The organism is Streptomyces sp. NPDC044984, from assembly GCF_040646935.1.
Taxonomy (GTDB): Bacteria; Actinomycetota; Actinomycetes; order Streptomycetales; family Streptomycetaceae; genus Streptomyces.
In genome coordinates, this window is the sequence record NZ_JBEZBE010000020.1 from 57,468 (window position 1) to 162,204 (window position 104,737).

Annotated in this window: 95 protein-coding genes, 4 tRNA genes, 1 pseudogene and 1 riboswitch; of the genes and pseudogenes, 57 read left to right on the forward strand and 43 right to left on the reverse strand. The window is 72.3% G+C overall.

Annotated elements, in window-relative coordinates; genetic code table 11:
- Position 1: 1 nt before the first annotated feature.
- Positions 2 to 220 (forward strand): annotated as a pseudogene (locus tag AB0A94_RS22165) (hypothetical protein); the annotation flags it as partial.
- Positions 221 to 290: 70 nt separating this feature from the next.
- Positions 291 to 956 carry a maleylpyruvate isomerase family mycothiol-dependent enzyme gene (locus AB0A94_RS22170; RefSeq protein ID WP_361746749.1) on the forward strand — a complete coding sequence of 222 codons (666 nt, stop codon included), beginning with the start codon at positions 291 to 293 and terminating at the stop codon, positions 954 to 956.
- 26 nt (positions 957 to 982) lie between these two features.
- On the opposite strand, the gene AB0A94_RS22175 is transcribed toward AB0A94_RS22170, so the two are convergent.
- The 6 genes from AB0A94_RS22175 to AB0A94_RS22200 form a co-directional block, all read right to left on the reverse strand.
- Complete coding sequence (locus tag AB0A94_RS22175; protein ID WP_361746751.1) at positions 983 to 1,552, reverse strand: DM13 domain-containing protein; 570 nt, start codon at positions 1,550 to 1,552, stop codon at positions 983 to 985.
- A gap of 126 nt (positions 1,553 to 1,678) precedes the next feature.
- Complete coding sequence (locus AB0A94_RS22180; RefSeq protein ID WP_361746916.1) at positions 1,679 to 3,538, reverse strand: copper resistance protein CopC; 1,860 nt, start codon at positions 3,536 to 3,538, stop codon at positions 1,679 to 1,681.
- A gap of 187 nt (positions 3,539 to 3,725) precedes the next feature.
- Positions 3,726 to 4,499, reverse strand: a complete 774-nt coding sequence (locus AB0A94_RS22185; protein WP_361746754.1) for a glucose 1-dehydrogenase — start codon at positions 4,497 to 4,499, stop codon at positions 3,726 to 3,728.
- Positions 4,496 to 4,975 carry a cupin domain-containing protein gene (locus tag AB0A94_RS22190; RefSeq protein ID WP_361746756.1) on the reverse strand — a complete coding sequence of 160 codons (480 nt, stop codon included), beginning with the start codon at positions 4,973 to 4,975 and terminating at the stop codon, positions 4,496 to 4,498. The genes AB0A94_RS22185 and AB0A94_RS22190 overlap by 4 nt, the downstream gene beginning before the upstream one ends.
- On the reverse strand, positions 4,972 to 5,580 hold the full coding sequence (locus tag AB0A94_RS22195; protein ID WP_361746758.1) for a GNAT family N-acetyltransferase: 609 nt from the start codon (positions 5,578 to 5,580) through the stop codon (positions 4,972 to 4,974). Before AB0A94_RS22195 ends, AB0A94_RS22190 begins: the two co-directional genes overlap by 4 nt.
- Complete coding sequence (locus tag AB0A94_RS22200) at positions 5,573 to 7,981, reverse strand: penicillin acylase family protein (protein ID WP_361746760.1); 2,409 nt, start codon at positions 7,979 to 7,981, stop codon at positions 5,573 to 5,575. Before AB0A94_RS22200 ends, AB0A94_RS22195 begins: the two co-directional genes overlap by 8 nt.
- A gap of 76 nt (positions 7,982 to 8,057) precedes the next feature.
- Here AB0A94_RS22200 and AB0A94_RS22205 point away from each other — a divergent pair, with 76 nt between their 5' ends.
- The 3 genes from AB0A94_RS22205 (at position 8,058) to AB0A94_RS22215 (ending at position 10,045) form a co-directional block, all read left to right on the forward strand.
- The gene (locus AB0A94_RS22205; protein WP_361746762.1) at positions 8,058 to 8,780 is read left to right on the forward strand and encodes a siderophore-interacting protein; all 723 of its coding nucleotides are present in this window, start codon (positions 8,058 to 8,060) and stop codon (positions 8,778 to 8,780) included.
- Positions 8,781 to 9,001: 221 nt separating this feature from the next.
- Positions 9,002 to 9,298 carry a type II toxin-antitoxin system VapB family antitoxin gene (locus AB0A94_RS22210; protein ID WP_004929488.1) on the forward strand — a complete coding sequence of 99 codons (297 nt, stop codon included), beginning with the start codon at positions 9,002 to 9,004 and terminating at the stop codon, positions 9,296 to 9,298.
- Between the two features lie 135 nt (positions 9,299 to 9,433).
- Positions 9,434 to 10,045, forward strand: coding sequence for a LytR C-terminal domain-containing protein (locus tag AB0A94_RS22215; RefSeq protein ID WP_361746918.1), 612 nt, complete (start codon positions 9,434 to 9,436; stop codon positions 10,043 to 10,045).
- A gap of 53 nt (positions 10,046 to 10,098) precedes the next feature.
- Here AB0A94_RS22215 and upp read toward each other — a convergent pair whose 3' ends face one another.
- Positions 10,099 to 10,734 carry a uracil phosphoribosyltransferase gene (gene upp / locus AB0A94_RS22220; RefSeq protein ID WP_361746764.1) on the reverse strand — a complete coding sequence of 212 codons (636 nt, stop codon included), beginning with the start codon at positions 10,732 to 10,734 and terminating at the stop codon, positions 10,099 to 10,101.
- 140 nt (positions 10,735 to 10,874) lie between these two features.
- Here upp and AB0A94_RS22225 point away from each other — a divergent pair, with 140 nt between their 5' ends.
- From AB0A94_RS22225 to AB0A94_RS22260, 8 genes are all read left to right on the forward strand, one after another.
- A complete protein-coding gene (locus AB0A94_RS22225; RefSeq protein WP_361746766.1) occupies positions 10,875 to 11,078 on the forward strand; it encodes a hypothetical protein in 204 nt (67 codons plus the stop codon).
- Between the two features lie 363 nt (positions 11,079 to 11,441).
- A complete protein-coding gene (locus tag AB0A94_RS22230) occupies positions 11,442 to 11,987 on the forward strand; it encodes a hypothetical protein (protein WP_361746920.1) in 546 nt (181 codons plus the stop codon).
- A gap of 74 nt (positions 11,988 to 12,061) precedes the next feature.
- Entirely contained in the window at positions 12,062 to 12,493 is a 432-nt protein-coding gene (gene tadA / locus AB0A94_RS22235) for a tRNA adenosine(34) deaminase TadA (protein ID WP_361746923.1), read from the forward strand.
- Between the two features lie 45 nt (positions 12,494 to 12,538).
- A tRNA-Ser gene (locus tag AB0A94_RS22240) sits at positions 12,539 to 12,623 on the forward strand.
- A gap of 90 nt (positions 12,624 to 12,713) precedes the next feature.
- Positions 12,714 to 12,890: a hypothetical protein gene (locus AB0A94_RS22245; RefSeq protein ID WP_217128813.1), complete on the forward strand. Its 177-nt coding sequence runs from the start codon at positions 12,714 to 12,716 to the stop codon at positions 12,888 to 12,890.
- Positions 12,890 to 13,183 (forward strand): Dabb family protein, encoded by a 294-nt coding sequence (locus AB0A94_RS22250; protein WP_361746768.1) that lies wholly within the window; start codon positions 12,890 to 12,892, stop codon positions 13,181 to 13,183. The genes AB0A94_RS22245 and AB0A94_RS22250 overlap by 1 nt, the downstream gene beginning before the upstream one ends.
- A 177-nt stretch (positions 13,184 to 13,360) precedes the next feature.
- The gene (locus AB0A94_RS22255) at positions 13,361 to 14,332 is read left to right on the forward strand and encodes a SigB/SigF/SigG family RNA polymerase sigma factor (protein WP_361746925.1); all 972 of its coding nucleotides are present in this window, start codon (positions 13,361 to 13,363) and stop codon (positions 14,330 to 14,332) included.
- A gap of 247 nt (positions 14,333 to 14,579) precedes the next feature.
- Entirely contained in the window at positions 14,580 to 15,482 is a 903-nt protein-coding gene (locus tag AB0A94_RS22260; protein WP_361746771.1) for an RNA polymerase sigma factor SigF, read from the forward strand.
- Positions 15,483 to 15,603: 121 nt separating this feature from the next.
- Here AB0A94_RS22260 and AB0A94_RS22265 read toward each other — a convergent pair whose 3' ends face one another.
- Entirely contained in the window at positions 15,604 to 15,798 is a 195-nt protein-coding gene (locus AB0A94_RS22265) for a hypothetical protein (RefSeq protein WP_361746773.1), read from the reverse strand.
- Between the two features lie 198 nt (positions 15,799 to 15,996).
- On the opposite strand from AB0A94_RS22265, the gene AB0A94_RS22270 reads away from it, so the two are divergent.
- From AB0A94_RS22270 to AB0A94_RS22280, 3 genes are all read left to right on the forward strand, one after another.
- The gene (locus tag AB0A94_RS22270; RefSeq protein WP_361746775.1) at positions 15,997 to 16,488 is read left to right on the forward strand and encodes a MarR family transcriptional regulator; all 492 of its coding nucleotides are present in this window, start codon (positions 15,997 to 15,999) and stop codon (positions 16,486 to 16,488) included.
- A gap of 13 nt (positions 16,489 to 16,501) precedes the next feature.
- Positions 16,502 to 19,042: an MFS transporter gene (locus AB0A94_RS22275; RefSeq protein WP_361746777.1), complete on the forward strand. Its 2,541-nt coding sequence runs from the start codon at positions 16,502 to 16,504 to the stop codon at positions 19,040 to 19,042.
- A gap of 109 nt (positions 19,043 to 19,151) precedes the next feature.
- Complete coding sequence (locus tag AB0A94_RS22280; RefSeq protein WP_361746779.1) at positions 19,152 to 19,973, forward strand: YceI family protein; 822 nt, start codon at positions 19,152 to 19,154, stop codon at positions 19,971 to 19,973.
- Positions 19,974 to 20,001: 28 nt separating this feature from the next.
- Here the strand turns inward: AB0A94_RS22280 and AB0A94_RS22285 are convergent, their stop codons facing one another.
- Positions 20,002 to 20,727, reverse strand: a complete 726-nt coding sequence (locus AB0A94_RS22285) for an ANTAR domain-containing protein (protein ID WP_361746781.1) — start codon at positions 20,725 to 20,727, stop codon at positions 20,002 to 20,004.
- Positions 20,728 to 20,963: 236 nt separating this feature from the next.
- On the opposite strand from AB0A94_RS22285, the gene AB0A94_RS22290 reads away from it, so the two are divergent.
- A complete protein-coding gene (locus AB0A94_RS22290) occupies positions 20,964 to 21,329 on the forward strand; it encodes an STAS domain-containing protein (protein WP_361746783.1) in 366 nt (121 codons plus the stop codon).
- Positions 21,330 to 21,338: 9 nt separating this feature from the next.
- A complete protein-coding gene (locus AB0A94_RS22295) occupies positions 21,339 to 21,809 on the forward strand; it encodes a PPOX class F420-dependent oxidoreductase (RefSeq protein ID WP_361746785.1) in 471 nt (156 codons plus the stop codon).
- A 56-nt stretch (positions 21,810 to 21,865) separates the two neighbouring features.
- Here AB0A94_RS22295 and AB0A94_RS22300 read toward each other — a convergent pair whose 3' ends face one another.
- The 7 genes from AB0A94_RS22300 to AB0A94_RS22330 form a co-directional block, all read right to left on the reverse strand.
- Complete coding sequence (locus AB0A94_RS22300) at positions 21,866 to 24,040, reverse strand: glycosyltransferase family 39 protein (protein ID WP_361746787.1); 2,175 nt, start codon at positions 24,038 to 24,040, stop codon at positions 21,866 to 21,868.
- Positions 24,037 to 25,476 carry a bifunctional glycosyltransferase family 2/GtrA family protein gene (locus tag AB0A94_RS22305; RefSeq protein WP_361746789.1) on the reverse strand — a complete coding sequence of 480 codons (1,440 nt, stop codon included), beginning with the start codon at positions 25,474 to 25,476 and terminating at the stop codon, positions 24,037 to 24,039. The genes AB0A94_RS22300 and AB0A94_RS22305 overlap by 4 nt, the downstream gene beginning before the upstream one ends.
- A gap of 14 nt (positions 25,477 to 25,490) precedes the next feature.
- The gene (locus AB0A94_RS22310) at positions 25,491 to 27,071 is read right to left on the reverse strand and encodes a HAMP domain-containing sensor histidine kinase (protein WP_361746791.1); all 1,581 of its coding nucleotides are present in this window, start codon (positions 27,069 to 27,071) and stop codon (positions 25,491 to 25,493) included.
- On the reverse strand, positions 27,068 to 27,808 hold the full coding sequence (locus AB0A94_RS22315) for a response regulator transcription factor (RefSeq protein WP_199822037.1): 741 nt from the start codon (positions 27,806 to 27,808) through the stop codon (positions 27,068 to 27,070). The genes AB0A94_RS22310 and AB0A94_RS22315 overlap by 4 nt, the downstream gene beginning before the upstream one ends.
- A 101-nt stretch (positions 27,809 to 27,909) precedes the next feature.
- Positions 27,910 to 28,812, reverse strand: coding sequence for an amidohydrolase family protein (locus AB0A94_RS22320; protein ID WP_361746794.1), 903 nt, complete (start codon positions 28,810 to 28,812; stop codon positions 27,910 to 27,912).
- Positions 28,813 to 28,936: 124 nt separating this feature from the next.
- A complete protein-coding gene (locus tag AB0A94_RS22325) occupies positions 28,937 to 29,809 on the reverse strand; it encodes a DUF2797 domain-containing protein (RefSeq protein WP_361746796.1) in 873 nt (290 codons plus the stop codon).
- Positions 29,810 to 29,850: 41 nt separating this feature from the next.
- Entirely contained in the window at positions 29,851 to 30,249 is a 399-nt protein-coding gene (locus tag AB0A94_RS22330; protein ID WP_361746798.1) for an HGxxPAAW family protein, read from the reverse strand.
- 97 nt (positions 30,250 to 30,346) lie between these two features.
- On the opposite strand from AB0A94_RS22330, the gene AB0A94_RS22335 reads away from it, so the two are divergent.
- The 3 genes from AB0A94_RS22335 (at position 30,347) to AB0A94_RS22345 (ending at position 31,907) form a co-directional block, all read left to right on the forward strand.
- Positions 30,347 to 30,823: a MarR family transcriptional regulator gene (locus tag AB0A94_RS22335; RefSeq protein ID WP_361746800.1), complete on the forward strand. Its 477-nt coding sequence runs from the start codon at positions 30,347 to 30,349 to the stop codon at positions 30,821 to 30,823.
- Positions 30,824 to 30,915: 92 nt separating this feature from the next.
- Positions 30,916 to 31,347 (forward strand): hypothetical protein, encoded by a 432-nt coding sequence (locus AB0A94_RS22340; protein ID WP_361746802.1) that lies wholly within the window; start codon positions 30,916 to 30,918, stop codon positions 31,345 to 31,347.
- A gap of 65 nt (positions 31,348 to 31,412) precedes the next feature.
- Positions 31,413 to 31,907: a potassium channel family protein gene (locus tag AB0A94_RS22345; RefSeq protein ID WP_361746927.1), complete on the forward strand. Its 495-nt coding sequence runs from the start codon at positions 31,413 to 31,415 to the stop codon at positions 31,905 to 31,907.
- 49 nt (positions 31,908 to 31,956) lie between these two features.
- Here AB0A94_RS22345 and AB0A94_RS22350 read toward each other — a convergent pair.
- Together AB0A94_RS22350 and AB0A94_RS22355 are read right to left on the reverse strand one after the other, a co-directional pair.
- Positions 31,957 to 32,029, reverse strand: a tRNA-Arg gene (locus AB0A94_RS22350).
- Positions 32,030 to 32,229: 200 nt separating this feature from the next.
- Positions 32,230 to 32,320, reverse strand: a tRNA-Ser gene (locus tag AB0A94_RS22355).
- A gap of 182 nt (positions 32,321 to 32,502) precedes the next feature.
- Here AB0A94_RS22355 and AB0A94_RS22360 point away from each other — a divergent pair.
- The gene (locus tag AB0A94_RS22360; RefSeq protein ID WP_361746804.1) at positions 32,503 to 32,985 is read left to right on the forward strand and encodes an SSI family serine proteinase inhibitor; all 483 of its coding nucleotides are present in this window, start codon (positions 32,503 to 32,505) and stop codon (positions 32,983 to 32,985) included.
- A 274-nt stretch (positions 32,986 to 33,259) separates the two neighbouring features.
- Entirely contained in the window at positions 33,260 to 37,942 is a 4,683-nt protein-coding gene (locus AB0A94_RS22365; RefSeq protein ID WP_361746805.1) for a PAS domain-containing protein, read from the forward strand.
- Between the two features lie 26 nt (positions 37,943 to 37,968).
- Here the strand turns inward: AB0A94_RS22365 and AB0A94_RS22370 are convergent, their stop codons facing one another.
- Positions 37,969 to 38,547, reverse strand: coding sequence for a TetR family transcriptional regulator (locus AB0A94_RS22370; protein WP_361746807.1), 579 nt, complete (start codon positions 38,545 to 38,547; stop codon positions 37,969 to 37,971).
- 129 nt (positions 38,548 to 38,676) lie between these two features.
- Here AB0A94_RS22370 and AB0A94_RS22375 point away from each other — a divergent pair, with 129 nt between their 5' ends.
- Positions 38,677 to 39,912 carry an MFS transporter gene (locus AB0A94_RS22375; protein WP_361746809.1) on the forward strand — a complete coding sequence of 412 codons (1,236 nt, stop codon included), beginning with the start codon at positions 38,677 to 38,679 and terminating at the stop codon, positions 39,910 to 39,912.
- Between the two features lie 118 nt (positions 39,913 to 40,030).
- Here the strand turns inward: AB0A94_RS22375 and AB0A94_RS22380 are convergent, their stop codons facing one another.
- The 3 genes from AB0A94_RS22380 to AB0A94_RS22390 all read right to left on the reverse strand — a co-directional run bounded on the left by AB0A94_RS22380 (position 40,031) and on the right by AB0A94_RS22390 (position 43,082).
- A complete protein-coding gene (locus tag AB0A94_RS22380; protein WP_361746929.1) occupies positions 40,031 to 41,674 on the reverse strand; it encodes a long-chain fatty acid--CoA ligase in 1,644 nt (547 codons plus the stop codon).
- Between the two features lie 137 nt (positions 41,675 to 41,811).
- Positions 41,812 to 42,378, reverse strand: a complete 567-nt coding sequence (locus AB0A94_RS22385; protein WP_361746811.1) for a SigE family RNA polymerase sigma factor — start codon at positions 42,376 to 42,378, stop codon at positions 41,812 to 41,814.
- A 380-nt stretch (positions 42,379 to 42,758) separates the two neighbouring features.
- Positions 42,759 to 43,082: a hypothetical protein gene (locus AB0A94_RS22390; protein ID WP_361746813.1), complete on the reverse strand. Its 324-nt coding sequence runs from the start codon at positions 43,080 to 43,082 to the stop codon at positions 42,759 to 42,761.
- A 356-nt stretch (positions 43,083 to 43,438) separates the two neighbouring features.
- Between AB0A94_RS22390 and AB0A94_RS22395 the strand changes: the two genes are divergently transcribed.
- The 3 genes from AB0A94_RS22395 (at position 43,439) to AB0A94_RS22405 (ending at position 46,454) form a co-directional block, all read left to right on the forward strand.
- Complete coding sequence (locus AB0A94_RS22395) at positions 43,439 to 44,311, forward strand: bifunctional DNA primase/polymerase (protein WP_361746816.1); 873 nt, start codon at positions 43,439 to 43,441, stop codon at positions 44,309 to 44,311.
- An 86-nt stretch (positions 44,312 to 44,397) separates the two neighbouring features.
- The gene (locus AB0A94_RS22400) at positions 44,398 to 44,829 is read left to right on the forward strand and encodes a hypothetical protein (protein WP_361746818.1); all 432 of its coding nucleotides are present in this window, start codon (positions 44,398 to 44,400) and stop codon (positions 44,827 to 44,829) included.
- 359 nt (positions 44,830 to 45,188) lie between these two features.
- Positions 45,189 to 46,454 (forward strand): hypothetical protein, encoded by a 1,266-nt coding sequence (locus AB0A94_RS22405; RefSeq protein ID WP_361746820.1) that lies wholly within the window; start codon positions 45,189 to 45,191, stop codon positions 46,452 to 46,454.
- Between the two features lie 108 nt (positions 46,455 to 46,562).
- On the opposite strand, the gene AB0A94_RS22410 is transcribed toward AB0A94_RS22405, so the two are convergent.
- Positions 46,563 to 46,649, reverse strand: a tRNA-Ser gene (locus AB0A94_RS22410).
- Between the two features lie 64 nt (positions 46,650 to 46,713).
- Entirely contained in the window at positions 46,714 to 48,213 is a 1,500-nt protein-coding gene (locus AB0A94_RS22415) for a trypsin-like peptidase domain-containing protein (protein ID WP_361746822.1), read from the reverse strand.
- A 289-nt stretch (positions 48,214 to 48,502) separates the two neighbouring features.
- Here AB0A94_RS22415 and AB0A94_RS22420 point away from each other — a divergent pair, with 289 nt between their 5' ends.
- From AB0A94_RS22420 to AB0A94_RS22430, 3 genes are all read left to right on the forward strand, one after another.
- The gene (locus tag AB0A94_RS22420; RefSeq protein WP_361746824.1) at positions 48,503 to 49,333 is read left to right on the forward strand and encodes a glycerophosphodiester phosphodiesterase; all 831 of its coding nucleotides are present in this window, start codon (positions 48,503 to 48,505) and stop codon (positions 49,331 to 49,333) included.
- A 167-nt stretch (positions 49,334 to 49,500) separates the two neighbouring features.
- Positions 49,501 to 50,145 (forward strand): ATP-binding protein, encoded by a 645-nt coding sequence (locus tag AB0A94_RS22425; RefSeq protein ID WP_361746826.1) that lies wholly within the window; start codon positions 49,501 to 49,503, stop codon positions 50,143 to 50,145.
- Positions 50,146 to 50,324: 179 nt separating this feature from the next.
- Complete coding sequence (locus tag AB0A94_RS22430) at positions 50,325 to 51,290, forward strand: DUF5926 family protein (protein WP_361746827.1); 966 nt, start codon at positions 50,325 to 50,327, stop codon at positions 51,288 to 51,290.
- A gap of 508 nt (positions 51,291 to 51,798) precedes the next feature.
- Here AB0A94_RS22430 and AB0A94_RS22435 read toward each other — a convergent pair.
- Positions 51,799 to 52,467, reverse strand: a complete 669-nt coding sequence (locus tag AB0A94_RS22435; protein ID WP_361746829.1) for a bifunctional DNA primase/polymerase — start codon at positions 52,465 to 52,467, stop codon at positions 51,799 to 51,801.
- 504 nt (positions 52,468 to 52,971) lie between these two features.
- On the opposite strand from AB0A94_RS22435, the gene AB0A94_RS22440 reads away from it, so the two are divergent.
- Positions 52,972 to 54,486, forward strand: coding sequence for a PP2C family protein-serine/threonine phosphatase (locus tag AB0A94_RS22440; RefSeq protein ID WP_361746831.1), 1,515 nt, complete (start codon positions 52,972 to 52,974; stop codon positions 54,484 to 54,486).
- Between the two features lie 100 nt (positions 54,487 to 54,586).
- Complete coding sequence (locus tag AB0A94_RS22445) at positions 54,587 to 56,044, forward strand: aminopeptidase P family protein (protein ID WP_361746833.1); 1,458 nt, start codon at positions 54,587 to 54,589, stop codon at positions 56,042 to 56,044.
- Between the two features lie 172 nt (positions 56,045 to 56,216).
- Here AB0A94_RS22445 and AB0A94_RS22450 read toward each other — a convergent pair whose 3' ends face one another.
- The gene (locus tag AB0A94_RS22450; protein WP_361746835.1) at positions 56,217 to 56,759 is read right to left on the reverse strand and encodes a hypothetical protein; all 543 of its coding nucleotides are present in this window, start codon (positions 56,757 to 56,759) and stop codon (positions 56,217 to 56,219) included.
- 254 nt (positions 56,760 to 57,013) lie between these two features.
- Between AB0A94_RS22450 and AB0A94_RS22455 the strand changes: the two genes are divergently transcribed.
- Positions 57,014 to 59,293, forward strand: a complete 2,280-nt coding sequence (locus AB0A94_RS22455) for an LPXTG cell wall anchor domain-containing protein (protein ID WP_361746837.1) — start codon at positions 57,014 to 57,016, stop codon at positions 59,291 to 59,293.
- 70 nt (positions 59,294 to 59,363) lie between these two features.
- On the opposite strand, the gene AB0A94_RS22460 is transcribed toward AB0A94_RS22455, so the two are convergent.
- Positions 59,364 to 59,828, reverse strand: a complete 465-nt coding sequence (locus AB0A94_RS22460; RefSeq protein WP_361746839.1) for an ATP-binding protein — start codon at positions 59,826 to 59,828, stop codon at positions 59,364 to 59,366.
- 220 nt (positions 59,829 to 60,048) lie between these two features.
- On the opposite strand from AB0A94_RS22460, the gene AB0A94_RS22465 reads away from it, so the two are divergent.
- From AB0A94_RS22465 to AB0A94_RS22505, 9 genes are all read left to right on the forward strand, one after another.
- Entirely contained in the window at positions 60,049 to 60,846 is a 798-nt protein-coding gene (locus AB0A94_RS22465; protein ID WP_361746841.1) for a hypothetical protein, read from the forward strand.
- Between the two features lie 178 nt (positions 60,847 to 61,024).
- Positions 61,025 to 61,780 (forward strand): YcnI family protein, encoded by a 756-nt coding sequence (locus AB0A94_RS22470; protein ID WP_361746843.1) that lies wholly within the window; start codon positions 61,025 to 61,027, stop codon positions 61,778 to 61,780.
- Between the two features lie 92 nt (positions 61,781 to 61,872).
- The gene (locus AB0A94_RS22475) at positions 61,873 to 62,529 is read left to right on the forward strand and encodes an SCO family protein (RefSeq protein WP_361746844.1); all 657 of its coding nucleotides are present in this window, start codon (positions 61,873 to 61,875) and stop codon (positions 62,527 to 62,529) included.
- Positions 62,526 to 62,975 (forward strand): copper chaperone PCu(A)C, encoded by a 450-nt coding sequence (locus AB0A94_RS22480; protein WP_361746847.1) that lies wholly within the window; start codon positions 62,526 to 62,528, stop codon positions 62,973 to 62,975. The genes AB0A94_RS22475 and AB0A94_RS22480 overlap by 4 nt, the downstream gene beginning before the upstream one ends.
- Before the next feature lie 13 nt (positions 62,976 to 62,988).
- Positions 62,989 to 64,899 carry a copper resistance protein CopC gene (locus tag AB0A94_RS22485; protein WP_361746849.1) on the forward strand — a complete coding sequence of 637 codons (1,911 nt, stop codon included), beginning with the start codon at positions 62,989 to 62,991 and terminating at the stop codon, positions 64,897 to 64,899.
- A 6-nt stretch (positions 64,900 to 64,905) separates the two neighbouring features.
- Positions 64,906 to 66,192 carry an iron uptake transporter deferrochelatase/peroxidase subunit gene (gene efeB / locus AB0A94_RS22490; protein ID WP_361746851.1) on the forward strand — a complete coding sequence of 429 codons (1,287 nt, stop codon included), beginning with the start codon at positions 64,906 to 64,908 and terminating at the stop codon, positions 66,190 to 66,192.
- 68 nt (positions 66,193 to 66,260) lie between these two features.
- Complete coding sequence (gene pheA / locus AB0A94_RS22495) at positions 66,261 to 67,193, forward strand: prephenate dehydratase (protein ID WP_361746854.1); 933 nt, start codon at positions 66,261 to 66,263, stop codon at positions 67,191 to 67,193.
- Between the two features lie 548 nt (positions 67,194 to 67,741).
- Positions 67,742 to 69,019, forward strand: coding sequence for a serine--tRNA ligase (serS, locus tag AB0A94_RS22500; RefSeq protein ID WP_361746856.1), 1,278 nt, complete (start codon positions 67,742 to 67,744; stop codon positions 69,017 to 69,019).
- Positions 69,016 to 69,828 carry an HAD family hydrolase gene (locus AB0A94_RS22505; RefSeq protein WP_361746858.1) on the forward strand — a complete coding sequence of 271 codons (813 nt, stop codon included), beginning with the start codon at positions 69,016 to 69,018 and terminating at the stop codon, positions 69,826 to 69,828. Before serS ends, AB0A94_RS22505 begins: the two co-directional genes overlap by 4 nt.
- Before the next feature lie 425 nt (positions 69,829 to 70,253).
- Here AB0A94_RS22505 and AB0A94_RS22510 read toward each other — a convergent pair whose 3' ends face one another.
- The 4 genes from AB0A94_RS22510 to AB0A94_RS22525 are packed head-to-tail and all read right to left on the reverse strand — an operon-like array spanning position 70,254 to position 73,812.
- The gene (locus AB0A94_RS22510; protein WP_361746860.1) at positions 70,254 to 70,973 is read right to left on the reverse strand and encodes an ABC transporter permease; all 720 of its coding nucleotides are present in this window, start codon (positions 70,971 to 70,973) and stop codon (positions 70,254 to 70,256) included.
- 10 nt (positions 70,974 to 70,983) lie between these two features.
- The gene (locus AB0A94_RS22515) at positions 70,984 to 71,895 is read right to left on the reverse strand and encodes an ABC transporter ATP-binding protein (RefSeq protein ID WP_361746863.1); all 912 of its coding nucleotides are present in this window, start codon (positions 71,893 to 71,895) and stop codon (positions 70,984 to 70,986) included.
- Positions 71,892 to 72,806 carry an ABC transporter permease subunit gene (locus AB0A94_RS22520; protein WP_361746864.1) on the reverse strand — a complete coding sequence of 305 codons (915 nt, stop codon included), beginning with the start codon at positions 72,804 to 72,806 and terminating at the stop codon, positions 71,892 to 71,894. Before AB0A94_RS22520 ends, AB0A94_RS22515 begins: the two co-directional genes overlap by 4 nt.
- Positions 72,796 to 73,812, reverse strand: coding sequence for an ABC transporter ATP-binding protein (locus AB0A94_RS22525; protein WP_361746931.1), 1,017 nt, complete (start codon positions 73,810 to 73,812; stop codon positions 72,796 to 72,798). Before AB0A94_RS22525 ends, AB0A94_RS22520 begins: the two co-directional genes overlap by 11 nt.
- Positions 73,813 to 73,967: 155 nt before the next feature.
- Here AB0A94_RS22525 and AB0A94_RS22530 point away from each other — a divergent pair, with 155 nt between their 5' ends.
- The 5 genes from AB0A94_RS22530 (at position 73,968) to AB0A94_RS22550 (ending at position 78,845) form a co-directional block, all read left to right on the forward strand.
- Entirely contained in the window at positions 73,968 to 75,749 is a 1,782-nt protein-coding gene (locus AB0A94_RS22530; RefSeq protein ID WP_361746866.1) for an SDR family oxidoreductase, read from the forward strand.
- A gap of 147 nt (positions 75,750 to 75,896) precedes the next feature.
- Positions 75,897 to 76,445 (forward strand): RNA 2'-phosphotransferase, encoded by a 549-nt coding sequence (locus tag AB0A94_RS22535; protein WP_361746868.1) that lies wholly within the window; start codon positions 75,897 to 75,899, stop codon positions 76,443 to 76,445.
- A 4-nt stretch (positions 76,446 to 76,449) separates the two neighbouring features.
- The gene (locus AB0A94_RS22540) at positions 76,450 to 76,908 is read left to right on the forward strand and encodes a hypothetical protein (RefSeq protein WP_361746870.1); all 459 of its coding nucleotides are present in this window, start codon (positions 76,450 to 76,452) and stop codon (positions 76,906 to 76,908) included.
- A 58-nt stretch (positions 76,909 to 76,966) separates the two neighbouring features.
- Positions 76,967 to 77,869 (forward strand): LLM class flavin-dependent oxidoreductase, encoded by a 903-nt coding sequence (locus AB0A94_RS22545; RefSeq protein WP_361746872.1) that lies wholly within the window; start codon positions 76,967 to 76,969, stop codon positions 77,867 to 77,869.
- 88 nt (positions 77,870 to 77,957) lie between these two features.
- A complete protein-coding gene (locus AB0A94_RS22550; RefSeq protein WP_361746874.1) occupies positions 77,958 to 78,845 on the forward strand; it encodes an HAD hydrolase family protein in 888 nt (295 codons plus the stop codon).
- A gap of 4 nt (positions 78,846 to 78,849) precedes the next feature.
- Here AB0A94_RS22550 and AB0A94_RS22555 read toward each other — a convergent pair whose 3' ends face one another.
- The 5 genes from AB0A94_RS22555 to hisC form a co-directional block, all read right to left on the reverse strand.
- On the reverse strand, positions 78,850 to 79,908 hold the full coding sequence (locus AB0A94_RS22555; protein WP_361746876.1) for a M23 family metallopeptidase: 1,059 nt from the start codon (positions 79,906 to 79,908) through the stop codon (positions 78,850 to 78,852).
- A gap of 152 nt (positions 79,909 to 80,060) precedes the next feature.
- Positions 80,061 to 83,552 (reverse strand): thiol reductant ABC exporter subunit CydD, encoded by a 3,492-nt coding sequence (cydD, locus tag AB0A94_RS22560; RefSeq protein WP_361746878.1) that lies wholly within the window; start codon positions 83,550 to 83,552, stop codon positions 80,061 to 80,063.
- Between the two features lie 12 nt (positions 83,553 to 83,564).
- Positions 83,565 to 84,569, reverse strand: coding sequence for a cytochrome d ubiquinol oxidase subunit II (cydB, locus tag AB0A94_RS22565; RefSeq protein ID WP_361746880.1), 1,005 nt, complete (start codon positions 84,567 to 84,569; stop codon positions 83,565 to 83,567).
- Positions 84,570 to 84,589: 20 nt separating this feature from the next.
- Positions 84,590 to 86,095 (reverse strand): cytochrome ubiquinol oxidase subunit I, encoded by a 1,506-nt coding sequence (locus AB0A94_RS22570; RefSeq protein ID WP_361746882.1) that lies wholly within the window; start codon positions 86,093 to 86,095, stop codon positions 84,590 to 84,592.
- A 239-nt stretch (positions 86,096 to 86,334) separates the two neighbouring features.
- Positions 86,335 to 87,414, reverse strand: coding sequence for a histidinol-phosphate transaminase (hisC, locus tag AB0A94_RS22575; protein WP_361746884.1), 1,080 nt, complete (start codon positions 87,412 to 87,414; stop codon positions 86,335 to 86,337).
- 439 nt (positions 87,415 to 87,853) lie between these two features.
- On the opposite strand from hisC, the gene AB0A94_RS22580 reads away from it, so the two are divergent.
- The 3 genes from AB0A94_RS22580 to AB0A94_RS22590 all read left to right on the forward strand — a co-directional run bounded on the left by AB0A94_RS22580 (position 87,854) and on the right by AB0A94_RS22590 (position 91,648).
- The gene (locus tag AB0A94_RS22580) at positions 87,854 to 88,966 is read left to right on the forward strand and encodes a LacI family DNA-binding transcriptional regulator (RefSeq protein WP_217128756.1); all 1,113 of its coding nucleotides are present in this window, start codon (positions 87,854 to 87,856) and stop codon (positions 88,964 to 88,966) included.
- A gap of 546 nt (positions 88,967 to 89,512) precedes the next feature.
- Positions 89,513 to 90,604: a metallophosphoesterase gene (locus AB0A94_RS22585; protein WP_361746886.1), complete on the forward strand. Its 1,092-nt coding sequence runs from the start codon at positions 89,513 to 89,515 to the stop codon at positions 90,602 to 90,604.
- 183 nt (positions 90,605 to 90,787) lie between these two features.
- Positions 90,788 to 91,648, forward strand: coding sequence for a hypothetical protein (locus AB0A94_RS22590; protein ID WP_361746888.1), 861 nt, complete (start codon positions 90,788 to 90,790; stop codon positions 91,646 to 91,648).
- Positions 91,649 to 91,740: 92 nt separating this feature from the next.
- Here the strand turns inward: AB0A94_RS22590 and AB0A94_RS22595 are convergent, their stop codons facing one another.
- Entirely contained in the window at positions 91,741 to 93,210 is a 1,470-nt protein-coding gene (locus tag AB0A94_RS22595; protein WP_361746890.1) for a VWA domain-containing protein, read from the reverse strand.
- 111 nt (positions 93,211 to 93,321) lie between these two features.
- Positions 93,322 to 95,118, reverse strand: coding sequence for a phosphomethylpyrimidine synthase ThiC (gene thiC / locus AB0A94_RS22600; protein WP_361746892.1), 1,797 nt, complete (start codon positions 95,116 to 95,118; stop codon positions 93,322 to 93,324).
- Positions 95,111 to 95,301, reverse strand: a riboswitch (TPP riboswitch). (Overlaps the previous gene by 8 nt.)
- 71 nt (positions 95,302 to 95,372) lie before the next feature.
- On the opposite strand from thiC, the gene AB0A94_RS22605 reads away from it, so the two are divergent.
- Complete coding sequence (locus AB0A94_RS22605; protein ID WP_361746894.1) at positions 95,373 to 96,797, forward strand: YibE/F family protein; 1,425 nt, start codon at positions 95,373 to 95,375, stop codon at positions 96,795 to 96,797.
- A 67-nt stretch (positions 96,798 to 96,864) separates the two neighbouring features.
- On the opposite strand, the gene AB0A94_RS22610 is transcribed toward AB0A94_RS22605, so the two are convergent.
- The 4 genes from AB0A94_RS22610 to AB0A94_RS22625 form a co-directional block, all read right to left on the reverse strand.
- Positions 96,865 to 97,299: an SsgA family sporulation/cell division regulator gene (locus tag AB0A94_RS22610; protein ID WP_217127462.1), complete on the reverse strand. Its 435-nt coding sequence runs from the start codon at positions 97,297 to 97,299 to the stop codon at positions 96,865 to 96,867.
- Between the two features lie 98 nt (positions 97,300 to 97,397).
- On the reverse strand, positions 97,398 to 98,198 hold the full coding sequence (locus AB0A94_RS22615) for an IclR family transcriptional regulator C-terminal domain-containing protein (RefSeq protein ID WP_361746933.1): 801 nt from the start codon (positions 98,196 to 98,198) through the stop codon (positions 97,398 to 97,400).
- Positions 98,199 to 98,420: 222 nt separating this feature from the next.
- Positions 98,421 to 98,633, reverse strand: coding sequence for a DUF5326 family protein (locus AB0A94_RS22620; protein WP_361746897.1), 213 nt, complete (start codon positions 98,631 to 98,633; stop codon positions 98,421 to 98,423).
- A gap of 149 nt (positions 98,634 to 98,782) precedes the next feature.
- Positions 98,783 to 99,100, reverse strand: a complete 318-nt coding sequence (locus tag AB0A94_RS22625; RefSeq protein ID WP_217127460.1) for a cupin domain-containing protein — start codon at positions 99,098 to 99,100, stop codon at positions 98,783 to 98,785.
- A 59-nt stretch (positions 99,101 to 99,159) separates the two neighbouring features.
- Here AB0A94_RS22625 and AB0A94_RS22630 point away from each other — a divergent pair, with 59 nt between their 5' ends.
- The 5 genes from AB0A94_RS22630 to AB0A94_RS22650 all read left to right on the forward strand — a co-directional run bounded on the left by AB0A94_RS22630 (position 99,160) and on the right by AB0A94_RS22650 (position 102,891).
- Positions 99,160 to 99,537, forward strand: a complete 378-nt coding sequence (locus tag AB0A94_RS22630) for a phage holin family protein (RefSeq protein ID WP_361746899.1) — start codon at positions 99,160 to 99,162, stop codon at positions 99,535 to 99,537.
- A gap of 5 nt (positions 99,538 to 99,542) precedes the next feature.
- Positions 99,543 to 100,034: a low molecular weight protein-tyrosine-phosphatase gene (locus AB0A94_RS22635; RefSeq protein ID WP_361746901.1), complete on the forward strand. Its 492-nt coding sequence runs from the start codon at positions 99,543 to 99,545 to the stop codon at positions 100,032 to 100,034.
- Complete coding sequence (locus AB0A94_RS22640; protein ID WP_361746903.1) at positions 100,031 to 101,200, forward strand: cystathionine gamma-lyase; 1,170 nt, start codon at positions 100,031 to 100,033, stop codon at positions 101,198 to 101,200. The genes AB0A94_RS22635 and AB0A94_RS22640 overlap by 4 nt, the downstream gene beginning before the upstream one ends.
- Positions 101,201 to 101,415: 215 nt before the next feature.
- Complete coding sequence (locus AB0A94_RS22645) at positions 101,416 to 102,321, forward strand: LysR family transcriptional regulator (protein WP_361746905.1); 906 nt, start codon at positions 101,416 to 101,418, stop codon at positions 102,319 to 102,321.
- An 87-nt stretch (positions 102,322 to 102,408) separates the two neighbouring features.
- The gene (locus AB0A94_RS22650; RefSeq protein WP_361746907.1) at positions 102,409 to 102,891 is read left to right on the forward strand and encodes an NUDIX hydrolase; all 483 of its coding nucleotides are present in this window, start codon (positions 102,409 to 102,411) and stop codon (positions 102,889 to 102,891) included.
- 10 nt (positions 102,892 to 102,901) lie between these two features.
- Here the strand turns inward: AB0A94_RS22650 and AB0A94_RS22655 are convergent, their stop codons facing one another.
- A complete protein-coding gene (locus tag AB0A94_RS22655; protein WP_361746910.1) occupies positions 102,902 to 103,531 on the reverse strand; it encodes a haloacid dehalogenase-like hydrolase in 630 nt (209 codons plus the stop codon).
- A 203-nt stretch (positions 103,532 to 103,734) separates the two neighbouring features.
- Between AB0A94_RS22655 and AB0A94_RS22660 the strand changes: the two genes are divergently transcribed.
- Positions 103,735 to 104,601, forward strand: a complete 867-nt coding sequence (locus AB0A94_RS22660; RefSeq protein ID WP_361746912.1) for a GNAT family N-acetyltransferase — start codon at positions 103,735 to 103,737, stop codon at positions 104,599 to 104,601.
- Positions 104,602 to 104,737 lie beyond the last annotated feature (136 nt).

Below are 104,737 nucleotides of genomic sequence, written 5' to 3' on the forward strand. Positions count from 1 at the left end.
CTTCCTCGGTTCTGTCGAATGGCCGGAGAACCCCGCGTTCGACAGGCACGGCCCGGCAGCGCCGCGGAAGCACCGGGCAGCGATCACCGATGAGCCGGTACCGTTCGTGACGGTCTCCCGCAGTGGGGCCACTTGTTCCGGCCGTCAAGCGGTGTACGGGCCCGAGGAGTTGCTCGGCGCTTGGCACGGGGCCTGGACAAAGGCCGCTCACCGGCGATGAATTCGTTCCGGAGCGGGAGTCTCCGCATGGAACGCTCCCGACCACCGTCCTTGACAGGAGTCCAGCCCGAATGACTGATCCGGCACTGACCGCGGACCGCAATCGCGACACCGGGACATGGTCCTTGATCCACGCCGAGCGGGCGGCGCTGGCGGACGATCTCGCGGATCTGACGGACGAGCAGTGGGAGACTCCCTCGCTCTGCGCCGGTCTGACGGTGCGGGAGGTGCTGGCGCACCTGACCGCGGGCGCGAGCCTCAACACCGTGCGCTGGCTGGCGGGTGTGATCCGCTGCCGGTTCGACTTCGACAGGCAGGTGGCCGTGCGGCTGGCCGAGCAGCTCGGTGCGACCCCGGGCGAGACCCTCGAACGCTTCCGGCGCGTCGTCCCGAGCACGACCAAGCCGCTCCTGCCCACCATCGCCCTGCTGGGCGAGACGATCGTGCACGGGGAGGACATCCGGCGCCCGCTGGGCATCCGCCGTGACCATCCGATCGACGTCGTCACCCGGACGGCCGAGTACTACCGGGGCTCGGACCTCGTGGTCGTCGCCAAGGGACGCATCGACGGTCTGGAGCTCGTGGCCGACGACGGACCGTTCACGGCCGGTTCCGGGCCCCTCGTGTCCGGCAGCACCACGGCCCTGATCATGGCCATGACCGGGCGTGCGGCGTACTGCGACGATCTCGAAGGCGACGGTGTGGAGATCCTCCGCAGTCGCTGCGGGACGGCGTGACGGCATGACGTGCCGCCGTGACGTCCTCAGGCGCGGGCGAGTTCCGCCGCGCCGAAGGAGACGTCGAAGCGGTCGCACCAGATGCTGACGCTGGTGTAGCGGGACGGGTCGACGTCCTCGGGGACGGTGTAGTTCTGGCTGCCCTTGTTGCCCTTGAGCTTGCCGAGGCTGACGTACCGGCCGTCGTCGAAGACGTGCCAGCCGGCGCGTCCCTCCTTCACCGGCGCGTCGGTCAGCCACACGTGCAGGTCGGGGCCGTTGCTGGTGTCGAGTCCTTCCAGGCGCACCACATGGCTGCCGTCGGCCAGCCGCACGAACTTCACCGTGCCGGACGTCGCGTGCTCGTGGCTGATCAGCTCGCCGCTCGCCAGGGTCGTCGGCCCGGCCGGAGGCGGGGTGGCCGTCGCCCCGGACGGTGCCTCGGCGGGCGGTGCCGAGGCGACCGCCGTGGCCTCGGGCAGCGCCTCCCGCACCGTCTCGTCCTGCCACAGCTTCCACGGCTGGAACCAGTACAACCCGAAGCCGGCCCCGGCGACCGCCACCACCAGCACTCCGGCCATCCACGGTCTGAGCAGCGCGCTCCGCACCCGCCCCATGTCGCCCACCTTCCTGGGAATCACCTGTCTCGGCTCCCATCCAACGGGGCGGACCGGCCGTCCGGAACAGCGTGACGGATGACGAAATCCTTACGTGTCACGCCTCGTCGACGGCCTGCCGCGTGTTCAGCGGGTGATCTCCACCGGGCGGGTCTCGCTCACCTGGTCCACCTCGGAGACCCGGATCGTCAGTTTCATCGTCCAGGTGCCTTCAAGGGGGAGGTCGAGGTCGTTGGTGGCCCAGTAGCCGCCCCGGTCGGTCAGCTTCGCGTCGATGGGGCCGACGTCCTTCGCCGCGAGGGTGAAGGAGAGGCGGAGTTCGGGGACGAAGGTCAGGGCGCCCCGGGGGCCGAAGACCACCGCCTGGAGGCCGTTCTCGCCGACCCGGCCCGGGTCCATCGTGAGCTGCACCGTGCCCCGGCCGCCGGGGGTGCCCACGTCGTAGGGGATCGTGAACGCCTCCGCCCCGGGGAGGCCGGCCACCTGCGGCTCGGGCGCCCTGGCCGCCTCCGCCTCCGCGCGGGCGGGGAGGGTGCCGGTCAGCACCGTGGTGACCAGCAGGACGACCACGGCCACGACGACCTCGGCCAGTACGGAGCGGCGCAGGGCGCGGCGGAGGCGGTCCTCCGGCCCGCCCAATCCATCCGATTCGTCCGGTGCATCCAATCCGCCCGGTCCATCCGGTCCATCCGGTCCATCCGGTCCATCCGGTCCGTCCGGTCCTTTCGTCGGTGGAGTCATCGGCCCCGGCCCCGGCTCCGGCTCCGGAGGGGTTCCGGACGCCCCCACCAGTTCCGGTACGCGTTCCCCGACCGCCGCCGGAGTCCTCGTCGGTCGCGCCAACAGGGCCGTCCAGCGGCGGGACAGTGCCGCCGCCGACAGCAGGAAGACCGTCGCGGCGAGCTTGACCGTCAGGGTCCGGCCGTACGACGTCTCCGTGAGGGCGGACCAGGAGCCGAGGCCGCGCCAGGACTGGTAGACGCCGGTGACGACGAGGACGGTCACCGAGGCGGAGGCCAGGCGGGAGAAGCGCGTGACCACGGTGACCGGCGGCGGGGTCTTCGCGCGGTGGAGGGTGAGGAGCAGGGCCGTCAGGCCGCCGAGCCAGCACGCCGTCGCCAGCAGGTGGAGCACGGACGACGTCATGGCCGACGGGACCTGGACACCGGCGGAGGCGTGTTCGGCCGCCGCCCAGGTCAGCGCCAGGGCGAGGGAGAGGGCCGCACCGGCCGCCAGGCGGGTGCGGGGGGAGCGGCGCCGGACGAGCGGCAGGAGGAGCACCGCCGCCGACAGCAGGGCGAGGCGGGTCAGCAGGGCGAGGCCCGGGCGTCCGGTGAGGGTGTCGGTGAACGCCGAGGGGTCGAGGGCGGTCACCGGCGAGGTGCCGTTCTCGTACGGGGCGCGCAGGACGAGCAGGGCGGCCGTGGCCGTCAGCAGGGTCCACCAGCCGGTGAGCAGCGGCAGCCGCAGCGGGGCCGGGTCCGGTGGCCGGCACAGCGCCGCGAACGCCGCCGTGCCGATGAGCAGCGCGGCGGCGATGTACGCGAGATAGCGGCCGGTGTCGTAGAGGCTCTTGGTGACCGGGTGCCCGGCGGACGCCGCGGGTGCCGCCGGTGCGGTGGGCGAGGGCTCGCCGACGGAGAAGGTGAAGGCCCCGGAGACCGGGTGACTGTCGGCGGAGACGACCCGCCAGGCCACCGTGTACGTGCCGTCGGCCAGGCCGCCGGGCAGGTCCGCGCGGGCGGTGTCGGAGGCGCCGTCCGCGTGCTGCGGCTCGCCGAGGGGGACCCGACGGTTGTCGGGGCCGTAGACGCGGAAGGAGTCCTCGAGCAGGCCGACGGACTCCGTGAAGGTCAGGGTGAGGTGGCGGGGCGCGGACTCGACGACGCTTCCGTCCCCGGGGTCGCTGCCGCGGAGGGCGGCGTGGGCGCTCGCCGGGGCCGCTCCGCCGAGGAGGAGCAGGACCAGCACGGTGCCCAGCAGCACCAGCCCTCGAAGTCGCCGGGTTCCGCGGCTGCCCGGGGTTCCGTCCCGTCCGTCATCGCCCGCCGCCCCGTTCCGCCGTCGCTCCACGTCGTACCCGCCTCCCGGCCGTTCCGGCTCCGGGTTACGTACGGACGGCGGGCCCGGTGTGCTCACCAGGCCGGCCGGGCGGCCCTCTCCCCTCGCCGGCTCACCAGGTCGGCCGGGCCGAGACCCCTCCGTCCACCACCAGGTCGTGGCCCGTCACCCAGGACGCGAGCCGGGAGGCGAGGAACACGCAGGCGTCACCGACGTCCTCCGGCCGGCCGAGCCGGCCCACGGCGGACGCCTGCCGCCAGCGGCGTACGCCCTCCGGCCAGGCGTCGGCCAGACCCTCCCGGTCGATCAGGCCGGGCGAGACGGTGTTGACGCGCACGCCCCACGGCCCGTACTCCTGGGCCGCCGAACGGGCGTGCGCCACCACCGCCGCCTTGGCGGCGCCGTAGTGGGCGTGGCCGGGCGCCGGGTTGCGGGCCTCGACCGAGGCGACGTGGGTGACGGTGCCGCCGCCGTCCTGGTCCCGCATGAGCTCCGCCGCCGCCCGGGTGCAGGCGAAGACGGTGGTGAGGTTGGTGTCCACGACCGTCCGCCACTCGGCCACCGTCATTCCGGCGAGTTCCCGGACCGGCTGGACGCCGGCGTTGTTGACGAGCGCGGTCAGCCGGCCGCCGAACCGGTCGGCCGCCTCGGCCACCACGCGGCGGCAGGCGTCCTCGTCGGTGAGGTCCGCGCGGAGGACGACGGCCGCGCCGCCCGACGCGCGGATGCGGTCGGCGGTCTCCCGCGCGGACTCCGTCGAGGTGCGGCAGTGCAGCGCGACGGCCGCGCCCTCCTCGGCGAACCGCCGCGCGATGCCCCGGCCGATGCCGCCGCCCGCGCCCGTGACCAGGGCGACCTGGCCGTGCAGCAGACCCCGCTCGCTCATGGCCGGCAGAGTTCCGTGATGAGCGCCGCCCACTCGGGGTGACGCCCCGTCAGTTCCGCCGCGTCGCCGTGCTCGTAGCCCTCGTAGGTGAAGCCGGGTGCCATCGTGCAGCCGAACAGCGTCCAGGCGCCGCCGGCCGCCACCCGCGCGCCCATCCAGGTGCCGGCCGGGACGGTGAGCTGGACGTGCTGGCCGCCGAGGACGTCCGGGCCGAGCACGGGGGTGCGGGCGGTGCCGTCGGGGGCGAGGAGGAGCAGGTCGAGCGGGTCGCCGAGGTGGAAGTGCCAGATCTCGTCGGTGGGGAGGCGGTGCATCGCGGAGAAGTCGCCGGGGGCGTCGGTGAGCAGGACGACGACGGCGGTGCCCTCGGGGCGACCGTCGGGGCGTGCGGGACCGGCCCAGGTCTGCCGGAACCGGCCGCCCTCGCGGGGGATCGGCTCCAGTCCGTAGTGGGCGACGAGGTCGTCGGGGGTCACCCGCCGAAGGCTACCTCGCGGGTGAGGAAGGCGAGTTGCGCCTTCTTCTCGGGCAGGTACACGTCCGGGAGGTCGATCTCCGGCAGGACGACCGCGGGACCGGCGGTGAAACCCTGCTTGAGGAAGCGGGCGACGGCCTTCTCGTTGGCCACGTCCGGGTCGACCACCAGGCGCTTCCGGTCGAGGCCGAGCAGGACGTACGCGGTGAGGACGCCCACCAGGGCGGCGGTCCAGCCGGGGCGCGGGCTCCCGGCGCCGGCGGGGGCGAGCAGCAGGTGGACGCCGATGTCACCGGGTTCGACGGGGTAGCACTCGCCGACGCGGTCGGCCTCCGGGTCGTACGTCTGGAACAGCGCGGCGGGTTCGCCGTCCTTGAGGACGAGGTAGGCGTGGTGGGTGTCGAGGGTGTCCATGTGGGCGTAGATCTCGGCGACCCGCTGGACGGTGAGGCCGTTCATGCCCCAGAAGACGGCGCGTTCCTCGCTCACCCAGCGGTGCAGGAGGGGCGCGTCGGCGGCCGGGTCCAGCGGCAGGACGCGTACGGTGCCGAAGCCGTCGACCTCCTGCTCGTGGACGGCGGTGCGGGAGGCGTACGGGTCAGACATCGGTCTCCTTCATCAGCTGTGCCCAGTCGGTGAGGACCGGGGCCAGGTCTCCGGCGAGCCACAGGGGCTGCTGGTCGCGGTGGTGGGGTGAGCCGGGAACGCCGGACGCGCCCAGCGGCACCACCCAGCGGCTGTTCTCCCGGTCGGCCAGGTCCCAGACGTAGCGGGCGGCCGGGCCGCGCGCCGCGAGGTCGGTGAGGCCGGGCACCGGGGAGGTGCACAGCACGCAGTCGTGGTCGCCGGAGAGGCCGGGCTCTTCGTACGGCGTCGTCGGCGGCAGCGCCCGCCAGGGGGCCAGGCGGTGGGTGTCGCCCCAGGTGCCGGCGGGCGGCCGGGCGGCCACCTCCTCCAGGGCCGCGCGGACCACCGCCGGGCGGTCGATGCCGAACAGTTCCCCGGCGGAGAGGAGGTGTTCGAGGGCGTGGCCGACGCGCGGGACGAGGGCGAGCCAGGGGCGGAAGACCTCGGGGTACGGGGGTGGCGTGGCGGCCGTGGCGAAGGCGGGCTGCGCGGCGAGCCGGCGTACGACCGCGCTCCGCACCGCCGCGAAGACGGCCGCGTCGGCACTGTCCGCGTCCATCCGGCGGTCCCATCGCAGGAGGCGGTCGCGCAGGGCGGCGGCGGGGGCGCTCAGGGCGGCGGGACCGCTCTCCTCGGGGCCGCTCTTCTCGGGACCGCTCTCCGCGAGACCGCTCTCCGCGGGGCCGTCGAGGGTGGCGAGGAGTTCCAGCAGGGGGGCGGCGGAGGCGAGGTGGGTGTCCATGTGGATGGCGGACATGTCGGCGGCGGACCAGCGGGTCTGCCGGCCCAGCAGCGCGGTGATGCGGTCGGCGCGGTGCGGCGGGGCGAACTCGACGCCCAGCGGGGTCGCCGGGCCGCGCTGGTTCGCCATCACGGCGACGCCGTCGGTCAGTCCGGCGCGCGGTGACTCGTGCCAGCCCCGCCACTCGTGGCCGGGCTCCCACGCCGGCACCAGGCGGGTCCGGTTGGCCTCGGAACGGACCGGGACCCGGCCGGCCACCCGGTGCAGGGTGCCGCCCTCGGTGTCGGCGGCCATGACCACGTTGACCGGTTCGGCCCACCGGTCGACGGCCCGGTCCACGTCGGCGGCCCGGCGGGCCCGCAGCAGCGGCAGCAGGGCGCCGAAGCCGAGGTCGCCGGTGACGCGGGGCGGGTAGCGCAGGGCGACGGCGAGCGGGGGTTCGCCCGGCTCGGGCACGCCGTCGTCGAGGCCCTCGGGGCCGCCGATGACGACGGGGCCGCGGTCGGTCTCGACGATCTCGACCTCGACCGGCTCCTCGCCCGCCACCTCGACGGTCTCGGTGTGCCGGACGGCACGCTGCCACGTCCCGTCCGGGCCGAGCGCCTCCACTCCGGCGCCGGTGCGCCGCAGCCGCTCGCGGTAGAGGTCCTGGTAGTCGGCCATGGCGTTGGTGATGGCCCAGGCGACCGTGCCGGTGTGACCGAAGTGGGCGATGCCGGGGACGCCGGGCACGGCGAGGCCGACGACGTCGAACTCCGGGCAGGACAGGCGGATCTGCTGGTAGACGCCGGGGTCCTCGATGAAGCGGTGCGGGTCCCCGGCGATGACCGCGTGCCCGGTGACCGTGCGGTCCCCGGTGACCAGCCAGCCGTTGCTGCCGGCGGTGCCGGGACCGTCGGAGGCGAACAGGCCGACGGCGTCCGCGCCGAGGTGGGCGGTGATGTGCGCGCGCCAGAGCTTGGCGGGGAAGCCGGCGAACAGGATGTGGGTGGAGAGCCAGACCGCGAGCGGGGTCCAGGGCTCCCAGCGACCGGGGCGCAGGCCCGCGCGGGCGAACTCGGGAGCGGCTCCGGACACCTGGTCCCCGCCGCCGGCCTGCCCGGCCGGGGACCCGTCGGTGTGGTCCGCCGGCGGGGCCCCGGCCGCGCTCACGGCGGGGCGGCCGCCCGGCGCGTCGGCCCGAGGTCCGGAGCCGGCGGCCGGCGGACCGGAACCCGCGTCCCCGGCGGGCGCGGCAGGCGCGACGGACTCGGCAGGCGCGGAGCCGGTCCCGGACACCGGGCTCCCGCCATCTGCGGACAGGCCGGAGCCCGGGCCCCCGGCGGATGCCAGGCCGTCGTTCACGCCGGACACGTACGCCCGTACCCACTCCGCCGTCTCCGGGTCCGTCCGCCGCAGTGCGGTCCAGCAGCGGCGGGCCGTGTCGGCCAGGCGGGCGCGGCGGGCGAACCGGTCCCAGGGGAGTGCCTCGGGGCCGAGGAACGAGGCCGAGGTGCCCTGCGCGCGGTGCCGTTCGACCTCGAGCTGCCAGGCCCGGTCGAGGGCGGTGACCCGGCCCTGGGCGTACGCGAGCCCGTTCGCGCTCTCCGCGCGCAGATGGGGGATGCCCCAGGGGTCCCGGAAGATCTCGCCGCCCACTGTGCCCTCATTTCCCATTAGGTTAGGCTCCCCTAAGTAAACCGTGGCGGAATCGTACGCGAAGGGTGAAGACGCGATGGGACAGGGGCGGGGTTGGGAGGGCGCGGTCCTCAAGCTGTTCCGCGCGAAGGACTTCACGTTCACCGTGACCCGCGCGGAGGACGTCACCGCCGACTACCGGCGGCTGCGCTTCACCGACGGCGGGATGCTGGCGGCGACGGGCGTCCACCCGACGATGTGGGTGCGGCTGTGGTTCACCAACGCGGGCAAGCCGCACCAGCGGGCGTACACCCTGGTCGACCCGGACCCGGCGGCCGGCACCTTCGGCCTGGAGTTCGCGCTGCACGAGGGGTGCGCCAGCGACTGGGCCAGGGCGGCGGAGCCCGGCGACACCATCGAGGCGACCGTGCAGGGCACGGGCTTCGAGCGGCCGGACCCCGAGCCGTCGCACGTCGTCGCCGTCGGCGACCCGGCCTCCCTGCCGGCGATCAACTCCCTCCTCGACTCCCTCGGCACCACTCCGGCGACGATCTGGCTGGAGGGCGACACGGACGGGCTGCCCCTGCGCGCCGAACCGGGCCTGCACGACGTACGGCGGGTGCCGCGCGGCGACGCGGGCGCGCGTCTCGTCACCGAGGTGCGGTCCCAACTGCCGGACCTGCTGAAGGACGAGACCGACCCGTACGTGTGGATCGCCTGCGACACCGCGACCACCCGTGCGCTGTCGGCGTTCGCGCGCAAGGAACTGGGCGTGCCGAAGCAGCGGGTGCACGCGCTGGGGTACTGGCGCGCGAGCTGAGCCGGGACGCGGACGGAGGCCTCCCGGTGAGGACGGCGGAGGCCTCCCCGGTGAGGACGGGAGAACGGGTGGGCGCCTCGGAAGCGGCGGCCGACGGCCCGATCTCCCGGTCGCCACCTCAGAACACCCTTCCGTTTCGCCCCGCATTCGGGTGTCTTTTCCGGCGTCGCACTGCGTCGCCATGGCTGCGCCCGGAACGCGTTGACCGGTAGGCTTTCCGTGTGATCTTCAAGCGCATCGGAAACGGCCGGCCGTACCCCGACCACGGCCGGGAAAGCACCCGGCAGTGGGCGGACGTCGCGCCGCGCCCGGTCCGCCTCGATCAGCTCGTGACGACCAAGCAGCAGCTCGACCTCGAGACCCTCCTCGCCGAGGACTCGACCTTCTACGGCGACCTCTTCGCGCACGTCGTGAAGTGGCGGGGCGATCTGTACCTGGAGGACGGGCTGCACCGCGCGGTGCGGGCCGCGCTCCAGCAGCGCCAGGTGCTGCACGCCCGCGTCCTCGAACTGGACTGACGCCCGGCAGGCGTCCCCTCCGGGACCCGGTTTGACCCTTTAGGGTTGCGCTGCACACGGTCGGATGATCATCCGGTATGCATTGTCGTCCGAGCGCACTACGCTGCGCTCATGAGCATGCTCACTCCACCCGGCATGGGCGGCCAGTACCGGATCACGGGTGACAAGTACCCGCGGATGCGCCGGCCCCGGCGGCGCGGCAGGCTCGTCGTCCTGTCCGTCGCCTCCGCAGCCGTGCTCGGAGTGGGCGGCTGGGGCACGCTCCAGCTCATCGACGTGTTCACCGGCGACGGCGACCCCGCTTCCGCGAGCGGCACCAAGGCGGCCTGCGCCGACACGGTGAGCCGCACGGCCGCGCCGAAGGCGCTGCCCGCGCCCGGGACCATCACGGTCAACGTCCTCAACGCCACGACCCGCGGCGGACTCGCCCAGAAGACCGCCGACGAGCTGAAGAAGCGCGGCTTCAGGATCGGCGAGGTCGGCAACGCGACCAAGGAGTACGACAAGAAGGTCAAGGGCATCGGCGTGTTCCTCGGTCCCGCCGCCGCAGGCGACACCTCGCTGCCGGTGCTCGGCACCCAGCTCGCCGGCGCCGAACGCCGCACCGACCCCGCCCGCAAGGGCACCGAGGTCGACCTGATCATCGGCGACGGCTTCGAGGCCCTGACGAAGAAGGCGGACGCCGACCGGGCCCTGACCGCCCTGGCCGAGCCCGAGGCGGCGCCCGCCCCGAAGAAGAACTGCTGAGCCGAAGAAGAACCGCTGAGCCCCTGAGCCCTTGAGCCGCGGGGCCGCGGGTCCTACTCCGCCGTCCCGTACATCCGGTCCCCCGCGTCGCCGAGGCCCGGCACGATGTAGCCGTGCTCGTTGAGCCGCTCGTCGACCGACGCCGTCACCACCGTCACCGGGGTGCCGGCCAGCTCGCGCTCCATGACCTCGACGCCCTCGGGCGCGGCCAGCAGCACCACGGCGGTCACGTCGTCCGCGCCGCGCCTGATCAGCTCCTGGATCGCCGCGACCAGCGTGCCGCCGGTGGCGAGCATCGGGTCCAGGACGTAGACCTGGCGCCCGGAGAGGTCCTCCGGCATCCGGGTGGCGTACGTCGAGGCCTGCAGCGTCTCCTCGTTGCGGATCATGCCGAGGAAGCCCACCTCGGCGGTCGGCAGCAGCCGGACCATGCCGTCCAGCATGCCGAGACCGGCCCGCAGGATCGGCACCACCAGCGGACGCGGGTGGGAGAGCTTGACCCCCGTGGTCCGCTCGACCGGCGTCTGGATGTCGACCTGTTCGGTGCGCACGTCGCGCGTGGCCTCGTAGGCGAGCAGGGTGACCAGCTCGTCGGCGAGACGGCGGAAGGTCGCGGAGTCGGTGCGCTGGTCGCGCAGCGCGGTGAGCTTGTGGGCGACCAGAGGGTGGTCGACGACGTGGAGACGCATGGCGTCAACATTAACCGGGCCCGGTCGGCCCGGCGTCCCCGCACACGGCAAGCCCCCAGCCGTGCGCCCGTCACTCGTTCGCTGGCGTCAAACCGGTCGTCCGGGGGAAGGTGGGAGGGACGGACTGGGGTGGTGAACCGATGCCTGAGCAGGACGACCGAGATGATCCGTCACCGCGCGGGGCACCCGATCCGGCGGAGACGGAGGCCGAGCGGCGGCGGCGCCGCGCCCGGTTCCTGCGCGAACTCGCCGAGGCCCGGGAACTGCGCGACCGGGTCCAGCCGCGCCGCGCCAAGGCCGCCCGGCTGCGCCACGCGATGCGCATGCGCACCTTCCGCTGGTAGGCGGCACCGGGGAAGACCCCGTCCGGCCACGGGAAGACCCCGTCCGGCCACGGGAAAATCCCACCCGGCCGCGGGAAGATCGCGCCACGCGCACGCGTTTGCCGAAGTGCCCGTGCGGGGAAGGCCCGTGAGTCCGCGTACGATCCGCACGTGGCGACAAGGAGTTCGCTGGTGAGTCCTTCGTGGACGCATCGGCGGACTGCGATCAAAACGCCGGACACAGGGAGCCGAAGACGTCCCCTGACGGCCTTGTTTCTGCCACGATTCCGAGTGGGTGGGGCTCGGAGCACCGTCCCCCCGCCCGCAACACCTCCGCCGGGGGGACCCCCAACCGGCACGCCTATGACCAGTGGGAGAGTCACGGTGTACTTCGCCGCACTGCTCGCGCGCACCGAAGACGGGTGGGAAGCGAGCGACACGGAGCTCGACGATGTGGAAACCCTGTCGGATCTGGCCGACCTGGCCCGGGAGGCCTCTCCGGACGAGGACACGGTGCTCGTGCTGATCGAGCAGGAGGACGGCTGGTTCGGTGTCGTCCGCGTGGACGGCGAGGAGGATCCTCGGGTCTACGTCTCCGACGCCGCCGCCGCCTCCCGCAGCAGCTACGGCGAGATCCTGCTCACCGACGAGTTGCTCGGCCGGGAGCCCGGGGACGACGTCCCCGACCTGGACGCCCTCGACCTCGACGGCACGGAGGACGGTGAACCGGACGACGAGGACGCCGACGCCGACGACGGCGCCGCGTCCACCGGCCCCGCCGAAGCCGTGCCGCACGGACCGGTCGGTGACGCGCAGGTCCTGGAGGACCTGGGCGTGAGCGAGAAGGAGCTGCGTTCGATGACCGAGGACGCCCTCACCGAGATCGCCGAGGCCCTGGGCGCCTCGGAGGTCCTGGAGACCGTCCGCTGACCGTGCCGAACACACCGGAACCGCCGGAACCGCCAGAACCGCCGGACCCGGTACGCGATCCCTGGCGGCCCGCGATGCGGCTCGCCCTGGACGAGGCCGGACGGGCCGTCCGGGGCGGGGACGTCCCCGTCGGCGCCGTCGTACTGGCCCCGGACGGCACCACCGTGCTGGCCGCCGCCCACAACGAGCGCGAGGCCGTCGGCGACCCCACGGCCCACGCGGAGGTCCTCGCCGTCCGGCGGGCCGCCGCACGGCTCGGGGAGTGGCGGCTGCCCGGCTGCACCCTGGTGGTGACGCTGGAACCGTGCACGATGTGCGCGGGGGCGGTCCAGCAGTCACGGGTGGACCGGGTGGTCTACGGCGCCCGGGACGAGAAGGCGGGCGCGGCCGGCTCCCTGTGGGACCTCGTCCGCGACCGGCGGCTCAACCACCGCCCCGAAGTGATCGGGGGCGTGCTCGCCGACGAGTGCGCCCGGCTGCTCACCGAGTTCTTCCGGAACCGGTGAATACCGATTTCAAACCACGCCCCACCTTGCTGTAGGGTCTCCCTCGGTAGCGTGTCCGAGCGGCCGAAGGAGCTCGCCTCGAAAGCGAGTGTGGCGCAAGTCACCGAGGGTTCAAATCCCTCCGCTACCGCTGGTGAAGGGCCCCGTCGTCAGACGGGGCCCTTCGTGCGATCATGGGCCCGCTCGATGCTGATGTGACACCAGTGACAGGGGGGCCGCGATGGCGGTGAACGCGAAGAAGATCGCCGTCTACGTCCTTGTGGTCTTCGTGCTGTATCTGATCATCACGGACCCGGCCAAGGCGGCCGACTACGTCCAGATAGGGTTCGAGGGCATATCGGACGCCGCGAAGGCCGTCGGCGACTTCATGACCTGGCTGGCCAACGGAGGAAAGTGATGATCCGCCACCTGGTGCTCTTCCGGCTGAACGAGGGCGTCGAGCGCGACGACCCGAGGGTCGTGGAGGGCGTGGAGGCCTTCCGCTCGCTCGGCGGCAGGATCCCGGAGATCCGCTTCTGGGAGTGCGCCTGGAACATCAGCGACCGCCCCATCGCCTACGACTTCGCCATCAACTCGGCGTTCGAGGACGCGGAGGCGCTGCGCCGGTACGTGGAGCACCCGGAGCACCAGGCGGGTGTCGGACTGTGGCGCGAGTTCGCCACGTGGGTGATCGCCGACTACGAGTTCTGACACTCCGGCCCCTGGAACCCCCCGCCATGACGGCGGGGGGTTTTGCTGTTCCGTACGCCCGTATCCATCACTCAACACGGAATATGCGGTGCTTGCGCACGGTGAGTCAGTCTTGTGATGCTATGACCGCTTTTGACGGATGAGTTGACGGACGATGTGAGCGATGAAGAGGTGGCGTTGACCGTGCCGGCCAGTACTGCGCCGCCCCAGGACGAGGTGTCCCCCGACGCGGTCCAGGCCCCGGCCTCCGCCCGGTCCGCCCCGGACCCGTCCGCGGCCGAACCCTCCACCACCGACCCACCCGCGGCCCACCCGTCCGCCACCGACCCCTCCACAGCCGTCGACCCGTCCGCAGCCGCCGACCCGCCGATGGGCCCCGCCAAGCGTCGCGGCGCCGACACCCGGGCCCTGACACAACTGCTCTTCGGCCAGCTCAAGGAGCTGCAGCCGGGCACGCCGGAACACGCCCGCGTGCGCGCCGCGCTCATCGAGGCCAACCTGCCCCTGGTGCGCTACGCCGCCGCCCGCTTCCGCTCCCGCAACGAGCCGATGGAGGACGTCGTCCAGGTCGGCACCATCGGGCTGATCAACGCCATCGACCGCTTCGACCCGGACCGGGGCGTGCAGTTCCCGACGTTCGCGATGCCGACGGTGGTCGGCGAGATCAAGCGGTACTTCCGGGACAACGTCCGCACCGTCCACGTACCGCGCCGGCTGCACGAACTGTGGGTGCAGGTCAACAGCGCGACCGAGGACCTGACGACCGCCCACGGGCGCTCCCCGTCGACCGCCGAGATCGCCCAGCGGCTGCGCATCACCGAGGAGGAGGTGCTGTCCTGCATCGAGGCCGGACGGTCGTACCACGCCACCTCGCTGGAGGCCGCGCAGGAGGGCGACGGGATGCCCGGACTGCTGGACCGGCTGGGGTACGAGGATCCCGCCCTGGACGGCGTCGAGCACCGCGACCTCGTCCGGCACCTGCTCGTCCAGCTGCCCGAACGGGAGCAGCGCATCCTGCTGCTGCGTTACTACAGCAATCTCACCCAGTCGCAGATCAGTGCGGAACTCGGCGTCTCGCAGATGCACGTGTCCCGCCTACTGGCGCGTAGCTTCCAGCGGCTGCGATCCGCAAACAGGATCGAGGCGTAACCGGGAAGAGCGAATCACCCAACAGGGTTGTTCTGCGCTTTTCTGACCCGAAAGGCCGTCAGACCCCTTGTTTCCAGGGCTGATTCACATCTCGGATGTCGACATGTCACTACAGCGTGTTGCCGACATGTGACATTCTGCGGGAAGCGCGTTTGCCGGAGCCTCGGCGCCGGTATTCCAGGTGATGGCTGCGTTCCTCGATCGGGGAGCGCCCGCCGCGACCGTCCCGCGACCCAAAGGGGGTGGCATGTCCGCAGAACAGGGCAGCTCGAAGGTGCTCACGCTCGCGGAGAGCGAGACAGCTCCCCATGCTCTCGACGCACTCGGTCCCATCGACGAAGGACCGGCCCTCGCGGCCGTACCCGCTCCGGAACTTCCGGACACGGCGGCCCTCGACACCCGCACCCTGTCCCGCTCCCTGTTCCTGCGGCTCGCCGTACTGGACGAGGACAGCCCGGAGCGCGCCTACGTCCGGGACACCCTGATCGAGCTCAACCTGCCGCTGGTGCGGTACGCGGCGGCGCGGTTCCGCTCGCGCAACGAGCCGATGGAGGACATCGTCCAGGTCGGCACCATCGGGCTGATCAAGGCGATCGACCGCTTCGACTGCGAACGGGGCGTGGAGTTCCCGACGTTCGCGATGCCGACGGTGGTCGGCGAGATCAAGCGGTTCTTCCGCGACACGTCGTGGTCGGTGCGGGTGCCGCGCCGGCTGCAGGAGCTGCGGCTGGCGCTGACGAAGGCCGGCGACGAGCTCTCCCAGAAGCTGGACCGCTCCCCGACGGTCACCGAACTCGCCGCCGTGCTGGGCGTGTCGGAGGAGGACGTCGTCGACGGCCTCGCGGTCGGCAACGCGTACACGGCGTCCTCGCTGGACTCCCCCGCCCCCGAGGACGACGGCGGCGAGGGCTCGCTCGCGGACCGCCTCGGCTACGAGGACACGGCGCTGGAGGGCGTGGAGTACCGGGAGTCGCTCAAGCCGCTGCTGGCCAAGCTGCCGCCCCGGGAGCGGCGGATCATCATGCTGCGCTTCTTCGCCAACATGACCCAGTCGCAGATCGGCGAGGAGGTCGGCATCTCCCAGATGCACGTCTCGCGGCTGCTCACCCGGACGCTCGCCCAGCTGCGGGAGGGCCTCATCTCGGACTGAGGAACGGCACAGCGCGGGGCGCCGGCGGGGCGCTCCGTACGCGGAAACGGACTCGTGGCCGCCGGGGCGCCCAGCACGGGCGCAACGGCGGCCGCCGCGTTTCCGGCCGCTTCGGCGCGGGCTACTTCAGCGCGAGCCAGGCCACCGCGGCGACGACCGCCACGGCGACGACGACGCCGACGATCAGGCCGATCCGCGGACCGCCGCCGGTCGCGGCGGCCTGCCGGCCCTGGGGTTCCTCGTCGACGAACGCGCGGAACATCTGGGTGCTGCCGGCGGGGTCGTGGTTGCCCTGCGGGCCCTGGGTGTTAGCCATGCCCCGAGACCCTAGCGAATGCCCGGTGAGGCGCCCAAGCGGGGGCGCGGGCAAGGGGTGGCGGAAGCCCGGACCTGCGGGTTTACTTTCGCGATTACTTGCCTTTGCCAAGTTTTTTGGCCGGGAGCCCCCTTCTTGCTTGCCTGCAGCAACCACTTATTCCTATCGTTGCCCTAAGCAATCAAAACGGGAGGTGGCATGGCCGAGCAGGCGCAGTACGAGGAGCTGGTGCGACAGTTCAGCGCCTTCGGCGCCGTCAAGCGGGAAATGAACCGGATCATGCCGGCCGACTGCCCCAGCGGCTCCGCCGCCGTGCTGACGCTGCTCGGCCGCCACGGCGACATGCGCATGAGCAGGCTCGCCGAGCTGCTGTCCGTGGACATGTCGGTCACCAGCCGGCACGTCGCGCACCTGGCCGAGCGCGGCTGGCTCGAACGCTCCGCCGACCCCGCCGACAAACGGTCCCGCATCCTGCGCCTCACCCCCGCCGGCCGGAGCCGGCTCGACGAGCTGTTCCGGCGGACCACCCAGCTCCTCGCGGAGCGCCTGGACGACTGGTCCGACGACGAGGTCGGCCGGCTCGCCCAGCTGATGGCCCGGCTCAGGGACAGCTTCGGCGACTGCCGGGCGGCACCCCGCCCGGCACCTCCCGCTCCCGAACGGACCACCCGTACACCCGCAAGCGCATAAGAGAAGGAAGTCCATGGCAACGACCACACCAGCCGGTGTGCGGGCTCATGCCAAGCACGGGGGAGGCTCCTCCGCAGACGCTCCGATGACGCACCGGCAGATCATGGAAGCGCTGTCCGGGCTGCTGCTCGGCATGTTCTGCGCCATCCTGTCGTCGACCATCGTCACCAACGCCCTGCCCGAGATCGTCTCCGACCTCGGCGGCGGCCAGAGCGCCTACACCTGGGTCGTCACCGCCTCGCTGCTGACGATGACCGCCTCCACCCCCCTGTGGGGCAAGCTCGCCGACCTGACCAGCAAGAAGGTCCTGGTCCAGTCAGCACTGGTCGTCTTCGTCATCGGCTCCGTCATCGCCGGTCTGGCGCAGAACCCGGCGATGCTGATCACCGCCCGTGCCATCCAGGGCCTCGGCGGCGGCGGTCTGTCCGCCCTGGCGCAGATCATCATGGCCGCGATGATCTCCCCGCGTGAGCGCGGGCGTTACTCCGGCTACCTGGGCGCGACCTTCGCCGTCGCGACCGTCGGCGGTCCGCTGCTCGGCGGCGTGATCACCGACACCAGCTGGCTCGGCTGGCGCTGGTGCCTCTACGTCGGCGTGCCCTTCGCGGTCATCGCGCTGATCGTGCTGCAGAAGACGCTGAACCTGCCCGTGGTCAAGCGGAAGGTCAAGGTCGACTGGGCCGGCGCCTTCTTCGTCACCGCGGCCGTCTGCCTGCTGCTCGTCTGGGTCACCTTCGCCGACGACAAGTACTCCTGGCTGTCCTGGCAGACCGGCGCCATGGTCGGCGGCGCGCTCGTCCTGACGCTGGTCTTCCTCTTCGTCGAGTCTAGGGCGAGCGAGCCGATCATCCCGCTGCGGCTGTTCCGGAACCGCACCATCACGCTGGCCTCGCTGGCCTCGCTGTTCGTCGGCATCGCGATGTTCGCGGGCACCGTCTACTTCAGCCAGTACTTCCAGCTGGCCCGGGACAAGTCACCGACGATGTCCGGCGTCATGACCATCCCGATGATCGGCGGCCTGTTCATATCGTCCACGGTCTCCGGCATCGTCATCACCAAGACCGGGAAGTGGAAGAGCTGGCTGCTGGTCGGCGGCGTCCTGCTGACGGCGGGCCTGGGCCTGCTCGGCACCATGCGCTACGACACCCCGTACTGGCACATCGGCGTCTTCATGGCGCTCATGGGTCTCGGCGTCGGCATGATGATGCAGAACCTGGTCCTGTGCACGCAGAACCAGGTGGCCCCGGGCGACCTGGGCGCGGCCTCCTCCGTCGTGACCTTCTTCCGGTCCCTCGGCGGCGCGGTGGGCGTCTCCGTGCTCGGCTCGGTCATGTCCAGCCGGATCAGCGGCTACGCCCAGGACACCATCGGGCAGCTCAGCCCGCAGGAGCAGGCGGCGGCCGCCCAGGCCTCCGGCAGCGGCACGATCCCCGACATGGACCTGCTGCCCCCGTCCATCCGCACCTGGCTGGAGAGCGCCTACGGGCACGGCATCGCCGACATCTTCCTGTACGTCGCGCCGGTCGCCCTGCTCGCCTTCCTGGTGACGCTGTTCATCAAGGAGGTCCCGCTGCGCACCTCCGGCGCGCTGGCCCAGGCCGCGGAGGCCACGGCCGGGACCGCCCCGCCGGCGGCACCGGCCCCCGCCGAGGCCGCCCGCGTCACCGGCGAGCCGGTTCCGGCCGACGCGGTGACGGCCCCGGCACCGGCGCCCCCGGGCACCTCGGCCACGCGGCGGCTCGCCGCCGTCGCCACGGCGGCCGGCTCCGGTGAGCCGGAGGCACCCGCCTCCGGCGGCATCCCGGTACGCGGTGTCGTGCGTGGCGCCGACAGCGCGCCCGTGCCGCAGGCCGCCGTCACGCTGATCTCGCTGGGCGGGCGCCAGCTGGGCCGGTCGGTGGCGCAGGCCGACGGCGCGTACGCGGTGGACGCGCCCGGGTCCGGGTCGTACGTCCTGATCGCCGCCGCCGACGGCCACCAGCCGCAGGCGTCCACGGTCGTGGTGAACGGAGAACCGCTCGCCTACGACATCCTGCTCAGCGGCACCAGCGGGCTGACCGGACTGGTCCGCACCGCCGGCACCGGGCTGCCGGTGCGCGACGCGATGGTGATCGTCACCGATGTGCGCGGGGACCTGCTGGCCACCGGGAGCACCGGTGAGCAGGGCGAGTTCTCGTTCGCCGAGCTGGTGCCGGGCGCGGTGACCGTGGCGGTGAACGCCGCCGGGTACCGGCCGCGCGCCCTGCCCGTCGAGGTGGGCGGCACCGGGGTCACCCGGGTCGAGGTCGACCTGGAGACCGGCGCGCAGGTGCGGGGCGTGGTCCGCGCCCCGCACGGTCCGCTGGCCGACGCCCGGGTCACCCTGGTCGACGCGGCGGGCAACGTGGCCGGCACGGCGACGACCGGCGCGGACGGGGCGTACGCCTTCGCCGACCTGGACGGCGGCGAGTACACCGTCATCGCCACGGGCTACCCGCCGGTGGCGACGGCGCTGACGGTCACCGGCCCCGGTGTCGACGGCCACGACATCGAGCTCGCCCACCCGGGCGAGTAGCGAAACCCCGGCCCGTGGCGGGCGGGCGCGTCCTGTAGCGGAGACGCGCCCCCGCCGCGGGCCGGTCCGTTCATGACCATTTCGTAAGGCTTTGCAGGGAGAAAACGGGATGTCACTGACCGCGAGGATCCGTACCCGGGACGGATGGGCCGTGTCGCACGCGGTCGTCACGGTGACCGACGGGACCGGTGCGCAGGTGCTGCGCGCCGGGGCGGACGCCGAGGGCGCCGTCCGGGACACCACCGCGCTGGCGCCGGGGGCGTACACCGTCGTCGTCACCGCGGTCGGATACGCACCCGCCGCCGCCAGTGCGATCGTCACCGCGAGCGGGCGGGCCGAGGTCGGGACGGTGACGCTGGCCCGGCAGGGCGGCACCGAGCTGCCGCCGCCGGGGCCGTGGACCGTGGACCCGGCGCACTCGAGCGTGGCGGCCGTCGCCCGGCACCTGGGCATCTCCAGCGTGCGGGGCCGGTTCACCGAGTTCGCGGCCCGGGTGCAGGTCGCGCCGGACGACGTCGCCGGGTCCCGCGTGGAGGCAGTGATCCGGGCGGCGTCCATCGACACCGGCAACGGGACGCGCGACGCCCATCTGCGGTCCGCGGACTTCCTGGACGTCGAGCGGTACCCCGAGATCACCTACCGGTCCACCGGTCTGACCGCGGCGGGCTCCGACCGCTGGACGGTCCACGGCGAGCTGGCCATGCGCGGCGTCGTGCGCCCCGTCGACCTGGACCTGGCCTACCTCGGCACCGGGGCGGACCCCTGGGGCGGCACCCGGGCGGCCTTCCGCGCCACGGCCGAACTGCGGCGCGAGGACTTCGCGATGAACTACAACCAGGTCGTCCAAGCCGGCATCGCGGCCATCGGCACGACCCTCCGGGTGGAGCTGGACGTCCAGGCCGTCCAGGGGGAGTCGCTCCCGGCCGCGTGAGCCCTCGTAGGGCCCTCGTGAGGCCCCGTCAGGGGGCGCCGGGCGGGTCGACGATGCGGCGGGCGAGGTCGCGCAGTTTGACGTTCTCCCGCTGCGAGGCCCGCACCAGGCTGTCGAAGGCGCCGGCCGCGTCGATGTCCAGGCGCTCCATGAGGATGCCGGTGGCCTGGCCGATCAGGTCCCGGGTGCGCATGGCCTCGGTGAGCTGCTCGCGCACGGTGGCGGAGTCGAGGGCGATGCCGACGTGCGCGGTGAACAGCCGGCCGATCCGCAGCGCGGTCTCGTCGAAGGCGCGCGGCTTGCGGGCGTAGGCGGTGAGCACGGTCAGCCGACGGCGGTCGGCCCGCAGCCGCAGCGACAGCACGGAACGCAGGCCGAGTCCGGAGAGCGCGTCGTCGCCCTCACCGTTCTCGCTGTCCTCCACCTCGGCCACGGGGGCGTTCCACAGGCGGTGCCAGTACGGCTGGTGCCCGGCCCCGGGGTCACCCTCCTCCTCGGCGGTGCGCACGACGTCGTCGGTCCAGGCGAGCGTGGAGCGCCGGTTGTCCCGCTCGATGGCGGAGATGCCCGCGTGGTCGGCACCGGGCACGAGGTCGACCGCGAGACGGACGGCCGTGTCCAGGGTGCTCTCCGGGGTGGTCGTCTCGTGCAGTCGCCGTGCCGCCGCCGTGAGCGCTTCCGCCAGCTCCAATCCAGCTGGGAAACGGGGCAAATCAGAAAACCGGGACGCAGCCACCACGAACCTCTTCGGCATGCACGGCCTCATGACCGTGCGCAGGAGAGCTCCGCAGCACATTCCCGACTGCGAGCACAGGACGCACAGAACTCTATCTGTTCGGTTGCGATGAGGTGACGCCCGGACCTGCGGTCTCGGCGCCCGGGCCGCTCGCCTCCCCGGCCCGCTTCCACCGACGCCCTCCGGCGTGGTGCAATGGGCGGACGGGTCAGGAAGTGGCCTCACCGGAATCCCGGACGACTCATGTCTGCCAGGTGAATGCCGTGACCTTCCCGCCGAACCCCTCCGAGCCGCGTGACGCGTCCGAGCACGCGCTGTTCCGGTTCCCCCCGGAGATCGACTTCTCCAACGCCGGGGACCTCCTCGACGCCGTCCTCTCCAGGGCGTGCACCGGCGACGGCCGGCGGCCCCGGATCCTGGTCCTCGACCTCACCGGGACCCTCTTCATGGACTCCCAGGGCGTCCGCCTCGTCAACGACATGCGCCGGCTGCTGCGCCCCGGCACCCGCGTGTACGTGGTGGCCCGCCCGGACGGCGTGGCGAGCCGCGTGCTGGAACTGACCGGCCTGCGCCGCGACGTCCCCGTGTACGACAACCTCCCGGAGGCCATGGCGGCCTAGGCTGACGCCATGGCACCCGACATCGCGACGAACACCCGCGTCTCCCTCGACGAGCTGCTGGACTTCGTACGGCCCCGGCACCGGGCGATCCTGCTGACCCGGCGGGCCGACGGCGGTCCCCAGGGTTCGCCGTTGACCTGCGGGGTCGACGACTCGGGCCGGATCGTGGTCTCCACGTACCCCGAGCGCGCGAAAACCCGCAACGCCAAGCGGGACACCCGGGTGAGCCTGATCGTCCTGAGCGACGAGTGGAACGGGCCGTGGGTCCAGATCGACGGCACCGCCGAGGTGGTGGACTCGCCCGAGTCCGTGGAGCCGCTGGTGGAGTACTACCGGAACATCGCCGGTGAGCACCCGGACTGGGACGAGTACCGCGCCGCCATGGTCAAGCAGGGCAAGTCGATCATCCGGATCACTCCGGAGCGCTGGGGCCCGGTGGCGACCGGCGGTTTCCCGGCGCGGCTGGTCGAGGGGGAGTGAGCAGGCGAGGGCGGTGACATGGGATGTCACCGCCCTCGCCCCGCGCCGGGGGATCGTCAGCCGTCGGTCGTCTTCCGCGTGAGGTCGTAGAAGGTGGCCGAGCCGGCCGTCACCTCCTCGAAGTTCTCCTGCACCCAGGCGGAGATCTGCGCGGAGCTGCCGGAGCCGCCGCCCATGCCGCCGCCGGCGACGAAGTAGTGGATCCTCCCTTCGGCCACGTACTCCTTGAACCGCGCGAGCGTCGGGGACGGGTCGGTGCCGTTGAAGCCGCCGATCGCCATCACGGGCTCACCGGTGGCGAGCTGGTAGCTCGCGGCGTTCTGGGCGCCGACGGCCGCGGCGGCCCAGGTGTAGTCACCGGCGTCGGCCTCCAGCAGTTCCTTCGCCTCGGAGTCGACCTCCGCGCCGCCGAGCAGGCCGCCCATGCCGCCGCCGGGCACACCGCCCTCGGCGCTGTCGCCGGTGTCGTTCCGCGGGGCACCCTGCCCGTTCTGGCCGTCCTGGCCCATGGGTCCGCCGCCGGGGAAGCCCCCGGTCCCGTCGCCGCCCGCGCCGGGCGGGGTCTGGCCCTGGCCGCCCTGCTGCCCCTGGCCGCCCTGCTGGTTCTGCCCGCCGGGACCGCCCCCGCCGGGGAAGCCGCCGCCCCGGCCGCCCCCGCCGGGACCGCCGCCCATGCTCGCCCCGGCCGGACCGGCGGTGACGATCGAGCCGGTGTGTCCCTCCTGCACGGTGCTCAGCGTGTACGCCGTCGGACCGGCCAGCGCGGCCACCAGGCCCAGCCCCGCCGCCGCGAGCGCCACCCGGCGCCCCACCCTGCCCGCGAAGACCAGCCCGAGGGCCGCGACCAGCCCGCCGACCAGGACCAGCCACTTCAGCCACGGCAGGTAGTCGGGCGTGCGGTCGAGCAGCACGTACCCCCAGGCGGCCGTGGCCGTGGCGGCGGCCGCGAGGGCGAGCGACGCCCACGACGCCCGCCGCTTCTCCCACAGGGCCGCCGCGCCCATGCCGACCACGGCCGCGAGGTACGGGGCGAGGGCCACCGTGTAGTACTGGTGGAAGATGCCGGCCATGAAGCTGAAGACGACCATGGTCATCAGCAGCGAGCCGCCCCACACCAGGAACGAGGCGCGGGCGAGGTCGGTCCGCGCGGCCTTCCGGGTGAGGACCAGCCCGGCGACGAGCAGGATCAGCGCGGCGGGCAGCAGCCAGGAGATCTGGCTGCCGATCTCGGAGTTGAACATCCGGTCCCAGCCGGTCTCGCCCCACTGTCCGCCGCCCGCACCGCCGCCACCGCCGCCGACGCTGCCGGTCTCCTCGCCGTTGAGCCGGCCGAGACCGTTGTAGCCGAAGGTCAGTTCCAGGAAGCTGTTGTTCTGCGAGCCGCCGACGTACGGGCGCGACGACGCCGGCCACAGCTCGACGACGGCCACCCACCAGCCGCCGGAGACGACCAGCGCCAGGGTCGCCAGGGCCAGTTGCCCCAGCCGCTTCCTCAGCCGCACGGGCGCGCAGACGCCGTAGACCAGTGCGAGGGCCGGGAGGATCAGGAAGGCCTGGAGGGTCTTGGCGAGGAACGCGAAGCCGATCGCGGCCCCGGCCCACACCAGCCACTTCGTCCGGCCGTCCTCCAGGGCGCGGACGACGAGGTAGCAGGCGACGGACATCAGCAGCGCCAGCATCGCGTCCGGGTTGTTGAACCGGAACATCAGCGCCGCGACCGGGGTGAGCGCGAGGACCGCGCCCGCGATCAGACCGGCCGCCGGGCCGGAGCGGCGGCGCACGGCCGCGTACACGACGGCGACCGTGCCGACGCCCATGAGCACCTCGGGCACCAGGATCGCCCAGGAGTTCAGGCCGAAGATCCGTACCGACAGCTCCATCGGCCACAGCGAGGCCGGGGGCTTGTCCACGGTGATGGCGTTCGCCGCGTCCAGCGAACCGAAGAAGAACGCCTTCCAGGACTCGCTGCCCGCCTGGACGGCCGCCGAGTAGAAGGAGTTGGCGTACCCGGAGGCGCTCAGGTCGTAGAGGTACAGCAGTCCGGTCGCCAGCAGCAGGCCGAGGAAGGCGGGGCGTACCCAGCGGGGGTCCTCGGGCCGGCCGCGCCATGCCCTGCGGGCGAGGGGCCCGCGGGGTTCGCCCGTGCCGGGGGCCGCGTGCCGGGCTCCCTCCGGGGGTCCCCAGGCGGCGGGGTCCGCCGGGGGACTCGTCTGGTCGTACTGCGTGGTCATCGGAAGTCCCTCGGTTCGGAGCCGGAAGGCCGGGACGGACGGGTGGGGAGCGGCGAACGGACCGGCTGGAGCGGCAGGGTCGCGTCCTGCCAGGCGGGGGCGGCGGCGGAGACGTTCTGCCGGTCGGGCGCGGCGGAGACGTTCCGCCAGTCGGGGGTGACGTCCTGCCGGGAAGGGGCGGCGGTCCCGGGGAACCGGTCGCGGTCCGGGAAGACCCACGCGCGGAAGAGCAGGAACCGCAGCACGGTCGCCGCGAGGTTCGCCGCGATGAGCACCGCCAGCTCGGTGGAGTGGGCGGGGTCGCCGGCCGCGGCGTTGAGCGCGGCGAGCGAGCCGCTGGTCAGGGCGAGACCGATGCCGAAGACGACCAGGCCCTGCGCCTGGTGCCGTACGGCCCCGCCGCGCCCCCGCACGCCGAAGGTGAGCCGCCGGTTGGCGGCGGTGTTGGCGACCGCCGAGATCAGCAGGGCGAACCCGTTGGCGACCTGGGAGCCGGTGAAGGTCCGGAAGCCGCTGTAGAGCAGCAGGTAGAAGAGGGTGGACAGGACGCCGACGACGCAGAAGCCGACCAGCTGGCGGGCCAGTCCCTGCGGTACGTCCTCGATGTTCCGGTCGCGCGGGTCGTCGCCGAAGGGCCGGGCGAGCCGGTCCAGCGGCAGCGAGCCGGTGGCCAGCGCCCTGCCGACCCGCCAGACGCCCTTGAGGTCGTCGGTCGCCGTCCTCACGATGTGCACGGTGGAGTCGGGGTCGTCGACCCAGTCGACCGGCACCTCGTGGATGCGCAGGCCCGCGCGCTCGGAGAGGACCAGCAGCTCGGTGTCGAAGAACCAGCCGCTGTCCTCCACCAGGGGCAGCAGCACCTGGGCCACGTCACGGCGGATCGCCTTGAACCCGCACTGCGCGTCGGAGAAGCGGGCCTGCAGCGAGCCGCGCAGGATCAGGTTGTACGAGCGGCTGATGAACTCCCGCTTGGCGCCCCGCACCACGCGTGAGCTGCGGCTCAGCCGGGAGCCGATGGCGAGGTCGGAGTGGCCGGAGATCAGCGGGGCGACCAGCGGCAGCAGCGCGTTGAGGTCGGTGGACAGGTCCACGTCCATGTAGGCGAGGACGGGGGCGTCCGAGGCGGACCAGACGGTCCGCAGCGCCCGGCCGCGTCCCTTCTGCTCCAGGCGCACCGACCGTACCTCCGGGAACCGCTCCGCCAGCCGGCCGGCCACGTGCGGGGTGCCGTCCGTGGAGGCGTTGTCGGCGATCGTGATGCGGAAGGCGTAGGGGAAGGTGCGGGTCAGGTGCTCGTGCAGTCCGCGGACGCACGGCTTGAGGTCCTTCTCCTCGTTGTAGACGGGGATCACTACGTCCAGGACCGGCGTGCCCGCTCCGGCGGCCGGGAGGTGCTCCCGCGCCGGCAGGGTGCCGGGAGAAGAATCGGTTCGCATGGGACCGACTCTGCTCAGGCGTCCTGTCGTGCCCGTGTGGTGAGGCTGTGCCGTGGCTGTGAGTACGGCTCGGTCTGCAACCGCGGTTCCACGGCGGGGAGATGGAGCGTGAACGCGGTGCGTCCGGGCACGCTGTCGACGGTCACGGCACCGCCGTGCGCGGTCGTCACGGCCTGCACGATGGCCAGGCCCAGCCCGGTCGAGCCGGTGGCGCGGGTGCGCGCGGAGTCGCCGCGCGCGAACCGTTCGAAGACGTGCGGGAGCAGATGGGGCGCGATGCCCGGCCCGTCGTCCACCACGTCCACGCAGAGCCAGTGCCCGTTGCGGCGCACCCGCGCGGTGACGGTGGTGCCCGGCGGGGTGTGGTTGCGGACGTTGCCCAGCAGGTTGACGAGGACCTGCTGGATCCGGGCGGCGTCGGCGCACACCGGGGCGGGCTCGTCGGGCAGCTCCAGGCGCCAGACGTGGTCCTGGCCGGCGACGCGGGCGTCGCTGACGGTGTCCACGACGAGCGGGACGAGGTCGGTCTCCTCGAACTGGAGCGGCCGGCCGGCGTCCAGCCGGGCGAGCAGCAGCAGGTCCTCGACGAGCAGGGTCATCCGGCTCGCCTCGGACTCGATCCGCCCGAGCGCGTGCCGGGTGTCGGGGCCGACCTGCTCCCGGCCGCGCCGGGTGAGTTCGGCGTAGCCCCGGATGGAGGCCAGGGGGGTGCGCAGCTCATGGCTGGCGTCCGCGACGAACTGCCGTACCCGGGTCTCGCTCTCCTGGCGGGCGTGCAGCGCCCCGTGGATGTGGTCGAGCATCCGGTTGAGCGCGGCGCCGACCCGGCCGACCTCGCTGTGCGGGTCGCACTCGGACTCGGGGACGCGCTCCTCGAGGTTCACCTCGCCGGTGTGCAGGGGCAGTTCGGAGACGCGGGTGGCGGTGGCGGCGACCTTGCGGAGGGGACGGGTGGCGACGCCGACCAGGACGTACCCGGCGATCCCGGCGGCGACCAGTCCGGCGCCGGTGACGCTGACCTCGACCAGGATGAGGGTGTTGATCGTGTCGTTGGTGTCGTCGGTCGGCAGCGCGACGTAGAACTCGCCTTTCCGGCCGCTCTCGTACTGCACCCGGTACTCGCCCAGGCCCGGGATGTACGCGGTGTGCTGATGGCCGTCGCGCGGCACGGTGGCGACGGCCGCGAGTTGGGCCGCGGTGAGCCGCGCCGCCTCGGACGTCGGGACACCGTTCTCCGTCTTGTCCCTGCTGACGACCCCGTCGGCGACCCGGCCGCCCTTGATGGTGACGCCGATGGTGCCGATGCCCTGCGGGCCCATGGTGACGAAGTCGAGAGGATCCTCACCCCCCAGGAGCTGGAGTGGCGGCCCGTCCTTCTCGGGACCGCCCGCCGCGCGCTTGGCCACCTCGCCCACCTGGCCGTCGAGCTGCTCGTACAGATGGGACCGCAGCGCCAGCGTGGTCACCGTGCCGATCACCGCGCACACCACCGCGATCAGCACCACGGACGCGACGACGAGCCGCGTCCGCAGGGTGCGGGGGGTGCGCGGGGTGCGCGCCCGCCGCTGCGGACGCGGTCGTCGTCGTGCGCTCACGAGACCGCGGGCTTGATCATGTAGCCGGCGCCGCGCCGGGTGTGGATCATCGGCTCCCGGCCCGCGTCGATCTTCCGGCGCAGGTACGAGATGTACAGCTCGACGACGTTCGCCTGCCCGCCGAAGTCGTACGACCAGACCCGGTCGAGGATCTGGGCCTTGCTGAGCACGCGCCGCGGATTGCGCATGAGGAAGCGCAGCAGCTCGAACTCGGTGGCGGTGAGGTGGATGCCGTCGCCGCCGCGGGTGACCTCATGGCTGTCCTCGTCGAGGGTGAGGTCGCCGACGACCAGCATCGACTCGGAGCGGCGGTCGGCCGCGCCGGAGCGGCGGATCAGTCCGCGCAGCCGGGCGACGACCTCCTCCAGGCTGAACGGCTTGGTGACGTAGTCGTCGCCGCCGGCGGTCAGTCCGGCGATACGGTCCTCGACGGCGTCCTTGGCGGTGAGGAACAGCACGGGCACGTCCGGCAGCTCGCGGCGCAGCCGGCCGAGGATGGCCAGCCCGTCCATGTCCGGCAGCATCATGTCCAGGACGACGGCGTCGGGCCGGAACTCGCGTGCGGTGCGGAGGGCCCCCTGGCCGTCCCCCGCGCTGCGGATCTGCCAGCCTTCGTACCGCAGGGCCATGGACAGCAGTTCGGTGATCGACTGCTCGTCGTCCACCACAAGCACGCGGACGGGGCTCCCGTCCGGCCTCAGCAGTTCGGTGCGCCCCTGGGGCGAGATCGTGGTCATACCGCACACGATGTCCGGGGCCTCTGAGAGCACCCTTTCGGGAACCTGTGTTTTACCTGAGAAACTCACAGGCCGTTCTCAGCCGGGGAGGTCGGCCCCGCTCAGCCGGGCAGGCCGAAGAGCCGGGCCGCGTTGTCGTGGCACACCGCCCGCAGCCAGGCGTCCCCGAGCCCCAGCCCCTCCAGCGCGCGGAGCTGGTGGAGGTAGGGGTAGGGGATGTTGGGGAAGTCCGAGCCGAGCAGGATGCGGTCGCCGAGGGCGGCCAGCCGGGGCAGGGCCCGCCGGGGGAACGGCGCCAGGCGTTCGCTGAAGTCGGTGAACGCCATCGTGGTGTCCAGCCGCACCTCCCCGTACCGCTCGGCGAGGTCCAGGAAGTCCTCGTACTCGGGCATGCCGAGGTGCGCCACGATCAGCCGCAGCCGGGGGTGCCGGGCCAGGACCCGGGCGATCGGTCCGGGTCCGGTGTGCTTGCCGGGTGCGGGCCCGGACCCGCAGTGGATCACCACCGGGACGCCCGCCTCGGCGAGCAGTCCCCAGGCGCCGTCGAGCGACTCGTCGGCCGGGTCGTACGCGCCGACCTGCACATGTGCCTTGAAGACCCGCGCGCCGGCGTCGACGGCGTCCCGGACGTGGTCCACGACCCCGGGCTCGGGGAAGAGCGTCGAGGTGTGCAGGCAGTCGGGGGTGCGGGCGGCGAAGCCGGCCGCCCAGCCGTTCAGCCAGGACGCCATGCCCGGCTTGTGCGGGTAGAGCATGGCGGTGAAGGCCCGCACGCCGAACTCCCGCAGCAGCGCGGCCCGTGCGGCCTCCTCCTCCCGGTAGGTGATCGGCCACTCGACGCCGCCGGTGAGCGGCCCGAGCGCGTCGAAGTAGGCCCACACCTTCCGCAGCACCCGCTCCGGCATGAAGTGCGTGTGCACGTCGACGAGCCCGGGCAGTCCGAGCCCCTCCCAGAAGCGCCGTACGTCGTCGGCTTCGGTACGGATGTCGGGGTGAGCGGTCATGCCGCCCACGATCACCCGCGACCGCGCCCGGGGTCCAGAGGGGGCCGGGACCGGGGCCAGAGGATGCCGGGCCCCGGGGCCAGGGGTTCCGCGTCCCCGGGGCCAGGGGTTCCGCGCACCCGGGTCAGAACAGCCCGTCCTGCGCCGCCGCCCGTTCCCTGACCGCTCTGACCGGCACCGCGAACTCCCGCCCTCCGGCCGGAAACAGTCCCCACCCGGTCAGCAGCCGGGTGTCCAGCACCATGACCCCCTTCCCCGTCGCCAGATGCAGGTCGGGACCGGCGGCGGCCACCAGCTCCCCGCTCACCGCGCCCCCGGCGACCAGCTCGCTCACCTCCCCCACGGCGGCCGGCACCCCCGACAGGCCGAACACCCCGACGTGGTCGACCGGCCGGAACGGCTCACGGGCGAGCGACTCCGGCCACCCGTCCAGGGCGAGCGCCCGCGCGTGCAACCCGGCGATCTCGGCCGCCCGGTCCCCTTCCTCCGCCGGGAGGACCGCCCGCACCGCCCGCTTGCCCGCGTAGGGGATCCGGTCGGGCACGCGGAGCGCGGCGCGCAGCAGCTCCTCGGTGCGCCGCGCCGCCATCAGCGGCCCGGTCCCCAGCCAGCTGAAGCAGACCGCCCCCTGCTCCAGCAGCCGCGCCGACCCCCGTTGCACGGCGGTGATCCCGACCTTGGTCATCCCGGGCCCGAACCACGCCAGGTACACGCGGTAGGGCCGCGGATCGTCCGCGAGGGTGTCGGCGGCCACCGAGTGCGCCCGGTCCAGCCGGGCGCACTCCTCGCAGCGCGCCCCCGTGCTCCGCCCCGGGACGGCCGCCCCGAGCGGACACGCGTGCCCCCGTGCCCCCACACATGTCCGCACTCCCCCTTCCCCCACCCCGAAGGCCACCCGTTTCCCCCGGGTCAGCGCGGAGCGCCGGCCGCCCTCCCACGCCAGCACCGGGCCGTCCGCCGACCACCGCAGCCCCGAGCATCTCCACGCCTGTGCCATCTCTGACGAGACTAGGGGGCACCACTGACAACGCCCGCGGCTCAGCCGTCGGTCCGCCCCGCCCCCACGGGACGCGCGTCGTGCGCGCCACCGCGCACCGCGGGTACGACGACCCGCCCGGACCCCTCCCGCGCCGCGGGCCGCCCCCGGCCGGCCAGCCGGCAGCCGAGGCATCCCGCATGCCCCTGCCGGGCGCTCACGTCCCGCACCCGCCACCCCCACTGCTCCCTCGGCCGGGGCCCCGGCGGCTTGCCCCACCCGGCGAGGTGCAGCACCCAGGTGACGACGAGGCCGGCCAGGGCGACCGACGCCCCGGCGGCCAGCAGCGGCCCGGACACCGTGCAGACGCCGAACCCCACGACCGCCGTACCGGCCCCGGCGATCCCGAAACCCGTCCATCCCGCGACCGTGTGCCCGTGGTCATATGGATGTGCGCTCACGTGCCCGCCCCCTCCGCGTCACCCAAGAATCTCTCACGTCGTAAGAGATTTAGCACAGAAACCCCTCACCCACTAAGGAAAAAGAGGAACCCGGAATATGCAAGCCAAGCCGCGCCAGCCCGCCACGCCGGAGCAGGCGCTGTGGGCGATGGACCAGCTCATCGCGACCCACCTGGTGGGCCAGCACGAGATCGCCCAGCAGGTGGGCCTGAACGTCACCGACCTGACCTGCTTCGCCTTCGTCATCGAGGCCGGCGAGAACCTGCTCACCGCCGGTGAGCTGGCGGACCGCGTCCACGTCACGACGGGCGCGATGACCGGGATCCTCAACCGCCTGGAGCGCGCGGGCTACATCACCCGCCGCCCCGACCCCGCGGACCGCCGCCGCGTCCGCGTGGCCGCCCTGCCGGACGCCCTGGCCCGCACCCGCGAGATCTACGACCCCTACTACGTCCGCATCACCGAACTCTTCGCCGACTACGCCCCGGAGGAGATCGCCGTGCTCCACGACTGGTTCCGGCGCGCGAACGCGGTGGCGGCCGGCTACCTGGAGGAGTACTGCCGCACCGACTGAGACGGCGCGCGTGCCGAGGTGCCGAGTACGGACCGGAGTGCAAGCCTGGTCGAGGGGCCGCAACGCTCGGGGACAGCCGAAAGGTCGGACACATGGCGAGCAATGTCAGCGGCACGCGCCACCACCGGGCCGGGTGGGAGGCCAGGAGCCCTTGGGCGACGAGCTGGACGGCGGCAGCGGCGATCCTGATGACCTTCGGCGGCATCATGGCGATCTTCCAGGGCATCGCCGCCATCGCCGAGGACGACGTCTTCGTCGCCACCCGGAACTTCACCTACGAGTTCAGCCTGACCGGCTGGGGCTGGGTCCACCTGATCCTCGGCGCCGCGGTGACCGCCGCCGGCCTCGCCCTCTTCACCGGGGCCGCCTGGGCCCGCGCGGTGGGCATCGCGCTGGCCGGACTCAGCATGGTCGCCAACTTCGTGTGGCTGCCGTACGCGCCGGTCTGGGCGATCACCCTCGTCGTCATCGACGGCTTCATCATCTGGGCCCTGTGCGCGCCACGCCGCGAGTCCCGGGCGTAGAGCGCGCGTTCACGGCCTGGAGCTCCCTGTGGCCCTGGCTGGCCCAGGCGGCGGGCGTGGCGGCGATGGTCACCGCGTACTTCCTCCTGCCCCTGGACCGGCTGGGCCCGGACCGCCCGGCCTTGAGCTGGATCCTCTTCGGCCTCGCCCTGGCGCTGATCGCGCTCCTGCTGCTCAGGCAGGTCGTCCACGTCCTGCTCGACCGCCCGGGCGTCCGCCCGGGGCTGGTCATCCCCCTGCTGATGAGCCTGTCCGTCCTGGTCTTCGCGACCGCCTACCAGGCCCTGGCCCAGCACCCCGGCGAGCTCGAGGGCATCGCCACCCGCCTGGACGCCCTCTACTTCACGCTGGTCACCCTCGCCACCGTCGGCTACGGCGACATCACCCCGCACGGCCAGGCGGCCCGCCTGGTCACCGTCCTGCAGATCCTCTACACGTTCGTCTTCCTCACAGCGGCCGCCACCGCCCTGACCCACCACCTGCGCGCCGCGCTCCTGCGCCAGCGGGGCCCGCACCGGCACGACACCCCCGCGGCCGGCACGGACTCCGGCACCGAATGACACCGGGAACGCCAGAGGCCCCGGATCTCTCCGGGGCCTCTGTTCCGTGTGCACTCGGCAGGATTCGAACCTGCAACCTTCTGATCCGTAGTCAGATGCTCTATCCGTTAAGCTACGAGTGCTTGTCTTTTTCAGTTATCTCGCCGCTCCCCGGTCCTTTCGGCCCGCTCGCGGCGACAGGAAGAACATTACATGACTGCCGCCGCCATGTGAAATCCGTTTGGCTCACCCCTTGTGACCTGCACAAATGCGGGATCGGCGGGGGGACGGGGGTAGCAACGACGAAGCCCCGGCCGCAGGGGCCGGGGCTTCGTGAACGGTGCGGAGGCGGAGGGATTTGAACCCTCGATGGGCTTTAAGGCCCAAACCGCATTAGCAGTGCGGCGCCATAGACCGGACTAGGCGACGCCTCCATGCACAGAACCTTCCGCGCGTGAGCGCGAGCGGATTCGGTGCGTGCCGATGATGACACATCCGTGTGGGGTGTCACCAATCGCCACCCACGGTACTAGGCGGGGAGCCCGCAGGGCAAAGCACTTCCGGCCGTCGCGTCGGTGGGGCGCAACGTCCCGCGCGGTGGCGCGTTGGTCAGGTCATGTCGCACCTCATCCCACAGGCTCCCGCCGCCGCCCGTCCCGGACTGCGGCGGCTCGTCGTCGGTGCCGCCGCCTCCGTCGCGGCCCTCACCTCGTTGTCCACCGCGCCCCCGGCGGCGTACGCGCAGGACGCGCCTCCGCGCGGTGACCGGCTCACCGTCACCGTGCGCGACGCGGGCGGCGGGGCGGACGGGACGTACGAGGTGCGGTGCCGGCCCAGTGGCGGCAGCCACCCCGACCCCGCCGGGGCCTGCGCGGCCGTCGAGCGGAACACGCGGTGGGGGCGGGACGCCTTCGCCCCGGCGCCGCGGGACACCGTCTGCACCCTGCAGTACGGCGGGCCCGCCACCGCCCGCGTCACCGGCACCTGGGCCGGCCGTCCCGTCGACGCGACCTACGACCGTACGAACGGATGCGAGATCGCCCGCTGGGACCGGCTGGTGCCGCTGCTGCCCGAGGCGCGCGCCGCGGGGCGCGCGTGAGGGTGACCGGGAGCGGCGGGGGGCGCGTGGTGGCGAGTCGGGGCACAGGGGGCGTAAAGGTCCCGCGAAGGTTCGTGGCGCGTCGGCGCAGGCAGTCACGGGTTCCGGGCGCACCGGGCGTCACAACGCCGTCACCTCCCCGTGCGACGTCCGTCCCATCCGGCGTCGCGGGAGCAATCCCAGCCCTTAGACTCCCTCGCGTGACACGCTGCGGGCAGGTTGGCAAGATGGCCCGAGCGGTCGGTACGTCGCGGTAACAGGGAGGAAGCGTCTCGTGAGCAGCAGGCCATCCCGGGGCACTGCTCGCCTCGCAGCCATACTGGACGCCCTTCCCGACGCCCTGGTGCTGGTCAACGCCAACGGGACGGTCGTCAACGCCAACGCCATCGCCCTGGAGGCGTTCGAGACCCCGGGCACGGCGCTGGTGGGGCGGGGGCTGCTGGATCTGCTGCCGCAGTTCGACTCCAAGCTCATCCCCGGGTCCATGCGGCGGCCCGACCACATCGATCCCCGGGCACGCACCAAGCCGACGCGGATGGTCGCCCGGCGGACCGACGGGACCGAGTTCCCGGTCGAGGTCACCAGTGCGAATCTGGAGACCGGCCAGCAGGCGTACGACACGTACGGCTACACCGGCGACGAACTGCTGATGCTCGTCGTCCGCGACCTCTCCGGCACCGTCGACACCGAGGCCGAGCTGGCGCGTTCGCAGCGGCAGACCGAGATGATCCTGCGCGCCGCCTCCGAGGGCGTCGTCGGGACCGACACCGACGGGCGGATCGTCCTCGTCAACCCGGCCGCCGCCCAGATACTGGGCTACCGGGCCGGCGAACTCGGCGGGCGCGAACTGCACACGCTCGTCCTGCACTCGCGCGCCGACGGCGCCCCCTTCCCGTACGACGAGTCCCCGCTCGCCGACACCCTGCGCTCCGGGCGCAAGCACCGGGTGCGCGGTCAGGTGCTGTACGCCAAGAACGGCGACAAGCTGCCGGTCGACCTGACGACCGCGCCGGTGCGCGACGGCGACCAGCTCGTCGGCGCCGTCATGACGTTCCTCGACCGCCGCCCCCACGACGCGCTCGTCGAGGAGAAGGAGAAGGCCGAGCGGGAGCACGCCGAGGAGCTGGAGCGGCTCGCCGAGGAACACGCCTCCGAACTCACCGCCCTGCGCCAGGGCCACGTCACCGAGCTGGAGGAGCTGCGCGAGCAGCACGCGGAGGAACTCGCCGCGAACGAGGAGCGGTACGCCGCGCTCGGCGAGCGGGAGAAGGACCGCTACGAGGCTCTCGCCGCGCGCCACGACCAGCTGCTCACCCTGCTCGGGCGGTCCCTGCGGGGCCCGCTGGACGAGCTGCGCCGGGAGCTGTCCGCGCTGGCCGCCGACGACGCCGGGCAGCTGTGGCCCGAGGCCAACCAGGTGCTCCACCACCTGTCGGCCGGCTACGCCCGGATCACCACCCTCATCGACAACGTCCTCGGCTACCAGCGGCTCGACGCCGGCGGCGAGCAGGTCGCCCGCACGAAGGTGATGCTCGACGCCGTCGTCGCCGCCGGGGTCGACGGGGCCGTGGAGCTCATCGGTCCCGGACGGGTGCAGTTCGCCGTGCACGCGCCGCCCATCGAGGCCGAGGTCGACCCGCGGCTGCTCGCTACCGCCCTCGCGCACCTCGTCGCGGACGTCGCGGGCGTCGACGCGACCGGCAACACGCCCGTGTCGGCGGGCGGCTACCTGGACAACACGGTCGTGGTCGCGGCGGCGCAGCGCGGCGAGGTCGTCCGCATCGAGGTGCGCGGACCGTACGGCGGCGGCGACCCGGTGCACGAGCCGATCGTGCGCGGCATCGTCCGGGCGCACGGCGGTGTGCTGCAGACGCACGAGGTGCCCGGGATGAGCGGCAGCGCGTTCGTCCTCGAGGTGCCGATCGGGGGCGGGGCGGGGTCCGTGCCGACCGCCGAGGTGGCGGTGCCGGCCGAGGAGGCCGTTCCCGCCGAGCCGGCTCCCGGTGGCGGCGGGCGGCGCCGGGCGCGGCGCGCGTCCGTGGACGCCTTCCTGGGGAGCGAGGTGCCGGGCGCGCACGACGGCTCCGATACGGAGTCCGCGCCCACCGGCCGCCGCAGGCGCCGGGCGGCCGCCGCCGACGACGAGCCCGCGCAGGCGGAGCTTCCTGCGCAGGCGGAGCTTCCGGCGCAGGCGGCGTCCGGCGGTACCGGGCGCCGGCGTGGCCGGCCGGCCGAGAACGCGCCGGCCGCGGTGGGTGCCGAGGTCGAGCTCGCCGGGGCGGCCGGGGTGTCCGAGGGAGCCGTCGTCACCGCCGCCGAGCACGCGGCGGGGGCCGCCGCGTCGAACACGGGGCTGGGCGGGACCGTACCGCCGCAGGGAGTACCGGGGCCGTCCGGGCAGCGTGCCCGGCACGGCTCCGGCGAACAGCACGCGCTGCCGCCGGCGCTGCCCGCGCCGTCCGGTGTGGACGGAGCGGCCGACGCGCCCCAGGCCGGGGTCGCGGTGCACGTTCCGGCTCAGGCTTCGGGGCAGTCGGAGCCGACGGGACGGCGTCGGCGGGCGCTGGCCGCCGCCACCGAGCGGGCGGCGGCGCAGGAGGCCGCGCCCCGTACGGTGTTCGCGCTGCCGCCGGCCGAGGCGGACCAGGAGCAGCAGGCCGGGCAGGCGGCACAGGCCGAGGCGAACGGGCAGACAGCGGCGATCGGGCAGGCCGGGCAGGCCGGGGTCGACAACGGCCGCCATGACGCCGTTCCGCACGACCAGGCCGACGACCACACTCCGCCGCAACCCCATCCCACCAGCGCCCCGACGGGCCGTCGGCGGCGGGCCGCCGCCCAGCAGGCGGAGCCCGACGGCACCCCCGCCGAGGCTCCCGCTCCGTCGGCGCCGACGGCGACCGCCCAGGCTCCGGGGGCCCCGGTGGCCTCGGCGCATTGGGGGGCGGCGCCTGCGCAGGGGGCGCCCGTCGCACCGCAGGGGGCTCCGGTTCCACCGCAGGGGGCTCCCGTGCCCGCGCAGGGTGCCGCCGTCCCACCGCAAGGTGCTCCCGTCGCACCCCAAGCTGCTCCGGTTCCACCGCAGGGGGCTCCCGTGCCCGCACCGGGTGCCGCCGTCCCACCGCAAGGTGCTCCCGTACCCGCACACGGTGCGGCGGTACCGAGCGCTCCCGTACCGCCGCAAGGCGCCACGGTCCCGCCGCACGGGGCCCCCGTGCCCGCACAGGGCGCGGCCGTTCCCCCGCAAGGGGCCCCCGTACCCGCGCAGGGTGCCACCGTCCCACCGCAAGGTGCTCCCGTCGCACCCCAAGCTGCTCCGGTCCCGCCGCAGGGCACCACGCCCCCGGCACCCGGGGCTCCGGTGTCCGCACAGGGCGCGGCCGTTCCCCCGCAGGGGGCCCCGGTCCCGGCACACGGGGTTCCCGTACCCGCACCGGGTGCCGCCGTTCCCCCGCAAGGCGCTCCCGCGCCGGCACACGGTGCCGCGGTGCCGCCGCAAGGTGCCACGCCCCCGGCACCCGGCGCACCCGCATCCGCTCCCGCTCCCACACCCGCACAGGGACAGACGCGGGCAGAGGCGGCGCAGCCGCTTCCCCCCGCGCAACCGCTTCCCGCCGAGGCCGCGCCCGGTGCCGTGGCCGGAGGCGCCCCCGCCCCGCAGCAGTGGCCCGCCGCCGGTGACACCTCCGGTGCCGGTACGGCCGTACCGGCGGCCGCGGGTCCGGCGCAGCCGACCCCCGCCGCCGGCACCCCGTTGCCGCCCGAGGGCGCGCCGGTGCAGCGGGCCGCTCAGCCGTTGCCCGCCGAGGCCGCGGCGCCGGTCGATCCGAACTCCACACAGGGACGGGCGATCAGCGTGCGGACGCTGGGGCAGGGCGTGCCGTTCAACCGGCAGGCCTCCCAGGTGCAGCAGCCGCTGCCGTCGGCCACGCCTCCCCCGCACCAGCCGGGCGGCTCCGGCCGCCGCCGCAAGCTCGGCACGCGCCCCGACCCGGCCGCCGCGGACAACGAGCAGAACGCGCGCCCGCACCCGCCGGCCGAGCCCGTACCCGCCCCCGCGCACGCGCCGGCGCACTCCCGGCTCGCGCCGACGACCGAGGGCACCGGACGGTCGTACGCCATAGGGGCGCCCGACGCGGACGCCGCCGAGGGGCCCGAGCCGCTGGACGGTCCGGGCGGGGCCGTCGAGGTGGCGGACCCGCCGCGTCCGCAGCCGATGGACGACGAGCTGCCCCCGGAGCCGCTGGACAACCCGCGCCGGCTGCTGGTGTGGCCCGCGCCGGACGTCACCACGCAGCAGGCGCTGAGCGACCGCGGCTACCGGCCGGTGATCGTGCACTCGCGCGAGGAGGTCGACGCGCAGATCGCGGCGTTCCCCGCCGCGTTGTTCGTGGACCCGCTGACCGGGCCGATCACCCGTACGGCCCTGCAGTCGCTGCGGCAGGCGGCGGTGGCCGCCGAGGTGCCGGTGCTCGTCACGGCCGGGCTCGGACAGGCCTCGCGCGATGCCGCGTACGGCGCCGATCCCGCCGTACTGCTGAAGGCGCTCGCGCCGCGCGACAGCGAACAGCACCCCCCGCGCGTGCTGCTGATCGAGGAGCACGCGGAGATCGCGCTGGCGCTGACCGGGACGCTGGAGCGGCGCGGGATGCAGGTCGCGCGGGCCGCGAGTGACGCCGACGCGGTGGCGCTGGCGGGGCAGTTCCGGCCGAACCTGGTGGTGATGGACCTGATGCGGGTGCACCGGCCCCAGGCCGGGTCCCCCGGGATCGTCGACTGGCTGCGGGCGAACGGGCAGCTCAACCGCACCCCGCTCGTCGTCTACACGGCCGCCGTCGACCAGGCGGACCTGCCGCGGCTGGCCTCCGGCGAGACGGTGCTGTTCCTGGCGGAGCGGTCCACCAGTGAAGAGGTGCAGGACAGGATCGTCGACCTGCTGTCGCGGATCGGGACCAACTGACCGGCACCGGCTGACCCGCGCCGCCGTCAGCGGGCGACCAGGCGGCGGGCCGCCTCCTTCACGGACGCGCGCAGCCGGGCCCGGTCGTCGGCCTCCTCGCCGACCAGGATGCGGCGCATCTGCGGGACGACGGCCGTCCAGTTGGCCAGCGCGGTCAGCAGGAACAGCAGGTCGCCGGCCGGGATGGCGTCGGTGACGGCTCCGCGCTCCTGGCCGTCCCGGAGCAGGGCGACCTTGCGGACGTAGTGCTCCTGCCGTTCGCCCTCGTGGGGCAGCTCGTCGGTGCCGTACTCCAGGCCCTCCCAGAAGAGCAGGCGCAGCAGTTCGGGGTGGGCGGCGTGGTAGTCCATCAGCCGGTCGACCCAGCCCTCGATGTCGTCCGGGTCGACGGGGACGGACTCGGCGAGGTCCAGCATCTTCCGCTCGAGGACGATCGCGAACAGCTCCGCCTTGTTGCCGAAGTAGGCGTAGATGAGCTGCTTGTTGGCCTTCGCCTCGGCCGCGATGCGGTCGATGCGGGCGCCGGCGATGCCGTGGCGGGCGAACTCGGTGACCGCCGCCTCGAAGATCCGGGCCTTGGTGGCCTCGGGGTCCCTGACTGCCATGGGGACAGGGTAGCGCCACTTGTAACCAACTGTTTGGTTGACAGGGAATCCGGAGGGGGCGCAGACTGTTCCCCCCATAGCCAACCAACCAGTTAGTTGTTAGAGCAGGCTCGAAGGGGTATCCCGCTCATGTCCTCAGTGCCCAGCGCCATCACCACCGGCCGGCAGCCCCGCAGGCCGCCGCTCACCGCGCCCGGGACGGGTCCAGGTCCGGGCCCGTCCCGCGGCTCCGCCGCGTTCCTCACGCTCATCGCCGTCTGCACCGCGGTCACGGCCGCCAACATCTACCTCGCCGCGCCCCTGCTCTCCCTGATCGCCCGCGACTTCGGTTCCACCCCGTCGGCCGTGGCCTGGATCGCCTCGGTCGCCCAGCTCGGATACGCCGTCGGACTGCTCTTCTTCGCCCCGCTCGGCGACACCGCCGACCGGCGCCGGCTGGTCACCGCCCTCACCCTGGTCACCACCGCCGCCCTGCTCGCGAGTGCCGTCGCCCCGGGCACCGGCGCGCTGGCGGTCGCCGTGTTCGTCGCCTCGGCCGGGACCGTGGTGCCGCAGCTGCTCGTCCCGCTGGTCGCCGAGCGCGCCCCCGCCGCCCGCCGCGCCCGCCATGTCGCGGCCGTGATCGCCGGCCTGTTCACCGGCATCGTCGCGGCCCGGGTCCTCGGCGGACTCGCCGGGCAGGCCTTCGGCTGGCGGTGGGTGTTCGCGGGCGCGGCCGTCCTCACGCTCGCCCTGGGCACCGCCACCGCCCTCGTCCTGCCGTCCGGGCGGCGCCGCCGCGACGGCTCGCTGTTCGGCGGCCTCGCCGCACTGCCCGGGCTGCTGCGCCGCTCGCCCGACCTGTGGCGCGCGTCGGTGCGCCAGGCGGGGATGTTCGGCGCGTGGAGCGCGCTGTGGACCTCGCTCGCCCTGCTGCTGACGGGCCCGGCCTACGGCATGTCCACCGCCACCGCCGGGCTGTTCGGCCTCTTCGGGCTCGCGGCGAGCGCGGTGGCGCCGCTGGCGGGCGGGCTGGTCGACCGTTTCGGCGCCGCCCGGGTCGTACGGGGGGCGTATCTGCTCGCGGCCGTCTCCGTGCCGCTGTTCTGGCTGGGCGGGCAGGTCGTCTGGGCCCTGTTCGTCGCCGCGATCGCGATCCACGCGGCCCTGGTCGCCTCCCACGTCGCCAACCAGACCCTCGCCCTGACCACCACCTCCAGCCCGGCCGTCGCCAACACCGCCTACGTCGTCTCCGGCTTCGCCGGCGGCGCCACCGCCTCGGCCCTCGCGGGCCCCGCCTTCACCCACTTCGGCTGGGGCGGGGTGTCGGCGGTGGCGGCGGTCTGGCTGGCACTGGGCTGGGGGAGCACGGCGGTACGGCGGTGACCTCTGCAGCCGGGCGGTGAGGTGGAACTTCGTGTCCCACCTCACCGCACGGCGGCACGTACGGCGTACGCCGGTCAGAGCCGGACGACGTCCGGCTCCCCCTCGGCGTACGCCGGTGTCAGATCCGGGTGACGTCCAGCGCGCCCTCGGCGTACTGCCTGCGCAGCACCTTCTTGTCGAACTTGCCGACGCTGGTCTTCGGCACCGACTCGATCACCGTCCAGCGCTCCGGGAGCTGCCACTTGGCGATCCTGCCCTCCTCCTGGAGGAAGGTCCGCAGGGTGGTGAAGTCGGCGGTGGAACCCTCCTTGAGGACGACCGTGGCCAGCGGACGCTCGCCCCACTTGTCGTCCGGGACGGCGACGACGGCGGCCTCGGCGACGTCCGGATGGGCCATCAGCGCGTTCTCCAGCTCGACCGAGGAGATCCACTCGCCACCGGACTTGATGACGTCCTTGGCCCGGTCGGTGAGGGTGAGGAAACCGTCGGCGGAGATCGTGCCCACGTCGCCGGTCTTCAGCCAGCCGTCCTCGCTGAACTTGTCGGCCGGGCGCAGGGGCTCGGCGTCGGGGCCGTTGTAGTAGGCGCCCGCGATCCACGCGCCGCGCACCTCCAGCTCACCGGCCGACTCGCCGTCCCAGGGGAGGCGTTCGCCGCCGGGGCCGGTGAGGCGGGCCTCGACGCCGGCCGGGAAGCGGCCCTGGGTCAGCCGGTAGGCGAACTCCTCCTCGGTGCCCACGGCGTGGGCCGGCGGGCGGGCGATGGTGCCGAGCGGGGAGGTCTCCGTCATGCCCCAGGCGTGGCAGACCCGCATGCCCAGCTCGTCGAACGCCTCCATCAGGGAGGGCGGACAGGCGGAGCCGCCGATGGTGACCTGGGTGAGGGAGGACACGTCACGCGGCTTGGCGGTCAGCTCGGCGAGCAGGCCCTGCCAGATGGTGGGGACGGCGGCGGCGTGGGTCGGCCTCTCGCCCTCGATCATCTCGGCGAGCGGGGCGGGCTGCAGGAAGCGGTCCGGCATCAGCATGTTGACGCCGGTCATGAAGGTGGCGTGCGGCAGGCCCCAGGCGTTGACGTGGAACTGCGGGACCACGACCAGCGAGGTGTCCTGGTCGGTCAGGCCCATCGACTGCGCCATGTTCACCTGCATGGAGTGCAGGTAGATGGAGCGGTGGCTGTAGATCACGCCCTTGGGGTCGCCGGTGGTGCCGGAGGTGTAGCACATGGCTGCGGCGGCGCGCTCGTCCAGTTCCGGCCAGTCGTAGGCGACGGGCTGTCCGGCGAGCAGGTCCTCGTACTCGTGCACCCGCGCGGTGACGTCCGCCAGTGCGGAGCGGTCCCCGGGACCGGAGACGACCACGTGCTCGACGGTCTTGAGGTGCGGCAGCAGCGGCGCGAGGAGAGGAATCAGCGAACCGTTGACGATGATCACCCGGTCGGCGGCGTGGTTGACGATCCACGCGAGCTGCTCGGCCGGGAGGCGGAGGTTCAGGGTGTGGAGGACGGCGCCCATGGAGGGGATCGCGAAGTACGCCTCGACGTGCTCGGCGTTGTTCCACATGAGGGTGGCGACCCGGTCGTCGCCGGTGACGCCGAGGTCGTCGCGCAGGGCGTGGGCCAGCTGGGCCGCCCGGGCGCCGATCTCCGCGTAGGAACGGCGGTGCGGTTCGCCCTCGCCGGTCCAGGTGGTCACCTGTGAGGTGCCGTGGATCGTCGACCCGTGGGTCAGGATCCTCGAGATCAGCAGCGGTACGTCCTGCATGGTGCTCAGCACGGCGTCCTCCTGGGCGACATTGCCTGCGCGGCGGTACGGGTTGCGCTGATTCTGCGCACATACCGCGCGGTATGTCACTAGGGGAGCGAATGATCGATCACGCCGCGCCGGAGGCCCGGTGCGCTTCAGCTGCGGACGAGCCCCAGTTCGGCGTCCTCGCGGAGCTTGCCGAGCGCCCTCGACACGGCCGACTTCACCGTGCCCACCGAGACGCCGAGCACTTCGGCCGTCTGGACCTCGCTGAGGTCCTCGTAGTACCGCAGCACGACCATCGCCCGCTGCCGCGCGGGCAGCCGCATGACCGCCCGCCACATCGCGTCGCGCAGCGCCTGGTGCTCGGCCGGGTCGTCACCGCCGGGCACCGGATCGGGCTCGGGCAGCTCGTCACAGGCGAACTCGTCGACCTTGCGCTTGCGCCACTGCGAGGTGCGCGTGTTCAGCAGCGCCCTGCGCACATAGCCGTCGAGCGCCCGGTGGTCCTCTATGCGCTCCCAGGCGACGTACGTCTTGGTGAGCGCGGTCTGCAGCAGGTCCTCCGCGTCGCTCGGGTTCCCGGTCAGTGACCGGGCGGTACGCAGGAGCACCGGCTGGCGAGCCCTCATGTACGACGAGAACGACGGGTACGGGAGGGTCTGCGCCGCTGTCGCTGGAGTGGCGGCCTTCGAAGCGCTGGTGCAGACGGGTGTGGTCATGGCTCAACGCTATGAGCGGGGCCGGTCCGGCGGATCGCCCGCAGGTCCCGAAGGCGCGTCCCCCTCAGGTTGTAGGGGTGTGGCCGGCTGCACCTCCTGAAGGTGGACGAGCGGATGAGGGGTACTACGGGTCGGCCCCCGAGAGGGACCCGGAGTACCCGGGCCGTCGGCGTACACGTCCCTGACCACCGCGCACGCGTCGACCACCGCGCACGCGTCCCCGGACCACCGGCATACGCGTCCCCGGACCACCGGCGTACGCGTCCCCGGGCCACCGGCGTACACGTCCCGGACACGCCTGGGCGGCGGTACCGAAGCACCGCCGCCCGGACGCCTTGCACCACCCCACGAAGCACACCCGCACGGTCAGGACGCCGGCCTCACCACAGCGGGCTGAAGCTGACGGCCACGTTGTCGTTGCCCTGGTTGACGGCCGTGAAGGCGGAACCGTTGACCTGGGCGGTGTTGTTCTGGTTCGTGGCGCCGTATCCGGTGGCCTGCTGCTGCGAGGTGGCCGAGTTGCCGAAGTTGTCGCCGCCGACACCGGTGCCGAGGGCGTCGACCTCGGAGCTCGTGGCCGTCGCGTTCGCTCCGTCGTCCGCCAGGGCGCCGCTGTCCGCCGCCGCGACGCCGGTGAAGAGGGCGGCCGCGAGCGGAAGGGCGGAGACCGCGGCGATGACACGGGCGGTACGGATGCTTGCCATGTTGTGTTCCCTCCAGAACAAGGACGCACCGGCTCAGGACCGCGTGCGCGTGAAGTACGGCTGTCACCAGGGAAGTTGGCCCCCCGCCCCGGTGCCGTGCACGACGTCGCGAGATCAGGGTTGCCCAGGGAATCCCCGGCGAACCACCCCGGACGCCGCCATTCGCACGCAAGCGTGACGACACGGCGGTAAACCCCAGCGCGCCCCTTGAATCCCACCCGCTTCCGGGAGGGACGCCCCGCCCCGCTCCCCGCAAGGGACGAAGCGTTCCGCCACTTCTCCCGCCGACGCCCCCGCCCCGGCGTGCCGCACCCCGCCCCCTTCCCTTCTTCGAACGTAAGTACGAAAATAGAGGCATGGCCACCACCGACCGGCAGGCCACGACGCTGGCCCTCGCGCACGCCCTGTCAGCCGCCGAACGCGGACTGGCCGTCATCCCCCTGTCCCGGACGAAACTCCCGGCCCTGCGCTCCCCGCACCGCGACACCCCGGAGCCGGCGGGTCCGCCCTGCCGCGGCGAGTGCGGCCGTTTCGGCCACGGTGTCCACGACGCCTCCACCGACCCCGCCCGCATCCGCGAACTGTTCGCCGCCGCGCCCCGCGCCACCGGTTACGGCATCGCCTGCGGGCTCCCCCCGCACCACCTCATCGGCGTCGACCTGGACACCAAGACCGGTACGGACCCGTTCACCGCCCTGCGCGAACTGGCCCGTCGCCATCTGTTCACGATCCCTGCCACGGTGATCGTCCTGACCCCGAGCGGCGGCCGCCACCTGTGGCTGAGCGGTCCGCCGGACGTCGTCGTCCCCAACTCCGCGGGCCGCCTGGCCCCCGGCATCGACATCCGGGGCGCCGGCGGTTATCTCGTCGGCCCCGGTTCCCGCACCGACCACGGCCCGTACACCACCGCTCCGGGCACCGCGCGCCTGGCCCCGGCGGCCTGTCCGCCCGCCCTCCTGCGCCTGCTCCTCCCGCCGCCCCGCGCGCACCACCCGACGCCCCCGTCGGCCGGCGGGCACGGTCAGGGGCTCGTCCAGTTCGTGCTCGCGGCGCACGAGGGCCAGCGCAACACCCGCCTGTTCTGGGCGGCCTGCCGCGCCTACGAGGACGGAATCGGCCCGGCCCTGGTGGACCCCCTGGTCGATGCGGCCCTCACCACCGGCCTGTCCGCACGCGAAGCCCGCGCGACGATCGCGTCGGCGGCGCGGATGACGGGGCACCGGCCCTGACCGCCCCGCCCCTCACCCGCCGCCCGTGCTCCCTCCCCCACGAAAACCGAAAGACCTCGATGCACCACCGCACTAAAGTGCCGACCATGTCACTCGCCCACGTCCTCCTCGATTCCGGCCGTTCGGTCGCCCTCTCCGAGCTGCGGATGTCGTCGACGTACGGCGGGCTGCTGGAGGGCTATCCGTGCAAGCCCCTCAACGACCGGAAGATCGACTGGCTGCTCCGGTCCGCCGAGCGCGCCTTCCCCGGCACTCCGGTCCACCTGGTCCCGCCCCCGCGCGAGTACCCCGACCAGTACGCGGGTGCCTTCGGCCCCGTGGAGGTGCTGCCCGCGGTGACGTGCGTCGGCAGCTTCCGGTCCGAGGCGCTCGACCCGGCCCGGGACCGCTCCCTGTACCGCTCCCGCCTCACCGTCGTCTGGTTCCAGCCCTCCCCGCACGTACCGTCCGGCTGCGACGCGGAGCCCTCGCTGCGGGACCTTCCCTGGGAACGGCTGGCCGAGGACGAGGAGCTCTGAGCGCCGCCTTCCGGACCACCCCGGGCGCACGGGGTGACGGCCTCGCGCGGTGATGCACACGTACGGAGTGGCGGCATCCTGAGCGCCATCACACGTACGGGTGAGTGTCGGATCCTGGCGCCGGGGTACGAAGCCGCTGTCCCGAGCTCCGCGGGGGGCGGGTGCGGTGGCGGCTCCAGAGGTGAAAAGGCCTGGTGACAGGGGGTCGCGCGAAAGAAAACGATGCCGCGGAAGGCATTTTCGATCATCTGCTGTCAGCAGCGTGCGCGTGTCTACAGCACCCCAAACGTCCTGATTGTTCAGAATGTTGCTCACTGCCCCAGTTGAAACTATGAAGTTTCATTGCCGAGGAGCATGACATGCAGGTTCGCAGGTGGCTCCCAGACCAGCCCACTCGTATCGGCCGTCACGACTGGCCGGACGAGGGGGACAACGGAACGCACATGCGGCTGCGGGCCGGCTCCATCGTGGTACTGGACCGGCAGGGGTGGCGGATCCTGGAGATCAACGGCTACCCGAACGACTGGTGGCCGGACTCCTACGAGAAGGCGTGGCGCGACCACGTGGAACTGTGGTGGCACGCCAACGAACTGCGGCGGGCCAACAACCAGGCGGTCAAACCGGCCCCCGAGCGGGCCGAGTTCTACAAGCGCCCGGTGGTGCTGGTGCTGCGCAACGAGAACCTGCCCCGCTCCACGCCGAAGCACTGGTGCGCCCCCGCCAGCCACGACTGGCGGGTCCTCCCCGAGCACTATGCCGTCTGCCGCGCCTGCGGCGAGCTGCCGCCCTGCCACCACGGGGAGTACCGCTGGGAGGGCGGCCCCCGCTGGCCGGAGCAGGACGGCGGCATCCCGCTCATGGTGCCGGAGGGCTGCTGCATGGGGTGCGCCGAGCCGATCAGGCCGCGGGTGCGGACCGTGCGCTTCCCGGGCCCGAACCTCTGGTACCCGGACCTGGGGGAGGACACGGCCGTCTTCCACGCCCGCACCGCCTGCGCCGACCAGGTCGACCGCTACCGCATGCAGTGGCAGGCCGAGTACAGCCCGCGCTCCTCCACGCACTCCGCCACCCCCTCGTTCCCGGGCTTCGAGCACTTCGTGCTCCCCCGGACGCGTCATGCGCCGGACGTCCCCCCGCACGACCGGCGGACCTCCCAGGAGCCGCGTCCCGTACCGTCCGTGCCGTCCGTGCCGTCGCGTCCGGGAGAGGAGGAATGCGCCTCCGTGACCGGTGACTTCGGCATCCTCCCCGCTCCGTTCGACGGACGCCGGGGAGACCCGGGGCCCGGCACTCCGCCACCCGGTCCGTCGGCGCCAACGGCCGTGCCCGGGCCGGCACCCGCGCTCTCCAGCACACCCGCGACGGACCCGGCGGCGCCGGACCCCCTCCCCGCGACCGGTACGAGCGCGCCCGCCGCCGCGGCCGAGGCGTCCGCGCCCGCCTCCCCCTCCGCCGAGGGCCTCGAACCGGCCCTCCGGTCCGCGCAGGAACTGGACCTGGCGCTGGCGGGCGGCCCGTCCTTCCACAACGCCGAACAGGCGGCCCGGGTGATCGAGGAACTCACCGCCGCGGTCCGCAACATCGCCCTCTGCCTGAACAACCCGGCCGCACGCGAGCGCTCCTGACCCGCGGACGACCCGTACGACGGACCGCGTCACACCCGCGGAGAACGACGGAAGGGGCGCCCCTCCACGAGGAGCGCCCCTTCCACCCTGCAACGTCTACGACCTGCGCGGAGGCGGTGGGATTTGAACCCACGGTGACATCGCTGCCACGACGGTTTTCAAGACCGTTCCCTTCGGCCGCTCGGGCACGCCTCCCCGCGCCTGCCGGTGATCGGCGGCGCGGGGACAAGGGTAACGGGTCCGGGGTCCGGGAGTGAGGTCAGCTGTCGCCCACGCGGGAGCCCAGGGTGAGTTCCGTGGTGCGCTCCTTGCCGTCGCGCTCGTAGGTGATCGTGACCTCGTCGCCCGGCTTGTGGGTCCAGATCTCGCCGATCAGGGTGGGGCCGGAGTCGATGACCCGGTCGTCGAGCTTGGTGATGACGTCACCGGGCTGCAGGCCGGCCTTGTCGGCGGGGCCGCCGGGGTCGACGGGCTCGGAGCCGCCCGCGCCCTGCTCGGTGATCTTCGCGCCGCCCGTCGTGTCCTCCAGGGAGACCGACGCGCCGATCTTGGCGTACACCGGCTTGCCCGTCTTGATCAGTTCCTGGGCGACGTACTTGGCCTGGTTGATCGGGATGGCGAAGCCCAGGCCGATCGAGCCGGCCTGCCCCGTGCCGAAGCCGCCGTTGCTGGTGGACTGGATCGCGGAGTTGATGCCGATCACGTTGCCCTGCGCGTCGAGCAGCGGGCCGCCGGAGTTGCCCGGGTTGATGGACGCGTCGGTCTGCAGGGCGCTCATGTAGGAGGCCTGGCTGCCGCTGCCGTCGCTGGAGGCCACCGGGCGGTTCTTCGCGCTGATGATGCCCGTGGTCACCGTGTTGGACAGGCCGAAGGGCGCGCCGATGGCGATGGTCGAGTCGCCGACGGCCACCTCGTCGGAGTTGCCCAGGGGGAGGGGGTTCAGGTCCGAGGGAGCGCTGTTCAGCTTGATGACCGCGACGTCGTAGCCCTGCGCGTGACCGACCACCTCGGCGTCGTACTTCTTGCCGTTCGGGAAGGTCGCCGTCACCTTGCCGTCGTCGACGGCCTCCGCCACGACGTGGTTGTTGGTGACGATGTGGCCCTGCTTGTCGAAGACGAAGCCGGTGCCGGTGCCGCCCTCGCCGCTGCTGCTCTCGGCCTCGATGGTGACCGTGCTCGGCAGCGCCTTGGCGGCCACGGCGGCGACCGTGCCCGGGTCGCGCTTCACGTTGCCGCCGCTGGTGGACGCCGAGACGGTCGTCGAGCCGTTGCTGTCGTTCTCCTTGGCCAGCGTGTAGCCGAGACCGCCGCCCGCACCGCCCGCGACCAGCGCGGCCACCAGGACCGCGGCGAGCATACGGCCGCGTCCGCCGCCGTTCTTCGGCGTCGGCTGCGGGGAGGGGGAGCCCCAGCCGCCCGAACCGTGCCCGGCACCGCCGTCGCCGTACGACGGGGTGGACGGCGGAGGGGGCGGGGGCCAGGAGGCGTCGGGGGCGGAGGGGGAAGCAGTGGGGTCCTGGCCTCCGTGGGCGCCGTGCGGGCCCCAGCCGGTCTCGCCCGTCGGGCCCTGAGGTCCGGGGCCGTATCCCTGGTCCGCGTTCTGTGCGGGTGCCTGCGGCGGTGCGTACGGGGCCGGATCCGGAGCCGCTCCCGGGGCCGGGTGCCCCTGGTGCGCCGAAGCAGCGGGAGCATCCACCGGCGCGGACGGCGGTGCGGACGGGGCCGGGGGTACCGCGGTGCCCTCGTTCTCGGTGCTCACAGCTTTCTCTCCTCGATCCACGGCTGTTGTTGTCGGTCGCACTCGGTCACGCTCGTTCACGCCCGTCCACGAGTCCGGCGCGATACAGCTGTGCATGTCTCTTTGTATGACGTCAGCCTTTCCCACGGGCCGTCAGGGCACCATAAGCCGTTCCTGTGGGTCCGGGGCCATTCTTTATATAGGGCATTACTCACGTAAGGCGCGCCACTCGATGCCTCCGACCGAACGGCGACACCGTTCACTCCACTCCGGGCACCCGCCTACCCGTGCACGGTGGCACCATGACGCGGTGACCCACGCACGGCAGCACCTCACCCAAGTCGTCGCGCACCGCGGGGCCTCCGAGGACGCCCCCGAGCACACCCTGGCCGCATATCGCAAAGCGATCGAGGACGGTGCGGACGCGCTCGAATGTGATGTGCGCCTGACCGCCGACGGCCATCTCGTGTGCGTTCACGACCGTCGCGTCAACCGTACGTCCAACGGCCGCGGCGCGGTGTCGGCGCTCGAGCTCTCCGATCTGGCCGCCCTGGACTTCGGCTCCTGGAAGGGCCGCGACGCCTTCGGGAGCCCCCGCGCCGAGGAGCCCGACTGGGAGCACCGCCCGGAGGACCGGGAGGCCACCTCCGTCCTCACCCTGGAGCGACTGCTGGAGCTGGTCTCCGACGCCGGGCGCCGGGTCGAGCTGGCGATCGAGACCAAGCACCCCACGCGGTGGGCGGGACAGGTGGAGGAACGGCTGCTGCTCCTGCTCAAGCGGTTCGGCCTCGACGCGCCCACCGCCGCCGAGGACTCCCCGGTGCGCGTGATGAGTTTCTCCGCTCGGTCGCTGCACCGCGTGCGCGCCGCCTCGCCGACGCTGCCCACGGTCCACCTGACGCAGTTCGTCTCGCCGCGGCTGCGCGACGGGAGGCTGCCCACCGGCGTGCGGATCGCGGGGCCCTCGATCCGCATCGTGCGCAGCCACCCCGCGTACATCGAGCGCCTGAAGCAGTCCGGGCACCAGGTGCACGTGTGGACCGTGAACGAGCCGGAGGACGTGGACCTCTGTGTGCGTCTCGGCGTGGACGCCATCATCACCAACCGCCCCCGCGCGGTGCTCGATCAGCTCGGCCGCTGACCGGGGGGGCGAACCACCCGCCCCACCGGCCCCAGAAGCAGCACGCACGGGCCTTGACCCCGCGCCCGACCCGGGCGCATCCTCACATCTCGGCCACAGCGACGAAATCCAGCCACACGGCTACGGGGAGTGCTCCGGCGCGTTCGGTGCGTGTTCGATCGCTTGGAGTGCGTCACCGCTCACGGATCGGCCGGTTTCCGGTTCGGGCCCATGGGGCATCCACACCGTGGCGTGGGGCGAAGGAGGTCTCGGGGGTGGCGTTGGTGGTGGCACAGGAGGTGCCCACGTCGTCGAGCATGGCCGTGCCCCATGGCCCTGCGGGCGTGGGGAAGGCGAGGCGCCGTATGCGCGCGCAGCTGCGCGACGGCGGGGTGGCGGACCCGGTCATCGACGATGCCGTACTGATCCTTTCCGAACTGCTGAGCAATGCGTGCAAACACGGCCGGCCTCTCGGAGACGCCCTGGCCGGCGACGGGGACGTGCGCGCCGCCTGGCGGGTGGACCCGTGCGGACGGCTCGTCGTGGAGGTCACGGACGGTGGTGGCCCGACCCGTCCGGCTCCGGCCACCCCGTCGGTCACGGCACACGGCGGCCGGGGGCTGAACATCATCACCGCGCTGGCCGACGACTGGGGCGTACGCGACGAGGTGCCGGGCGAGGTCACGGTGTGGGTCGTCGTCCACGACGACGTGTACGACCCGGACGCCGGAGCCGGGCACCGGCGCGAGGACTTCGCCGCGCGGGTGACGGCTCCCGCGGTCTCCCGCATACCCGGGCTGGACTTCGCGGACGTCTTCGACGACCTGGACTGAGGGCGGTCCCGGGCGAGGGGCGGTCCCGACCGAGGCCGGTGGAAGCGGCACCGCTCCGGTCCCGTGTCCGCCCGCGGTGGCCACGGGTCGGCACGTTGTCCACAGGTTCCCGTGGGCCGTGGCGTGAAAGGCTAGGCTCGCGCCCGTACGAGACGAGCCGTAACCGGGAGACACCCACGATGGCCAAGAAGCGACCCCAGACGAAGGCCAAGCGCCCGCAGCTCACGGACGGGCAGATCCCGGTCGTCGGCGCCCGCGAGCCCTGCCCGTGCGGCAGCGGCCGCCGTTACAAGGCCTGCCACGGCCGTGCCGCCGCGCACGCGGTGACCGAGTTGGTGCACCGCCCGTTCGAGGGCCTGCCGGGCGAGTGCGACTGGGTGGCGCTGCGCGAGCTGGTGCCGGCCGCCACCGTCGAGCTGACGCTCAAGGACGGCCTGCCCGAGGGCGTCCCGTCGGTCACACTGGCCACGGTGCTGCCGATGGCCTGGCCCGCCCTGCGCCGCGACGACGGCTCGGTCCTGCTCGGCCTGCAGAACGACACCTCCTCCGGTGACATCAGCCGCGACCTCGCCGACACCCTGCAGCGCGCGCTCGGCGCCGACCCGGGCACGCCGGTGCAGTCCCGGCGCGCCCCCGCCGACGGCCCCCGGCTGCAGGACCTGCTCGACCCCGAGGGCGCTTTCGAGCCGGTCGTGCACAGCGGGTTCGAGTTCTGGGTCCCGGACTCGGAGAACGCCACGCCGGACGTCACCGCCTCCCTGGAGCGGGCCAACGCCGCTGCCGTCCCGACGGTCAAGCTGTCGGGCGTGGACGCCGCGTACTGGTGCGAGACGCCCGAGAAGAACCATCTGCGGTGGGTCATGCCGCATCCCGAGGAGCAACTTCTGGACGCTCTCGCACGGCTGCACGCGGCGGGCGGCTCCTCCCTCGGTGAGGGCACCCGTCTCGTGGGCTCCTTCCGCGCTCACGGGCTCACCGTGCCGGTCTGGGACCTGCCCAGCGGGGTCGGTGCCGAGGACGTGGAGAAGCCGGCGGCCGAGTTCGCCGAGCGGCTCGCCGCCGCGCTGGCCACGGACGCGCCGCTGACCGCCGACGAGCGCCGCGCGCGCGGCGGCCTGACGAACCGCCAGGTCACGCTGAGCTGAGACGCGGCCACACCCCCGGTTCCCGCCGGCCGCCCGGCCGGTGGGAACCGTCCAGTCGCGCCCCTTGGCCCCATGGGCAACTCCCGGCACGGCCAAGCCAGTCGGTGACCGGAAAAGCCGAGATCGAATTTGCGAACCGCCGATCTCTTGTTACCGTTCCCATAGCCCGGTTGCTGGTGCATCCCCCGTCGCCAGCAACCGGGTCTTTGCGTGCCGGCCACCGCTCACGGAACGCGGCCGGCCGTCAACTGCCAGTCGCCACCGGGGAGTTGCTCCCGGAGTTCAGCGGCTGCGGTTCTTCTGCGGCACCGGCCGTGCCGGCCCGCCGTCCCGCGCGGTGACGGCCCGTCCCGGCGCGGCGCGTCCGTCGCCCGGCCGCATGCGGCCGGGCACGATTCCATACCTCGCCGGTGGCACGGCGGCAGTGGGCCCGCGCCCACGGGACAAGCGGACATCCCGGCCCGGCGGGGAAGACCCCGCCCCGGCCGGGGTGCCGTGCGCGCACCCGCTACATTTCGGGCGCGCTCACGCCCGCACGGGTGAGGGCGTCGACCACGGCGTCCACCACCGCCTCGACATCGGGCACCCACGGCGCGGCCGAACCGGGCAGCGGCGCGCGCTCCCAGCGGATCTCACCCTGCGCGGTCCCGGACGGGGGCAGCGCGAGGTAGCCGCCCCCGCCGTGGAAGCGGAGGGAGCCGGGGACGAAGTCCTTGGCGTACAGCAGCTCGCCCAGCTGCTCCATGGAGTACGGCTTCACCAGGATCGACCAGCGGGCCGGTGAGGCGACGACCGGGCCGAGCCGCATGCCCCGGCGGTCGAGCGCGGCGAGGGCGCGCGCGGCCGGCAGGGCGGGCAGGGACACCGCGCAGGGGGCATTGCCCACCCCGGTGGCGAGGATGACCGGAGCCGTCGGCCGGTTCCCCCACCACCAGCGCACCATGCGCGCGTCGGTGGTGGCGGCGAGGAGGCCGGGGTCGAACGGGTGGGCACCCGGCACCGTGCACTCGGGGTCGGGGCAGGCGCAGCGGGACCGGTTCTGCGGGTCCGCCGCCACGCCCGGGAGTACGGGCCACTGCCAGTCCGCGGCGAAGGTCAGGGCCGCGCCGATCAGATCGGGCCCTCCGTCGCCGCGCCGGGACAGGAGCCTGCGTCGCCTTCCGAGGATCTCGCGCATGAGCGCTCGTTCCTTTCCGTTGCACGCCTGGCAACACCGTGGTCCAGATCACGTCATGTGTCGATCACTTCACTGTGCGTACCTATGGGCGCATCACACCCCCGCACCGGGCAGGGGGAACCCCTATGGGCCGAGCATGGGCTGCCTCCGCGGCCGTTCCACCCGTACTGCGTCTATCAGAAGTACGGGTGTGGCGTGAGGGTGGCGAAGTCTGGCGTTTGCCGTCGCGCGTGGTTCTCTCCGCCTCCGCCACGGGAGGATGGGGCACGGTCGTCGGTGGTTAAGACGCCCGGGTCCGTCGCCAGGTTCCCGGGCGGTTGCCCACCGCCCCTGGCCTTCACCGAGTACGTACCCATCACGACCGTTGTGACGCTCCGTCGAGCAAGGCCAGTCGACCGCAATAAGCCTTCCCCTGAGGCAGTTTCAAGCCAACTTCATATTTCAGCAAGGGGTCTGCGGAAAGTTCTCTCCAGTCCCACGGACACCAGCAATCCCAGCAGGACAATGCTGGACATCTCCTCACGAGTACGTGTACATGTGGAGACACTGCCGGCGACGCAGAATCACATGGGGGTTTGCAATGCTTTTGAGCATTACGTACCGGTCGGAAAGCCGGACGCCATGAACGCCCCGCACCCTCCGAAAGTGGCCGGAATCAATTCACCGGTTCCCTCACCCGCACACACTGTCGCGTCCGTCACTGCGGGTACCTCCCCGCCTTCCCCGGCAAACCCCCGGAACGCGCCGGGCGCGCTGCTCCAGGACCGCCTCGCCGGCTGGGTCTCCGACCTCACGACCCTCCACGAACTCACCGAACGCCTGGTCCGCGCGAGCACGCTCGACGAAGCGCTCCAGGAGCTGCTGCGCGCGGGAGCCGCCCTGGTGGGCGCGCGGCGCGGGCTCGTCGCCCTGGAACCCGCCGACGGCTCCGGTCCGGCCACCACCACCGGCCTGGGACTGGGCCGCGCGGATCTCGGCCACATGGAGACGGTGCCGCGCGGCTCACTGCCGTACGGCAGGATCCTCGACGGACTGCCCGACGCCGACGACGGCATCGCCGAACCCGACCTGTTCGCCGAGAAGGGGCTCGACCCCCGGCACCGCGAGGTCGCCGCCCGCCTCGGCTACGCCGCCAGCTTCGCCCTCCCCCTCACCACCGGGGCCGCCGGGCGCCTGGGCGCCGCGGTGTGGCTCTACGACGAGCCCGCCGAGCCGTCGGAGCGGCAGCGCCACCTCATCGGCCTGTACGCCCGCCACGCCGCCGAGCACCTGTCCCGGCTCCTCGAGCTCGAGCGCACACGCGCGTGCATGACCGCGATGGCCGAGGAACTGCTGCCCTCCCGTCTCCCCCGGGTCCCCGGTGTCCGGCTCGCCGCGCGGCACCGCACCTCCCCGCGCGGGGGCGGCGACTGGTACGACGCGCTGCCGCTCCCGGACGCGGCCCTCGGTCTCTCCGTCGGGTCCGTCACCGGATCGGGGGCCGGCGCGGTCGCGGCGATGGGCCGGCTACGGGCGTCGCTGCGCGCGTACGCCGTGATGGAGGGCGAGGATCCGGTCGCCGTCCTGTCCGACCTGGAGCTGCTGCTCCGGCTCACCGAACCGGCCCGGTCGGCCACCGCCCTGTTCGGCTACTGCGAACCCGCGCTGCGCCGGATCACGCTGGCCGGTGCCGGGCACAGTCCGCCGCTGCTGCTCGGCGAGCGCCGCACGGAGTTCGTCGAGACGTCGGTCTCCGCCCCCCTGGGCATGCTCGCCTGCTGGGAGGCGCCGAGCGTGGAGGTCCAGGCGGAGCCGGGGGAGACGGTGCTGCTCTACACCGACGGGCTGCTGCACCGCACCGGCGACCCGACCGACCGCGCCTTCGCGCGGCTGCACGCGGCGGCGGCGAGCGTGCCGAGGGCCCTGCGCCGCGACCCCGGTGCCGTCGCCGACCACGTCCTGCGCGCGGTGCTGCCGGAGAGCTCGGACACGGCGGACTCCGGGGAGGACGTGGTGCTGCTGGCGGTGCGGTTCGAGTAGCCTCCCCGTCCCCCTCCGCCACAGGTCCGTGCCCCGTTCGGCCGTTTCCGCCCGACCGTACGATGGGGGGTGGTCCAGTGCCGTATCGAGGAGGATGACCGTGGCCGAGGAGCTGCCGGAGACCCCGGAGACCGCCGAGGAAGAGCCCGTCAAGCAGCGCAAGAACGGCCTGTACCCGGGCGTGTCCGACGAGCTGGCCGAGAACATGAAGAGCGGCTGGGCCGACACCGAGCTGCACGACCTGCGGCCGATCCCCCAGGCAGCCGAGGCAGCCGCCCGCCGCGCGGCGCTGTCCGCCCGTTTCCCGGGTGAGCGCCTGGTCGTCCCCGCGGGCAACCTGAAGACGCGGTCGAACGACACGGAGTACTCCTTCCGCGCGTCGGTCGAGTACGCCTACCTCACCGGCAACCAGACGGAGGACGGCGTCCTCGTCCTGGAGCCCACGGCCGACGGCCACCAGGAGACGATCTACCTCCTGCCCCGTTCCAACCGCGAGAACGGCGAGTTCTGGCTGGACGGGCAGGGCGAGCTGTGGGTCGGCCGCCGCCACTCCCTCACCGAGGCCGAGCAGCTGTACGGCATCCCCGCCTCCGACGTCCGTGAGCTGGCCGGCGCGCTGCGCGAGGCCACAGGGCCGGTGCGGGTGGTGCGCGGGTACGACGCCGGGATCGAGGCGGCGCTGACCGACAAGGTCACCGCCGAGCGCGACGAGGAGCTGCGCGTCTTCCTCTCCGAGATGCGGCTGGTCAAGGACGACTTCGAGATCGGCGAGCTGCAGAAGGCCGTCGACTCCACCGTGCGCGGCTTCGAGGACGTCGTGAAGGTCCTCGACAAGGCCGAGGCGACGTCCGAGCGCTACATCGAGGGAACGTTCTTCCTGCGCGCCCGCGTGGAGGGCAACGACGTCGGCTACGGCTCCATCTGCGCCGCCGGACCGCACGCCTGCACGCTGCACTGGGTGCGCAACGACGGCCCGGTCCGCTCCGGCGACCTGCTGCTGCTCGACGCGGGCGTGGAGACGCACACGTACTACACGGCCGACGTCACGCGCACGCTGCCGGTCAACGGCACGTACAGCGAGCTGCAGAAGAAGATCTACGACGCCGTGTACGACGCCCAGGAGGCCGGTATCGCGGCGGTGAAGCCCGGCGCCAAGTACCGGGACTTCCACGACGCCGCCCAGCGCGTGCTGGCCGAGCGGCTCGTCGAGTGGGGCCTGGTCGAGGGCCCGGTGGAGCGGGTGCTGGAGCTGGGCCTGCAGCGCCGCTGGACACTGCACGGCACCGGTCACATGCTCGGCATGGACGTCCACGACTGCGCCGCCGCGCGGACCGAGACGTACGTCGACGGCACGCTGGAGCCCGGCATGGTGCTCACCGTCGAGCCGGGCCTGTACTTCCAGGCCGACGACCTGACCGTGCCCGAGGAGTACCGGGGCATCGGCGTCCGCATCGAGGACGACATCCTCGTCACCGCGGACGGCAACCGGAACCTGTCCGAGGGGCTGCCCCGGCGGTCGGACGAGGTCGAGGCGTGGATGGCGGGCCTGAAGGGCTGACGTATCGCACGGAGGAGGCCGGGCACGCGCGGGTGCCCGGCCTTCGCCGTGCCGCGACGGAACGGACGGAGCGGGGCGTCCGGCGAAGGACCGGGTCGGTCCGTGGAGCGGGGACCCGGTCCGTGGAACGGGGGCCCGGCCCGTACGCTCCGCCGGCTGCGGCAGCCGGCCGTCAGGCGTTCGGTCCGTAGTCGTCGAGCTCGGCGCGCAGCGACGGAGCGGGGCGGCCGGCGGGGCGGCCGGCGGGACCGCGCAGGATGTTCATGAGGCTGGACAGGGGGGCGTGCCGGGGGCGGGCGTCGTAGTCGATGCCTTCCTCGTCCCGGTGGTGTCCGATCTCCTCGAACGGGACGATCACGTACGGGCGCTCGGACCACGGGTGGGTGACGGCGGGGTCGGGGTCCATCCGCCACTGGGTGCCGCGGTGCCGGTTGTGGACCTCGCCGAGGTACCAGCAGGCCACCTGTGCCAGGGGCGTGTGTTCGCGGGCCAGCAGGTCGTCCACGCCGGTGAAGTGTTCACGGACGAGGGCCTCGAGCCGGTCGAGGGAGCGTTCGGAGAAGTCCCAGCCGCCGCCGTGCCGCCGCTCCCACTCGTCGAAGCGGTCCCGCTGCTCGGCCAGCCACGCCGTCAGGCGCGGGTTGTCGGCGTGCGCCTTGTCGATGCGCTCGGCGATCGCGTGCTCGTCTTCCCCGCCCCAGGCCTCATCGCTCACAGAAGCCAAGCCTAGCCCTCCGACCGGTCATCAACGATCAGTCGTCTGCACGGAATTGACACACCTCAAGTTCCGGAAACCCCGTTACTCCAGTGAACCGAGGTCCTAGTGTGGCGGCGACTTGTGCGGCGCCACATGAGCATCGGGGGCCCGGCACCGCACAGGGCACCACACGGACCTACGGGTTCCCCGGGAAACGCACACACGTGAAACCACCCATACGCACACGCCCGTGGCGAGGGCTGGGTCGAGGCGTGATCGCGCTCGCCTGCGCCGCCGTCATGGCCGTCACCGGACTGCCCTCCCTCGACACCGCCGAGGCCGCGCCGAAGCCACCGCGCCTGAAGCCCGGCAAGCGGTGTGACGAGACATACGGGGTCAAGGACGTGCCCACCGGCCGGCTGCCGCAGGGGGACGCCTCCCGCGCGGTGGACCGGTGGGACACCTACGACTACACCAACCCGGGCCTCCAGTTCGACGGCCTCGACCCGACCCGGGCCGAACTGGACGCCGCGGGCACCGACTACAAGCAGTACGACCACGACGACCCCAGGCGCATCTACGCCCGGTTCAACGCGCAGAAGCGGTGGACGAACTTCAGCGACTACCTGACGAAGGTCTACATCCCCAACCAGGGCTTCGACGCCCGCGGCAAGGCGTTCATGGCCAAAGTCGTGCGGGAGATGGGCCTGACGGGTCCCGACTGGATCTGCGAGAAGGAGTTCTACTTCACGGACCCCGACACCGGCGAACGCCACGTGCGCCGCCTGGACGCCTTCAACAAGCGCACCCGGGAGATCGTCGAGGTCAAGTCCAACGGCAGCCCCGACGGCCGCGAGAAGCCCGCGGACCGGGCCTGGGCCAAGAACAGCGGATGGCGGTCGTACAAGTACACCTACGTGTTCGCCGAGAACCAGACCCGCGACGCGAAGAACTTCATGAAGGAGCTGAAGGAGACCGCGGGCAAGGACGCGCTCGGCCGGGACCGGGTCCGCTCCTACGACTACCAGTCCCACCACAGGGGCGTGCCGCCGAAGGGCACCGAGAACGGCCCGTACCGCGCGAACAGCACGACGATGTCGCCCGGCAACGGCACCTCCACCGGGTCCCGCGGCTCCGGGAACGAGGTGATCAGGCAGTCCCCGCCGAACCCGCAGACGCTCAAGGAGCAGCTCGACCGGCTGGGCAGGACCGGACAGCGCTCGCTGATGAACCGTGGCCTCGGGGGCATCGACTTCACCACCCTCGACCTGCGCTACATCGGCAAGGACGAGGACGGCAAGGGCCTGGACTACGCGTTCGCCGCCCGGTCGGTGGACGACGAGTACGCCGCCGGGTGGGGTGGCCGGGAGAAGGGCGACCTGATCTCCGACGCGTTCTTCACCTGGCTCGCCCTCGACCCGTCCACGTTCTGGGTCAACCTGAACCCGGACGAGCCCGACCGCATCATCGACGCCGATTTCGGCAGGACCGACGCCGGCCGGGTGCTGCTGGAAGCCGACCTCGAGCTGAAGCACGACATCTTCAAGGCGATGGACCCCAAGACCGACGCGGGCCGCGACTTCATGAACGCGCTGCCTCAGCGCGACGGTTTCCCCTGCTGGGCCGGGTTCCGCTACTGGATCGAGCCGGAGACCGCCGTCGTGCGCGAGCAGAACGGCGGCATCCACATCCTCGACACCCCGCTGAAGCTGTCGACGGTGCCGCAGGAGACCACCACGCAGCCGCCCGGCGGTGAGGGCTGTGACCTCTCCGAGGCGGAGAAGCAGCAGTCCGACCGCGTTCTCGACCGCTACATCACCCCCCTGGTCGAGGAGCAGGTCAACAACGGCGACTACTACGCCGACCTGCGCCGCGTCTACACCGCCCGCGTCGCCGCCGAATGGGTCCGGCAGAACGCCGCCGACATGCCCGCCGAGTACCGCGAGATCATCGACAGCGACGACGTGAGCCGCTGGCCGCTGCGCGCCCCCCATCAGGACTGGACCGGCAAGCAGGTCTGGGACCGGTACTACAAGGCGTTCACCGAGGGCACCTTCAAGTACGAGTGGACCAACGGCGAGGACGTCTACGTGTACACCGTGGGCGGGGTCGACTTCTCCAAGCAGCCCAAGCGCAACATGGACGGGCTGCGCTTCCGCACCGAGCAGCGCTACAAGCCCCGCACGGTCGGCTTCGCGGTCGACACCATCGCGGACGACCCGCACAAGGAGGGCTACCTGATGTTCGGCGGCAACAGCGCCGGGCACTCCGAGGGCGGCAGCCCCACACCGACACCGACACCGACCCCGACACCGAGCGGTACGGGGAAGCCGGAGCCGACACCGACGCCGACGCCGTCGGCTCCGGAGCCGACGGGCAGCGACTCCCCTCCCGCCACCCCCGCACCCGGGCCGAAGGACCCTGACGGCGGCCTCGCCGACACCGGGAGCAACACCCCGGTCGGCCTGATCGCCGGCCTCGCCGCCGCCGCGGTGGCGACCGGCGGCGCACTCGTCTGGTGGCGTCGACGCCGGGCGAACGCCGGGAGCTGACGGGCGCGGCACCCGCAGGAACGGCCGAGGGTCCTTCCCGGAATTCCGGGAAGGACCCTCCCGCTTGTCGCTACACCGCCACCAGCAGCGCGTCCTTCCTCCACTTGAGGACCTTGTCGAAGCTCACCACCGTGCCGCCCCGGCCCGGCTTGTTGCCGATGTGGACGTGATCGGTGAGCTCCTGGATGAGACACAGGCCCCGTCCGTGCTCGGCGTCGGACGGCGCGGGACGGGCCGGCGGGCGGGAGCGGTCCCCGGTCGCGCCGGGGAAGCCGGGGCCCGCGTCGGCGACCTCGATGCGGCACTTCTCACCGTCGAGATAGGCCGTCACCCGGAACGCCTCCGAGGTGTCACCCCGCGCGGTGACCCCACCGTGCTCGACCGCGTTCGCGCAGGCCTCGCTGAGGGCGATGGAGAGGTCGTAGGAGATGTCGGGGTCGACGCCCGCGGTCTCCATCGTGCCGAGCAGCAGGCGCCGGGCGAACGGCACACTGGCGGCATCACGCCGCAGATGGAGTGACCACCAGATGCTCATGCTCCAGCCTCCTGGCTGCGGCTCGACATACCGTTACCTATTGCCCTGAGTTCTCGCTCGTAAGCGTGGAGTTGACGTGACACCGCCCATATGGCGGGTGTGCCGTGCGGCCGATCGGTGTATGTGGGGCGCGCCGTGGCAGACGTGATCTTCCGGTCGTACCTCATCTTGCGGACCTGCCGTACGGCGACCGGTGGGCTGGTGCGATGATGAGCGCGCCATGTCTGCCCCCCACCCGCGCACGACGCGCTCCGGACGAGGACTCCGGATCCTGCGGGCCGCGGTGTTCGCCGCGGTCTGCGTCGTGCTGGCCGGGGCGGGCCACACGCTCGCCTCCTGCGCCGCCGTACCGCTGTGGACGCTGGGCGCGGGCTTCCTCGGGGTCCTCGCGGTCGCCGCGCCGCTCGCCGGACGCGCCAGGTCGCTGCCGGGGATCGCGGTGCTGCTGGCGTGCGGCCAGACGGCCCTGCACACCCTGTTCGGCCTGGGGCAGCACGGCGCGCCCGTCACGGGTCCGTCGTCCGCGCTCTCCGACGCCGCGCTGATCGAGCGGGCCGCGCGGCTGTTGTGCGGGACCGCCGCGGCGGGGCTCAGTCCCGCGCAGGCCGAGCGCGTCCTCATCGAGGCGCGGGTCCACCACACCGGAACCGCCGCCCGCGCGGAGGCCGCCGCGGACGCCCCGGCGTCCCTGCTGCCGTCACTGCCGATGCTGCTCGGCCACGTCCTCGCGGCGCTGGCCGCGGGATGGCTGCTGCGCCGCGGTGACCTGGCCCTGCTGCGGCTGGCCGAACTGTCGGCGCACGGTGTCGCCGAAGGCGCCCTCGTACGGTCCCTCCGCGCGGCGCTCGCCCTGGTGCGTGCCCTGCGCGCAGGGCTCCCGGGAGTACCGGAAGGGGCCTCGCGCATGGCATGCACCGCGCTGCTCGCCCCGCTCCCGCCCCGTTCCGCCGGGCTGCACCACACGGTGATCCGCCGGGGCCCGCCGGCCTCCGTCACCGCACTCGCCCTCGCCGCCTGACGCGAGGCGACCACCACTCCGGGTCTTCGGCCGAGGAGAGGGGCGCCGGCGTGCGGCACGCGCGTGCGGCCGTTTCCCGTGTGCGCCCGGCCGTCCTGCCCGAAAGGCCCGTCCGGCCGTACACGCGGCACGTCCCTCACCGTCAGTGAAACCCCAACCGAAGCGGAGTGCTTCTGCCATGAAGGCTTCCCGTATCGCCGCCGCCGGTGCCGTCGCCGGCGCCGCCGTCCTCGCCGTGTCCACCCCCTGCTTCGCGCACGTCAGCGTGCAGCCGGAGGGCGAAGCCGCGAAGGGCGGCTACGCGGTCGTCGGCTTCAAGGTCCCCAACGAGCGGGACAACGCCTCGACCACCAAGCTCGAGATCACCTTCCCCACGGACCGTCCACTGGCGTCCGTGATGCCGCAGCCGGTCGAGGGCTGGGACGTCAAGGTCACCAAGTCCAAGCTGGACAAGCCGCTCGAGATGCACGGCGAAAAGATCAACGAGGCGGTCTCCAAGGTCACCTGGACCGCCGAGGGCGACGGCATCGAGCCTGGCTTCTTCCAGAAGTTCCCGGTCTCCGTCGGCACGCTGCCCGAGGACGCCGACGAACTCGTCTTCAAGGCCCTGCAGACGTACTCCAACAAGGAGGTCGTCCGCTGGATCGAGGTGCCGCAGAAGGGCCAGGAGGAACCCGAGCACCCCGCTCCCGTGCTCACCCTGTCCGAGGCCTCCGAGGACGGCCACTCGCACGGTGCCGCGGCCGACGACCAGGCCTCCGGCGACACCGCGGCGGCCGAGAACGCCTCCGCCGAGACCTCCGCCTCCGACGACGGGGGCGACTCCGGCGGCAGCGACACCACCGCCCGCGTCCTGGGCGTCGTCGGCATCGTGGTCGGCGCCGCGGGCGTCGCCTACGGCGTACTCGCCGGCCGCCGGCGCACCACCGCCTGACCCCTCCCCCCTTCTCAACGGCGCGCACCGGGCCGCCCACGGCCCCGTGGCCTCCCGGTGCGCGCCGGAGCACTCACCTCTCAGGACCATTCATGCGCAAGAAGACCTTCGCGGCCGCGGCCCTGCTCGCCGTCGCCTCCCTCACCCTGTCCGCCTGCGGCGGCGGATCCGGCGACAGCGGCAAGCCCGTCGCCGTGGTGTCCGAGGAAGCCGACGCCCAGAAGGCGGCCACCGTCCTCGACAACCCGTTCGAGAAGCCCGACCTCGTCCTCACCGACACCCGGGGCAAGGAGTACGACCTCCGCGAGCAGACCGCGGGCAAACCCACGCTGATCTACTTCGGCTACACGCACTGCCCCGACGTCTGCCCGCTGACGATGAACAACCTCGCCGTGGCCAAGAAGCAGCTGCCCCGAGAACAGCAGGACGAGCTGCGGATCGTGTTCGTCACCACCGACCCGGAACGTGACACCTCCGCCGCACTGGGCACGTGGCTCAAGGGCATCGACTCCCAGGTCGTCGGTCTGACCGGCGACTTCGACACCATCCAGGCCGGTGCCCGCACCCTCGGCATCTCGATCGACCCGCCGCGCAAGGACGACAACGGCAAGACCGTCTCCGACCACGGCACCCAGGTCGTCGCCTTCTCCCCGAAGACCGACGGCGGTTACGTCCTCTACGGCGAGGACGCCACCGTCGAGGACTACACCAAGGACCTCCCCAAGATCATCAAGGGCGAGAACCCGTGAGGCGCCCGGCAGCCGCGGCCCTGATCGTCGCCGGGGCACTGGCCCTGACGGGCTGTGGCGGCTCGGACGGCGGCACGGCGGAGCTGTCCGTCGGCTCCGCGTACATGCCGCAGCCGGTCTCCGACATGGCCGCCGGCTTCCTCACCATCACCAACGAGGGCGACTCCGCGGACCGGCTGACCTCGGTCAGCAGTGACGTCGCCAGCCAGGTCACCGTGCACGAGACCGTCGACGGGGCCATGCGGGAGGTCGAGGCCCTCGACATCCCGGCCCACGGCAGTCTGGTGCTCGAGAGCGGCGGCAACCACCTGATGTTCGAGCAGCTGAAGCGGAAGCCGGAACAGGGCCAGAAGGTCTCCGTCGAGCTGCGCTTCGCCGAGTCGGACCCCGTCACGGTCGAGATCCCGGTGAAGCCCGCCACCTACACCCCGAAGACCGGACACTGAGGGAGACACCCCTGTGACCCAGACCATCGCCCCCCGCGTGCGGACCCTGGTGCTGCTGCTCCTGGCCGTCACCGGCGCGCTCCTCGCCGGAGCCGCTCCCGCCTCCGCGCACGCCGCGCTGACCGGCAGCGACCCCGGGCAGGGGGCGGTGGTCGACACGGCGCCCACCCAGGTCTCGCTCACCTTCTCCGAGCAGATCGCGGTGAGCGACGACGCCGTGCGCGTCCTCGGCCCCAAGGGCGAACGGGTCGACAAGGGCGACCCGGCCAACCCCAGCGGCACGACGTACACCGTGCGGCTGCTCGGCGGACTGCCCGACGGCACCTACACCGTGGCCTACCAGGTGGTGTCCGCGGACAGCCACCCCGTCGCCGGAGCCTTCACCTTCTCCATCGGCGCCCCCTCCGAGACCTCCGTCTCGGTCTCCGCGCAGGCCTCCGACGACGGCCTGATCGGCGGGCTGTACGGCATCGGCCGCTACGTGTCGTACGCCGGCTTCCTCGTCATGGCCGGCGGGGCCGCCTTCGTGCTCGCCTGCTGGGGGCGCGGTTCCGGGGTGCGGGCGGTGCAGCGGCTGGTCGTCTCCGGCTGGCTGACGCTCACCGCGGCCACGCTCGCGCTGCTGCTCCTGCGCGGCTCCTACACCACCTCCGGGGCGGTCGGCGACGTCTTCGACCTGTCGCTGCTCGGGGACGTGCTCCAGACGAAGACCGGCGCGGCACTGGTGTCCCGGCTGCTGCTGCTCGCCGCGGCGGCCCTGTTCATCGCGGTGCTGTTCGGCGCCTATGACAAACGGGAGGACGAGGAGAAGCGGGAGGACGAGGAGAAGCGGGACCTGACCTTCGGACTGGCGATCGGCGGGACGGTCGTGGCGGCCGGGCTCGCCGCGAGCTGGGCCATGTCCGAGCACGCCTCCCAGGGACTCCAGCCCGGCATCGCCATGCCCGTCGACGTGCTCCACCTGCTGGCCGTCGCCGCCTGGCTCGGCGGACTCACCACCCTGCTCGTCGCCCTCTACCGGGCACCCGCCGACACCCCGGTCGACCAGGACGCCGTCCAGCGCTTCTCCCGGCTCGCCTTCGGCAGCGTGGTGGTGCTGGTCGTCACCGGCGTCTACCAGAGCTGGCGGCAGCTCGGCTCCTGGTCGGCGTTCACCGACACCCGCTACGGGCAGCTGCTGCTCGCCAAGATCGGGCTCGTGGCGGTCCTGATCGCGATCGCCTCCCTCTCACGGCGCTGGACGGCACGGCTGGCCGAGGCGCCGGCCCCGGCTGCGCCCGAGGAGGAGAAGCAGCCGGCCGGGGCGGGCAGGGCCACCGGAGCCGAGAAGGGCGGCGACGCCCGGGCCGCTCAGCTCGCCCGGCAGCGGGCCGCGATGGAGAGCGCCCGGCAGAAGCGGCTGCGCGACGCCGACCCCAACCGCCTCGGACTGCGCCGCTCCGTACTCGCCGAGGCGGGCATCGCCGTCGTCCTGCTCGCCGTCACCACCGTGCTGACACAGACCGAACCGGGACGTACGGAGCAGGAGGCCCGGGCGGCCGCCGCCGCCTCGTCCTCGTCCGCCTCGACCGGCCAGGGCACCGGCGCGGTGACGCTGAACATGCCCTACGACACCGGCGGCGAGAACGGCAAGGGCGTCGTCACGGTCGACCTCGACCCCGCCCGGGCCGGCGACAACGACCTGCACCTCTATGTGGAGGGCCCGGACGGCCAGGCCGTCGACCTCCCCGAGGTGAAGGTCGCCCTCACCCTCTCCGCCAAGGACATCGGGCCGCTGCCCGTCGTCCCCGACCGCATCACCACCGGGCACTGGTCGGCGAGCGGAGTACAGATCCCCATGGCGGGCGACTGGAAGATCGAGGTGACCGTGCGGACCTCCGACATCGACCAGGTGACCGTCTCGAAGAACGCGCAGATCGGCTGAACCACCATGGCTGACCAGTCCATTTCGCAGGTCCGGGCTTCCAAGGCGCCCCAGGAGGAGCCCGGGGACCGGACCACCGGGAGCGGCCTCTCCCGACGCCGGCTGCTCGGCACGGCCGGTGCCACCGGACTCGCGCTGGGAGCGGCGGGCGGGGCCGTGGGATACGCGTCGGCACCCGCCGGAGCCACCCCGCTGACGTCGGTGGGCGACAGCCGGGTCGAGTTTCACGTGAAACATCAGCCCGGCATCACCCAGCCGCTCCAGGCCCGCGGCCATCTCATCGCCTTCGACCTCGCTCCCGGGGCCGGACGCAAGGAGGCGGCCGCACTGCTGCGCCGCTGGTCGGACACCGCCCGCCGGCTGATGGCGGGCGAGCCCAGCGCACAGGACGACACCGGCGTGGCCCGCGACGCCGGCCCCTCCTCGCTGACCCTCACCTTCGGCTTCGGCCACAGCTTCTTCGGGCGCACCGGCTTGGAGAAGCAGCGCCCGGCCGCCCTGGACCCGCTGCCCGACTTCTCCTCCGACCACCTCGACAGGACCCGCAGCAACGGCGACCTGTGGGTGCAGATCGGCGCCGACGACGCCCTCGTGGCCTTCCACGCCCTGCGCGCCGTCCAGAAGGACGCCGGCTCGGCCGCCAGGGTGCGCTGGCAGATGAACGGCTTCAACCGCTCACCCGGCGCCACCGACCGCCCCATGACCGCCCGCAACCTGATGGGCCAGGTCGACGGCACCCGCAACCCCAAGCCCGCCGACTCCGACTTCGACGAGCGGGTCTTCGTCCCCGAGAAGGGCGAGCCGGCCTGGATGGCGAACGGCTCCTACGTCGTCGTACGCCGTATCCGCATGCTGCTGGACGACTGGGAGAAGCTGCCGGTCAAGGAGCAGGAGAGCGTCATCGGGCGCCGCAAGTCCGACGGAGCGCCGCTGTCCGGGGGCACCGAGACGTCCGAGATGGACCTGGAGAAGACGGATTCCCGGGGCAACCTGGTCGTCCCCATCAACGCCCACGCCAGGATCACTCGGCCCGACCAGAACGGCGGCGCCGCCATGCTCCGCCGCCCGTTCTCGTACCACGACGGCATCGGCACGGACGGGGTGCCGGACGCGGGGCTGCTGTTCATCTGCTGGCAGGCCGATCCGCTGCGCGGCTTCGTGCCGGTGCAGCGCAAGCTCGACCGGGGAGACGCCCTGACCCCGTTCGTCCGCCACGAGGCGAGCGGGCTGTTCGCGGTGCCGGGCGGCGCGGCGGAGGGAGAGTACGTGGGGCAGCCGCTGCTGGAGGGATGAGAGCCGTCCCGTGTCACCCTCTGAACACTTCGCGGGACTGCCGTCGGCCGGGCCATTAGGGTGAGGTCATGCCAGCGAGCTATGCGTATCTCGGTCCAGAGGGCACCTTCACCGAAGTCGCCCTGCGCACGCTTCCCGAGGCGGCCACCCGCGAGCTGATCCCGTACGTGTCCGTGCAGTCCGCGCTCGACGCGGTGCGCACCGGCGAGGCCGAGGCCGCGTTCGTCCCCATCGAGAACTCCGTCGAGGGCGGCATCACCACCACCCTCGACGAACTGGTCGCGGGCACCCCCCTGATGATCTACCGCGAGGTGCTGCTGTCGATCACCTTCGCGCTGCTCGTCCGTCCGGGCACCGAGCTGTCGGACATCAAGACGGTCACCGCCCACCCGGCCGCCCAGCCGCAGGTCCGCAACTGGCTCAAGACCCACCTCCCGGACGCCGTCTGGGAATCGGCCGCCTCCAACGCGGACGGTGCGCGACTGGTCCAGGAGGGCCGGTACGACGCCGCCTTCGCCGGTGAGTTCGCCGCCTCCCGGTACGGCCTGGAGGCCCTGGAGACGGAGATCCACGACGCGGAGAACGCCCAGACCCGGTTCGTGCTGGTGGGCCGCCCCGCCCGGCCCGCCGCGCCCACGGGCGCCGACAAGACCTCCGTCGTGCTGTGGCAGCGTGACGACCACCCCGGCGCACTGCGCGACCTGCTGGGTGAGTTCGCCACCCGCGGCATCAACCTGATGCTGCTCCAGTCCCGGCCGACCGGTGCCGGCATCGGCAACTACTGCTTCTGCATCGACGCCGAGGGGCACATCTCGGACCGCCGGATGGCCGAGGCGCTGATGGGGCTCAAGCGGATCTGTCTGCAGGTGCGTTTCCTCGGCTCGTACCCGCGTGCGGACGTACGGCCCGGGGAGGGGCGTCCCCTGCTCCCCGGGACGTCGGACGAGGAGTTCATGGGGGCGGCGGACTGGGTCGCGCGGTGCCAGGACGGGCGGTTCTGACCAGGCTGGGGAAGACGGGACCGGTCCTAACTGCTGATTTTCGTTGTCCACAGGAGTTATCCACAGGTCCGCTTCTCCACCTGGGGACAAGTCGACACCGAAGCGGCATCCAGTCGACAAATCGCTCCACTGGGGATGACCTCGTTCATCGCCCCGCACATCACGCTTCGTCCACCCTTTTCCTTTGGTCAACCCTTTGGGGTGATCACTTTCCACTCAAAAGTGGGGAGGAAGGGGGTTTGCCCTGGGAATCCTCGGCTTTGATCAGGCGTTTCGGAGCGGTCGATTCCGAAGTCCACAGATCTTCCCCACAAGCTGTGGATAACTTCCCGAGAGCGGGGACACCTGTGGACAACCGAAGCCCAAGTTCCGTACCGCGCAAGGCGTTCCGGTCAACCGCCAGCCCGCGAACTGACCCGTTCCGGGGGGAGCGCCCCATTCATTGACCTTGCGGAACACTGTGCGCAATTCACCTATAACGGAACGTGTGCCGCCGCACCGCAATAGTGGGTCGTGAGGCGTCACACCGCACCGGTAGCCTTGACCGCGTGATTGACCTTCGCCTGCTTCGTGAGGACCCCGACCGTGTGCGTGCTTCGCAGCGCGCCCGTGGAGAGGACGTCGCACTCGTCGACGCCCTCCTGTCTGCCGACGAGCGGCGCAGGTCGTCCGGCGTCCGCTTCGACGAACTGCGCGCCGAGCAGAAGTCGCTCGGCAAGCTCATCCCCAAGGCGGCCGGCGACGAGAAGGCCGAGCTGCTGAAGAGGGCGGAGCAGCTCAAGGCCGACGTGAAGGCCGCCGACACCGAACGGGACGCCGCCGACACCGAGACCCAGGAGCTCCTGCTCAAGCTGAGCAACCTCGTCCACCCCGACGTGCCCGTCGGCGGCGAGGAGGACTTCGTCACGCTGGAGACGCACGGCGGCATCCGCGACTTCGACGCCGAGGGCTTCGCGCCCAAGGACCACCTGGAGCTCGGCCAGCTCCTCGGCGCCATCGACGTCGAGCGCGGCGCCAAGGTCTCGGGCTCCCGCTTCTACTTCCTGACCGGCGTCGGCGCGCTGCTCGAGCTCGCCCTGGTGAACGCCGCGATGGCCCAGGCCACGGCCGCCGGCTTCACGCCGATGCTGACCCCCGCGCTGGTGCGCCCCCAGTCGATGGCGGGCACCGGCTTCCTCGGCCAGGCCGCCCAGGACGTCTACCACCTGGACAGGGACGACCTCTACCTGGTCGGCACGTCCGAGGTGGCGCTGGCCGCGTACCACATGGACGAGATCATCGAAGCCGACCGGCTGCCGCTGCGGTACGCGGGCTTCTCGCCCTGCTTCCGCCGCGAGGCCGGCTCGCACGGCAAGGACACCCGGGGCATCTTCCGCGTGCACCAGTTCGACAAGGTCGAGATGTTCTCGTACGTCGCCCCGGAGGACTCGCAGGCGGAGCACCAGCGGCTGCTGGAGTGGGAGAAGCAATGGCTGACCTCGCTGGAGCTGCCGTTCCGCGTGATCGACGTCGCCTCGGGCGACCTGGGTTCCTCGGCCGCGCGCAAGTACGACTGCGAGGCGTGGATCCCGACCCAGGGCAAGTACCGCGAGCTGACCTCGACCTCGGACTGCACCGAGTTCCAGTCGCGCCGGCTGTCGATCCGCGTCCGTGAGGACAAGAAGGTGCGCCCGCTGGCCACGCTCAACGGCACGCTGTGCGCCGTACCGCGCACGATCGTGGCGATCCTGGAGAACCACCAGCAGGCCGACGGCTCCGTGCGCGTGCCGCAGGTGCTGCGTCCGTACCTGGGCGGCCGGGAGATCCTGGAGCCGGTCACCAAGTGAGCACCGCCCCCGCGACCTTCCCGTACCGGCTCATCGCCACCGACCTCGACGGCACGCTGCTGCGGGACGACCACTCGGTCTCCCGCCGCACCCGTGACGCGCTCGCCGCGGCCACCGCGGCGGGCGCCGCGCACATCGTCGTCACCGGCCGCGCGGTGCCGTGGACCCGCCCGATACTCGACGACCTCGGCTACGAGGGGCTCGCCGTCTGCGGTCAGGGCGCCCAGGTGTACGACGCCGGGGCGCACCGCCTGCTGACGTCGGTGACGCTGGACCGGCAGCTGGCCGGGGTGGCGCTGGCGAAGATCGAGGCGGAGGTCGGCCCGCTGCACCTGGCGGCGAGCCGCGACGGTCTGGACGGCGAGGTGCTGGTCGGCCCCGGCTACGAGGTCGTGGGCGGGCTGCCCGCGACGCCGTTCACGGACGCGTCGGACCTGTGGACGGCGCCGCTGAACAAGCTGTACATCCAGCACCCGGACCTGACCTCGGACGAGCTCGCCGACGCGGCCACCCGCGCGGCGGGCGGGTTCGTCACCGTCACTATGGCGGGTGAGGGCATCGTCGAACTGCTCCCGCTCGGCCTGTCGAAGGCCACGGGGCTGTCCCTGGCGGCGCGCCGGCTGGGTGTGAAGGCCGCGGAGACGATCGCCTTCGGCGACATGCCCAACGACATCCCGATGTTCGCCTGGTCCGCCCACGGGGTGGCCATGGCCAACGCCCACGGGGAACTGAAGGCGGTGGCCGACGAGGTGACCACCTCCAACGAGGAGGACGGCATCGCGCTGGTCCTGGAACGCCTCTTGCCCTGACTGCGGGCAGTCGTGCCGCAGGGCGGCACGGGTGGGCGGTGGGGGTACCTCCCGCTCGAGCGAAGCCGAGAGTGGGGGAGGCACCCTGTAAGCGCCGGACTGCGCGACCCACCCCCGCCCGGCCCCAACTCGGAGCACCACCTCCGAAGAGGCGGAAGCAGGGAAGGGCGGCCCACGCGACACGAGTGCGCGTGCTCGAAGCGGCCGCCCCGGGCAGATCCCCGTACGGGCGGACTCAACGGAGCAGTAGGGATGACTCCGGAGTCCGCCGCAGGCTGCCCTGACAGAAGTGGGACGTGCCGTGCATGGACACCGTCCCACTCCTCTCCCAGCAGGTGACGCCGGACTTTCCCGGCGATGCGGACACAACCACTCTGCCCGCCGGGCACGTCGGACGCCACCGAATAAACCGGCGGGCGAACGTCTCACTCCTCGCCGGCGAGCGTCAGTGAGCGCAGCTTCTGCCCGGCGTACCAGGTGGCCAGCACGGTGACCGCGGCCAGCAGGACCGTCGCGGTCGTCAGACCCACGTCCGACGTGACCAGGTCACCGCCGGAGACCTTCTGCGCCACCGCCAGCGACCACTGCTGGACGCTCAGCGTGCGCGCGCCGGGCACCAGGGAGCCGAACAGCGCCTCCCAGACCAGCGCGTAGACCAGCCCGAAGACCACCGCGTGCCGCGAGACCGTGCCGAACAGCAGGAAGAGCGCCGCGTACGCGATGGAGGCGACCAGCGCGGCCACGGTGTAGGCGACGGCGACCTGCTGGCCGTTGCCGTTGAGGACGAAGCCCGCGATCAGGGTCGGCACCGCAGAGAACACCATGGTGACGGCGATGGCGACGATCAGCTTGGTGTAGATGATCGTGGGCCGCTTGATCGGCTTGGACAGCAGGTACACCACCGAGCCGTCGTCGATCTCGGGACCGATGGCTCCGGTTCCGGCGATGACACCGATGATCGGCACCATGGTGGCGAGCGCGAACCCGCCGAGGACGTCGGCCGCGGTCTGGTCGTCGGCCCCGCTGAGGGCGCGCACCGCCAGGGAGATCGCGATCAGCAGCAGGGGCAGCGCGCCCAGGATGAGGGCCCGGCGCCGGCCGAGCAGGGCCCGGTAGGTGAGCCGGGCGACTGTGGGGTCGTACATCTTCGGCCTCCTACGCCGCGACGAGATACGAGAAGACGGACTCGAGGGACTCGTCGGACGGCGAGACCGTGAGCAGCCGGATGCCGTGCTCCTTCGCGACCTTCGGCAGCAGGGTCGTGAAGCGGCCGAAGTCGACGGCCTGGATGCGCAGCGCGCCCTCGGCGTGGTCGACCTCGATGCCGGACGTCGACGGGTCGGCGATCAGCGCGGCCGCGAGGGCGCGGTCGTCGCTGGAGCGCACCAGGTAGCGGTGCGGGCGGTCCGTCATCAGGCGGCGGATCCTGCGGAAGTCACCGCTGGCCGCGTGCCGGCCGGCGACGACGACCTCGATGTGCCAGGCGAGCTGTTCGACCTCTTCGAGGATGTGGGAGGAGAACAGCACGGTGCGGCCCTCGTCGCCCATCCGCCGCAGCAGGTCCATCAGCTGCATGCGCTGGCGCGGGTCCATGCCGTTGAAGGGCTCGTCGAGGAGGAGCAGCGACGGCTGGTGGACCAGCGCGGACGCCATCTTCACGCGCTGGCGCATGCCCTTGGAGTACGTGGCGATCTTGCGGTCCTGCGCGTGCTCCATCTCGACCGTGGCCAGCGCCTGCTGGGCGGCCTTGGCGCCCAGGCCGTGGAGTTCGGCGTTGGCGAGGACGAATTCGCGGCCGGTGAGGAAGTCGTACATCGCCTCGCGTTCGGGGACGATGCCGATGTGCCGGTAGATGGCCTCGTTGCGCCACACCTGCTGTCCGTCGAGGGTGACGGTGCCGGTGGAGGGGGCGAGGAAGCCGCCCATCATGTTGATGAGGGTGGACTTTCCGGCGCCGTTGGGGCCGAGGAGCCCGGTGACGCCGGGGCCGATGGTCATGGTGACGTCGTTGACGGCGACCACGTTGCCGAACCAGCGGGAGACGTGGTCGATGGAGAGCGTGGTCACAGGCCCACCTTCTTGTAGCGGCGCATCAGGAGGCCGTAGCTGGCGGCGATCAGGCCGAGGGTGAAGAGGACGTAGACGACGCCCTCGGCGTTGCTCGGGCCCACCCCGCCCGGGAAGGCGGAGGTCGCGCCCAGGAAGGCGGACTGCACGCCGTCGATGAGGGTGATCGGCGAGAACAGGCCGATCCAGGCGATGCCGTCGCCGCTGTTCTGGGTCTCCGCGATCGCCTGGAGGGTGGAGACCGCGCCGTAGGTGATGGTCAGTACGGCGATGACGGCCGCGATGCCGAAGCCGCGGCGCGGGGTGACCGAGGCGATGACCAGGCCGATGCCGGCGAAGAGCAGCGAGAGCAGTGCCACGGAGACGAGTCCCTGTGCGAATCCCTTGGTCTGGTCGGTGAAGTCGAGCTTGGCCAGCAGCGCGCCGATGTACAGCACCAGCAGGGGGGCGGCGGTGAGGATGAACAGCGCCGAGGCGAGTGCGGCGAACTTGGCGCGCACGTAGTCGGCGGTCTCGATGGGCCGCGAGAAGTACAGCGGTACGGTCTTGAAGCGCAGGTCGCGGGAGACGGACTGGGGTGCCTGCGAGGCGACGTACAGGCTGATGACGGCCTGCATGACGATCGCGTAGCGCGTGTAGTCCAGCGGCAGTTCCTTCGCCTTGGTGGCGACGGCGACGGCGACCATGATGGCGGCGGGCAGGCACATCACCACGAACAGCAGCATCGGCAGCACCTTGGACTTCACCGAGCGGCCGAGGCCGTAGGAGCCGCGCAGGGACTGCGAGTACAGCGAGAGCCTGGCGTAGGAGCGGCCGAGGCGGGGGCCGTCGTAGGAGCGGTAGCCGATGTTGTGGATACGGGTGTCACCCGATGCGGTGGCTGGTGTCTGCGTGGACTGCTCAGTTGCCATGGCCGGCCGCCTCCTTCCGCTGCGCGCCGCTGTCCGTGTCGTCCTTGAAGACCTCGGAGATGTGGTGCCGGCGCTGTTCCATGCGCACCAGGCCGAGGCCGAGGTCGGCGATGACGTCGCGGACCAGGTCGTAGGTGTCCTCGCCCTGAGCGGTGAGGAGCAGGATGTGTCCGGCGCCCGGCAGTCCGCTGCCGTCCTCGACGGTCACCCCGCGCGCGTGAAGCGCGTCGCGCACCGCGCGGGTGCCGTCCGGGTGCTCGTCGGTGTCGGTGACCTCGATCGCGAGGGTCGTGGTGGTCTGGGTGAAGTCCGTGGTGGAGCTGGAGCGCAGCAGCTTGCCGCCGTCGACGACGACGACGTGGTCGCAGGTGCGTTCCAGTTCGCCCAGCAGGTGGGAGGTGACCAGGACCGAGATGCCGAAGTCGGTGTGGATGCGGCGGATCAGGCCGAGCATCTCGTCGCGGCCGACCGGGTCGAGGCCGTTGGTGGGCTCGTCCAGGAAGACCAGCTGGGGGTCGTGCACGAGGGCCTGCGCGAGCTTCACCCGCTGCTTCATGCCGGTGGAGTAGCCGCCGATGGGGCGGTAGCGCTCCTCGTACAGGCCGACGTGGCGCAGGGTGTCGGCGGTGCGCTCCCGCGCGGCGGTGGGCGGCAGGCCGGACATGCGCGCCATGTGGACGACGAACTCGGTGGCCGAGACGTCCGGCGGCAGGCAGTCGTGCTCCGGCATGTAGCCGACCCGTTCGCGGATGGCGGCGCCCTCGGTGGCGACGTCGAGGCCGAGCACCTCGGCGCGGCCCTCGGTGGCGGGGGACAGACCCAGCAGGATCTTGATCAGTGTGGACTTGCCGGCTCCATTGGCTCCGACGAGTCCGGTCACACCGGGCCCGACGTCCACGGAGAGCCGGTCAAGAGCGGTCACCCGGGGGAACCGCTTGCTCAGGCTTTCGGTCACGATCACAGTCACGTCCCAGACGGTAGTGACCCGTACCACTCCGGTCGTCAGACCGGAGGGCCGTCTTGGCGTCCGTCTGGAGTTGTACGGGCCCGTAGGGGAATCTCCTTCCGGGGAGGCATCCACAGCCGGAAGGGCCGCTCTTGACGGGGCCCCGGCCGACTGCGAGATTCGCTCGCGTCACGTTACGGACACGTAGCGCAGTCATGACCGCAGGGGGTGACGGCTTGTCGGGGACGGTGTGGGCAGGGGCGCGGGAGCGCCGGGTGCGTACGGGCGGGGTCGAGCTGTGCGTGGCCGAGCTGGGTGAGCGCGGGCGGCCGGTGGTCGTCCTGGTGCACGGCTACCCGGACAGCAAGGAGGTGTGGTCCGAGGTCGCGTCCCGGCTCGCCGGGCGTTTCCACGTCGTGGCGTACGACGTCCGGGGCCACGGCCGGTCCACGGCGCCGCGTCCGCTGCGCGGCGGCTTCACCCTGGAGAAGCTGACCGACGACTTCCTGGCCGTCGCCGACGCGGTCAGTCCGGACCGGCCGGTGCATCTGGTGGGGCACGACTGGGGTTCGGTGCAGGCCTGGGAATTCGTCACGGTCGGGCGCACCGCGGGACGGATCGCCTCCTTCACGTCGATGTCGGGGCCGTCGCTCGACCACTTCGGGCACTGGATCAGCCGCCGTCTGAAGCGGCCCACCCCGCGCCGGGTCGGCCAGCTGCTGGGCCAGGGCGCCAGGTCCTGGTACGTGTACCTGCTGCACACGCCCGTGCTGCCCGAGCTCGCCTGGCGCGGCCCGCTGGGCAGGCGCTGGCCGCGGATCCTGGAGCGCGTCGAGAAGGTGCCCGGCGGCGGCTACCCGACCTCGTCCCTGCCGTCGGACGCGGCGCACGGGACCTGGCTCTACCGGGACAACGTGCGGTCCCGGCTGCGCAGCCCGCGCGCCGACGCCTACGCGCACGCGCCCGTGCAGCTCATCACGCCGCTGGGGGACGCGTTCCTCTCGGAGCGGCTCGACGACGAGCTGGAGCGGTGGGCGCCGCGGCTGACCCGGCGGACGCTGCCGGCGAGGCACTGGATCCCGCGCACCCGCCCCGACCTGCTGGCGACATGGATCGGCGAGTTCGTGGCGTCCGTGGAGGACGGCCGGCCGGAGGTGACGGCTCCGGGCCGGTACGCCGACCGCTTCGGCGGGCAGCTGGTCCTGGTCACGGGGGCGGGCAGCGGCATCGGGCGGGCGACCGCGCTCGCGTTCGCGGAGGCGGGCGCGCGCGTGCTGGCGGTCGACCGGGACGCGGAGGCCGCGGCCCGTACCGCGGAGGAGGCCCGCGGTCGCGGAGCGGCGGCCTGGGCGGAGACGGCGGACGTGTCCGACGAACAGGCCATGGAGAAGCTCGCCGAGCGGGTCACCACGGAGTACGGCGTGGTGGACGTCCTGGTGAACAACGCCGGCATCGGGCTGGGCGGCTCCTTCTTCGACACCACCCCGGAGGACTGGAAGGAGGTCCTCGACGTCAATCTGTGGGGGGTGATCCACGGCTGCCGGCTCTTCGGGCGACGGATGGCCGAGCGCGGACAGGGCGGCCACATCGTCAACGTCGCCTCGGCGGCGGCGTTCCAGCCGTCCAGGGCGCTGCCCGCCTACGGCACGTCCAAGGCGGCGGTGCTGATGCTGAGCGAGTGCCTGCGGGCGGAGCTGGCGGGCCGGGACATCGGCGTGACGGCGGTGTGCCCCGGGTTCGTGAACACCTCCATCACCTCCACCGCGCGCTTCGCGGGCGTGGACGCCGAGGAGGAGCGGCGGCTGCGGAAGCGGGCGGCGCGCCTGTACGGGCTGCGCGACTACCCGCCGGAGAAGGTCGCCGCCGCGATCCTGCGGGCGGTGGTGCGTGACGAGGCGGTGGTGCCGGTCACCCCGGAGGCGCGGACGGCGTATGCGCTGTCGCGGTGGATGCCGGGGGCGCTGCGGAGGATCGCGCGGGTGAGGCCGCCGATGTGAGGGTGGTCCGGGCAAGGGCGGCCGATGTGCGGCCGGTTGTCCACAGCAGAGGTCAATTCCCCTGTGGATAAACACACTTGCTTGTGGATCAAACCTCCGGAGCTAAATCGATCGCGTGATGCGCGTCTCTCCCGGCAGTCTGAGCGGATGGATGAAAGTCGCACCGTGAAGGTGTCGAAGTACCTCTCCAGGCATCTGCGCCATCAGCCCGGGAGGATCGGGCTCACGCTCGACGAAGGCGGCTGGGTCGAGATCGACGCGCTGATCGCCGCGGCGTCCGCGCACGGCTTCCGGTTCACCCGGGAGGAACTGGACCACGTCGTCGCCGCCAACGACAAGCGGCGCTTCGCCGTCGAGGGCACCCGGATCCGCGCCAGCCAGGGCCACAGCGTCGAGGTCGATCTCGGACTGGCGCCGGCCACCCCACCGCCGTACCTGTACCACGGCACCGTCGACCGGAACCTGGAGGCGATCCGCGCCGAGGGGCTGCGGCCCATGAACCGGCACGACGTGCACCTCTCCGCCGACCAGGAGACGGCGACCCGCGTCGGCGCCCGCCGGGGCCGTCCGGTCGTCCTGTCCGTGGACGCGGCCGCCATGCACCGGGACGGCCATGTCTTCCACGTGAGCGCGAACGGCGTGTGGCTGACCCGGGCCGTGCCGAGCCGGTATCTGCGTTTCCCCGGCAGCCACTGATGCCATGATCGGTGGTATGGACCACTTGCCCAGCACCGAGGCCGCCGTCACCGTCCTCCGTGCGCTCGCGGACACCTATGAGCGCGAGATCGAGGTCACCCATGACATCGGCGCGGATCAGACCTCGCGCCGCACCGCGGCGGGTGTGGGCGTCATCACCGATCCCGACGGCTCCCTCCCCCACGAGGCCTGCGTCGAGTTCGGCGGCCTGCCCCGGGTGAGCGTGCGGCTCTACCCCGAGGACGACGCGCTGATCGACGTCGAGGGCGTGGAGTGCCCCGACATCCCCCGCGACGACGTGCCGGCCTTCCTTCGCTCCCTCTTCGACGGGCGGGCGCATGTGAGGGCACGGCGTTTCCCGCCGGGCTACTTCCTGATCGTGCCGCTGCCCGGAGACCGGACGCACAAGGAGTTCATCCCCATGATCGTCCTCACCCCCTGGCTGAGCTCACGAGTGCGGTGACGGACGTGTGTGCGGGACGTTTCACGTGAAACCTGCGGCGGCGCATAGGCTCGGTGACATGAGTCTGCGCCTGAGCACCGTGATCCTCCCGTACCGCCGCTGGCACGAGGGCAGCCGTTCGGCGTGGGTGCGTGCCGAGGAACTCGGTTTCCACGCGGGATACACCTACGACCATCTGTCCTGGCGCAGCTTCCGGGACGGCCCCTGGTTCGGTGCCGTTCCCACCCTGACCGCCGCCGCGGCCGTGACCGACCGGATGCGGCTGGGCACGCTGGTGACCTCACCGAACTTCCGCCACCCGGTGACCCTCGCCAAGGAACTCATCTCCCTCGACGACATCTCCGGCGGACGCGTCACGCTCGGGATCGGCGCGGGTGGCACCGGCTTCGACGCCACGGCGCTCGGCCAGGAGCCCTGGACACCCCGTGAGCGCGCCGACCGCTTCGCCGAGTTCGTGTCCCTGCTCGACCGGCTGCTCACCGAGGACTCGGTGTCGTACGAGGGCGACTTCTACGCGGCGCACGAGGCGCGCACCGTCCCCGGCTGTGTGCAGCGGCCCCGGCTGCCGTTCGCCGTGGCGGCCACCGGACCGCGCGGACTGCGGCTCGCGGCACGTCACGGGCAGGCCTGGGTGACCACGGGCGACCCCCGGCTGTACGAGGACGGCACGCCCGAACAGTCGGTTCAGGCCATTCGCGGCCAGGCGGAGAAGCTGGCCGACGCCTGCGCCGAGCTCGGCCGGGACGTGACCGGGCTGGACAAGATCCTGCTCACCGGATTCACCCCGGACCGGGGCCGTCCACTGGAGTCCCTGGACGCCTTCGTCGACTTCGCGGGCCGCCACGCCGAGCTGGGATTCACCGAGATCGTGATCCACTGGCCCATCCCCGACTCGGACTTCGCCGCGGACCAGAAGGTCTTCGAACGGATCGCCATGGAGGCGCCGGCGCAGCTGCGGTGACCCCGGCCGGCCCAGAGCGTGGAAAGAGACCGCTGGTGACAGCGGTAACCACTCAGATGTGCGGACTCCCGCACGGTCGTGCGGGCATATGCGGGACAATGGCCGGGTGACCTCAGCGACCCGACAGCCCGAGACCCAGGCAGCCCCCACCCGACCGCGGCTCATCGCCACCGACCTCGACGGCACCCTGCTGCGCGACGACAAGTCGGTGTCCCCACGCACCGTCGCCGCACTCGCCGCCGCCGAGGAGGCGGGCGTCGAGGTCTTCTTCGTCACCGGCCGCCCCGCCCGCTGGATGGACGTCGTCAGCGACCACGTCCACGGCCACGGCCTCGCCATCTGCGGCAACGGCGCGGCCGTCGTCGACCTGCACGGCGGCCCCGGCGCGCACCGCTTCGTGAAGGTGCGCGAGCTGCCCCGGAAGAACGCGCTGGACGCCGTACGGCTGCTGCGCGAGGCCGCACCGGGCACGGTGTACGCCGTGGAGCAGACCTTCGGCTTCAACCAGGAGCCGGCGTACCCGAAGCTGCACATGGAGGTCCCGGACACGCTCGCTCCCGCCGAGGACCTGCTGGCTCCGGACTCCCACACCGCCGGCGAGCCCGTGCTCAAGATCCTCGCCCACCACCCCGAACTCGACCCCGACGCCTTCCTGACCCTGGCCCGGCTCGCCATCGGCGACCGGGCCAACGTCACCCGCTCCAGCCCCAGCGCCCTGCTGGAGATCAGCGGCCCCGACGTCTCCAAGGCCAGCACGCTCGCCCTGTGCTGCGCCGAGCGGGGCATCTCGCACGAGGAGGTCGTCGCCTTCGGCGACATGCCGAACGACGTCGAGATGCTGACCTGGGCCGGACGTTCCTACGCGATGGGCAACGCCCACCCGGACGTGATCGCCGCCGCCTCGGGCCGCACCGTCGCCAACAACGACGACGGGGTGGCCGTGGTCATCGAGCAGCTGCTGAACGAGCGGCCGTAGCCGCTCAGAGCGACACTCCGTGCCGCGCCAGCCACGGCACGGGGTTCACCGCCGACCCCATCTCCGGTGTGACCCGCACCTCGAAGTGCAGGTGCGGGCCCGTGGAGTTGCCGCTGGTGCCGGACTGGCCGATCCACTGCCCGGGCGAGACCCGGTCCCCCTGGTCGACGGCGACGGCGGCGAGGTGGGCGTACTGGGTGTAGTAGCCGCCCGCGTGCCGGAGCACGATCTCGATGCCGAAGGCGCCCCCGCAGGACACCCTCACCACCGTCCCGGAGCCCACGGCCCGCACCGGCGTGCCGATCGGCACCGCGAAGTCCTGCCCGGTGTGCCGGTTCGCCCACCGGGCGCCGCCGCTGCCGTAGGAGGCGGACAGTTCGTACGTCTCCACCGGCGCCACCCAGCGGGTGGTGAACCGCGTCTCCGGCTGGTCGAGGCGGACCGCACCGCGGCAGGCGCCGGCCGCGACGGAGGCGTCCGCCTGGCCCTGCAGCTTCCACCGCGCCGCTTCGAGCTTCCGCTCGATGTCCTGCTGCAGGGCGGCGAGTTCCGTGTTCCGCCTCTCCAGCCTCTGCCACGCCGCCGCGGCCTTCGCCTCGTCGCGGGCGAGCCGGGCCTCGGCGCGTTCGCTCTTGCCGATCGCCTGGTCGAGCGACACCTCCGCCTGCCACACCGCCCGCTGACCGCGCATCAGCTCCTCGGGGTCGTCGGCGAGCAGCATGTGCGCGGTGAGCGGCAGCCCGCCGCCGTCCCGGTACTGGGAGCTCGCGATCCGGCCCAGGTCCTCGTGGAGCCCGGCCATCTCCCGCCGCTCGCGGTCGAGCCGCTCCTCCAGCCGCTGCGCCCTGGCCCGCTGCTCCTCGGCCTCGCGTCGGCCGGTCTCGTACCGCTCCGTCGCCGCCGCCGCTTCCTCGTACAGCCGCGCCACCTCCGCGCCGATGCCGGACGCGGAGCCGTGACCGGGGGTGTGGGTGCCGTCGCCGTCGGCGGGCCGGGCGGCGAGCACGGCGAGCGCGCACAGCAGCACGGCGACGAGCAGCGGATGGCGGCGGGTGAAGCGCATGACTGCGATCCTGGACCCCGCCCCGGTGCACGGTCCTGTTCATGTCGTACACATGGGGGACCACGCGCCCCCGGACGGACCAGGGATACCGCCGAACAGCGGTATACCCCCAGGACCTTGACATCCCGTCACGCGGGAGGGGTCCGCCGGGGCTAGCGGGCCGCCGCCAGGAGTCCGGCCCGCTCCTCCCTGCGTGCCATCGCCCGCAACGGGCCCGCCGTGGCCACGAGTTCGTCGTACGGTCCGCGCTGCACCACCCGCCCCCCGTCCAGCACGACGACCTCGTCCACCGCCTCCAGGCCGGCCAGCCGGTGGGTGATGAGCAGCGTCGTACGGCCCTCGGTGGCGGCCAGCAGATCGGCGGTGAGCGCGTCGGCGGCCGGCAGGTCGAGGTGCTCGGCGGGTTCGTCCAGCACCAGCACGGGGAAGTCCGCGAGCAGCGCACGGGCGAGCGCCAGCCGCTGCCGCTGTCCACCGGACAGCCGCGCCCCGTGCTCACCGACGAGCGTGTCGAGCCCGTCGGGCAGGCCGTCGGCCCACTCCAGCAGCCGGGCCCGGCGAAGAGCGCCGCGCAGCTCGTCCTCGGTCGCGTCCTTCCTGGCGAGCAGCAGGTTCTCCCGTACCGAGCTGTTGAAGAGGTGCGCGTCCTGCGCACACAGTCCGACCAGCCGCCGTACGTCGTCGCCGTCCAGGGCGTACGCGTCCACCCCGGCCAGGGTGTAGGAGCCCGCGCCCGGGTCCAGGAACCGCAGCAGCACCTGTGCGAGGGTCGTCTTGCCCGACCCGGAGGGGCCGACCACCGCGATGCGGCGGCCCCGCTCGAGCGTCAGGTCCACCCCGGCGAGCGCGTCCCGGTCCTGCCCGGGGTGCCGGGCGGCCAGCCCTTCGACCACGAGCGGGAACGGCGACGCGGGCGCCTGCCGGGGCGCCTCCGGCTCCCGTACGGGGGCCGGGGCGTCCAGGACCTCGTACACGCGCTCGGCGCTGCGGCGCACCCGCTGCCGGTACTGCACGGCGAGCGGCATCCCGAGGACGGCCTCGAACGCGGCCAGCGGGGTGAGGACGACGACGGCGAGGGCCACACCGTCCAGCCGGCCGGTGGCCACGGCCTGGACCCCGACGAGGGCGGCGGCCGCGACGGTCAGTCCGGAGATCAGTGCGGTGAGCCCGTCGCCGAGCGCGGTGGCGGTGGCGGCGCGCGAGGCGATCCGGGTGAGCGTGCCGTCGGCCCGGCGCGCCCCGGCGGTCCGCGCGGGCAGGGCACCGGCGACGGTCAGCTCCGCGGTGCCGGTGAGCAGATCGGTCACCCGGGTCGCGAGGACGCCACGCGCCGGTGCCAGCCTGCGTTCCGCGCGACGCGCCACGGCACCGGTCAGCAGGGGCACACCGGCGCCCGCCGCGAGCAGCCCGGCCGCGAGCACGGCGCCCGCCTCGGGCAGCAGCCAGGCGGTGAAGCCGACGGACAGGGCGGAGACGGCGACGGCCGCACCGGCCGGCAGCAGCCAGCGCAGCCAGTAGTCCTGGAGGGCGTCCACGTCGGAGACCAGCCGGGAGAGCAGGTCGCCCCGGCGGGCACCGCGCAGTCCGGCGGGCGCCAGCCGCTCCAGGCGCCGGTACACCGCGACCCGGGTGTCGGCCAGCATGCGCAGCACGGCGTCGTGCGACACGAGCCGCTCGGCGTACCGGAACACGGCCCGGCCGATACCGAAGGCGCGGGTCGCCGTCACGGCCATCATCAGGTACAGCACGGGCGGCTGCTGCGAGGCCCGGGAGATGAGCCACCCGGAGGTCGCCATGAGCCCGACGGCGCTGCCCAGGGCGAGGGTGCCGAGCAGCAGCGCGAGGGTGATCCTCCCCCGCCGGGCGCCGGACAGGGCACGGACGCGGTCGAGGACACCGCCCGGGGCCGGTCCGTCTTCGTGTCCGGCGGGTCCGCTGTCCGCTGCGGGGGCCGTCTCGACGGCCGTCGCGACGCGGACCTCCCGGCGCGGGGACTCCCCGGGGGCCGCGGGAGCAGGTTCGGCGAGCCGCACCACCCGGTCCGCCAGGGCCAGCAGCGCCGGCCGGTGCACCACGAGCAGCACCGTCCGGCCGGCGGCCAGTCGTCGTACCGCCGCCACGACATCGGCCTCGGTGGCGCCGTCCAGCGCCGCCGTCGGCTCGTCGAGCAGCAGGACGGGCCGGTCCGCGAGGAACGCGCGGGCCAGCGCGAGCCGCTGCCGCTGCCCGGCCGACAGCCCTGCTCCGTCCTCACCCAGCACGGTCTCGGCGCCGTCGGGCAACGCGTCCACGAACTCCAGCGCCCCGGCGTCCCGCAGGGCGCGCCGCACGGCGTCGTCGTCCGCGTCGGGCCGGGCCAGCCGTACGTTCTCGGTGATCGTCCCGGCGTACAGGTGCGGCCGCTGCGGCACCCAGGCGACACGGGCGTGCCACCCGGCGAGGTCGAGCCCGCCGAGATCGGCTCCCCCGATCCGCACCCGGCCCCCGGTGGGGCGGACGAACCCGAGCAACACGTTCAGCAGGGTCGACTTGCCCGCGCCGCTCGGTCCGACGAGCGCGACCGTCTCCCCGGGGGCGACGGTGAAGGACACGTCCGTCACCGCGTCCGTGGACCGGTCCGGATAGCGGACCGTCACGTCCTCGAAGGCGAGGGCGCCCGTCGGCACCGCCGCCGTCCCCGGCGCGGGCACCGGCGTCTCCAGTACCGAGAAGATCTCCTCGGCCGCCCCGAGCCCCTCCGCGGCCGCGTGGTACTGGGCGCCGACCTGCCGTAGCGGCAGATAGGCCTCGGGCGCCAGGATCAGGACGATCAGGCCGGTGCGGAGGTCCAGCTCGCCGTGGACGAGCCGCATGCCGATCGTCACCGCGACCAGCGCCACCGAGAGCGTGGCGAGCAGTTCCAGCGCGAAGGAGGAGATGAAGGCGATCCGCAGCGTCCGCATGGTCGCCCGCCGGTACTCGGCGGTGATCCGGCGGATCGACTCCGCCTGGGCCTTGGCCCGTCCGAAGACCTTCAGCGTCGGCAGTCCGGCGACGACGTCCAGGAAGTGGCCGGACAACCGGGACAGCACCAGCCACTGCCGGTCCATCCGGGACTGGGTGGCCCAGCCGATCAGCACCATGAAGACCGGGATGAGCGGCAGGGTGCCCACGATGATCGCCGCCGAGACCCACTCCTCGGTGACGATCCGGGCCAGCACCGCCACCGGGACGACCACCGCGAGTCCCAGCTGGGGGAGGTAGCGCGAGAAGTAACCGTCGAGGGCGTCGATCCCCCGGGTGGCCAGGGCGACCAGTGATCCGGTGCGCCGGCCGTCCAGCCATTCCGGCCCCAGTGCCGTCGCCCGCTCCAGCAACCGCCCCCGCAGCTCCGACTTCACCGCGGCGCTCGCCCGGTGCGCGGCCAGCTCGGTCAGCCAGCCGACCAGCCCGCGGCCGGCCGCCACGGCGACGAGAAGCAGCAGGGGAGTGCCGAGCGCGTCGGCGGACAGCCCGTCCTGGAACGCGCCCACCACGATCTCGGCGATGAGCATGGCCTGGGCGATGACCAGCACCGCGCCGACGGCACCCAGGCCGACGACCGCCACCAGGAAGCCACGGGTGGCGCGGGCGTAGCGGAGAAGGCGCGGGTCGATCGGTTTCACGTGAAACACACCTCAGTGCACGGGGTCGGCGATGTGCTGGGTACCGATCCGCTTGCGGAACACCCAGTACGTCCAGCCCTGGTAGAGCAGCACCACCGGAGTGGCGATCACCGCGAGCCAGGTCATGATCTTCAGGGTGTAGGGGCTGGAGGAGGCGTTGGTGACGGTCAGGCTCCAGTCGGCGTCCAGCGTGGACGGCATGACGTTCGGGAACAGCGTCAGGAAGAGCATCGCCACGGCGGCCACGATGGTGACGCCGGACAGGGCGAACGCCCACCCCTCACGTCCCGCCTGGTTCGCCGTCAGGGCGGCGACCAGGGAAGCGACCGCCACGACCAGCGCGACCAGGCTGGTGCCGTCGCCGCGGTCGGCCTGGGTCCATAGCAGGAAGGCCGCCGCCAGTACGGCCGTGACCAGACCCACGCGCAGCGCCAGCTTCCGTGCCCGCTCCCGGATCTCCCCGACCGTCTTCAGCGCCGTGAACACCGTGCCGTGGAAGGTGAAGAGCGTCAGCGTGACCAGGCCGCCCAGCAGCGCGTAGGGGTTGAGCAGGTCCCAGACGTTCCCCACGTACTCGAACTCGGCGTCGATCTTCACGCCGTGCACGATGTTCCCGAAGGCCACGCCCCACAGGAAGGCCGGGATCAGCGAGGTCCAGAAGATCGCCGTCTCCCAGTTGCGCTGCCAGTTCTCCTCCGGCCGCTTCGCCCGGTACTCGAAGGCGACACCGCGGATGATCAGGCAGACCAGGATGGCCAGCAGCGGCAGGTAGAAGCCGGAGAAGAGCGTGGCGTACCACTCGGGGAAGGCGGCGAAGGTCGCGCCGCCGGCCGTGAGCAGCCACACCTCGTTGCCGTCCCAGACCGGGCCGATGGTGTTGATCAGTACCCGCTTCTCGGCCCGGTCGCGGGCGAGCAGCCGGGTGAGGACGCCGACCCCGAAGTCGAAGCCCTCCAGGAAGAAGTAGCCGGTCCACAGGACGGCGATCAGGACGAACCAGACGTCGTGCAGTTCCATGACGGTGCAGCTCCCTCGGCCTAGTACGAGAAGGCCATCGGCTTGTCGGCGTCACGGACGTCGCCGCCGAGCTTCGTGGGCGGGTTGAGGTCGGAGTCGCCGAGCTCGGGCGGGCCCGCCTTGACGTACTTGGCGAGCAGCCTGACCTCGATGACGGCCAGGACGGCGTAGAGCAGGGTGAAGACGGACATCGAGGTGACGACCTCGGCCGTGGACACGCCGGGGGAGACCGCGTCCTCGGTCCGCATCACGCCGTAGACCACCCAGGGCTGCCGGCCCATCTCGGTGAAGATCCAGCCCCAGGCGTTGGCGATCAGCGGGAACGCCATGGTCCACAGCGCCAGGAGCCAGTACAGCCGGGTGAGCCGGGAACCGAGCGGCTGCTTCAGCAGCACCAGGCGCGGGACCTCGTCCTCCCCGGTGCGGTGGGCGGCCGGCAGCAGGAACTTCCTGCGGGTGAGCCACAGGCCGAGGAGGCCGAGCGAGAAGGAGGCCATGCCGAAGCCGATCATCCAGCGGAAGCCCCAGTAGGCGACGGGGACGATGGGCTTGTAGTCACCGGGGCCGTGCTTCTCCTGGAGGGCCTCGTTGGTGTCGTTGATGCCGGGTACGTACGACTCGAAGTCGCTGTGGGCGAGGAAGGACAGCAGGCCGGGGATCTCCAGGGCGACCTTGTTGTGGCCCTTGTCGACGTCGCCGTAGGCGAACACGGAGAACGGCGCCGGCTTCTCGCCGTCCCAGAGGGCCTCGGCGGCGGCCATCTTCATCGGCTGCTGCTCGTACATGACCTTGCCGAGGGTGTCGCCGCTGATCGCGGTGAACAGGCCGCCGACCGCCAGGGTGACCAGGCCGAGCCGGAGCGAGGTCCGCATCACCGGGATGTGCTTCCTGCGCATCAGGTGGAAGGCGGCGATGCCCACCATGAAGGCGCCGCCGGTCAGGAAGGCCGCCGAGAAGCTGTGGAAGACCTGGTTGAGCGTGGTGTTCTGGGTGAGCACCAGCCAGAAGTCGGTGAGCTCGGCGCGGCCCTTCTCCTCGTTGATCCGGTAGCCGACCGGGTGCTGCATCCAGGAGTTGGCGGCGAGGATGAAGTACGCCGACAGCAGGGTGCCGATCGAGACCATCCAGATGCAGGCCAGGTGGATCCTCTTGGGCAGCTTGTCCCAGCCGAAGATCCACAGCCCGATGAAGGTGGACTCGAAGAAGAAGGCGATCAGGGCCTCGAAGGCGAGCGGGGCGCCGAAGACGTCACCGACGAACCGCGAGTAGTCGGACCAGTTCATGCCGAACTGGAACTCCTGCACGATGCCGGTGACCACGCCCATCGCGATGTTGATCAGGAAGAGCTTGCCCCAGAACTTCGTCGCCCTGAGGTACTTCTCCTTCTCCGTGCGCACCCAGGCGGTCTGCAGCCCCGCGGTGAGGGCGGCGAGCGAGATCGTCAGGGGAACGAAGAGGAAGTGGTAGACGGTGGTGATACCGAACTGCCATCGCGCCAGGGTCTCCGGCGCCAGAGCCAGATCCACGTCGTCGCTCCTTACTTCGCCGTGGTCGCGGCGGCCGCTTGGTCCCGTTCGTCCCTCGACATCTCGGACGAAAACGGGATGCGCTTGTGAACGCGTTCACATTCACAAGCAATTATGACCTACTGTTTTTCAGACCCGGAAGGGGGGTCCCCTGTGACGTCGGCCCCTTCGCGCACCCGTCCGGCGCACACGAAGGCGGCCGACGGGAAAGCCGTCGGCCGCCTGGACGTACGCGCCGGTCAGAGCTCCTTGCGGAAGCCCTCCGCCACCTTCAGGAAGATGTCGTTCGCCTCGGTCTCGCCGACCGTGACCCGCACTCCCTCCCCGGGGAACGGCCGGACGACCACACCCGCCTGCTCGCACGCCTGCGCGAACGCCACCGTGCGCTCCCCCAGCCGCAGCCAGACGAAGTTGGCCTGGGTCTCGGGCACCGTCCAGCCCTGGTCCCGCAGCGCCCCCATCACGCGGTTGCGCTCACAGACCAGCGAACCGACCCGGCCGATCAGCTCGTCCTCGGCGCGCAGCGAGGCGATCGCGGCGTCCTGCGCGATCTGGCTCACCCCGAACGGCACCGCCGTCTTGCGCAGCGCCGCCGCCACCGGCTCGTGGGCGATGGCGAAACCGACGCGCAGCCCCGCCAGGCCGTACGCTTTGGAGAAGGTCCGCAGGACGCAGACGTTGGGCCGCTCGCGGTAGATCTCGACGCCGTCCGGCACCTCGGTGTCCCGGATGAACTCGCGGTAGGCCTCGTCGAGCACCACCAGGACGTCGCTCGGCACCCGGTCGAGGAAGCGCTCCAGCTCGGCCCGCCGCACGACCGTGCCGGTCGGGTTGTTGGGATTGCAGACGAAGATGAGCCGGGTCCGGTCGGTGATCGCCCCGGCCATCGCGTCCAGGTCGTGCACGTCGCCCGGGGTCAGCGGCACCTGGACCGAGGTGGCACCGCTGATCTGCGTGATGATCGGGTACGCCTCGAAGGACCGCCAGGCGTAGATCACCTCGTCGCCCGGGCCCGACGTGGCCTGCAGCAGCTGCTGGGCGACACCGACCGAGCCGGTGCCGGTGGCCAGGTGGGAGGCGGGGACCGCGAAGCGCTCGGACAGCTCGGCCAGCAGCGCCGCACAGGCCATGTCCGGGTACCGGTTGAAGGAGGAGGCCGCGGCCGTCACGGTCTCCATCACCCCGGGCAGCGGCGGGTAGGGGTTCTCGTTGGAGGACAGCTTGTACGCCACCGGTCCGCCGGCCACCGCCGGCTTGCCCGGCTTGTACGTGGGGATCCCCTCCAGCTCGGCGCGCAGCTTGGGGCTCGTCTCGCTCACCGCAGTCCTCCTCGCGAAGACCGGCGGCACCCGTGTCCGCCGCCGACATCCAATACTGCTCACCTTATGAGGATTCGACGTCGCCGCGTAGAGGAGCGGCGGCTGCTTCCCGGCCCCGTCCGTCACAGTGGCAACAAGGGCAACGTAGTCCGAAGGTGTACGAATGGCGTGCGGGCCAGGGGCGTGCCGTACATATATCTACGCGCCCCTGGCTTACGCCGTGGCGCGCATCCCCCGTGCAGGTGAGTTGAGACCTCTTCGCAACATCACACCCTCGGCAGGTCCGCGTGCGCCCACACGTCAGGTCTTGGCATGGGAACGTTCAACCCCCTTTGCTTCCAAGGAGATTGGACCTTAATGATCATGCAGAAACGTGCCTGTCAACGCGTGCATATGCGTCCGCCCTACCCCGTCGCATGAGCCCTACTATCGGCTCGCCATGACAGCAGCAGGGAAGCACCAGGTGAGCCGCGCGGAAACCTCACGCCGAGGCAGCCGGCCGGGTCGAGCGGGCATCAGGGACGTGGCCGCCGCCGCCGGAGTCTCCATCACGACCGTCTCCGACGCCCTCAACGGCAAGGGAAGGCTCCCGGACGCCACCCGGCGCCACGTCCGCGAGGTGGCCGACAGACTGGGGTACCGCCCCTCGGCCGCCGCCCGAACGCTCCGCACCGGGAAGTCCGGACTCATCGGCCTGACCGTGACGACGTACGGGGATGAACCTTTCACCTTCACCGAGTTCGCGTACTTCGCCGAGATGGCGCGCGCCGCCACCTCCGCCGCGCTCGCCCGCGGCTACGCCCTCGTCATCCTGCCCGCGACCTCCCGCCACGACGTGTGGTCCAACGTCGCCCTGGACGGCACGGTGGTCATCGACCCCTCCGACCAGGACCCGGTCGTCAGCGAACTGGTCCGGCAGGGCTTACCCGTCGTCTCCGACGGCCGCCCGGCGGGCTCACTGCCGGTCACCGCCTGGGTCGACAACGACCACGAGGCCGCCGTCCTCGGCATCCTCGACCACCTCGCCGAAGCCGGCGCCCGCCGCATCGGCCTGCTCACCGGCACCACCACCGACACGTACACCCACCTGTCGACCACTGCGTACCTGCGCTGGTGCGAGCGCGTGGGCCAGGACCCGGTCTACGAGGCCTACCCGGCGCACGATCCGTGTGCGGGCGCCGTCGCCGCCGACCGGCTGCTCGCCCGCCCCGACCGGCCCGACGCCGTCTACGGCCTGTTCGATCCGAACGGCACCGACCTGCTCGCCGCCGCCCGCCGCTACGGCCTGCGCGTCCCGGACGACCTGCTGCTCGTCTGCTGCAGCGAGTCCACGGTCTACGCCAACACCGAACCGCCCGTCACCACGCTCTCCCTCAAACCGCGCCGCATCGGCACGGCGGTGATCCAGCTGCTCATCGACGCCATCGAGGGGGTCGACTCGGACCAGCCGGTGGAGCAGGTCATACCGACCGAGCTGATCGTGCGGACCTCCTCGCAGCGGCGTCCGCCCCGTACGACGGTCAGTCCGCCGAGGTCGCCGAAGGGGGAGTGACGCGACGGGCCTGGCGGGGCCCGTCGCGGGTCCCGGCAGGACGTGTCGCAGAGGGCTGGCAGGGCGCGTCGCGGGTCCCGGCAGGGCGTGTCGCGGCCCGGAGCGTGGAGCTTCCGCTTCCGGAAGGGGAAGCGGCGGCTTCGGCGACCGGCCGCGCCTCGGAAGAACCGGGAGAAGGCATGTCACGCACGCCGGGGCCGGCGTCCGGGGCACTTGTTTGGGGCAGGGCCGGCTCCGCTTCCGGAGGAGGGCCTCGTACGGACGGGTCCGGGCTCCGGAGAGGCGACGTGAGGGTGTTCCCCCGGCACCCCTCCGGGAGAAACGGGCCGGGCCCCCGGAAGAAGACGGACCGGTCAGCGGCGTAAGGTGTGTGGCCAGGGCCGTCGAAGACCCACTCAAACGGGGCGAAAGCCCCGGTGAACCGGAGTCCCGCTCCGATTCACCACCCCTGGGTCATCACACGGCGCGATCCGCATTCCTATGATGGGCCCACGACACCGCGGGCCGCTGCGACCAGGCAGTCCGACGCGGTGCAGGAGCGGCGCGATGGTGGAGGGGTCGATGACTCAGGGGGCCGGTCAGGGACCCGAGGTGGAGCGGACGGCGACGTTGCGCGACTTCCGGGTACCCGCGTATGTCCACGAGACCGGTCCGTACGTCCAGAGCACGCACCCCGGCGACGTCGTCCCGCCCTCCGAGGAGGGCTACCCCGAGGGATACACACCCACCCAGCGGGACCTCCCCGTCATCAATCGGGGTGACACTGTTCAGGTGACCGTCGACCCCGCGTCCGTCCCCGCCCCGCAGCCCCCCACCGGCCAGGGCCCGCTGTACGTGGTCGGTGACGTCCACGGCTACCTGGACGAGCTGGTGGCCGCCCTCCAGGAGCAGGGCCTGCTCGACCCGGCGGGCCGGTGGTGCGCCGGCACCGCGCGGCTGTGGTTCCTCGGCGACTTCACCGACCGCGGCCCGGACGGCATCGGCGTCATCGACCTCGTGATGCGGCTGTCCGCCGAGGCCGCCGCCGCCGGCGGCTACTGCAAGGCCCTCATGGGCAACCACGAGCTGCTGCTGCTCGGCGCCAAGCGGTTCGGCGACACCCCCGTCAACTCCGGCGCGGGCACCGCCACCTTCCAGGCGGCCTGGCTGCTCAACGGCGGGCAGAAGACCGACATGGACCGACTCCAGGACCACCACCTGCAGTGGATGGCCCGCCTCGACGCCGTCGAGGAGGTCGACGGCCACCTGCTGCTGCACTCCGACACCACCGCCTACCTCGACTACGGCCGCTCCATCGAAGAGGTCAACGACACCGTCCGCGAGACGCTCACCCGCAACGACGCCGACGAGGTCTGGGACCTGTTCCGCAAGTTCACCAAGCGGTTCTCCTTCCGTGACGAGGGCGGCGCCGACGCGGTGCGCTCCCTGCTGGATACGTACGGTGGCACCCGGGTCGTTCACGGCCACAGCCCGATCCCGTACCTGACGGGCGAAGTCGGCTCCGAGGACGGTGAGGACGACGGCGGCCCCGTGGTCACCGGACCTCATGTCTACGCCGACGGACTCGCCATCGCGATGGACGGCGGGGTCACCATGGCCGGAAAACTGCTGGTCCAGCAACTGCCGCTGGCCGTCTGACGGTTCGGCGGGCCGTGACCGTGCGGCCCGCAACCGCACCGTGCACGTGCCAATTTCGGTAAACCCCCTGTCACCGCACGCCGTCACCGCTCTACCATCGGCTTATCCGTAGCAGGCTCCCCTCCGTTTCTGCCCGACGGCTCGTCAGCATGCCGAGCCCCAAGCCCTACGGAGCATCGGGGGATGCACATGAACAGCGTTCCGCAGCACCTGCTGAGCGAGGACCGCCAGGAATACGAGCGGATTCTCGATGAGGCGCTGCGCTCCGCGCCACACCACCCGGAACTGGCCGCGGTCGGACAGCGGCTCAACTCGGAACAACTGCGCACGATGGCGCTCAACGCCACCGCGATCATCACGGCGGCCGCGGCGACCGAGTACCAGCACTACGTGAAGGTCCGCGAGGAACTGCGCCGGCCACCGGCTTCGTCCACCCCGTCCGTCCGCGAGTCCGGTCCCAGCGAGCCGGGCACGCACGCGGTGGGGCTCGCCGCCACCATGGGAGAGGCCGCCGGGGCCGGCGCTGTCGCCGTCGTCGCCGTCCTGGCACCCGTCCTGGCCGGAACCGCGGCCGCGATCTTCCTGCTCGTCGGCTACGTCCTGCGGATGCTCGATCCCGGCGCCGCGTTCGCCCGGACCATGCTCACCACGGGGTGGGTGTTCGGCGCGGTGACGGCGGTCGCCATCCTCGTCGCCGCCGTGGGCCTGCTGCTCACCGCGTTGCGCAACAAACCCTCGGCGCTCGGCGGCCCGTACCGCGAACTCGACGGGGAGGTGACCCGGGCCAGGGACGCCTGGCGCGAGGCTCTGCTGAAGCAGGGGATCCTGCCGTTCCTGCGGGACGCGCTCACCGACCCGGCGACGGTCTCCGCGCTGCAGCACACGGCACCGCCCCCGCCGGCAGGCCGTATCCCGCACCTGGGGTACGGACGGCCGGGCTTCTCCAGCCCGCAGGAGGGGGCGGCCCGTGGCACACGGCCGAGCTACTCCAGCCCGGACTACTCGAGCCCGGACTTCGGGGGACCGGAGCACCAGCCGGAGTAGCCGGGCGGCCCGTCCGTCGGCTCGCGCTCTCCGCGGCGGAGGCGCGAGCCGGAGGCAGGGTGGAGGGACGGGGCGGAGGGACGGGGCGGATCTCAGAGAATCCCCGCCCGTCCCGCAGCCGTGATCCACTGCGGGAACTCGGAGAGCAGACGGTCGTACAGCTCCGCGTCCGGCACGGTGCTGATGTCGTCGACGGCGAAGAACCCGACGTTGTCGACGCGGCGGCCCGGCAGCGTGTCGAACCGCTCCAGCACGCCGTAGTCGGACCTGCCCAGCCCCACGAACTGCCAGAAGACCGGCTCCTCCACCGCCTCGCGGAGCTCGCGCTCGATCTCCTTGTTGCGGTAGACGCCCCCGTCGGAGAAGAACAGGACGAGGGTCGGGGCGGACGCGGGACGGTCCCGCACGAACGCGCGCACCTCGGCGATGACCTTCTGCTCCTCGTTCTGGATGCCCACGTCCCGCATGTCGACCTGGCTGGGCTCCAGCCCCTTCTTCCGCCCACGCCGGAACAGTCCCATCTCCCCCACGCGCACATGCAGCCGCAGCCACTCCGGAAGCTCCCCCAGCCGCAGGTCCGGCAGCCGGGCCGGGTTCGAGGCGAACGTCCAGGCCTGCATCTCACCGTCGTCGTCCAGCTGCGCCGCGACCGCCGCCATCCGCTCGACGACATCGGCCACGACCCCCTTGGAGTACAGGAAGGACATGGACCCGGAGGCGTCGAGTACGAGGATGACGCGCGCGGTGACCTCGGCGGCCCCGTGCTTGCGCAGACTGACCGCCACCTGCTCCTTGCGCAGCGACAACCGCTTGCGCATGTCGACGGGCAACCGCTCCTCGCCCTTGGTGAGCCGCGGGGCACCGGGGTGGAGGTGGGACGCGGAGGGCTGCCGGGCGGGCGCGGCCGGCACGGCGGGAGGAACGGGCGGGGGCGGCGGGCCCGGGACCGCGGCGGCCTCGGGTGAGACCGGTGAGACCGGTGAGACCGGGGGCGTGGTGGCCGTGGGGGAAGCGGACGAGGCCGGGGCCGCGTCGTCCACGGTGATGCCGAAGTCCGTGGCCAGACCCGCGAGCCCGGAGGCGTACCCCTGCCCCACCGCCCGGAACTTCCACTTCCCCTGCCGCCGGTACAACTCACCGCCGATGAACGCGGTCTCCGTCCCCGCCGCCATGTCGAACCGGGCCAACTCGGTCCCCGCCCCGGCGTCGAGCAGCCTGAGCACCAGTCCCGGCACCTGCCCGAACGTCCCGCCGTCCGCCGACGCGCACAGCACGATCCGTTCGACCGTCCCTTCCACGGCGCCCAGATCCACCTCCACGGTGTCGGTCGTCTCCCGCGTGCCGCGCTGTTTCCCGAGATGCGTCACGGCGCCGGACGCGTGACGAGGCTGGTTGTAGAAGACGAAGTCCCCGTCGTCCCGCACCCGCCCGGCCTCCGTGAGGAGCAGTGCCGAGGCATCGATGTCGGGCACCCCTGCCCCGGTCACCCAAGCGAGCTCAACGCGCACCACGCGGGCATCGACGGGAAGATTGGACCCCTTGCTCATCGGACTCGCTGTCATGCGGCCAGTCTGCCCATTCGCCCCGGCGAAGGGGAGGGGCGGCCGCGCCCGCTGCCCCGCGGGAGCGGCACCCGCCACGGGCACCGCCCCCGCGCCGCCCGCGGTGGACGCTCAGTCCGCGATCGGCAGATACACGCGATTGCCCGCCTCCGCGAACTCCTTCGACTTCCGCGCCATCCCCTCCTCGATCTCGTCCCGGCTTCCGCCGTGTTCACGACGGATGTCCTGGGAGATCTTCATCGAACAGAACTTCGGGCCGCACATCGAGCAGAAGTGGGCCGTCTTGGCGGGTTCCGCCGGCAGGGTCTCGTCGTGGAACTCGCGTGCCGTGTCCGGGTCGAGGGCGAGGTTGAACTGGTCCTCCCACCGGAACTCGAAACGGGCGTCGGACAGCGCGTCGTCCCATTCCTGGGCACCCGGGTGGCCCTTGGCGAGGTCGGCGGCGTGGGCGGCGATCTTGTAGGTGATGACGCCGGTCTTGACGTCGTCACGATTGGGCAGGCCCAGGTGCTCCTTGGGCGTGACGTAGCAGAGCATGGCCGTGCCCCACCAGGCGATCATCGCGGCACCGATGCCGGACGTGATGTGGTCGTACGCGGGCGCGACGTCCGTCGTCAGCGGGCCGAGCGTATAGAACGGGGCTTCATCGCAGATCTCCTGCTGAAGGTCGATGTTCTCCTTGATCTTGTGCATCGGGACGTGTCCCGGGCCCTCGATCATGGTCTGAACGTTGAAACGCTTCGCGATCGTGTTGAGTTCCCCGAGCGTGCGCAACTCCGCGAACTGCGCCTCGTCGTTGGCGTCCGCGATGGACCCGGGCCGCAGGCCGTCGCCGAGCGAGTACGTGACGTCGTACGCGGCGAGGATCTCGCAGAGCTCCTCGAAGTTCTCGTACAGGAACGATTCCTTGTGGTGCGCCAGGCACCACGCGGCCATGATCGAGCCGCCGCGGGAGACGATGCCGGTCTTGCGGTTGGCGGTGAGCGGTACGTACGCGAGGCGTACGCCCGCGTGGACCGTCATGTAGTCCACGCCCTGCTCGGCCTGTTCGACGACCGTGTCCTTGTAGATCTCCCAGGTCAGTTCCTCGGCCCGGCCGTCGACCTTCTCCAGGGCCTGGTAGAGCGGCACGGTGCCGATGGGGACGGGGGAGTTGCGCAGCACCCACTCGCGGGTGGTGTGGATGTTGCGGCCGGTGGAGAGGTCCATGACCGTGTCGGCGCCCCAGCGGGTCGCCCAGGTCATCTTCTCGACCTCCTCCTCGATGGAGGACGTCACCGCCGAGTTGCCGATGTTGGCGTTGACCTTCACCAGGAACCGCTTGCCGATGATCATCGGCTCGATCTCCGGGTGGTTGACGTTGGCCGGCAGCACCGCCCGGCCCGCCGCGATCTCCTCACGGACCACCTCGGGGGAGACGTTCTCCCGGACCGCCACGAACTCCATCTCGGGCGTGATCTCGCCGCGGCGCGCGTACGCCAGCTGCGTGACCGCCCGGCCCGCACGGCCCCGGCGCGGCAGCCGCGGCCGGCCGGGGAACACGGCGTCCAGATTGCGCAGGCCCCCGCGCGGAGAGGTGTGCTTGATCCCGTCGTCCTCGGGCCGGACGGGACGGCCCGCGTACTCCTCGGTGTCGCCGCGGGCGATGATCCAGTTCTCCCGCAGCGGGGCCAGGCCCCGGCGGACGTCGGTGTCGACGAGCGGATCGGTGTACGGACCCGAGGTGTCGTACAGCGTGACCGACCGCCCGTTGGTGAGGTGCACCTGGCGGACCGGCACCCGCAGGTCGGGGCGGGTGCCCTCGACGTACGCCTTGTGCCAGCCGATGGACTTCCCGGCCTCCCCGTTCGCCGACGTCTCCGTCGGGTTCTGCGTGGAGGCAGGCGTGCGTGCGTCCTTGTTGGTCATGAGACCTACTCCCTACGCCGGCATTACCCGGTAACAGGTTCGGCGGTCGGCGCAGCGATGTCCGTCTGACGACGTTCCGTGTGAAACATCACTCGCAAGCCGGTGACGTTTCATGTGAAACATCGCTGGGACGGAGGTCAGCGCCCTCTCAGCCCGGTGCTCCGAGCTCCCGCGTGTACAAAAGCGCCTCCACGCTAGCGTCATTTCTGGCGCGGTGAACAGAGGGCCCATCCCGTTCTTGCGATGATCGGGCGGTGACCCCCTCTCAACCTCCTCCGTACCAACCGTCCGAACCATCGCGCGCACCCGGCGCCGGAGACGGCGGTGGTCACGGCCACGCGCACGGACACAGCCACGGTCACGGCCCGGCGGCACCCGTCTCCCAGCACCTGCGCAAGGTCATCGCGGCGATCCTGATCCCGTTCGCAGCGGCGGTGCTGATCGGACTCGCCGTGCTGTGGCCGGGCGGTGCCCCGGCGCACGAGCGCACCGGCGTCGGCTTCGACCGGCAGACACAGCACGCCACGGTCACCGAGGTGGTCGAGGTGAGCTGTCAGTCCGTCAACGCCTCCGGGGGCGTCCCGACCGGCGACACCTCCACGGCCGAGGGCTCGTCCGCCCAGCAGCAGGCGGACGGTACCTGCAAGAAGGCGACGATCCGGGTCGACACCGGCGACGACAAGGGCCGTACGTTCAACGAGATCGTGCAGCCGGACCAGTCCCGGCAGCTGAGCGAGGGCCAGGAGGTCGTGGTCGCCTACGAGCCCTCCGCGCCCGAGGACCTCCAGTACTCGGTCACCGACGTGAACCGGCGCTTCCCGATGGCGCTCCTCGCGGGCATCTTCGCGCTCGCCGTGGTGGCCGTGGGCCGGCTGCGTGGCGTCATGGCGCTGGTCGCACTGGCGATCAGCTTCCTGGTGCTCAACTTCTTCATCCTGCCGGCGATCCTGCAGGGGTCGAACCCGCTGGTCGTGGCGGTGGTGGGGGCGAGCGCGATCATGCTGATCGCCCTGTACCTGTGCCACGGGCTGTCGGCGCGTACGTCGGTGGCGGTGCTCGGCACACTGATCTCGCTGCTGCTGATCGGCGTCCTCGGCTCGGTGTTCATCGGGTGGGCCGCGCTGACCGGCAACACCGACGACAACACCGGTCTGATCCACGGGCTGTACCCCGAGATCGACATGAGCGGTCTGCTGCTGGCCGGCGTCATCATCGGTTCGCTCGGTGTCCTCGACGACGTGACGGTCACCCAGACGTCCGCGGTCTGGGAGCTGCACGAGGCCAACCCGTCGACGGGCTGGCGCGGGCTGTACCGCGCGGGCATCCGCATCGGCCGTGATCACATCGCGTCCGTGGTCAACACACTGGTCCTCGCCTACGCGGGCGCCGCACTGCCGCTGCTGCTGCTGTTCTCCATCGCGCAGAGCGGCGTGGGAACGGTCGCCAACAGCGAACTGGTCGCGGAGGAGATCGTGCGCACCCTGATCGGCTCGATCGGCCTGGTGGCCTCGGTGCCGGTGACCACGGCCCTGGCCGCGCTGGTGGTCTCGGCCGACCGCCCGACGGCTCAGGCACGGACGCGGGGACACGGACCGGCACCGGTACAGGAGACCGGGCAGGCACCGGACGCGCGGCCGGCCGCCGGGCGCGGCGGGCGGGGCAGGCGCCGCAAGCGCTGATGTCCCGCGTGGCGGGCGGAGCGCGCTGAAGCGTTCCGCCACCGGACCACCCGACTGGCGTAACGCTTCAGCCGGTGCTCTGCTCCGCCAGGATCCGGTCCAGCGCGTCGTCGAGGTGGGCGTCGAAGTCGGCGAGTGCCCCCTCCTGGCCCAGCGGCACCAGCTTGTCGGTGCGGTCGAGGAAGGCCACGAGAGGTGCGGTCGACGAACGGAACAGCGCCTGGTCGCTGCCGACCTGAAGCCGGATCAGCACTTCGCCCAGCGCGTCGGGGTCCACCGGCGAGACGCGCACGTCGCCCTCTCCGCACGGCCGGCCTACGCCGTCGATCAGCAGCTCCCGGCCGAACGCCCACGTCACGGGGGCGTCCCCCGGCAAGTGGAAGGTCAGCCGCACGGCGTAGGGATCACAGGTGTCGTAGCGGAGCTCCACCGGGATGCGGAAGGACAGTTCCTCCGACACGAGAAAGCTCATCATGACCTCTGCCTGTACGGATTCGCGCATCGCCTACCCCGTCATTCGCCACGGACTGGCCGGGCATGGACCCTGGCACCAGAGGGAATCTTGCTGAACGTACACAGGAGATCACAAGGAGTGAGTTTTCAGATACTGATAGACAGCGTGAGTGACCCGACGAGACGCCCCATCTCGGCCTGCAGTCGCTGTGCCGCGGGGACGAGCCGGTCGGCCTGGTGTGCGGGCAGCGAGATGGCCATCGACGCGGCCGCGCCGCCGACGGTGATGGGGATCGCCGCGCACACCGTCCCCAGCACGTACTCCTGGCGCTCCGTCACCAGCTCCGTCGGCCGCGTCCGCTCCAGGCGCCTCAGCAGGCTGTGGTCGTCGCGCACGGTGTACGGCGTGACGGGCCGCACGGGATGGCGATCGAGGTGGTCGCGGCGCGCCTCCTCGTCGAGCTGGGAGAGCAGGCACTGTCCGATCGCGTGGGCGTGTCCGGTCTCCCGGAAGTCGGCCCACTCCGCCACCGCGGGATGGGCGGGGGTCTCGGAGACGCAGACGACCTCGATCTCGCCCTCGCGGTACACGGCGTAGTACACGGGGGCGCCGATCGCGTCCCGCCAGCGGGCGAGCATGTCGACCACCGTGCTGCGACGTTTCTGCTCCGCTCCGCTGCTGCTCAGCCGTTCCGCCGCCTCTCCCAGGAAGAACAGCCCCTTGTCGCGGCGCAGATAGCCCTCGTGCACCAGGGTGCGCAGCAGGTGGTACGTGGTGGGGAGCGCCAACCCGGTCTCCCGGGCAAGTTGTTTGGCGGGAGCCCCGTACTCGTGCCCGGCGACGGTCTCCAGCAGGCGCATGGCTCGCTGGACGGAGCCGATGAGGGTCGCGGTGGGCGGCGGTGCGGTGGGCGCCGGCGAGCGGGGCTGCGGAGGAACCGCGGCCAGGTGCGCGGAGCCGGTGCCAGTCGTGGCCAAGGGTCACTCCCGAAACGCGAGGGGGCAGCCCGTGCGGGGAACACGGGTGGGGACGCCGCTCGCGGGGATCACCCCCGCGTCGAGTTCCGGACTCTAACGGGCTGTCACCGCACGCAGACGGCCCGCCGGAGAAACTTCCCCCGCCCGAGGGAACCGGTGATTCCTGTTACCGCCTCACCGGTCCCCCTCGGCTCACCAGTCGCTGCGCGACGAGGAACTCGACGTGAACTTCCGTACGACGTAGATCAGACCGCCGACCAGCGCCACGAAGACCAGCGCCTTGAAGAGCAGCCCGATCACGAAGCCGACCACGCTCGCTATCAGCCCGCCGAACACGACCAGGGCGATGACCGGCACCGCGATCCACTTCACCCACCACGGCAATCCCGCGAAGATCTCTCGCATCGCCCTCGTCCTTACCTCTCCGCCCGCCGAGTACCGGGTCGCGTCGATGATGTCCTGCACTCGATGCTAGGGCGGCGGGTGCTCCGGCGGGGGCCCCGGATCCCTTGTCCTCCCCTGACCGTTCCCCTAGGGAACCCCGAGAGCGCCCCTCAGCTTTCGGGGGGAGAGAACACCACCAGAACCCGCAGGTCCTCGCTGATGTGGTGGAACTTGTGGGCCACCCCGGCCGGCACGTACACGACGCTGCCGCGTGCCACCTGGGTGGTCTCCATGCCGACGGTGATCGCCGCACGGCCGCTGACGACGAAGTACACCTCGTCCTGACCGTGCGGCTGCTGCGGGTCCTGGGACCCGGCGTCCAGGGCGTAGAGGCCGACCGACATGTTCCGCTCGCGCAGGAACTGCAGGTATGCCCCGTCGTTGGCGGCGCGCTCCGCCTCCAGTTCGTCCAGCCGGAATGCCTTCATCCCTAGTCCCGCCCCTGCCTCACTGCCCGAGTCCGATCGTGTCTGCCACGATCAGACACATGATGAATTTCCTAGTCAAGACGATCGCCAACGCGGGCGCCCTGGCGGTCGCGGTGTGGCTGCTCGACAAGATCACCCTGACCGGTGACAGCACGGGCAAGGAGATCGGCACGCTGCTCCTGGTCGCGCTGCTCTTCGGACTGGTGAACTTCCTGGTCAAGCCGGTGGTGAAGCTGCTGAGCCTCCCCCTGCTCATCCTGACGCTGGGGCTGTTCACCCTGGTGGTGAACGCGCTGATGCTGCTGCTCACCTCCTGGCTCGCCGACCGGCTCGACCTGAGCTTCCACGTGGAGGGCTTCTGGACTGCCGTACTGGGCGGCCTGATCATCTCCGTCGTCTCCTGGGCGCTCGACGTCGTCCTGCCCGACGGGGACTGAAGCCGATGACCTACCGCGTCTGCTTCGTCTGCACCGGCAACATCTGCCGCTCCCCGATGGCCGAGTCCGTCTTCCGCGCGCGGGTGGCGGAGGCCGGGCTCGACGGCCTGGTCGAGGTGGACAGCGCCGGTACGGACGGCTGGCACGAGGGCGAGGGCGCCGATCCCCGCACGGTGACCGTGCTGCGGGAGAACGGCTACGACACCGGCCACACGGCCCGGCGGTTCGACCCGTCCTGGTACGCCCGCCTCGATCTCGTCGTCGCGCTCGATGCCGGCCACCTCAGGGCGCTGCGCCGCCTCGCGCCCACGGACCGGGACGCCGGCAAGGTGCGTCTGCTGCGCTCCTACGATCCCGCCGCCGGCGACGATCTCGACGTACCGGACCCCTACTACGGGGGCGCGGACGGGTTCGACGCGTGTCTTGAGATGGTGGAGGCGGCGAGCACCGGACTGCTCGCCGCGGTACGCGAGCAGGTGGAAGGACAGGCGGCATGAACGATTCGACGAAGGGCGCGGGCCACGGGCAGGCGCTGCCGGACGGGGCGGGCGAGGGCACCCGCGCGGTGCGGGCCGGGCTGCCCGAGCCGGTCAAGCACGAGCCGACCCTGCCCGGACCGGTGTTCGCCGCCCACTTCCATCTGCCGGGCGACCCCACCGGCCCGTACACCTACGGCCGGGACGAGAACCCGACCTGGACGCTGCTGGAACGGGCCATCGGCGAGCTGGAGGCGCCTGGGCAGGACGACGTCGAGGCCCTGGTGTTCGCCTCGGGCATGGCCGCGATCTCCTCGGTGCTCTTCTCCCAGCTGCGCGCCGGTGACGCGGTCGTCCTGCCGGACGACGGCTACCAGGCCCTGCCCCTGGCGCGGGACCAGCTGGAGACGTACGGCATCGAGGTGCGGACCGCGCCGACGGGCGGCAACGCCCAGCTCGATGTCCTCGACGGCGCGAAACTGCTGTGGATCGAGACGCCCTCGAATCCGGGGCTCGACGTGTGCGACGTACGGCGGCTGGCCGAGGCGGCACACGCGCGCGGCGCCCTGGTCGCCGTCGACAACACCCTCGCGACACCGCTCGGCCAGCGCCCGCTGGAGCTCGGCGCCGACTTCGCGGTGGCCAGCGGCACCAAGCAGCTCACCGGGCACGGCGACGTGCTCCTGGGATACGTCACCGGCCGGAACGCCGAGGCCATGGCCGCCGTCCGCCGCTGGCGCAAGATCGTCGGCGCCATCCCGGGGCCCATGGAGGCCTGGCTCGCGCACCGCTCGATCGCCACGCTCCAGCTGCGCGTCGACCGGCAGAACGCCACCGCGCTGACGCTCGCCCAGGCACTGCGGGAGCGGTCCGAGGTCACGGGGCTGCGTTATCCGGGGCTGCCCGACGATCCCTCGCACGAGATCGCCTCGCGGCAGATGCGGCGCTACGGGTGCGTGGTGTCCTTCACGCTGCCCACCCGCGCGCATGCGGATCGTTTCCTCGGTGCGCTGCGGCTCGTGGACGACGCGACGAGCTTCGGCGGAGTACGGTCCACGGCGGAGCGGCGCGGGCGCTGGGGCGGGGACGCGGTGCCGGAGGGCTTCATCCGCTTCTCCGTGGGCGCCGAGGACCCGGAGGACCTGGTCGCGGACGTGCTGCGGGCCCTGGACGAGTCAGCCGGCTGACCGGCCGGGCCGGCGGGCGCCCGGCACACTGCGGCGGACGGTCCGAGCCTCCCCCCTCGTGGCTCGGACCGTCCTCGGTTCCGCGCGCGAAGAACCGCGCGACCAAGGCTAGTTGACTCAGTGTCAGTGTCCAATCACAGTAACGACAGCGACCTATCGACTTATTTATAGTTGGACGTCCGGGCCCGGAGCGGGCCGGCGAGGGAGGGTGTGGCGTGGATCTGGCCTTGCTGCGGACCTTCGTGACCGTGCACCGGGCCGGTTCCTTCACCCGTGCCGCCGCCCTGCTCGGCCTCTCCCAACCGGCCGTCACCTCACAGATACGGACGTTGGAACGGCAGCTGGGTCGGCCCCTGTTCCTTCGGCAGGCGCGCGGTGTGACACCGACGACCATCGGGGACGAACTCGCCCACAAGGCGGCGCCGCATCTCGACGCCCTGGTGGAGATAGCCGAGTCCGGGCTGGAGGAGGACTCCTCCTTACGGACGCTGCATCTGGCCGGCCCTCCGGAGTTCACCGCCGAACGAGCGCTGCCCGCGCTCACGGAACTGACCGGAGAGGACGGCCAGAGCTTCGCCCTGCGCGCCTCTTTCGGCAACGCCGAGGAAGTCCTCGAGGGACTGGCCGCCGGACATCACGATCTGGCCATCAGCACGGTCCGGCCACGCGGCGCCCTGCTCTCGGCGACCGCGCTCTGCGACGAGGAGCACGTCCTGGTCGCCGCTCCGCGGTGGGCCGGGTGCATCGACTCCGGCACGCTCCGCCGCACGGGCCCGTCGGTCCTGGAACACGTCCCGGTGGTCGAGGTGCACGAGTCACTTCCCTTCGTCGCCCGCTACTGGGCCTCCGTCTTCGACTCCCGCCCCGTCACGCCGGGCGCCGTCATCGTCCCGGATCTACGCGCGGTGCTGGCCTGCGCCGCCGCGGGAGCGGGGCTGGCGGTACTGCCCCGCTACCTCTGCGCGGGCGCGCTCGAGCGGGGCGACGTGGTGGCCCTGCACGAGCCGACGGTGCCCCCGCTGCGCACCTACTTCCTGGTGGTCCGCACCGGCACACTGGCGATGCCCCACATCGCGCGGGCCCACGAGTGGCTGGAGGGGGCGGCCACCGGCTGGTGCTGACCCGCCGGGGCGGTGCACCACCCCGCGAAGCCGGCCGCTGCCCTCCCGCGATGTTTCACGTGGAACCAGCCGGGCCACATTTCCCCCATGACCGTCCGACCCGTGGTCAAGCGCACCGCCCGAGCCGTTCTGCTGGACGGCGAGAACCTGATTCTGATCAAGCGCACCAAACCCGGCATGGATCCCTACTGGCTCACCCCTGGCGGCGGAGTGGAGCCGAAGGACTCCACCGTGGTGGACGCCCTGCACCGGGAGGTGTACGAGGAGCTCGGCGCGAAGATCACCGATGTGGTGCCCTGCTTCGTCGACACCGTGGAGCACATCGACGCGGACGGCGGCGCCACCGGCGTGAAGGTGCAGCACTTCTTCGTGTGCCGCCTGGAATCCATGGACCCGTCCCTGCGCCACGGTCCGGAGGTCGACGAACCCGTCGGCGAGTACGAGATCGTCCGCGTACCGTTCACCCGCGTCGGGATCGCCTCCGTCCACCTGGTACCACTGTCCCTGCGGCACTATCTGGACGGCAACATCGAGGGCGTACGCGCCATGCACGCCCCCGACCTCGGGTGACACCCGTCCCTTACGCGGCTCGCACCAGTTCGTAGGCTTCCCAGAGGTCCCGCCCCGTGTAGGAGTGGGTCGCGAGGCCGGTCAGATGCCGGTCCGCGTTGACCGCGACGGAGACCGGCACCGCGCCGAACAGGTCCTTGTCCGACATCGAGTCGCCATAGGCGACGCAGTCCGCGCGGGTCACCCCGAACTCCGCGCACAGACGGTCGGCGATCCGGACCTTGGCCGCCGCACTGAGGACGCCGGCCGGGTCCACGGGCTCCCTGAACGGCACGGCGGGAAAGCGGGAGCCGTACGCCGCGTGCGCACCCCAGTCGGTGAGCCGCTCCACGAAGAAGGACGGGGACAGCGAGACAACGGCGCAGTAGTCACCGTTCCGTGTGAGCTCTGCCCAGACCTCGCGGATACGGGCCAGCCACGGAGCCGCTTCGAATGCCGCCGCCACCTGCGCCTCCGTGAGGCCCGCCCAGAGCGTGTGCACCTGTGTGGCGTACTCCGGTGGCCCGATGAGGCCGGCGGAGATCGCCCGGTCGAGGGCCACCGCCTCGGCTTCCAGTCCCAGTTGCCGCGAGATCTCCACGGGAGCCGAACTGCCGTGGAGCAGGGTGCCGTCGAGATCGAAGAGATGAAGCCTCGCCATGAGCGACGAGGTTAACGGGCTCTGCTCTGCTCTCCTCATTTCCCGGCGGAAGGAACCAGCCACGCGCCGTTCTCACATGTTTCACGTGAAACGTCCCGCGCCCGTGTCCGTGCTCCGTCCGTGACCACGGCATGGCCAAAAGCTCACACGAGTCTCCTGAAACGGGTGGACGCCGCACCTCCCCGTCGGACAGCCTGACCTGCGTGCCGACACCTTCCCTTGCCTCTCTGCCCATCCGCCGTCTGACGCTCCGCGACCTCACCGCCTGCGCCGACTTGTCCGAGGACCGGGGGTGGCCACGGGAGGAGCACAAGTGGGGCCTCCTCCTTACGGCCGGGAAGGGTTACGGCATCGACGACCCCGACGGTGGTCTGGTGGCCGCCTGCGTCGTCACCGAGTACGGACCGCGGGAACAGCCCGCTCTCGCGGCCGTCGGCATGGTCCTGGTCGCCGAGCGGCATGCCCGCCGGGGAGTGGGACGCCGGCTCATGCGGCACATCGTCTCGGCGATGGGCACCACCCCCCTCACCCTGCACGCGACCTCTTACGGCCGCCCGCTGTACGAGGAACTCGGGTTCAAGGTCACCGGCCACGCCGAGATGCTGCGCGGCCACTTCGTTCCCACGGGTGACCGGCCGGAGAGCGCCACCCGGGCCGCGACCGCGGAGGATCTCCCTGCGATCGTCCGGCTCGACGAGGAGGTGTTCGGCGTCGACCGGACGCACATCGTCACCCGTCTGCCCGCCTTCGCCGATCAGCTGCGCGTCGCCGAGGAGGACGGACGGATCATCGGTTACGCGGCCGCCTGGCCCAACATGGACACCCATGTCGTGGGTCCGCTCATCGCCCGCGACACGGCGACGGCCGGGGCACTGCTCGCTTCGCTCGCCGCCCGCACCGACCGACCGCTGCGCACCGACATCGATGTGCGGCACGAAGAGCTGCTGAGCTGGGCGAAGGCACACGGGCTGGCGTCCGTCGCGTTGAACGCCGTCATGACGTACGGGATCACAGAGCTGCCCGGGGACTGGAACCGGCGGTTCGCCCCGGTGACGGTCGCCGCGGCCTGACGTCCACCGGACGCGACGACGCCGGCCCCGGAGCTCGGGGCCCAGGGCGTGAGGTCCTCCACCGTGCGCAGGACGGGCGGTTCGGCGTCCGGCGCGCGGACCAGCCACTCGTTCCACACCGCGCCACCGGCCGCCG

Coding starts and splice junctions, on each gene's coding strand:
- AB0A94_RS22170 (WP_361746749.1), top strand. CDS start 291: ATGACTGATCCGGCACTGACCGCGGACCGCAATCGCGACACCGGGACA.
- AB0A94_RS22175 (WP_361746751.1), bottom strand. CDS start 1,552: ATGGGGCGGGTGCGGAGCGCGCTGCTCAGACCGTGGATGGCCGGAGTG.
- AB0A94_RS22185 (WP_361746754.1), bottom strand. CDS start 4,499: ATGAGCGAGCGGGGTCTGCTGCACGGCCAGGTCGCCCTGGTCACGGGC.
- AB0A94_RS22195 (WP_361746758.1), bottom strand. CDS start 5,580: ATGTCTGACCCGTACGCCTCCCGCACCGCCGTCCACGAGCAGGAGGTC.
- AB0A94_RS22205 (WP_361746762.1), top strand. CDS start 8,058: ATGGGACAGGGGCGGGGTTGGGAGGGCGCGGTCCTCAAGCTGTTCCGC.
- AB0A94_RS22215 (WP_361746918.1), top strand. CDS start 9,434: ATGGGCGGCCAGTACCGGATCACGGGTGACAAGTACCCGCGGATGCGC.
- upp (WP_361746764.1), bottom strand. CDS start 10,734: ATGCGTCTCCACGTCGTCGACCACCCTCTGGTCGCCCACAAGCTCACC.
- AB0A94_RS22225 (WP_361746766.1), top strand. CDS start 10,875: ATGCCTGAGCAGGACGACCGAGATGATCCGTCACCGCGCGGGGCACCC.
- tadA (WP_361746923.1), top strand. CDS start 12,062: ATGCGGCTCGCCCTGGACGAGGCCGGACGGGCCGTCCGGGGCGGGGAC.
- AB0A94_RS22245 (WP_217128813.1), top strand. CDS start 12,714: ATGGCGGTGAACGCGAAGAAGATCGCCGTCTACGTCCTTGTGGTCTTC.
- AB0A94_RS22250 (WP_361746768.1), top strand. CDS start 12,890: ATGATCCGCCACCTGGTGCTCTTCCGGCTGAACGAGGGCGTCGAGCGC.
- AB0A94_RS22260 (WP_361746771.1), top strand. CDS start 14,580: ATGTCCGCAGAACAGGGCAGCTCGAAGGTGCTCACGCTCGCGGAGAGC.
- AB0A94_RS22265 (WP_361746773.1), bottom strand. CDS start 15,798: ATGGCTAACACCCAGGGCCCGCAGGGCAACCACGACCCCGCCGGCAGC.
- AB0A94_RS22270 (WP_361746775.1), top strand. CDS start 15,997: ATGGCCGAGCAGGCGCAGTACGAGGAGCTGGTGCGACAGTTCAGCGCC.
- AB0A94_RS22275 (WP_361746777.1), top strand. CDS start 16,502: ATGGCAACGACCACACCAGCCGGTGTGCGGGCTCATGCCAAGCACGGG.
- AB0A94_RS22280 (WP_361746779.1), top strand. CDS start 19,152: ATGTCACTGACCGCGAGGATCCGTACCCGGGACGGATGGGCCGTGTCG.
- AB0A94_RS22285 (WP_361746781.1), bottom strand. CDS start 20,727: ATGCCGAAGAGGTTCGTGGTGGCTGCGTCCCGGTTTTCTGATTTGCCC.
- AB0A94_RS22295 (WP_361746785.1), top strand. CDS start 21,339: ATGGCACCCGACATCGCGACGAACACCCGCGTCTCCCTCGACGAGCTG.
- AB0A94_RS22300 (WP_361746787.1), bottom strand. CDS start 24,040: ATGACCACGCAGTACGACCAGACGAGTCCCCCGGCGGACCCCGCCGCC.
- AB0A94_RS22305 (WP_361746789.1), bottom strand. CDS start 25,476: ATGCGAACCGATTCTTCTCCCGGCACCCTGCCGGCGCGGGAGCACCTC.
- AB0A94_RS22315 (WP_199822037.1), bottom strand. CDS start 27,808: ATGACCACGATCTCGCCCCAGGGGCGCACCGAACTGCTGAGGCCGGAC.
- AB0A94_RS22320 (WP_361746794.1), bottom strand. CDS start 28,812: ATGACCGCTCACCCCGACATCCGTACCGAAGCCGACGACGTACGGCGC.
- AB0A94_RS22325 (WP_361746796.1), bottom strand. CDS start 29,809: ATGGCACAGGCGTGGAGATGCTCGGGGCTGCGGTGGTCGGCGGACGGC.
- AB0A94_RS22335 (WP_361746800.1), top strand. CDS start 30,347: ATGCAAGCCAAGCCGCGCCAGCCCGCCACGCCGGAGCAGGCGCTGTGG.
- AB0A94_RS22340 (WP_361746802.1), top strand. CDS start 30,916: ATGGCGAGCAATGTCAGCGGCACGCGCCACCACCGGGCCGGGTGGGAG.
- AB0A94_RS22345 (WP_361746927.1), top strand. CDS start 31,413: ATGGTCACCGCGTACTTCCTCCTGCCCCTGGACCGGCTGGGCCCGGAC.
- AB0A94_RS22360 (WP_361746804.1), top strand. CDS start 32,503: ATGTCGCACCTCATCCCACAGGCTCCCGCCGCCGCCCGTCCCGGACTG.
- AB0A94_RS22370 (WP_361746807.1), bottom strand. CDS start 38,547: ATGGCAGTCAGGGACCCCGAGGCCACCAAGGCCCGGATCTTCGAGGCG.
- AB0A94_RS22375 (WP_361746809.1), top strand. CDS start 38,677: ATGTCCTCAGTGCCCAGCGCCATCACCACCGGCCGGCAGCCCCGCAGG.
- AB0A94_RS22380 (WP_361746929.1), bottom strand. CDS start 41,674: ATGCAGGACGTACCGCTGCTGATCTCGAGGATCCTGACCCACGGGTCG.
- AB0A94_RS22385 (WP_361746811.1), bottom strand. CDS start 42,378: ATGACCACACCCGTCTGCACCAGCGCTTCGAAGGCCGCCACTCCAGCG.
- AB0A94_RS22390 (WP_361746813.1), bottom strand. CDS start 43,082: ATGGCAAGCATCCGTACCGCCCGTGTCATCGCCGCGGTCTCCGCCCTT.
- AB0A94_RS22395 (WP_361746816.1), top strand. CDS start 43,439: ATGGCCACCACCGACCGGCAGGCCACGACGCTGGCCCTCGCGCACGCC.
- AB0A94_RS22400 (WP_361746818.1), top strand. CDS start 44,398: ATGTCACTCGCCCACGTCCTCCTCGATTCCGGCCGTTCGGTCGCCCTC.
- AB0A94_RS22405 (WP_361746820.1), top strand. CDS start 45,189: ATGCAGGTTCGCAGGTGGCTCCCAGACCAGCCCACTCGTATCGGCCGT.
- AB0A94_RS22430 (WP_361746827.1), top strand. CDS start 50,325: ATGGCCAAGAAGCGACCCCAGACGAAGGCCAAGCGCCCGCAGCTCACG.
- AB0A94_RS22435 (WP_361746829.1), bottom strand. CDS start 52,467: ATGCGCGAGATCCTCGGAAGGCGACGCAGGCTCCTGTCCCGGCGCGGC.
- AB0A94_RS22440 (WP_361746831.1), top strand. CDS start 52,972: ATGCTGGACATCTCCTCACGAGTACGTGTACATGTGGAGACACTGCCG.
- AB0A94_RS22460 (WP_361746839.1), bottom strand. CDS start 59,828: ATGAGCATCTGGTGGTCACTCCATCTGCGGCGTGATGCCGCCAGTGTG.
- AB0A94_RS22465 (WP_361746841.1), top strand. CDS start 60,049: ATGTCTGCCCCCCACCCGCGCACGACGCGCTCCGGACGAGGACTCCGG.
- AB0A94_RS22470 (WP_361746843.1), top strand. CDS start 61,025: ATGAAGGCTTCCCGTATCGCCGCCGCCGGTGCCGTCGCCGGCGCCGCC.
- AB0A94_RS22475 (WP_361746844.1), top strand. CDS start 61,873: ATGCGCAAGAAGACCTTCGCGGCCGCGGCCCTGCTCGCCGTCGCCTCC.
- efeB (WP_361746851.1), top strand. CDS start 64,906: ATGGCTGACCAGTCCATTTCGCAGGTCCGGGCTTCCAAGGCGCCCCAG.
- pheA (WP_361746854.1), top strand. CDS start 66,261: ATGCCAGCGAGCTATGCGTATCTCGGTCCAGAGGGCACCTTCACCGAA.
- AB0A94_RS22510 (WP_361746860.1), bottom strand. CDS start 70,973: ATGTACGACCCCACAGTCGCCCGGCTCACCTACCGGGCCCTGCTCGGC.
- AB0A94_RS22520 (WP_361746864.1), bottom strand. CDS start 72,806: ATGGCAACTGAGCAGTCCACGCAGACACCAGCCACCGCATCGGGTGAC.
- AB0A94_RS22530 (WP_361746866.1), top strand. CDS start 73,968: ATGACCGCAGGGGGTGACGGCTTGTCGGGGACGGTGTGGGCAGGGGCG.
- AB0A94_RS22535 (WP_361746868.1), top strand. CDS start 75,897: ATGGATGAAAGTCGCACCGTGAAGGTGTCGAAGTACCTCTCCAGGCAT.
- AB0A94_RS22540 (WP_361746870.1), top strand. CDS start 76,450: ATGATCGGTGGTATGGACCACTTGCCCAGCACCGAGGCCGCCGTCACC.
- AB0A94_RS22545 (WP_361746872.1), top strand. CDS start 76,967: ATGAGTCTGCGCCTGAGCACCGTGATCCTCCCGTACCGCCGCTGGCAC.
- AB0A94_RS22550 (WP_361746874.1), top strand. CDS start 77,958: ATGCGGGACAATGGCCGGGTGACCTCAGCGACCCGACAGCCCGAGACC.
- AB0A94_RS22555 (WP_361746876.1), bottom strand. CDS start 79,908: ATGCGCTTCACCCGCCGCCATCCGCTGCTCGTCGCCGTGCTGCTGTGC.
- cydB (WP_361746880.1), bottom strand. CDS start 84,569: ATGGAACTGCACGACGTCTGGTTCGTCCTGATCGCCGTCCTGTGGACC.
- AB0A94_RS22580 (WP_217128756.1), top strand. CDS start 87,854: ATGACAGCAGCAGGGAAGCACCAGGTGAGCCGCGCGGAAACCTCACGC.
- AB0A94_RS22585 (WP_361746886.1), top strand. CDS start 89,513: ATGGTGGAGGGGTCGATGACTCAGGGGGCCGGTCAGGGACCCGAGGTG.
- AB0A94_RS22590 (WP_361746888.1), top strand. CDS start 90,788: ATGCACATGAACAGCGTTCCGCAGCACCTGCTGAGCGAGGACCGCCAG.
- AB0A94_RS22595 (WP_361746890.1), bottom strand. CDS start 93,210: ATGACAGCGAGTCCGATGAGCAAGGGGTCCAATCTTCCCGTCGATGCC.
- thiC (WP_361746892.1), bottom strand. CDS start 95,118: ATGACCAACAAGGACGCACGCACGCCTGCCTCCACGCAGAACCCGACG.
- AB0A94_RS22610 (WP_217127462.1), bottom strand. CDS start 97,299: ATGCGCGAATCCGTACAGGCAGAGGTCATGATGAGCTTTCTCGTGTCG.
- AB0A94_RS22620 (WP_361746897.1), bottom strand. CDS start 98,633: ATGCGAGAGATCTTCGCGGGATTGCCGTGGTGGGTGAAGTGGATCGCG.
- AB0A94_RS22625 (WP_217127460.1), bottom strand. CDS start 99,100: ATGAAGGCATTCCGGCTGGACGAACTGGAGGCGGAGCGCGCCGCCAAC.
- AB0A94_RS22630 (WP_361746899.1), top strand. CDS start 99,160: ATGATGAATTTCCTAGTCAAGACGATCGCCAACGCGGGCGCCCTGGCG.
- AB0A94_RS22635 (WP_361746901.1), top strand. CDS start 99,543: ATGACCTACCGCGTCTGCTTCGTCTGCACCGGCAACATCTGCCGCTCC.
- AB0A94_RS22640 (WP_361746903.1), top strand. CDS start 100,031: ATGAACGATTCGACGAAGGGCGCGGGCCACGGGCAGGCGCTGCCGGAC.
- AB0A94_RS22650 (WP_361746907.1), top strand. CDS start 102,409: ATGACCGTCCGACCCGTGGTCAAGCGCACCGCCCGAGCCGTTCTGCTG.
- AB0A94_RS22655 (WP_361746910.1), bottom strand. CDS start 103,531: ATGGCGAGGCTTCATCTCTTCGATCTCGACGGCACCCTGCTCCACGGC.